We start from the raw sequence: 112442 nt of genomic DNA on the forward strand, positions 1-112442 counted from the left end.
GGGCAGGTTAGCTACTATTGTACTCAGTAGGGCTGGTCCTTGCATAAAGGCGTTGTTTGGTTTGGATGTCAGATACCCAAAACTAACACGCCTTTTTCATATCCCTAAAAATTGACGAACCATTGCCTAAATGAGAAAGCAGGATAATCAGATCCACCTGTTCCACCGTGCGCAGTACGTTGATCGTATCGGGCAGTTCATCCCGCCCCAGGGTAAAGTAAATACCCTCGCTGAACGGTGGGGCATCATTTTATCAACGATGTTACAGGCAATGTCCACAATGCCGATTTTAATACCCGACCGCTCCAGTATGCGGTAGGCAGGAAATACGGGAATATCCGTTTCTTTCTGGTAAACATTAATGCCCAGCACGGGGTAGTTCAACCGGGCGGCCAGCTCCAGCAACCGCGGGGGACCGTAAGCAAAGTCCCAGTGGGCGGTCATGGCATCTACCTGCAACTGATTCAGAATCGGAATCAATACGTCTCCCTTCGTTTCTATGGCCGGGAGCGTGCCATGAAAGGTATCCCCTCCATCGAGCAGCACGGTAGCATCGGGGTATTGCTTTCGGCGCTCCGCCAGTAACGTTGCCAGTCGGGCATAACCGCCCGCTGGTCGATAGACCGTCTGGCCGTTCTCCCAGAACCACTCCGGGTGCAGATCGAGGTACGCATGAACATCGTTGATTTGCAGGAGTAGCAACTGGCTCCGCTTTGGCGTTGATTGGGTCATGGTCGTAATGAATTTACGTAGAATGCTTTACCGGGTGGGCTTATAGAGCGATGTCAGGTACTGCCGGAACTCATCCGTATCGTAGTTGGCCATCCCTTCGATCCGTTGCGCGATCTGGCCATTCGAGTCCAGAATGAGCGTAGTTGGAATGGCCGACGAGTAAAAGGCTTCGGGCATCTGTCCACCCGGAACGTAGACAGGAAAGGTGAATTTTTTCTGGTTCACCACCTGACGAACCTTCTGGGGGTCTTCATCCAGAGAAAGCATCACAAAGGCAATCTTGTTTTTATCGACTGACTGGTACAACTTTTCAATAGCGGGCATCTCTGCCCGGCAGGGTGAGCACCAGGTAGCCCATTGATTTAGAAAAACGACCTTCCCTTTCAAGTCGCTGAGCTGGACCGATTTCCCATCCAGGGTAGTCAGTGTCAATTGATACGGATACGCCGACAAAGCCATTTGTTGGGAAGCCAGTGCTGGCTCACCCGCTGTTGGCGCGTCTTTGAGGCCGGTTTTAAGCAATAACTGCTGAATGCCTCCGCGCACCGAAGTACCCAGATCAGTGAAGAACAGAACCAGAATCAGGGCTGCGAACAGGACGTACTGAAGCCAGTTGATTTGTTGTTTTTTGGTTTTTGCGTTCATGATTTTATTGTTTGTCTGTTTATAAGGATTGATTTGCTACTACCCGGTTTTCGTCGGGTTTGTTTACCGGTACCCTGAGTCGAACCGGTTCGCCGTCTTTTACCTGTTCCGTGGGCTGGGCAACCCGAATTTGGTGGGCAAAATCATCATTTGCCAGATCAGCGACGGCTACCTGAACGCCCTCTTTAGCTTCGTTTAGGCGGGCCTGGTACTGCCCGAACGTAATGGGTGCCCATTCACTGTAGAGCGTGGTCGTGCTGCCGAACGTTCCCCGAAAACTGGCCTCATTGGCAAATGAGCCCGTAGTAGGAATAATGGTGCCGAAGGGCAGTAAAATTCCGGCGGTAGCATTGGTGGTGCTGTAATTCAGTTGCTCACTTACCCGTAGTGAAGGGAGCCGCTGCGTGTGGGTAAGCTGAATGCCTTCCGAAGCCAGCTTCACTAATTCTCCTTTGGCTTTCAGAGCCGGATAGTTTTGTTTGGCGGTGCGCAGCGCTTCCTGTAGGGTCAGCGGATTGGGTTGGCCTACTGCTGCGCTGCTCAGCAAAAAGACGATAACCCCCAGCAACGGGCGGGTACGCACGATTCCCCCCCACCGCCAACTGTTTGGTTGGCTAATCATACTAAATCATGGGAAAAAGTTAATAACGAAACCGATCAGACAGACCGGTTCGAACCAGGCACGGCAGCGGGGTGCTTACTAATCAGCGCGAAGTAGCCTCCTGTGAATTCCAAACCAACGCCATGTTGAGCCCTGCCGTGAAATAGGGCAGCAGCCAGNAACGGATGGAAAACGATGAGAAACGCCTGATTCAATAAGAAGCAGCTCTATGCCGTAGCGCAGACCGGTGGAGCCTTATTCGGATTTGCCCGATGAAGAGCCATCAACCTGCGGNCTGATGGAGAAACGAAGTAATCACCTGCCGGAGAGACAGGCAAAAGAGATTGGACCAGGTAGTGAACAAAGCCATTGACGTAATCGGTACTAGATGGCTCCTTGAAGGTGCGTTTTGACCTGATCCCATCCTGATGAGAGGATAGGCAAGTATTCCATTTGGACCAAACCGCTTACCTATTTTCGACAATTGTGTCCCTCGATTGTGCTGAACTTGGGCTTTTTCAGGCAGGTCAGAAGCCATGCAACAAAGCCCCAACGATTTGTTATTCTGAGGGACGAAAAATCTTCGGGTAAGTCCATTTTTTAGGCTCATAACGCAGAATCTTCGTTCCTCAGAATGATAAAAATGCTTCAATTTAGATTTACCTGACTGCATCCATCACTTTAGCACTTTAATTGTTTGTTTCTCCCACTGAGTACGTACCTGCACCAGAAAAAAGCCCGTCTGCTGTTGAGCAATCGGCAGTCGGCAATGCTCAACAAAGCCAGCACTTTCTACCTGGTGGTGGGAAATAAGCCGCCCCTGCACGTCAGTAAGCGACACCCAAACACTCTGCCCTTCGACCCCTCTTACGTCTACTTCGACAGCCTCACTCCCCCCCTGAAGCGGATTGCCCAGCACAACTACCTGCAACCCGGTTTCGGGTTCAGCCGCCAGCCGGGCGTTACCTGATCCAGTTCCTCCACAGCCGGGCACAATATATTCTTTATAGTCGTTGGCGTTATCGTAACCTTTACCATCACTTTGCAACTGACGCGCCTGAATGGTAAATTTTTTATTATAATCGGGGCCTTTTTTCTTGTCGGGGAAGGGATCCATTACGGTATTGGTAGTCCAGCCGCTGGTTACCGACGACACGTTGAATTCGACTGGCTGCCCGTTGCCGCCGATAGTGTAGAGCGTCAGCAAGCCCGTGGTACAGTCGTAGGCCGGGAGGAGAATCTGCAAGGCAGTAGCCTGACTGCCCGACCCGCAAACCGGTATCTGATAGTCTTTGTACTCCTGGGCATTATCGTTACCCTTTCCATCACTTTGCAACTGACGGGCGTGGATGGTGAATTTCTTTTTGTAATCGGGTTCTTTCTTCTTATCGGAGAAGGGGTCTAGCACGGCATTGGTCGTCCAGCCGCTGGTCACTGAACCCATTTCAAATTCTACGGGCTTGCCGTTTCCGCCAGTAGTGCGCAGGGTCAGTAAGCCCGTGGTGCAGTCGTACTGGGGAGCTATTACCCGCAGCTGATCGGCTACAACAGTCACCGTAACGCTGGCGGGTGCGCTGGTACACGTACTAAGCTGGCAGCTTACCCGGTACACAACCGAGCCGGTAACAGTAGTAGGTACGGCCAGATTTACCTGTCCATCGGCGGCCGCAATCGGGCCACTCCAGCGCAGCGTACCACTGCTGCAGGCCGACGCCTGCAGGGTTACCGTACCCGAGTATTGTGCTACAGTAATAGCCTGTTTGCCGACTGGATATAGCCCACCGCTGGCCGTGGCCAGAACAGGGGCCTGAGGTGGCGTCAAATCGACCGAAACAGTAGTACTGGCCGATGCGGTACAGCCGTTGGGGCCCGTCAGGGTTACTGAATACACCCCGCCAGCGCTGACCAAAATACTGGAGCTGCTCACGCCGGTATTCCATTGGAGCGAACCGGCTCCGCTGGCGGTTAGCGTAGCAGTAGGATTGGCACAGGTAAGAGTCCCAACCTCATTTATTGAAACCGTTGGCAAGTCGATGTCCTGCGTTACCCCAATGGATGCCGTTGCCGTGCAGCCGTTCGTATCCGTTAGGAGCACCGTATAACTTCCCGGCTGGCCAACTGAAGCCGTGTTATCCTGCCCCGATATAGTGCCCATTGGCCCGCTAAACGCAAAATTACCATTCGCTGCTGCACTGGCGCTGATCGTAACGGTAGTCAGGGCACAGGTAAGCGGCCCGTTCGTAGTCAGGCTAACCTGCGGTTTGGCATTGACCGTCAACGTAAAGGCCGTGGAGGTAAGGCTATTGAAACCTGTAATAGTAACCATGTAGCTGCCCTGGTCAGACGCCGACACGTTGGGTAGCAACAGGGTGGCCGTAGTAGCCGAGGCAACATCCGTCAGCACCTGACCATCTTTATACCATTGATAGGTTTTCACAGGTCCGTCTACGCTCACCGAAACGTACACGTCCGTACCAGTACAAACCGCCGAACTACTGGCCGGTTGCTGGGTAATAGAAATTGGGGTTCCCTGAAGCTCATACGCTCCCATATCGGGACTGGTACCCTGCGGACGGTCGATGCCGAGGATATCCTTCGTCGCATACTGGTCCGGAATGGTACTTCCGGCATTGACAGCCGGGCTGGTGGACATCAGTTGAAAATTGCCGTTGGCCGCATCGGTAAACTGCGGATCGACCCCCGTCAGACTTTGAGTACCGGTAAGGAACGGGGTATCTGTACCACCAAACGTCAGGTTATTGCTCTGCAACAGACCGGGTGAATTAACGGGTGTACCGGTGGCTTTGTTAGAACGGGTGTAGAGAATATTATTGTAGATGCGGACAGAAGCGGAATACCGCATGGCAAACTCGGAGGTGATTTCGGGGCTGGCTGCGTTCTGGTAAAACGTGTTGTTGCGAACCGTAGCGTTATCGCTATAATTGATATTGAGACCCCGTCCCCCATTTTGATAACAGAGATTATTTTCGATCAGGAACTTGCCATTATAAGCTCCGTTGGGGTTTGTCGTCCCAAACTGATTATTATTGTTGTCGAGAATAATACCGTTCCCATCGGTAATACCCCGGCAAACCCCGGCACTTATCCATCTAACAAACAGCCGATTACCATAACAAATGTTGTTGCGAATAATTATCTTGGGTGTATCGGTATTCGTATCATAGTTCCAGCTGTTGAGGAAACTGATGCCGCTGGTGCCGAAGATAGTATACCACGAATTGTTGTAAACCGTGTTATTCTCGACCGTTACATAGTCGCTCTCGATGGCCGAGATACCTCCTCCGCCACAGTCGTGAATACTGTTATTGGCAAGGACGATGTGATGCGGACGCGCATTTCCGCCCGTCCGTCCGTTGACACCTATTCCGTTTCCGTTGAACGCCGGGTTGACGGTGCCGGTCGGGTTATCACAGCTACCGGGTTGCGTAGTAGCCTGGGGTAAGGTCACGTTGGCGTTGTTACCCACGATCTCAAAACCCTGAATTTTTATATAGGCCGCCCCGGCTACCAGATTGAAACCCTGATAGCCATTGAACGACAGTTTGGGTTTGTCGTTCCGATAGCTGGTCAATACGATCCAGTTGGTGGGTGTTCCGGTTCGACGAATAACGACAACATCGCTTCCGGCCGTATTCGTGTAGGTACCCGCCATCACAAAAATACTGTCGCCGGGAGCGGCTGCATCAATACCCCGCTGAATCGTATTAAACGGAGCCGCCAACGTGCCGGCGGTACCCGGACTGGCCCCGGCCTGCACGTAGTATTTTTTGTTGCTCGCTGTGTTGGGGGCGTACACATCGACCCGACTATAGCCAGTTCCGCCCTGAACGGCGGTAGCTCCGGTGGAATTGGTGACCTTCAGGCTCAGTTCATTATACGAAATCTGCCCGGCGGGAATTGTCCAGGTGTAGGAGAAGGGAGCCGTCAGGTCTTCGCCCAGTTTAATGGTTTCTTTGCTGCCCCCCGGCCCGGTAAACGTAGCCAGAAAAAACTCAACTTTGGTTACTGATGTACCCGCGGGCGTATTTGTGGTAGCCTGGATATTGACCGGTGTTCCGGTAATGAACGAAGTTCTGAAAGCGGGGAACGACATGCTCACCGAGAGCGACTGCGCCCGAATACCGGTTGAAAAAACCAGCAACAGCAGCGTAAAAACCAACGAGGTTCCGCCAAAATGGCCCGATATTCGGTTGCGGAAGAAACCGGCCAATACTATTCCAACCGAGTTAAGCTGGTCTAAAGGAGATGTTTTCATCATGGTTTGTTTTAAGGTAACGGGTAAGCATTGATAGTTAAGACATAAGGAAAGATTGGCAGTAGATAGGCAATAAGGAGCTGTCCCGCCTTAATCAGCGGGTATTCACGGTGTTCACTTCGGTTTGGGCCGATTGCTACTCGAACGTTAGCTTTCGCACGTATTCATTCGTATTCATATTGGCCTCCTGGAGCGAAGACACGGGCTTGCCAGCCATTTTCAGGTTTTTAAATGTGAGATCGTTAACAGGCCCTTCGGTCGTTCCGTAGATGTCGCCTTCGTCGGAGTTTTTATCGTCGAGGGTGATGTTTTCAAACAGCCAGTTCGTCAGGGTGACGGCATATTTTTCGGGATTCACGCCAATACGGACGAATTTATTGGTGTTGTAATCACTGGTTTTGGGATGGGCCTCGACCCGAATATTTTTGAACGTAAAATTGTCCAGCTTAACCGGATTGCTGCGATTCCCTTCTACCAACACCAGTTCCGGACCACCATCTTTTCCGATCATATCTATATTCTCAAAGGTCAGATTAGACGACGAATGCCAGTCGGTGTGCATAAACAATCGTCCCCATGGGCCGCCCCACGCGACAATGTTGGAGATTTTGCACTTGTTGGAGCCGTGGGTCGTCACGATATCGTCGTTGTTGAAGATGAAGCAATCATCCACCACATTGTTGTCCCCATCAAACCAGATACCATCCGAATTGCCATTCCAGCACACTAATTTCAGGTTACGATACTGATTATCATGCGATTTATTGTCCCGATTATCGATGGCAATCGTCCAGCCGGTACTGTGGGCGATGATGAATCCCTCCAGTACCATATTGGCGGTAGCGCTTGACCGGATGGTACTGTGATTGGTTAGAAACTCGACCGATGTAGACGTATGCGGCCACTCCCCCATCGACAGCACCCCGCGCCCTTTAATGCTGACATTCGTGGAGCCGGTGGCCAACCGAAACGATCCTTCCACTACGGCTCCCCCCGCGATATAGACGCTCTCGTTCGTGTTCAGCAGCTTGTTCAAGCCAATGTTATGCACTCCCGGCCCGTAGTAATACGTGGCCTGAGGATTAGGAGTATCGGGCGTGTCGGCAAAGAGAAACAGCGGGTTAATCCGGTCGTTGATTTCGACGGACAGTTTCTTCGGCGTGGCCATGCTGAAGGTAATTACATTGCCGCTTTGCTTAAAATCAATCCCCAAATTTAAGGGTCTGATTTTCACCGAAGAAACCGGAATTTTACTGACAATCCGAACATCGACGGCTGTTTCAGCGAAGGAAAAATTAGTAAATGCGGCCGACGCCTGTGGTCTTTTGGGGCCGGGTTTCGCCGTTGAAGCCCCGAAGTAGGTGTTCACAAAGGAGTTATCCGATTTATAGACGAAGCAGGTTTTGTAGTTGGTATCGCCCGACCGTTTCACCTCCACCACATATTCATCTGACTGTTTCAGGTGTTCTACCGTGCTCAAATCGCCGGGGCTGGGGGGTATCACCAGCGTGCCAGTACCCGTAGTTACGGCAGTTTGGGCCATAACCATCGAGCCTTTGCCAACGCTACAACTGGTCAATAAAACCATCCCGACAACGGTAGCCAATAGGCTACTACTACCAGTTTTTTTCATCCTTTTTACAGAGTAGATCTTGACCAAAAAGAGCTGTGTCATTCAATAGTAGAAGAAAGTACTTCCGCAATAGGTAGCCTGGCCACAAGAGCGGAAGCATTTGCTGAACCAACCTATGCTATTATGTAAAATGATGAATTATTACATGAGCCATTTTCTTCCCAATACTACCAGAGTGGGTTCTGAGTCAGGTTACCAGCAATGTTCAAATCAGTCTGAGGGATCGGATACAAGTACATTTTTGAGGTAAATACCCGGTCTTCCACCTTAACCGGTTGGTAGGTGAACGTGTTGGTAGATGTCTGGGTAACGTTTACGCCCCGCAACGGTGCGTTGAAATAGGCAGGAGCCTGCATCCACCGCCGAACGTCCCAAAACCGGTGATCTTCAAAGGCAAACTCTACCCGTTTTTCGTTGCGTATCTTCTCCCGCACATCGGCCTGCGATAAACCAGAGGGCAAGCCCGGCATGGCTATCCCCGTCCGGCTACGGACACGGTCGTAGTAGGCTTTGATGTCGGCGTTGCCGGGGCTCCACTCGTTGAGGGCTTCGGCGTAGTTCAGGTAGATTTCCGGGTAGCGGAACAGAATCCAGCTATGAACGCCCGTGTTCCCATTCAGCAGATTCAAACTTTCGATCTGGTATTTACGCAGGTAGTAGCCGGTTTTGGTGGCGTTGATAATTGGGCGCGCATCCAGGCCACCAGTCCAGGTTTGCACGGTACGGGCGGGTGTGCCAAAGGATGAATTGTTGACAACAACGGTCAGCGCTAAACGCGGGTCGCGGTTAGCGTAGGGGTTGGCAGCCATTGCGGGGTCATTCCAATTGAACGGAACTGCCGTAGTGGCATTTACTCTCACCTCGTAGGCATCTACCAAATCCTGCGAGGGCGTGTTGCCGCTTTGGCCCAGGTTGAACCCAATAGGCGAGTTGTTTCGCTCGAACTGATTGCTGGCGGCATTACTTCGGGTAAAAATAATCTCGCCATTATTGAAGGTGTTGAACAGCGATTTATAGGCTCCCAGCGTAGGTAATGCCCCGGCGTCGATAACGGCTTTAGCCGCATCAGAAGCGGCTTTCCAGCGGGCTATGCGGTCACCAGCGGGTAGGGAAATCAACTCCGGTTTGCTATAGCCACCTGCCCAGGTCGAGGTGTTGAACAGGTCACTGGCAGCATAGAGTAACACCCGGCTTTTCAGTGCTAAGGCTGTTAGTTTCGTTACCCGTCCCAAATCGGTAGCGGCCACGTATGGGGGCGTGGAGGCATTTAGCGGCAGTTGAACAGCCGCCGAGTCGCACTCGGCCGCAATAAACTGGATGCACTCGTTCAGCGAATTCCGCTGTACTTTTGAAAAGTCATCGTCCAGTGACAGAGACTGGTTCAGAAGGGGTACTCCACCGTAGCGTTTGACGAGTTCGAAGTAATAATAGGCCCGTAAAAACCGTGCTTCGTAAGTCCACCGCTTAATGGTGGCCAGGTTATCAGTGTACACTTTCTGGGCCGAGGCCGAGGGATCTAATTTCCAGGGGTCGAGGTTTATTTTGCCGGTCGATAACAAAAACTGGTTAACCTGACGGATACCCCGGTAATACGTTCCCCAGACCAAATCGGGGTTGTTGGCCGCGTTCCAGCTACCCGTATTGAAATTCTGTATTGGGTTGGTTTCCTGCGCAAACTCGGCTTCGTCCGTGGCCGAAGCCATCATGGCACTCCCGCTAATGTACAGCGTACCGTCGGGCAGGTTAGAGTAGATGGCCGTGAGCAGTGCCTGAACATTCGTGAAGGATTGTTCGATTTCATTTTTCCCGATTGTCGTCACAAAATCCCGGTCGAGATTCTGACAGGCTGTTGCCAGGATACCTGAAAACACGAGGAATATGTAGGTGTATTTTTTCATTTTTCGGTCAGTTTTACGGGTACTTATAACTGGATAGTGGCACCCACCGTCAAGGTTCTCGTTACGGGATAGCCCGTCAGCGACTCAGGATCGCCGTATTTCACCTTATCGATGGAAAAAAGATTAGTGCCGTTCACAAAAAACCGGATACCGTTGATCTTGATTCGGTTAGATAGACTGGTGGGTAGTGTATAGCCAATTTCGGTGCTGCGCAGTTTGATGAAACTACCGTCGCGCTGCCAGAAGGAGGAAAACTGGTAGTTATTCAGGTTATTCTTCGACGACAGGCGCGGGTAGTCGGCCGTGGCTGCCGTTTGGGCAGTCCAGCGGTTAAGGGCAATGTCGCCAATCTGTCCGTTGTTCTGAAACGCCTGAAAGGTGCTGCCGCCCAGATAGGTCGATGTGCCGGTTACGCCCTGAAACACCATATCGAGGTCGAAGCCTTTGTAGCGCAAGCCCGTATGCAGGCCGGCAATCCATTGGGGCAAACCGGGGTTACCGATGGGTGCCCGGTCATAGCTGTCGATAATACCATCGGGCTTACCTTCCGGCCCGCCAATATCCTGGTATTTGATGTCGCCCGCCTGAATTACTTCCGTTAGCACACCCGGCACACTCGTTGGGTCGGCCTGGCGTTTGGTAATGTCGTCGGCGGTATAAAATCCAATGGCTTTCAAACCAATCGGTTGCCCGATGGCCTGTCCGGTTGCGTACAGGCCCGGATTAAGTTGCAGTGCTTCGGCATTAAAGACAACTTTACTTTTGGCATACGAGAGGTTAGCCCCCACAAAAAACTGGACGCCTTTCGTGGCTGTCGTACGATAATTTACCGCTAAATCGAAGCCCCGGTTATTGGCTTTGCCCTGATTAAGATTCGGTGTGGTCACGCCCAGGAACAATGGTGTGGTACTGTTCGATGCCACCAGAATATCGTAGCGGTCGCGGTTGAAGTAATCGAACGAAACATCGAGCTTTTTAAACAGCGTAACATCGACGCCTACGTTCATCGACTTCTCTTTTTCCCAGGTTGCATTGGGGTTAGCTACGATATTTTCGGCGTATCCGCCAGTAGCCGTGTTGCCTGTTCCAAAGAAGTAACCACCACCACTATACGTCGCCGTATAAAGATACCGGGTCGATAGGCCCTGCGAGGCAATAATGTCGTTACCTACCAATCCGTAGGAACCACGCAATTTCAGGAAGGTAACCGCTTTGCTCTGCTTCAGGAACGACTCGTTGGAGGCTACCCAGCCTACCGATGCCGCCGGGAAAAAGCCGTAGCGGTTGCCGGAAGCAAAAATATCGGTACCCATGTAGGCCGCCGAGAACTCGGCCAGATACGTGTTGTTGTAGGCGTAGCTGAACCGACCAGCCCCATTGTTGTGCTTATAGGGATCGGTTGAGTTAGCCGTTGGATTGGCTGGGTCCGAAGCGGGGCCAAAAACGGTCACGTTATCGGAATTGAACATCAACATCCCCGACACGTCGCTCTTGCCAAACGTCCGTTTGTAGTTTAGAAAACCCTGAACAATCAGGTTCCGGTATTGGTCGAGCGTTTCTTCAGCCCCGGAGATGGACGTTTTCTGGCCAATGGCGGGGCCGTACAGCGTATCACCGGTGGCACTTCTGGAAATCGCATACCGGGGATACTGCTGGGTTTTGCGCGAACCCGATTCAAAAAAGTTGTTAATTGAAATAGCCGCCGATGCACTCAACCCTTTGACGATCATGTCTAACTGCTCCGTAAGTTTCAGCGAGCTCAGAATAGTGCGGGAATTATCCTGATAAAAGCCCGTCGACAGCAAGTTACCGACCGGGTTGGCAAACTGCGAACTCCCGCCAAACGTACCGTTCGGATTATAGACCGGAAAGGCGTTTGGTGGCAGGGATTGCACTAAACTAAAAGTCGATGCTGTGTTATAATCCGCCGGATTTTTCGCCTGCTCAATCGATCCGGCAATCTTGAACTCGGCCGTCAGCCTATCGGAGAGCGACACATCCAGGTTGGTCCGAAAATTATATTTCGAGTATTTCGAGTTGGAACTCTCGCTGTTCTGGTCGCCAAATTTTTTGTACAGGCCCTGGCTGTTGAGGGCGTTCAGTACCACATAATACCGAACAAACTTATCGCCCCCATTGAACGATAAATTATAGCTCGATACGGGAGCCGTGGAACGCAATACCTCCTTGTACCAGTTTACGTTCGGATGAAAAACGGGGTCGCTGCCGTTTTGGTAGGCCGTTATATCCTGATCGGTGTAGCGGGTGGGCAGGCCGTCATTCGTCAGGGCTTCGTTATAGAGCGTGGCATACTGGCCAGCATCCAGGAATCCGGGCAGTTGACGGGCCTGCGTGAAACCCTGCCGGGTAGTAAACGAGATGCGTAATGGCCCTTCCTGCCCTCGCTTAGTTGTCACCAGCACTACGCCGTTGGCGGCCCGCGCTCCATAGATGGCGGTGGCTGAGGCATCTTTCAATACCGAAATAGTCTCGATTTCTTCGGGTACCAACTGCATGAAAGCGTTTGATGTACCCGTGCCATTACTGATGTAGCCGTCGATGATGTACAACGGAGCATTACTGGCTCCACCGAAGGTATTGAGGCCCCGGATAGACAGGTTAGGAGTAGAGGCTCCCGGCTCTGAACCACCCTGGGTTACGGATAAGCCCGCCAGGCGGCCATAAAGCGTGTTACCCAGGTTGAGGTTGAAATTCTGCTGTAAATCACGTCCAAAGACAGTGGCGATGGAGCTGGTAATTTGCCGGATGGGCTTGATGCCAAACCCGATATCAATAGTAGCCGACCGGGGATTGAGCATGACGGTATCGACCCCGACCGGACCTGTTGTGCCGCCCTGCTGCGCCCGTACCAGCGCGGGCATAAGCACCGTCAGGAGGGCTGTAGCGAAAATATTTCCTGTATAGCGTATGTTCATGATAAGTTCGAGGGGGTTTACCAGCCGGGGTTTTGGATCAGGTTTCCTTTGAGTACTTCCGGTTGTGGAAATGGGTGCAGGTACATCTGCTTGTTGAACCGCCGAACCTCGAAGGTGTAGGGCTTCCAACTGTATAGATTACCCACTTTCGTAATTTGCAATCCTTTGAAGTCACCCTGCATTACACCTTCCTCTTCGGCAATCAGCCACCGTTTTACGTCCCAGAACCGGTGATCGTCATACGCCATTTCTACGGCAATTTCGTTGCGAACCCGCGCCCTGAACTGCTCCTTCGTTAGGCCGGTGGGCAGGTTGGGCATCCCCGACCGGGTGCGGATGGTGTTTACGGCGGTGTAGGCTTCTGCCGTAGGGCCACCAAACTCATTCAGAGCCTCAGCATAGTTCAGGTACAATTCATTGACCCGGAACAGCACATCGTTTAGCACTACGTTGGGACTACCCGTGCGGGCCGCTCTGGGAATGTATTTCCGCATCCATAGCCCTCCTTTGCAGTTTTTGTAGTCTTTCCCCCCGTCGTAAATCAGCGAAACCGGATTCTGGGCGTTGAAGTACGAGTTGGTGTAGTTCAGGGTTTGTTTGAAGCGGGGGTCTAACTGAGCATACTTGGCGATGAGATCCGTGCCACCGGCATCGTCCCAGGTTTGGGGCGTCCCGTCGAGTTTCTCATACTTTTTCAGGAAGTTGAGCGGTACGCTAATCCCCGACCAGAACGCCCCGTAGCAGGTGGGCGTAATCAGGGTTAGCGGTGCATTCGAGATATTACTGGCGGCAAGCCCCTGATAGGTCAGAATCAACTCTTTATTATTGTAGATTTCCCATGAATCGCGGTAGTTACCCGCCGGACCAGGTGTGCCGTTATCCAACTCTTTGGGATTCCGATTGGCCGGGTCGTTAATAAGGCCGTACCCATTGGCCAGGGCAAAGTCAAGGGCCACTTTGGCCGCATCAGCCGCTAACTTCCAGCGGTTTACATCATAGTTACCGTAGCAAATCAATTTGTTGTCGGCGGCATTAGTCATGCTGATGTAGGGCGTAGCCGTATTATACTGCGGGCTGGCCGCATACAGCAATGCTTCTGATTTGAGAGCCAGGGCAGCCAGAGCAGGTGCCCGGCCTGTTTGCGTGGGCGAATACGCAGCTGGTAATTTAGGGAAAGCGGCATCGCAGTCGGCAACGATGAAGTTGATACAATCCTCCAGCGAACTACGGGGCACATCGACCTGTACCCCTGGCTCGTACACTTTATCAACAATGGGCACGCCCCCGTAGCGTTTCACCATTTCCATGTAGTTCATGGCCCGTAGAAACCGAACCTCGCCAATAATCTGGTTTTTGTATGCCTCGTCAGCATCGGGTACTTCGTTGACTCGCTTTAGTACAATGGCGATCTGACGCAGCGCAATCCAACGGATGTAGTACCGATAATCTTCCCGTACTACGATGTTCGACGGCAGAATATCACCCTCATTCCAGCGATTGTTGTTGACAAAATTGGCTTCTGAGGCATCACCTTCGTCGCTGATACTGGCCGAGGGGTGAATAACGTCCGTCCCACCTACACCTACCGTGGTCGAGTAATTGTTCTGATTCCGGTAGCGGAAGTTGGAGTTCATGGCGTACCCGTAAATAGTAGCCATAAAACTCTCCAGACTGGCCTTGTTCTGAAAGGCATTGTCTTCGGTAAGGTCAACGCCGGGCGCCTTATCCAGAAACTGGTTGTTACAGGAAGCCGTAATCAGCGAAAACACGACGACTAGACCTACGAAATAGCTCTTTTTCATACGATTTAAAAGTTGACGTTCAGGCCCGCATTTATGGTTCTGACCAGGGGGTAGGGTTCGGTATTGACATCACCAGTAGGAGTATTTTCCGGGTCGACGCCCTTGTACATATGGCTCCAGGTAATCAGGTTGTTCGAGTTGACATAGATGCGAGCCGAACTCATACCGATTTTCTTGAGGAAGTCCCCATTGATTGTGTAGCCGAGTTCTACGTTTTTTAGCCGCACATAACTGGCATTAGCCAGGTAAAAGCTGGACCCGGTATTGTTAGGCGTGGAGCTAACGGAAAACCGCGGAAAGTTGATGGGTAGTCCGGCGGCATAGCGTTCGGGTGTCCAGCTCTCGTTGAGGTAGCTGGCGGCTCCCGCTGGTGGGCTTCCGCCAAAACCCGCTGTACGCTGAAATGAGGAATAGTAGGAAGATACGTTGCCTACGCCCTGAAACAGCACCGACAGGTCAAATCCCTGAAAGTTACCGCCCAATGAAATCCCGAACGTTTTTTCGGGGATGTTGGAGTAGCCAATTGGAACGGCATCGAAATCATTGACAACACCATCGCCGTTTACATCCCTGAACCTGAGGTCGCCCGGCTGAATTTTATCATTGATGTATTGATACACCGGGCGGGCGGGGTCGTTTATTTCTTCGAAGGTATTGTAGATGCCATCGGCAATCAGGCCAAAATTCTGACCAAATCGCTGGCCGGTACGGTTCTGGTATTCGTACTGGTTTTTTATCTCATCCTGGAAAAGGATTTTGTTGCGGGCAAAGCTGAAGTTGGCCCCGATTCGATACCCGAATTTCCCCTTTTTATCGCTGAACGTTATATCCGCTTCGAAGCCCTTGTTCTGCATTCTACCCAGGTTGGTAGCCGGTTGCGAAAAGCCAACAACGGACGAAATGGTTTTTGGCGTAGCGAGGATGTTAGAGCGGTCTTCGCTGAACACATCGCCGGTAAACCGGATTTTATCCCGGAACAAGCGCATTTCCAGACCAATGTCTTCTTTTACAGCCCGCTCCCAGGTAACATCAGGATTGCCCGTCACGCCTTCCCGAATACCCTGATAGCCCGTGTAGCTGGTTCCTACATCCCCAAAATAGTAGATGTTACTGTAGGTTCCGTAACTCGTTGGCCGGTACAGAAACCGATTGCCCCCAATGTTATCGTTACCCACCACGCCGTAGGACCCCCGAAATTTAAGGAATGTAACCGCCTGATTCTTTGGAAAGAATGCCTCTTCCGACGCTATCCAGCCGACCGAAAAAGCCGGAAATAAACCGAACCGTTTTTCGGGCGAGAAATTCTCCGTGCCGTTATAGCCTACATTGACTTCTGCCAGATACCGACCGGCATAATCGTACGTGGCCCGGCCCACATAACTCTGGTAGCCCTTCGGGATCAGGAAAGCTAAATTCGGGTCAAACGTTTTTTGCTGGTTATACAGCAGCAAACCCGTTACGTCATGCTTCCCGAAACTTTGTTTGTAGTTCAGACCAAGCTCGGCCGTAATGCGTCGGGAGTAGGTTCCGACCTGGCTGAAGGTAAATTGGGCATCGGTATTATTAGGAATGTAATTGACCGAGCCGCCATTGAGTGGACCACCATTAATGGGCACAGCTAAATACTGTATCAACGTTTTGGCGTTGGTAATCTGCTGATCGTTATAGGTCTGGATGGCAATATTCCCGTGTGTCGATAAGCCGGGGATGATAGAACCAAGGTCCAGATCGGCGCGCAAATTTCCGTTAAGGTAGTTGCGGTACGACCGTCTCACACCCCCGGCATTGTTCGGAAAGAGCAGATTCGCATACGGGTTGTTTAGATTCCCGGTTCTGATATTGACTACTTTCCCGTCTACCACCCCCGGCCCCTCCAGGGGGCTGGCGCGGGCAATATCCCCAATTACCCGTTCGGTACCACCACTGGCGTTATTATTGCCACTCCGTATTTCGGTTTGCGACGACAGGTCGAGGGTTAGTTTCAGGCGTTGGGTAACGTCGAAGTTGAAGTTAGAGCGGAGGTTATACCGGCGGTAGGTGGACTGGGGCGAAAAAGCATCGACTACGTCTTTGGTATCTTTGAACAGGCCAGACTGGTTGAAGAAACCACCGGACACAAAATAGCGCACCTTGTTCTGCCCCCCGCTGATGTTGATATTATGCTGGGATTGAGTCGAGAATTTTTTAAACAGCAGGTCGAACCAGTTGGAATTGGGGTGAAAAATGGGGTCTTTCCCGTTGGCATACAACTCAATATCTTCGTCGGTATAACGCGGGGTGTACACCGCTCCAGTCACGTAGGAGTCAGCTTTCAGACCCTGATTAAAGTTGCGGGCATAGTCGGCGCTATTCATCGACTCCCGCAGATTGGTAAATGAATTGAATCCCTGGTTGAAGGTGTAGCTCACTTTGGGTGGCCCTGCCTTTCCGCGCTTCGTGGTGATAATCAGTACACCGTTGGCCCCCCTGATACCATAAACTGCTGTAGACGACGCATCTTTCAGGATGGTGACAGATTCGATCTCGTTAGGGTCGATATTGTTGTAGTTATCCACCTGAATACCATCTACCAGCGTGAGTGGGTCGGTATTACCCGAAAACGTACCCACGCCCCGGATTCTGATCCTGGAGCCATCGTTACCCGGTTCGCCCCCGGTTTGGGTTGCAAACAAACCCGGCAGCCGACCCACCAGCGAGTTACTGACGTTGGCCACCGGCGACTGGATGAGTTCTTTGGTGCCAATGGTTGAAATAGCCCCGGTAGCGTTGATTTTCTTCTGGGTACCGAAGCCCACCACAACCACCTCGTTCAGGGATTTATTATCCGCAATGAGACTAACATCTACCTCAGAGCGATTACCAACCGTGATTTCCTGCCGCTCGTAGCCCACGAAACTAAAAACCAACACGGCATTACCATTGGGTACCGCCAGGGAGTAAGCCCCGTTTGCATCCGTGGTAGTACCTTTGGTAGAACCTTTCAATACAACGCTGGCTCCCGGAATCGGCTCACCTTTTTCGGTATCGATCACTTTCCCTTTCACCGTAATGTCAGCCGGTTTAACAGCTGACAGGGATTGCAGGTTAGCCTGGGCTGAAAACGCATTTACGGCGGGTGACTGATTAGCTGCCGACTCACTGGATAAATCGTCTGGAGTTCTAATCGACTCGGTTTCAACCGACAGTTTTTTATCGATCCGACGGGGTAAAATCGTATAGCCCCCCCCCTTGAGTTTTTTGAAGCGCAGATTGGCCGGGCTAAGTACCCGTTCCAAAACCTGTTCCAGATTCTCACTTTCACCGACAACACCGGAAAACATTTTGTTTTCCAGAAGCTCTTTCTGGTAAACGAATGTCGTTTTGTGGATAGCCTCAAGCTTTTTGAGCAATGCACTAATAGGGGTCAGATTGTCCTGCGCTTTACTGACGGCCTGTTTCCTAGGCGAAGCAAGTGCAACTTGCGCTACGCTTACCTGCATCCCGCACAAGATCGACAGCCAGAGAGTGGTAAAGAGGATACGTTTTTTCATAGTTAAAACGGGAATCGTATAATTGACTGGGCTGTTATTGATAGTCAAACAGAGCAGGGTGACGCTTTTCCCGTTTTTTCTATGATTATTTTCGGTTAAACTTTAAATCTTTTTACCGATACCAGAATCGGGCGAGTTAGTCGCTCAATTGGTTATTCCGGCGTAATCAGCCATAACAAAAAGGTCAGGTGTGAACCTGACCTTTTTGTTGCCTTAATCTCGTTATCAGAAAATCCGACAGTTCATTGGTTAATTACATATGTACTACCATCTTTCTGAACGTCGGCATCCAGAATCAGTGCCAGGTTATCGATGCAGTCTTCGATGACGCTGGTCCGTAGTTTTCCGCTTAGTTTTTTATCGGCCAATTGTTTGTCACCCAGCCTGATGGTCACGCCGAAGGTATCCTGCAGCGAGTTTATGATTTCGGGCAGGGTTTTACCATCAAGCACAAGGTACGATTCTTTCCAGGCATCGTACTGAGCGGGTTGCACCCGCTTTAGCTGAATCTGCGGCCTATGAGGAGTTACAATGGCCATATCGCCGGGTTTCATTACAACGGGTGGGGCATTATTGGCCGTCAGTTGTACTTTCCCTTCGTGCAATACCACATTGGTTTGCGCCCGGCGGCTGTTTACGTCGAACTCTGTACCCAGCACTTCTATCTGTGCTTCGGCCGTGTGTACAATAAACTTAGCCCCTTTACGCTTCGCAATGTCGAAGTACCCTTCGCCGTCAAGCCATACCTCACGAACCGGGCTTTGGGCCAGATTCTTCGCCACACGCAGGGTCGAGTTTCCATTAAGTGTTACTACTGATCCGTCAGCCAGCTGGATTTCCTGAATTTTGCCGTAAGCCGTCTGGTACGAGAAATCGGCGTTGTACTGCCACCAGACAATGCCCAGCGACGAAACCAGGAGTAAAATGGCAGCCGCAACCCAGTAGGGCCGCTGGTACCAGGTGATAACCCTGACGGGATAGTCCCTGACTAACTGGTCCGGAACCGTCCAGTCAGGGACCAGCCGGCCCGGGCCACTTTGCTGGTCAACAGGAAGGGCTTTGACCGGATGGTCGATATCATCCCATATCCGCTGTTTAAGTCGGGCAAGGTCTGCTTCGGACGGTTCTATTTCGCGAAACTGAATCGTTTTTATGTAGTCGGTAGCCATCTGGATATCCGTTATTTTATGAGGGTGCTGAGCCATAAATGCCTGCCAGAACTGGTTCAACTCAGGCGTTGGCCGCATAACCCAATGGATAAATGTCGGGTCTTCACAAAAATCTTCGACTGTAAACGTCGGATAATGCATCGGGAAAGCATACTGTTACATTCGTTAAACATCCCACCCGTTCGGTTTTCCCGGTATTAGGTTGATTAATTATTCATGTATTGAGTAAGCACCATTCCAAGCAGGCTCAGTAGTACGTTTCGATGCTGAAGCGATGCCTGAACATGGGCCCGCAAGGTAGTAAGGGCCGTGTTGATGGTGTTGTACACACTCTTCATGGTAATACCCATCACCTCGGCCGCCTGCTGGTAGGTAAGCCCCTTCATATACACCAGATACAGAATTTCCTTCTGGCGTTTAGGCAACTTATTCAGTTCATCAATTAGCACTGCTTTCTGCCCCTCGATCAGTTCATCTTCCACTACTTTACTCTCGTGCGACTCAATCAAAAACTCAGCATTATCGAACAGATACTCGTCAGAATCCAGTTTGTTCAACCGACCAATGGCATCCAGCAACCGACGACGTAATGCCCGAAACAGGTAGAATTTAATATTGTCGGTTGGCCCCAGTTTCTCCCGCTTTTCATGAATATGCAGAAAAAGTTCGTGCAGACAATCTTCCACCACCTGCCGGTTGCGTACCAAATTATAACCATATCGGTATAAACCGGCCGCAAATAACTCATACAGTTGCGAGAAGGCCTCCCGATCTCCCCTGCGAAACGTGTCCCAAAGTAAAGTATGTTCGGCGGGAGTGAGTTGATTTTTCATACGCTATGAACCCCGAAAGATGTAAATATACGCAGAAAAAATAGACGCAAATGTGGTCTTTTAGGGAAGAAATAGCGTAAGGCTCCATCAACGGGCAGCAATTAGTAAGCACACACCAATGCTAATGCTACTACGAATAAACAGCACCGAATTTAAGCCCGATGCTGCGTAAATCATAAGACAAAAACCGGCATAAGCGCTTGTTCTTTCCTTATTTCAGGATTTTCAGATACGCAATCGTCTGCGGCACCTGGGTGGCATAACTCGGGCTTTCGTCTTCGATGTAATAATGCTCGATGCCCGATTTTTTGGCTGCTTTCAGAATCGCCGGGATGTTGATCTGACCGGTGCCGAGCGCTACATCATTCACCACCGGCGTACCGCCCGAAAGGTTACCCGTTACGCCCTTGCGCAGGTCTTTGAGGTGCATGAGCTTATAGCGTTTCGGATATTTTTTGAGCAGCGCCACGGGGTCAGCACCCGGAAAAAACGTCCACAGGATATCCATCTCGAAGCTTACATACTGCGGGTTGGTGTTTTGCACGATGTAGTCGTACAGGGTGCCGTTTTCGTAAGGTTCAAACTCGTACCCGTGGTTGTGGTAGCAGAACGTAAGACCAAAGTCGTCTTTTAGTTTCTGGCCAATCTGATTAAAATCAGCCACGGTTTTCTTAGCCATATCGAGCGTAAAAGCTCCCTGATGTGGCACCCAGGCTACCCGCACAAAACTGGCGCCGAGGGTTTTGGCATTTTGGCCAACCTCGGCCGTTTTATCGAGCGCGTCGCCATAGCTCACACCAAACGACGAGCATTTCATGCCGCGCTCATCAAGCAGTTTGCGGATATCGGCCGCCGTTTTACCGAACAGGTTCGAAAACTCCATGTCGGTCACACCCAGCGATTTGATCGTATCGAGAGTGGCTGCCATATTCTTTTGCAGGCTATTGCGGAACGTGTACGACACCATACCGGGTTTCTGTAAGCCCTTTTGGGCAATGGCCGGGGTGAGTGCCAGGAAGAGAAGCAGGGGGAACAGGTTTTTTTTCATTGGTTTTTGGGGAGAGCAATAAAGCGTATTTCGTTTACCGGGTGAAGTTTTTGACTGGCAAATTCCCCCCTGATAAACGAAATATGAATACAGTATGGCTACTTGTGTAAAGCTCATACTGCTGATATCTACTACAAACTTACACGCGCACCTGCCAGCCTTTATCGTATTCGCGGCCCCAGAGTTGCATCGCTTCTTTGTCGTTTTGAATGTGGCCATTCTGCGGGTCGCAAACCAACGCCCGACCGACGCGCTGCGAAATATTGCCCAGGTGCGCAATCACGGTCGATTTGTGGCCCGTCAAAATGTCGGCGGTTAGTTTCGCATCTCCCCGGATCGAGCTCACGAAGTTTAGGAGGTGCGTAGCGTCCAGCTTTTCAGTAGGGCTAACGGGGTTGGTTGGATCAGCGATAATGTCGTCTTTCACGTCTTTCACGACTTTGCCCTTCTGGTCATGGATGGTGTAACTGTTGGCACCGGGATACACCAGGGTACCGGTTGTGCCGTAGAAGATGACGCCCCGGCCATATCCTTCGGAGTTATAGCCGTTGCACGAACGCCCCTCCCAGGTCATGGCCGTATTGTTGGCAAAGTTAGCCGTAATGGTCTGGGTGTCGGGTGTTTGCCAGTCGTCCTGAAACGCAAACCGTCCCCCACCCGATACTACTTTGGTCGGATAATCGACATCCAGCCCCCAGCGCATCACGTCGATTTCGTGGGTGCCGTTGTTGAGGGCTTCGCCGGTGCCCCAGTTCCAGAGCCAGTGCCAGTTGTAGTGAATCAGGTTGTCTTTGTAGGGCTGACGCGGAGCCGGTCCCTGCCAGAGGTCGTAGTTGAGATTAGCGGGTACCGCCACTTCTTTACCGGTGCCGATGCTGGGTCGCCAGTTGGTGTACCAGCCACGGGCAAAATAGGGTCGGCCAATGGCTCCCGCCCGCAGGTCGGCAACCAGGGCCTGAACGTTAGAAAACGACCGGCGCTGACTACCCATCTGCACCAGACGTTTGTACTTGCTGGCGGCTTCTATGGCCATTTCGCCCTCGTGGGGGTTGTGGCTGCACGGCTTCTCAACGTAGACGTGTTTACCCGCCTGACAGCCCATAATAGTGGCGGGCGCGTGCCAGTGATCAGGGGCAGCAATGGCCAGCGCGTCGAAGTCTTTCTTCTCCAGCAGTTTGCGAATATCTGTAAAGCCCTGGGGTTTTTTACCCGTAATTTTCTCGATATCGGCGATGGTTTTATTCAGTACGTTCTGGTCGACATCACAGATATAGCCAACCTCAACGTTGGGCAATTTGGCGAAGGTTCTGGCCAGAAACTCGCCCCGGCTGTGGGTACCCATCACCCCGATGACGACTTTATCATTAGGTGAGCCAGTGAAGAAACTCCCGGCCGACAGTGAGGGAGAAAGCAGGAGGCTGGTACCGGCTACGGAAGCCGTGCGCAAAAAATCACGCCGGTTAGTTTGGTCTGACATAAGAAGTTAGTTTAGTAATTTGGATACGGAGAACATTGGCAACCGGAAACCGCAGACAATAGAAACGGGTGCCGTTAAACGTAAAACAGTTGATTTCGCTCAATATCCCGGATTCTGTTCAACTTTCGCGTTTAGGTTAGCGTCAATGAACTTTTGTGGGATTGGAAACAGCGCGTGCTGGGGCTGAATAGTAGGGCCGCTTCTCGAATTATATTTCTTTACCCGCTCCACTAATTTCCCCATCCGACTCAGCGTCAGCCGCCGAAGTTCTTCCAGCATCAGTTCGCGTGCCCGCTCATCCAGAATGTAGTCGAGAGAGACGTCTGCCAGGGTTGCCGGTTTGGCTTTCGCCCGGTTCCGTATCACGTTAATATCATCCAACGCCTTTTGCGTATCACCTTTGAGTAAATAGGCTTCTGCCCGATATAAGTACGTTTCGGCCAACCGCATCAGGTAGTGTTCCTTGAATGTTCGGCCATAGGTGGCTCCGGCCAGGGCTTCACCCTCAATTTTACGAATGTATGGGTAGTACCAGTACAGCGTGTCAATGTCTTTGGCCGTAGCCGGGTTTACCTTCTGCCTGAAGTATTTGGACGTTGGTTCATTGTAGAAGAAATCCCGCCGTATATTATAGGACGAGTTGCGCATATCTGACTTGTCTGCCCAGATGGTATAGTTGAAATAGTTCGTGGGCCGATACCAGCCAACTGGTCGGCCTAAACTATCAACCACGGCCATTGCCGTTTTGCCGTCCGGGTCTTTGATGGCGAAGTAACGCGGTCCCCACGCCCGAATCATACCATTCCCACCACCCACCTTCGGAATTCCGCCCGGTGTCTGATAATCGAACTGGAGTGTCCAGATGGTTTCTTTATTGCCCGACGTAGCACGGTTCTGGTTATTGTCTTTGAATAAATCGGAGAACACATCGCCCGGCTGGGTCGCGTATTTGCCAAAACGGGTGGTCATCAACTGGTACTGCCCATCGTTAATGACCGCCGAAGCACTGGCAATGGCTTTATCGTAGTTACCGGTACTGATATAAAGCTCGGCCAGCAGGTGATCGGCGGCAGCTTTCACAATCCGGCCATCCTGCGAGGTACTTTTGGGTAACCACTGCGAGGCAAACTCCAGATCAGCTACGGCAAAGTTGTACACCTCTTTACGAGGTTTACGCACGAAATCGAGCACGGGCTGGGTTGCTACCTTATCCACTATGGGTACGTCGCCGTATAGATTGGCCAGCACATTGTAGGCATAGGCCCGAAAAAATCGTGCTTCGGCAATAGCCGCGTTTTTCTCAACCTCATCTTTCCAGACTGCCGTGGGTCGGCTGGCGTAGTCGATAATCGTATTGGCGCGGGGAATAATGGTCTGGTACGCCCACTCCCAATGGTAGTTGACAGCGGCTAAGGTAGGGGTAAGCCAGATTCGATAGTCTTTAAACATATTCTGGGCCGGGTCGCCGGTACCGCCCACATCGGTACCAATCTGAAAATCCCAGATGTTGGTACCATCACCCACGTTGTCGTTCAGAAAATAGGCCTCCCGTAGTCCGGCGTGCAGTGAGGTGATGTAGGTATCGAACCCCGTCTTGTTAACCAACACGGCCTGTGGCGACAGGAAATCTTTGGGCACTTCGGTAAGTACATCGTCTTTACAGGCAATGGGTAGTCCCAGTAGGGCAATCAGCCAAAACCCTCTCCGGAGAGTCTTGAAAATCGGGTTGAAAAAGGAATAATTCATGGAGTCAATGATTTATGAATAAGTAAGTGTACGATAGCACGCTTACTCGTTGGTTTAGAAACTCAAATTGATACCTGCCGTAACCGTTCGGGCCAGTGGGTAACTTCGCCGGGGATCGGTCGTGTTTACCCCAACTTCAGGGTCAAAGCCAACCCAGTTTGTGAATGTGTACAGATTTTTGCCACTGACATACGCGCTCAACGTACCAAGTTTCAATGATTTCACCAGGGCCGACGGAAACTGATAGGTCAGGTTTACATCCTGAATCCGGATAAAATCCCGGCTTTGGTAATAGCCGTGGCCAACGGGATTGGTATAGGTTAAGGACGGGCGGGTATTGGACTTATTCTCGGGTGTCCACCAGTCGGCGTCCAGGCCATTGAATGAGCGTGACGGATAATTGTAGTTGCCGTTCGTTTCCAGCAACGGCAACGCCTGCGACCAGCCCTGCATGGCGTTGATGAAGACCGTCAGCGATAGATTGCCATAACGGAGTGTGTTGCCGACCCCCCAGCGATATTTGGGCTGCTGCTGGCTGATGACACTCCGGTCTGCGGGGTCGATTTTGCCATCCCCATTGATATCTTTTATTCGATAGAAACCCGCTTTGTAACCCGCTGGCAAGGCATCATTGGCCTGATAAACGCCGTCAAGCGTGTAGTCATAGTTAACGCTGATGGGCTGACCGATAAACCAGCGATTGCCCAGGTCATCATCTTCTTTGCCGTCGCCATTAGTATCACTACCGTAAAGATGGGTAATGCGGTTACGATTCCTAGAGAAAACCACGTTGCTGTTCCACTCAAACTTACCCTGACGGAAGTTGGTCGAATTCAGCGATAACTCAAAGCCTTTATTGTTGGTAGCGCCCAGGTTAGTGGTTACCCCGGCAAAACCCGTCGGGCTGGGCAGTTGCCGGTACAGCAACAGGTCTTTGGTATTGAGATTATAATACTCGACAGTACCGCCAAGGCGCCCTTTGAACAGGTCGAAATCCATGGCAATATTCGTAGAGGTCGTTGTTTCCCAGGTCAGGTTGGAATTTTCCATCGAGGCCGTATAAACCCCGGTACTGGTAGGACCTCCGTCACCAAATACGTATTGAACCGTACTGCCCCGGCTCAGTGACTGGTAAGGGTTGATGGCCTGATTACCTACCGAACCATACGAAAGCCGGAGTTTAAGCAGGTTGACGAATGAGAGCGATTTGATAAATGGCTCATCCGAGGCTACCCAGGCCAGAGCCGCCGACGGGAACGTACCAAATTTCTGGTTAGTACCAAAAACGGAGGTGCCATCCCGACGGGCAGTCAGGGTCAGTAGGTAGCGATCCATAAACCGGTAATTCACCCGTAGCATGGACGAAATACCTTCCTGCGCCTGCGCGTTGGAAACAGTTTGTTGCACCTGCGCCAGATTAAGGCTATTCCAGCTTAGCACATCGGTGAAAAACGTGGCACCACTGGCCATTGTGGATTCCCAACCCCGGTGATTACGCCCATACAGAGCCGTTACGTCGATACTGTGGTTGTTATTTATCTGTTTAGAATAGGTCAGGATGTTTTCCAGCACCCAGTCCAAATCTTCCCGGTTATACTTACTGGCCGTCCCTCTGTTATTGAGGCCATTGCGCTGGTAAATGGGAGACGAGTTATAATTATGCTCCCAGCGATAGTTAGGCGAGTAATTGACCCGGTAGTTTAGTCCTTTCAAAAACGGGGCATCGACGATAGCATAGAAATTCGCAAACAGGTTATGGTTAATTTCTTCGTTCTTATTCAATTGGGCATAAAACAGCGGATTGAAGGACAACTGATCGTCGGACGGGTAAGGCACCAAGTCCGTTTTAGCGGCATCGTAGTACAACTTTCCATATGGACTCAGATAATAGCCACCGAACAGATCGGCCTCCTGGCCCGACAGATTCCGTTTGGCGTACAGCGAGCTGACCCCAATCCTCAACCACGGACTGATGGTATTTTCCAGGTTGAGCCGCAAGGAAGTCCGGGTGGCATTATCATTGTAAATCAAGCCTTTCTCATAAACCTGTGCCCCTGAAAACAGGTAACTCGTCCGCTCGGTACGGCCCGAAATACTCAGGTTATACGATTGAACTGACCCTTGCTGCGAGATCACATCCAGCGGATCGACACTCTGACCATTCTTGTAATTATCTACCTCCGAGTTTTGTAGGTAACTGGCTACCTGAGTCGGATCGGACGTTTGCCCGTTCTGCTTCCGAAAATCCAGCAGACGCTGCACGTAGCGATCAGGACTCAGTAGTTTTAGCCGGTAACTCATGTCCGATAAACCTGCGTAAGTACTTAGCCGAATGGTGGGCTTATCGGTAGTGCCACGTCGGGAGTTGACCAGAATAACGCCATTGGCGGCCCGTGAGCCGTAAATAGCGGCCGCACTGGCATCTTTCAGGATCTCCATCGACTCGATATCATTGGGGTTTATGTCGGCCAGGCTCCCATTGAAGAAAATTCCGTCGAGAATAATCAGGGGATCGTTGGAGGCCGTAATGGAACGTTGTCCACGCACCAGAATCGTTCCACCCTGGCCTGGTCGGCCATTATCGACAAACTGCACCCCCGCTACGCGTCCCCGCAACGCCTGCGAAATATTCGTGTTGGGCAGGTTCTCGGTTTGTTTCAGGTCCACCTTGGCGACCGACCCCGTTACATTACGCCGGGACTGCGTACCGTAACCTACCACCACCACCTCATTCAATGTTTTATCATCGGCCTTCAACGTGACATTGATAGTAGAGCGGCTTCCTACTGTTTCTTCCTGCGAGGCATATCCCACGAAAGAAAACACCAGAATAGTCATTTGCGATGCACCATTGCGATCGGGAATACTGATACGGTAGTTGCCGCTGCCGTCGGTATTGGTGCCTTTGGTGGTCCCTTTCACCACGATACTTACCCCCGGCAGCACCTGGCCAGCATCGTCAGTGACGGTTCCGGTAATGATTTCGTCGGCCGGGGCGAGAGTACCCGCCAGATTGGCTAACCCAGGCAGCTTTGTTTCGGGCAATAAACCGGTTTCGTCAAGCATACTCAGGACAATCTGCTGATCTGAGATGCTGTATGTAATAGACAGCGGTTTCAGGAGTCGGTCCAGTACAGTACCCAACTTTTCATCGTGCGCTTCCACACTAATTTTTCGGTCGGCGCGAATGCGCTGGGCACTATAGATAAACTGAGCCGACGTGCTTTTTTCAAGCAGGCGCAACACACTTTTTAACGATTGATTTCGGCACTGGATGTTGACCCGTGTATTCAACTGATCCTGTGCGTTGGAATTACCCGCGTGAGCAATTCCAGCGAATACCATCGCAAAGCAAAATTGACGGACTGTTAATGACATAACATTCCAAATTTGGACGGTCAAAGGGTTTGGCATAGTTTTGTTTGTTTTTGTTTAGGAATAGACAAGAGCACCCTGGCGACAACTGCTGGTTTTGGCCAGTCGCGGAGGCAGTTCGGAGCCGATAGTGCTGGAACCACTATCGGCTCTTTTACTTGATCAAGATGTTTACTGCATAGATTATCAGGGCTTTAGTGCGTGTGCTTATTGATTACAACTTTCTGCGTGAATGACAATCGTTGTTCCTACCGTTTCGTGCGTACCACCAATCGCCTGGCAAACAAGGTTGAGTTTTTTGTACATCGACTCATTCGTCAGCCGTGCCGTAAGTGTACAATGCTTCAGCTTCTCCCGATCAAAATCAATCTGAATACCGTAGGCTGTTTGTAGCTTATCAAACACATCGGCAATGGGGGTTTCTTCAAAGACGAAGTCGGTTTCCTGGCTTTTCTGATTGACTAAAACCGGAGCTTCCACGAGGGTTTTGCGAAAGACATTATCCTGCGCTGAGAACGTCACCTGCTGGTTAGGAATAAGTAGAACTGCCGTCTGGTCTGAGCTGGGTACGCCAGTGGCTTTTGATACGGCCACTTTACCCGTTTTTACAACTACGTTCACTTCGCCATTACGCCCTGAAGTACGCACGTCAAAGCTGGTTCCCAGTACTTTTACATTAACGTCACCGGCATGAACGATAAAAGGCCGAAGGGGTTGGCGGACGACCTCGAAAAAGGCATCGCCCGTTAGTTTTACGTCCCGTACCTGTCGGCCAAACTGCGCGGGAAATAATACCCGGCTGTTTGGTGCCAGCACTACGCGGCTCCCATCGGGCAGTTTAACGGATAGCGGGCGTTCTGTACGATTTTCCCTCGACAGCGAGTCATTGGTTTTTTCGGGGAGAGCTGCCAGATCAGAAGTCGATCTGTTTACGGACAATCCGTACCAGCCAATGCCCAGTACAACCAGAATGGCGGCTGCTATTCGCCAGGCAGATACCAACCAATGGCGACTGGCAGAATTAGAAAAGGGCAAATGGTCTTCGGAAAGCTGCGCCTGCACCCTGGCTACCGCAAGCCGAACGGCCTGATCGGCTGGGAGTTGTTCGTTTACAGCCAGGTTCGCAACCCAGTAGCGGGCCTCCTGCAAAACTACAGCCCGGGTCGGGTGCATCAACTGCCATTGCTGCCAGAACGAATCTGATTCGCGGGTTGGGTGTTTTACCCAGGCGACAAACTCATTGTCAAGCAAAAAGTCAGCAATCTCGTAGGTTTCGTAGGACTTCATAAAAAAAGGGTCTCAAGTGGGGAGACACACCTTTTCTGAATAACTACTGAACTTTACGGCGATTTTTTTTAACTTTTTCACGCAGTGAAATAGCCGCTGTAGCGCGGCCAGCAACTCAGTAAGGAATTTTCACGTCAAGGAAGTTAGGCGTTAGCCTCTAGAAGTGCCACCAGCGCAGGCAAAAGGGTACCCTGCCAGTTTTTGCGAAGCCGCAACAGGGATTCCCGGAGTAGGTTATAGACCGATTGGCGGTTGAGTTGCATCAGCTCCGCAATCTCATCGAAATCCAGGTCCTGGTAGAACCGCAGGTAAATGAGTTGTTTTTGCCGGGGCGATAATGTCTCAACTAACGCGGCTAACTGCCTGGCCTTTTCTGCCTGCTCCTGACGGCTGATAAGGTCCGCTTCGATGCTGAACTCTACACTAAAACTGGTATCTGGATTAATAATTTCTGCGTTGTATAACAGGCGATTACGGTGTATAGCCCGGTGGATTTTACGCTGTAATGCCCGTAGCATATAGAACCGGGGCGACTCGGCGCTGCCAATCGCAACCCGACGGTGCCATAACTCCAGAAAGACTTCCTGGATGCAGTCTTTCACTAATTCCTTATCGAAGACAAGTTTTGTACCGTAGCTATAGAGCGGCCGATAATGCCGTTCCATCAGGATCGTATACGCCTGCCTATCACCTTGCCTGAAGGCTTCCCAAAGTTCGATATCGGTAGCGGTTAACAAATGCACGGGTTACACATGAAGTGACTGAAAAGATCAACGAGACGAGTCAACAGAAAGATAAATCAGACGTGTACTTACTAATTTTACAGGTGTAAAATAAGGGTGATTTTGGCCGAATCTACCCGACAGACCAATTTGTTTTACTGTTCAAAGGCACCCCGGTCCCGACCCGGCCCCTTTGGCCGTGCTTTGCCGGTAATATCCGTTTTCAGGGCCACAGCAGCAGAGCCGGTGTTATGGCCTTTACTATCCTTCGTCAGCCGGAAATTACCCTTCGTTATATCAGTTTCTACGTCGATAAAATTGGGGTCGGCAATGATGTCATTAGTCCCCACTAAAACATTCTGCGCCACTGGATATAGGTTGTAATCCCACTTAACATCAGTGTTCCGATTGTTGGAGGTTACCTTGCCAGCAGGCCGGGGAGTGATAATGTTGTTCATTATCACCACATCGGTCGATCGGTTGGCAAACAGTTCGGGGTAGCCAACAATACCGCCGTTCCAGTAGGTAGTGTTGTTGATAATATCGACGTGCCGGGTCCGAAATGTGTGAATCCCCGACCCACCGTTGAAGGCGCTGATGTTGTCGGCAATCAGTGCCCGGCCTTTCCACTCCGGGCGTTTGGGTTTGGCAGCCGGAGCGGGCTTGGTGCTGTCTGGTTTGACGACGGCGTCAGCGTTGGGGTTAGTGGCCCCCTGACCCTGCTCCTGATCGGTTACATCGAGAATAATTCCATTACCGTCGCTGAGTTTACCGATTTGCTCCCAGGGCACCAGCGTTTTATTGTTCCACACATAGTTGCGCTGAATCACCACATGATACCCCGGCGCATCGTCATGCGCCCAGTTGTTGAGCGTAGTAATGCCCGAGCCACCATAGCGCATAAACCAGGCGTTATTATAAACCCGACAGTCTTCGACCGTAAAATAATCGATTTCAATGCCGACAATCCCACCACCGGGGCACTTGGCAACTTCGCAGTTCCGAATAACTAGATGGTGCGGCTTTTCATCTGGTTTCTTACCCCGGCCATTGAAGAAGATGCCGTTGGTATTGAAGTACGGGTCAGGTTTGGGCTTTCTGGCGTCTTCCTGTGCTTTCAGCAGTACAATCGAATCGTTACTGCCAATAACCCGCAGTCCGTCGAAGATGTGATACGACCCCGAAATCTGAATACCAGCCCAGCCCGTTGGGCGAATTTCGGGATGCTGACCCGGCAGGGCTTTCCAGGTAATCCAGGCTCCGTCTTTCCCCGACCGGGTGATATTCAAAACCGCGCTACCGTTTCCTTTATCGGAGTTGGTGTAGATGCCGTTTCCGATTAAAACCACTTCACCGGGCTGCACCAGATCGGCGGCCTTTTGCAGATTACGGAATGCCGTTTTTTCGGTTTTCCCATCGTTGGTATCATTACCCGTGCCGGATACGTACCAGGTTTGGTCATGGGCAGCCAGGTTAACAAAGAGCAGTAGAAATACGACAAATTGGGAATTTTTCATGCTATTTAATCGAGTCAGATTGGTATTTTTATTTTAGAGAAGGTCGGTATTTAGCACCATCGGCAATGACCCGTACTGCATCGACTGGGTATACAGGCCGTTGTGCATAAGGGTCCCGTACTTTTTGGCTTTTAGTAGACTATGATGGAGGTAATCAGCCGGAGAATAACCTGGCCCCTGCCTACAGGAAATGCGTTGTCGGTTTTGGGACCTACCTCAACGACGGAGCAGGGTTGAGCCAGCAGCCGCGACGAAACCAGTATGCAGAAAAACAAGCTAATTCGTTGAACCATGTTCGTTATGAAGCGGGTTTCCTGACCGTAGTCGCTGTAAAAGAGCCTGGCAGCGTGTAGGCCTTGTGGGCGTACTGAAACGTCCAGGCTATGTAATCATCGCCCAGCACTTTACCGACGTTGAACCGAAGCAGAAATTTCATGGGAATAGCCGATTAGGGAGAGTTTGCCACCGGGACATTACTGGTAAAACGGAATAGTCCTGATTTTTCCCGGTTTTCATCCGTATTTCTTTGGGCAGCCACAAATGAGTCGGCAGTACAGTTGGCCGAAGGAGCAGATTCAGTAAATACAAAAGAGCTGAAGTTTGTGCTTCAGCCCTGCTTGTGTCAATTTCCCATTATAGGTGTTATCTACTCTGACAGTAGGGGCTGCCCAATGGCAATCGCTACTGTCAATATCTATCATCCGGGCACTTTCTGATCGAGGTAATACGCAGACAACAAGCCCAAACCGGCTCCCCAGAGTATCAGGGCTGCTCCGTGTAAAGCGACCTCGAACGATTCACTATAGAGTTGTCTGAACCAGGTAAGCGCAACACCATCTAAAAATATGGCCGTAAACGTTATAACGACCACCGGCCTCAGAAGCTCGTTCCAGGGCAGACCACTGGTTTGTTTGGTGACGTACAGAAACGCTCCGGTTAGGGGACCCTTCTTTAGCGAATAACGCATAGCCGGTTAAAATCCAGGATTTTTTGTTTTCATTGAGCATAGCGCACAATCATCTGGTTGGTAACCCTAAAGTTACGGCTACTAGCCAGTTCTACGAAAGACTGCGGCTTCTACAAGTTTGGAGAAGGCATTCTCATCTTTTTGTACGGCTAAAAGATTATTGTGATAGACATCATTCGGTATAAATTCTCCGATTCCGGGTTAAACCTCCTTCGCAAACGTTAAAAAATAGTACCCCTGATCTCTAGCGGCCAGTCAATGTTCCATTTCCAATTCGTCGTAATAAATTAACGCCCATCAGAAAGGGCATGACAAAAGGAATAGCCGGAATCGATACCGCATAACCAGCAATGGTAAGTGGCTCAATGGAGAATGAAGGCAATACACACAGAAAAAAACCGAGCAAGTTCATTCCTATATAGACTCGGCAAGCCATTGGCTTTAACCACCCTACGCGTCCCAGAGATACGGCAAAAGAAGCTGTGGCCAGGTAGATTAATGCCACTTCAATGGAGCTAATCCAGGCAAACAGGGCGCGAAGGGGTAAGTACCAGTCCGGCCGTTTCGGGGAAGCCGCGTCAACGAACAGCTTAAATGACTCCGTCAAATAACTACCCCAATAGATCATGTTGAGCATAAATAAAGGCATTGCCAGCAGGACTAGCAGCAAGCCCAGTTGGGAATATAAATCCTAGCCAGTCCGTTTCAATTGATTTCTCAATAAAGCAAAGCCAAGTGTGAAGAACACACCACTGCCTAGCAGAATAGCATAACGGACCTGCTGTTCAATAGCGGTAGCTACCCAGCCTTCCGCCGTAGCTGGTGGCGGACCCATGCCCCCAAACAAGGCAATAAATACCCAGGGGATCACGAACAAATAAGCGCATATCACCAATTGTTTAGTGTCCTCATCCTGGCTTGGAAGGGCCTTCGAACTCAGTACCCAAGCTGCCAGTAGCATCAGACAGACATGGATCATCCAGATTGGCAGATAGATGGTATAGCTGGTGTGGCCAATCGTAAAGGCGAGGAGAGCCGCCAAGAATGGGACAAGCGTTAAATAAAGCTGACTCAAAGTCCGTAGCATTGGCTTGGCTGTTCTGAAGATGACTGGTTTGGTCAGCTAATTTACTACCGGTTCCAGGAAAGAGTGCTGCCCGTTCATTGCGAGTGGCTGAGTAGATGCAAATTTAGCTTGTAGTAATTTTTTAACCTGATTAACGCCCTGGGCCTATCTTAAGAGAGGATTTAACATTGAGCTGATTACGTACCAGACGTAGGCTAGAGCCAGAAACTTGCTCAGCCCTTTTTTTTACGGATTAAATCAGTGAGGTATAAACCTCTACTGATGCAATTCATATCTTCGCTACATCCCTGTTGACGTTCAGTTAAACGCCCTCCACTCACAAATCCCCCTTCTTCCCTTCCCGAACGGCATAATCGACAGCGCGGGCGGTGAGGGCCATGTAGGTCAGTGATGGGTTCTGGCAGGCCGACGAAGCCATGCTGGCCCCGTCCGTTACGAAGACGTTCTTTACGGCATGAAGCTGATTCCATTTGTTGAGCATCGACGTTTTAGGGTCATGCCCCATCCGTGCCGTGCCCATTTCGTGGATGGCCAGACCGGGATTCTGGTGGTTGTCGATAGCCGCCGTTACCCGGATGCCCGCAGCTTCCATCATCGCTTTGGCCTGGGTTATGGCGTCCTGCGTCATCTTATCTTCATTATCGCTCCAGGCGCAGTCGATATCCAGCGTCGGCATACCCCACTGATCTTTGTTCGTCTGGTTTAGCCGGACGTGGTTTTCATAGCGGGGCAGCATCTCGCCCATCGCTGTCATACTGAACGACCACCCGCCGGGCGTTGTGAGCGATTCCTTGAAATCGGCCCCGAACCCTTCCTTGCCGCGCCCTCGCTCCCAACCGGCCCGTTGGCCTCCACAGGCATAGGCGTAGCCACGCACAAAATCGGTCTGTTTATCATCCAGCACGTTACGGAAACGGGGCACATAGGTACCGGTGGGTCGCCGACCGTAATAGTATTTGTCGTCCAGGTCAGAACCGTCATACACGCCACTCACCCGCCCCCGGTAGTTATGGTCCATCAGGTAATGACCCAACACGCCACTATCGTTCCCCAGCCCGTTTGGAAACCGGTGCGAGGTCGAGTTGAGTAAAATCAGCGTTGAATTGAGCGTTGCCGCATTCACGAAAATAATCCGGGCGTAGTACTCGGTCATTTCCTTCGTGTTGGTGTCGATCACCCGAACGCCGGTTGCTTTTTTCTTTCGCTCATCGTAGATGATGGAATGAACTACTGAAAACGGCCGAATGGTCAGCTTGCCTGTTTTGGCGGCTGCGGGCAGCGTAGCCGCATTGCTGCTGAAGTAGGCTCCGTACAGACATCCCCGCCCGCACCAGTTGCGCGACTGACAGTCGGCCCGGCCCAGTGCCAGATGAACAGGCTGTGCTTTGCTCAGATTGGCGGTGCGGCTAATGATGAGGTGACGATCGGCGTATTCTTTTTTCCAGGCATCGCGAACGCTTTTTTCGATGCAGCTCATCTCGAAGGGTGGTAAAAATTCACCGTCGGGCAGCGTCGATAAGCCATCCCGATTGCCACTGATACCGGCAAATTTCTCGACGTAGCTGTACCAGGGCGCTAAATCCGGGTAACGAATGGGCCAGTCTGCGCCGTGACCGTCTTTGAGATTATCCTCAAAATTGAACGGTGCCCAGCGTTGCGTCCAGCGCGCCCACGACAGCGATTTACCCCCCACCTGATAGCCCCGAATCCAGTCGAAGGGTTTGGTCTGCTGGTAGGGGTGATCAGTATCGCGGATAAAAAATTGCCCGGAATACTCATTGAAGGCGTAAGCCACTTTGGCCTGTATCGGGCTTTTTTCCAGTACCTCCAGCGGGTAGCGGCCCCGGTGGGCCATCTCCCACGGACTCGACATCGTGGTCGGATAGTCTTTAACGTGTTCAACGGGTCGCCCGCGTTCCAGCACCATTGTCTTCAACCCTTTCTGGGTCAACTCTTTAGCGGCCCAGCCTCCGCTTATACCGGAGCCAATCACAATGGCATCGTATTGGTTAGCGGTCGGTGATGTTGTATTTCCAGTCAGATTCATAAACTGTCAGAGTTAGAGGGTATGAAGATTCGGTAACGGCTGGTGCCGAGACCGGGCATTAGTCAAGGCTAACCGGTTCTTTCGGCTGATCTTTCTCCACGATTTTTCCGTTTGCCTTATCTTTCAAAATCAGCTTGTGCCGACCATCGTGGGTGATTTCTTCTTTAATCAGGTAAAAATGATCGTCGTAGTCCGTCAGCGTTTTTTCGGCGCTCAGGCCTTCCTGTCCCCGCCAAACGGCCAGGTTAATGGGCTCCCACTGCTTCGTTTCGGCCGAGCGATAAGCCGCGTCCAGAATGGCATTGACCACATAGCCATCATAGAAGGTTTCGGCGGGTTCGCGGCCATTCTCGCACGCATCAAACATGTCGGCAAACATGTGATTATAGCCTAAATCGTTCACTTCGTCACCCACCGGAAAAAGCCAGCCGGAATTCGATTCGGCTTTTTCGGCCACGTAATCGGCCCCTTTGCCACCGGAATGCCGGCCAGAGGTGTACATCTCGAAGCCGGTACGCAAAAAATTGTTGATCCAGATAGTGCCCTCGGTGCCCATCACTTCGTCGCGCAGGTCCATACCGCCCCGAAACACCCAGCTCACCTCGAATTGTCAAATGGCCCCGTTTTCGTATTTGACCAGGGCAATGGCATGGTCTTCGGCGTCGATAGGCTTCACCTGGGTGGCAGCCCAGCACATCACCTCGACGGGCCGAACGTCTTTACCGATGAAACTCCGGGCAATTTCGACGCAGTGACAACCCAGATCGAGCATACACCCGCCACCCGCCTGCTCCTTGTCCCAGAACCAGTTAGAGTGCGGACCGGGGTGCGCTTCCCTGGATTTGGCCCACAAAATTCGGCCAAGCGACCCCGACTTAACCGTTTCCAGGGCTTTCAGAAACTTGGGCGAATACCACAAATCTTCGAGATAACCACCGAAAATACCCGCTTCTTCCACCAGTTGCATCATATGCAGCGCTTCGTCGGCAGTGCGGCCCAGCGGTTTGGTACAGATGACATTTTTCCTGTGTTTGGCGCATAGCGCAACGGCCGCAGCGTGGAGATTGTTGGGCAGAGCTACGCACACCATCGTGATATCGGAATGCGAGATAACCGCTTCCATATCAGTCGACCAAATGGCACAGCTATAGTCGTTGGCAAATTTTTTGGCCGTTTCTTCCCGACGGGCGTAAATGGCGACAACACGGTCTCGGCTGCGTTGGCCGTGGAGCGATTCGGCATAAAAACGACCGATGAAACCGCCCCCAAGCATGGCAATTCGTTGCATACGTACTGGTTTTTTAATGTAAAAATGTTGGTCGCCTTACACGCCAAACTGTTTTTTGATGGTCTGTCGGCTCATTTTCAGGCTTTCGCGAATGGGGCGCGTTGGTTTAAAACCCGCTGGAAACGCCAGCTCGACCAGCATGTCGCCCGAATAATTAAGCGCTTTCAACTCGCGGGCAATCGCGCCAAAATCCATGATGCCTTCGCCCACCGATTCCGACCAGACACCCGTCCAGAGGTGGTCGCGGAGGTGCATCGATACAATTTTATCTTTGTACACTTTCAGAAACGTCGGCACATCGACCTTCGCCTGAAACAGCCAGTCGAGGTCGGGACCAAGGGCTATGTCTGGTACGCGCTCCAGCGTATTTTTCAGGTCGTAAAGCCCATCGGCGACTTCGTAGACGTGGTTATGCAGGTTAGGTACCACGTTATGCTGTTTGCCAATAGCCTGAATTTTTTGCAGCGTTTCGCCCTGAACATCCAGTTCTTCGGGCGTTTTTTTGCGTCGGGCATCGCCCACGGAAATGCCTAATGTGCGCCCCTTGAGTTTGGCGATTCGTTCGATAACCAGACCCGCATCGTCAATAATTTCGGCCTGTTTCTGTTTGTTCCACATCGGTTGACCGTAAGATGCCCCGCTTACGGCTACGCCGGTTTTCTGAATCAGGTCGCCAATTTTTTCAACCGAATCATCGTGCCGCAGGCTAACTTCCATCAATTCGATGGCATCGAACCCCGCGTATTTCACATCGTTAAACACCTGGTCGAGTATCGGGAAACAGTCATAATTTGGCTTGTCCGACGAAAATGCCCAGTCGTGAATACCCAATACCCGCTGGCCAGCCAACGGCTTATTATCATTCGGTTGCCAGTAATCAGTAAAGGCAATTGTGCCAGCCGTAGCTCCTAAAAAACATCGACGATTCATCATGTGTATTGCGGGATAAACAGGGTTAACAGGTAGGCTTAGGCTGTTGTATATGGCTTGGAAAGTGGGTAATCAAAGTAATCGAATCGCCAGCAGGAAGCTAACCAGCAGGCTGATACAACTCAGAAAAGCCCCTTTACTCTCAAACGAAGCCCGAACGCCAGACCGCAGGGTCGTCAAGGCTATGTTGATGGTGTTATAGACGCTCTTCAGCGAAATCCCCATCACCTCGGCAGCCTGTGGGTAGGTCAGTCCTTTCATAAATACCAGGTATAGAATCTCTTTCTGGCGTTTTGGCAGTTCATTCAGGGCCATAACGACCAGCTCTTTTTGCCGTTCCACGAGCTCACTTTCAATCAGCGTGCGCTCATACGGCTGCACCAGAAAAGCGGCATCCGTAAACAGATAGTCGTCGGAGTCGAGTTTATTCAATCGCCCAACGGTATCCAGCAGCCTCCGGCGCAACGCCCGGTACAGGTAAAACAGAATATTATCGGTTGGCCCCAGTTTCTCCCGCTTTTCATGAATATGCAGAAAAAGTTCGTGCAGGCAATCTTCGACCACCTGCCGGTTGCGCACCAGGTTGTAGCCATACCGGTACAAGTCGCCCGAAAACAGGTCGTATATGCGCGAAAAAGCGTCCCGGCTGCCGCCACGAAAATCATTCCAGAGGTGAGTATGCTCCGATTTCGTGAGTTCCTTTTTCATAATAACAGCCATGAGAATTTTAATAAAAATAGAGACACCGAGGAAAAAGAATAAAAGTGAGAAAACTCAGTTCATCTCCGTATCCCACCCTTTCTACTTCAATGCCACATCGGCTTCTTTAGCCAGAAAATCGGCGCCTTCTTCGGCCAGACCAGCGGTCCCCCAGGTCAGCAGGGCATCGTTAGGCACTACCTCAATGGGTGTAATGCTCGACATTGAGGAGGCCGAATCGTTGTAACCGATGTTGGCCTGCCGGTTGTAGCACGAAATCATCGACCACCGCGGTTTGTCCGATAAATTAGCTTCTGATCGATGGAGAATATTGCTATGGAAGAAGAGAACGTCGCCCTCCTTCAACTCCACATATACCAGTTCCATCGTTTTCAGAGCCAGATCGACGTAATGTTGCGACGCGCCCACCTGTTCGCCGGCAAAGCCGTGCTCAACACGACCCATTTTGTGCGAACCTTTGATGACCTGGAGGCAACCGTTTTCGATGTTGGCATCGGTAATAGCCACCATCACTGACATCATCTGGTTAGGCAGCAGAAATTCGTTTTTGTACCAGTAGCCATAGTCCTGATGCCACTCCCAGGCTCCACCCACGCGGGGTTCTTTCTGCATCAGTTTGGAATGAAAATGACAGACTGCCGTGTCGCCATCGAGCAGGGCATTGGTCGAATCGACCAACTGTTGGCTACGGGTGAGCAGCCCGTAGGTATCATCGCCGGGGTTGTACCACAGCGATAGCTTACTGCGTTTCCCCGTGCTATCGTTGACGTTGATGGCGTGTCTGCTCGCGGTACTGTCATCAATGGCGACATGGTATAATTTTTCGACCTCCTCCCCATTCAGGAAGTTGCGGATAATGAGGTAACCGTTCTGGTTGTACTGGTCGATTTGTTCGGGTGTTAATGGCTTGTTTATCATGGCATTTGATTTTGATGGAACAGGACCGGCGGATTTTGATGGAACGCGGATTCTTATGATTATTAAGATTTTATTGCGACCTACGGACAGCTATGAATAGTAACTACCAGCATTCTGATATTACTCAGTTGATTTTGAAAGCTTTTTACAAAGTGTATAATACCCTCGGATATGGTTTTCTGGAAAAAGTTTATGAAAACGCTATGCTCCTCGAACTCCATAAACTGGGTCTGAACTGTCTAAGGCAACAACCCATTGATGTTTTTTACGACGACCAGAAAGTAGGTTTGTACTACGCCGATTTGATTGTTAATGACTGCGTTATTATTGAGTTGAAAGCTGCTGAAGGAATTGCGCTGGAGCATGAAGCCCAGTTGACTAACTATCTCAAGGCCACCGAAATTGAAGTCGGTTTACTGCTCAACTTTGGCCGTGAACCGCAACAAAAACGTAAAGTCTTTGCCAACAACCGTAAAAATCATAATCCGTCTTAACAATCATAAAAATCAGCGGTCTATCGATTGAATCTCAAAAAGCTCTCCGGCATACAACCAGTTGATCGTTACGGGAAAGCCAGTCGTTTGTAGCGCCTTTCCCGTCAGAGAAGTCACGGCTTTGCCATCCATTGTTTTCACCTGATATGTGGTTGCCGGGTCTAATTGCCCGACCGTCACCATTCGCTTCGTTTCGGTAGCCCCCTGCCGGAATATACCCACAATACCACCCCGTTTGGTGTCGGTATTGACGCGCTGAAAACCGTCCCACATGCCGTCCATGGGCTCCCCGAAACCAGCTAAATCCTGCCGGTAGCTCATAAAATCGTGTTTCATCTGCATAGCCTGAAGCCAGTCGGCATAGGCCCGGTACTTTTTCAGTTCAGTTCCGGATAGTTTGCGGGGGTCACCGAGCATGATGGGCAGGGCACCGGCCAGCGATTTGATGTGCATTTCCCAACCAGCATCCTGCATCTCTGGATTACCAATGACCAATGCCGTAGCGGGCATAGCGGGAGAACGCCACCAGGCCATATTCCGAACGCGCAGGTCGACATTGACATCGGGTGGGCCGTAGAAATTAGATAGCCAGTCACCCTCCGCGTGTTTGAGCATGGCATAGTCGATCAGTTGCAGACCGCCCATCGTCTCGAACGTACAGTCGATAAACAGGTTTGGCTTTGCGGCATGTAATTCATCGAACAGTTTCCAGACGGATTCGTAGCTGGTAAACAGCGATTCGTTACGGTCGGCATGGCCGGGGTGATTGGTGGCGTAACAGCCCGTCGTTTTATTGCTGAATCGGTATGGGCTGGTCACTACCGTAAAATCGAGTTTCAGGTACTCAAGGCCATACTCCAGAGCCAGTTTTAGTAACACCTCTTTAATATAACCCGGCCAGCCGGTGCCGAAGCAGGCCGTGCGCATACTCAGGTTGTCTTCGTGCAGGTTGGCGGGTTGCTGGTTTTCGTCCAGCACGAACCAGTCCGGGTGCGCTTTGTAGACCTTGCTGTCGGGCGAAGCACTCCCCACGCTCACCCACATGCCGGGCTTCATACCCAATGATTTGATGTAGTCGAAAACGGGTTTCAGGCCGTTAGGGAATTTGGCCTTGTCAATGATCCAGTCGCCATAATTTTCCGCCCAGCCATCATCGATAATAAACTCTTTCATCCCGGCATCGGCGGCTGCTTTGGCCAGTTCCCTAATCAGCTTTTCGTTGATATCCTTACGAAAGGGAACCCAGGTGTTATAGACAAAAGTGGGTTTCTGGATCAGTTCTGACAGGCGGATGCCCATATGTTTTCTGATGAAATCGGGTACGGCCGTGTTCAGGATTTCGTCGGGGTCTTTGTGGTTGTTGTACACCATCGTGAATACCTGAGGTGTCGTAAATGACTCCCCTTTATCGATGTATTTCCGAAACGGGTAGCGGGCATCTTTGTGCGTTAGTCCACTGAGAATCACCGGTTCTTTCCAGAAAACCGATGTGTGCTTCACCACGCCAGCGGCCTCATTGCCAATCACAATTCCCTGTTGCCAGTCGCTGTTGTGAACCGTCAGGAGGGCATCCTGCATGTTTCCATCGTAGGGGCCAATCGCCCGTCGGCGACCGTAATCGTGACAAATCCAGCTAAACGTAGTGGCGTTATAATCGGTGATGCTGAATTTTTCAACATCTACCGATTCAAGCGGCACCGTTTCGTTGGTGAGGTTTTTAATAACCAGATTTTTACGAATAGCCGGTGAGTCAGGGTACAACAAAAACCGCAGCGTCAATTCAACTTTGCCATCTTTGCTTTGGATGGTCACAGCCGCTCCATCGCCCTGTCGGGCATCGCTGATGCGCTGAATACCCACCTGTTTCCAGGCACCGGAACCGCTATACAAAATGCCGTTTATCTCAAACCCAAAATCGGGGTTTATTGGCTGGAAATAACGAAAACCACCCGTAACGGGCTTATACGTAGTGGTTAAAAACGGTCCTTCTGAAGCGGGTAGCTTTATTGTTCGCTGCACCACGCCATTGTTCAGGGTCAGTTCTGAATTGGTCCATATTGCATAGGGCGCCACCGGTGCATAGCGCGCCAGCGCAACTGACAACAGGACGAAATTCAGTAAAAATAAACACAGGACACGCTTCATAAGCTTGATTTCCGAAGAGCCCCTTGCCGCGCGAGGGTGCCGACTAATTGTATTTTATGCTCACAAAATTCACCTTTTCTGGGACAGGAGAAATGAAGTATTTTGGCGTAAACATGGATTATTTTACCTTCGACAAGAAATCAAGGCTGAGCGATGCCGACAAAGAGACATAATCGAAAAGGGCGGGGATTTACCGGCGAACGGATGATCGAGATTCCGAAGGAGGTGGTCGAGAAATGCCGCACAATGCCCCTGATAAACAAGTTATTTATCACCCAAATGGGTTTTTTCCCGAAGGCGTTATACCATTACTGGCAACGGCCAACGGGTATGTCGCAGGTAATTTTGATTTACTGCACCGACGGACTCGGCTGGGTTCAGGTACCCAACGGCCGGGTAACCTTACAGGCGGGCGATGTGTATGCCATTGCGCCGGGTGTACCCCACTCCTACGCGGCCGATCCCGATAACCCGTGGACTATTTACTGGTTCCATATCAACGGTACAGACTGCCACGAATCCGTTTGGGCCGCCATGGGCAATCGGAATAACCTGCCCCAGGTTGTCCGGGTGGTTTTTTCGGACGAACGTATTACGCTCTTCGACCTGATATTTGCTACGTTTCTGAATGGATACAGCCAGTCGAACCTGCTCTTCGCCAACCTGACACTGCCCTATTTTCTGGCTTCGTTTATCCTGCCGGATAACTTCCGACCCAAAGCACGGGTTGCGGTACAGGCCAATACCACCGACAAAGCCATTCAGTTTATGCAGGACAACCTGGCCAATCCGCTAACACTGGACAATATTGCTCAGTCAGCTCATTTGTCGATCTCGTTTTTTTCGCGGAAGTTCAAGCAGGACACTGGCTACGCGCCCATCGAGTATTTTAATCACCTCCGCATCCAGCGGGCCTGCCAGTTGCTTCACTTCAGCAACTTACGCGTCAACGAGGTGGCCTCGCAACTGGGTATAGATGATCCGTTCTATTTTTCGCGGCTGTTCAAAAAGCAGATGGGCGTATCGCCCGCTGAGTACCGGAAGAACGAAGGTTTCCTGCCAATCGGGCCATAAGCGCATGGTGAACACTACTCAAAAATAGGCTTTCATGGCCGTTGGGTAACCGGGGAACACCTGCCCAGGCTCGGGGAGTTCGAGGTGCCAGCGTTTCTCCTACTCAAAGCTGTAATACCCGTCAAAATTACCGATTTTCAGTGCCGTAATAGCCTCCCGGAGTGGAGCCTCAGCGGCACCAATGGGTACGTATTGATGAGTGCCCTTCACGATGCGGACGTCTTTGACGTGGATATGCCGGATGTAAGGTTTCAGGTTGATATACACCTCGGCGGGGGCTTCCTGCGCATCAACCCACATATTTACAATATCCCAGATAAGCCCCACGTTTGGGCTTTGGGCGGGCTGCATAATCTGGATCAAGAGGTCGCTCCGGGTCAGTTCGCCGTGCGATTCAAGCAGCATCCCTATCCCGTTGCCATGGGCATATTGCCCGAGTTCCTGCAACCCCTCACTGATAAGTTGAAGCGTTTTCTGGCGGGGCTGGTCGGCGGGTAGCTGATCGGGAAACACCCGCATAAACGGACAATTGAGTTGGTGGGCAAGGTCAATAAACCGCCTGGCTTCGTCGAGCTACTGTTTTCGCCTAGCGGCATCCACATGGTACAATTGGGCCGACGAACCGAGATCGCAGATGCGAATACCCTGCCTGGCAAACCGATCCCGCGGTTTGCGGGATCGGTTTGCCAGGCTGAACGCCGGGCTTTTGGTCAGGTCGAGATCGCCCATTAATCCGCGAAACTCAACGCCCTGATAGCCACTATCGACGGCTGTTTTCAGAATCGTATCCAGCCCCCAGTTGGGGCAGCCGAGGGTGGAGAACGCGAATTTCGGTTTCGGCGTCTCAAAACCAACCAACAGACTCAGCCAGGCCGTTGTGAGGCCAGCCAGCGTTGTTTTCAGGGCCGATCTTCGGGTTAGGGTATGCATAGGCAGGCGGTAAAACGGTTATCAATCGACTAATTTATACCGGAACCAGCCAAAACTATTACGCTCCGGCAACGACACTGTTAGTTTATTATCGGCAGTAACCACGCCGTTGGTTGCTTTTCCGTTACCCGCCAGGGGCTGTAACTGCACCCGTTTTCCGGCGGGTAGCCACGTTTTTATGGCGTTGGTTTCCAGGTCGTTATATTCCCTGAAAACCAGTAAAAAACCCTCCTTGTCCGTAACAATAGACTGAAAGCCCGTCCAGGCTTTCCCGCTGGGTTCGTCGCCAATGGGCAGGATTTGCCCACTGTGAAACGCCCGCTGATTATGGCGGTAGGTCTTAATCAGCGGGGCCGTCTGCATCGCTTCGGCGGGCAGGCCAGTCCCCTCAAACCAGGCCAGCGGTTGGGCGGCCATGGTACTGGCAAACAAATAGTCGAACGAGTAATTGGCGGGCGCAAACCGATCGCCCTGCGGGTACTTGTCGGCATTGCGCCACTTGTTGAGAAACTCAATCTGAAGATTTTGGGGCGGCACATAGTTCGACAAATCCCAAAGGTTACGCAGTGTGCAGTACGGGTAATAATTCCCCCAGTCGGTATAGCGATTTTCGAGAAATAGATTTCCGTATTCGTTAAAGTAATGGTAGCCATTGCGTCGCCCCGCCGTTACGTCCATATTAAAGGCCACGGCATAGTTGGTCGCCGTCAGCACGGAGTCGATAAAGTGCCTGAAGTTGACTTCGCCTGCCTTGTCATTAATCTGGACCCCGTCAATTTTAAAAATTCGTACGCCATAATCGCGGTAGAGGCCAATGAGGGTCTGGGCATCGCTTTTCCAGTTCTGAAAACTACTGTCAATACTGGGGTTAAACCATAAGCCAATCTCCACGCCCACTTGTTTGGCCACCTCCAGCACCGGTTTCAGGCCGTTGGGAAACCGTTCCGGATTAGGTTTCCAGTAATTGGGATTGCGCCAGATAGCCGTTAATGAACCACCCTTAAAGGCCGAATTAGCCGAGCGGCCCGTTTGCCAGCCGTCGTCCAGTTGCAAATGCGTCACACCAAGCCGGGCCGCCTGCCTCAATTCTTCTATGGTAAAGGCTTCGCCCACTTTTTTATCCTGACTGCGGTCGCCCCAGGTATTCATCAGTATCATCTCATCGCGGTCAGGTTGTCGGGGGTGTTTGGCATCCTGATAACTACGCAATACCCGCAAACAAGCCAGTTCCGAGGCCCCACCAAGCCCCAGCGTGTAGCCGTAACCCCGCAGCCAGTCGGCCGGATTACGCTTCTCATCGAGCAGATCGGTGGGTAAAATGCCCACGCCAACCGTCTGAATGCTCCCCGCTTTGACCATAAAATCGAAACCCGGGTTGGCCAATTGCACCGCCGACGTCGGCGCTTCTTTGAGCACAAAAAGCCGGGAGCCAGTCAGACCATCAGTCAGCCAGAGCAGATTACCCCGCAAAAAACCTGGCTGACGATACAGGTTATACGGTTTTTCGGTGACGAGCGTATTGTTCCGGTCGGTCATATCGGTAAACTCGATGGCCCGCGCACGCCAGTGGTTGCCGGCCAGCGCCAGCTTATCCATCGTTGGCGTGGTAGTCGTGAGCCGGTTCATATCCTGCTGCGACTCAATGTTCCTGAAATCCAGACTGCCGCCAGCCTGTTTTACGGCCTGCTGCCAGGCTTCGGAGGGCTTGCCCCGCAGGTAAAAAGTACAGTTCAGGGCCGCAATGGCCGGGTAAATGGCAAATACCCGCCGAAGCTCCAGCGTACCCAGTTGGGTGGTTACGCTCACTTCGAGATGGTCTGTCTGGTTGGGCTGCTGTATAATTTGTTTGGTTTCCAGGGTGCCCGTACCGGTGGGCATACTATGGCCGGGAAAAACACAGTCAGGATCCTGACTTGCCCATTGCCAGGTTTGCGACTGTTGTTTATCGGTCAGGCTCAGGGTGATCAGTTGGCCGTTATTCCAGCGAAACCGGCGGGCTATCTGGTTGTTTTCCAGGGTAAGGGTATCATTTTTCAACACCGCCCGACACGATGCAAGTGGGGGCTGGCTAAACCCCGGCATGGGTAATAAACCGAGCAGGATAATTCCCAAAGGAGATAAACGACGTGCTAACAGGCCTGACGGAACTAGTACCTTAAAGCGGGTAATGAGCATCGGGTAAAGGGATAAGTATATCAGTGAAACCAGCAAAAGAGCCATTTTCCCGGTTTTTGGGATAAAATCCCGAATCGATACCGATCTACTGATGTTACTTTAAATGGGTTCTACCCCAGCCCTATCGTCGGGTATAGAGTTAGCCAGACCACCCCAGAACGCCCACTGTGGCGGGTACACGGCCGGCGGGTTATACGTTCGGCTCAACGAAAACAGCGCGAAGCTGACAGGTCAGCATGCCGATGTGGGCTTTAGCTGTGACAGGGGCTAATGTATCGGACAATGAGGCTGGTCGACTTGTGGTTGACAGACTGAAAGGCAAAGTTCCTCGGCTAGAGATAATTGCGGCTGATCATGGTTATAAGGTTAGTTTCATTGAGCATGTTGAGAAAGAACACGGCTGGCGGGTAGAGATTGCACAAAATCGGACCGCCGATGGCTCAATTTTAGGCGACGCTTATTTTGCGGTGTGGAGAAAACCACAGAACGTTCGCCGAGCCGCCGTTGCGGAAGCGGTATCACGGATTGGCTTTATCTCTATTCCCATCAACAGACTCACCAAATAGCACTCCAAAAAATAGGCTACTTTCCGAATGACAAGTGTGTCGCCTTCGTGAATCAATTCAGGTAGTTTGCTCAACTCAGGCCGCTCGGCCAAAATGTCCTTACCCGTTGTTTGATCGATTTCGTCGGTCCTTACGTGTAGCAAAGCGCCTGGCTCTGTTCATACAAGAACAGAGCCAGGCGCTAACCCTAACAAGCAACGCTCCTATCTGGGCTGGAACAATGCTTGATTTTACTATCCGTCAAACTTAGTAAGCAGCATGGGAGTCGAATCAGACCGTTTTCAGGACTTCCTTCATTAAGAAAATGACCGGACTAGTTTCCGATCGGGTATGGTTTAGCGAGTCATCTACTGAGCCAGACTCGAAACGTTCCAGCTGCTCCAATCGGTAGGCTAACTGAGCCAGCTTACTCAACGTAGCTCCCTGGAGCTTGTGGCCTGCCGATTTTAACCCATCCAGATTCCTGGTTCCCGCCTGTTAAAAAAGTACTGACAATGATCTGTTAAGCTCGATATCAGCCGCTTTCAGAAGCTCCTTTAGCAAATCCAGATCCTGCCCTGTTATAGTTACTAAAACTTGAGCATTAAAGTGCGTAACAGGGCTCTCACCTAATCGATCACCTGTTTTTCGACGGGTTGTATTTTCAGCCATTTCTCAAAGAGAGAGACTAGTGACTTTACAACAATGGGTTTTGTCATAAAATCATCCATACCCGCTGCCAGACACTTCTCTCGTTCTCCTTTTACAGTGGTAGCCGTCAGGGCAATGATCGGAACCTGATGAGACGGGTCCAATTGCCGAATAAGCTGTGTAGCTTCATACCCATTCATACCCGGCATTTGGATATCCATCAAGACCAGGTCTGGTCGTTGCTTACTGAACAGGTCTACTGCCTCACGCCCATTACCAGCCTCCAGGATCTGTGCATGGGGTATTAGTCTTATAACGATAGTTTTAACCAGCAACTGATTTATCTTGTTGTCTTCAACCACCAATATGCTGATGGCATGCCTGCCAACCTGAACCGGCGTGTTAGTATCCATAGACAAAAGACTATCGTTTGGCTGGCTTAAGTGGGATAAAGCATGGAACAAGTCCTTCATTTTAACCGGCTTCACCAAACGCTGATTGATCGCCAATGACTCACTCGCTTTAATCAGGCGTTCATCATCCGATGAGCTATGCAGGAGAATAATGGCTTGTTGATTGGTAACCGAGGAGAAATTTCCCCGGATTTTTTCAATGGTTTCCAGGCCGTCCATAAAAGGCATATGGTAATCCATCAGAATCACATCATACGGCCCATGCTTAGCTAGCAGTTGAAGGGCCTCGAAACCATTTCTGGCTTCATCAACACTAATTTGTTTTAATAAAAATAGTTGCCGTAAAATCAGACGATTGTTTTCATTATCATCGACAATCAGTACATGCTTAAGTAAAGTAGTATCCGGCCAGTGAATCGGATCACCGGTGGCTGTTTTAAGCCGTAGGTCGAACGAAAAGCAGCTTCCTTTTCCGGGTTCGCTCACCAGGTCAAGACGGCTGCCCATCAAGCCCAGCAATTTATTGGAGATGGTCAGGCCAAGCCCGGTTCCTCCATATTTTTTTGTCGTTGAGGCATCCTCCTGCGAGAAAGCATCAAAGATGCGCGCCTGCATGTCAGCTTTAATGCCAATACCCGTATCTCTCACTTCAAAACGGAAGGTGACATTTTCCTGGGCAGGATCGGTTAACGGCTTTATTTTTAGTTCAACTTCTCCTTTCTCGGTGAATTTGATGGCATTGCCCAGTAAATTGGTCAGGATCTGCTTTAAGCGCACAGAGTCCGTATAAATAAACCGGGGCAAATCGGCGGGCAAATTCAATAGCACTTCAAGCCCCTTATGCTGAGCCTGATACGTAATAATATCGGCGGCCTGGCTACTGATTTCGTAGATATCTATTTTCTCCATAGCCAGTTCCAGTTTACCCGCTTCAATTTTAGAAAAGTCCAGAATATCATTGATAATGCTTAATAACGCATTGGCCGATTGGTCGACAATGGACAGATACTGATGCTGGGTTTCGTTGAGCGCTGTTTTCAGAACCAGGTCGGTAAAACCGATTACCCCGTTCAGCGGGGTCCTGATTTCATGGCTCATATTGGCCAGGAATTCGGATTTAGCGACGCTGGCCTGTTCAGCCTGTTGCTTGGCTTTTTGCAATTCCTCCCGTTGTAGACAGGATTCGGTAACATCCCGGGCAATCGCAAACAGATAGCCCGTTCCCGGCTCGGGTGTAGCGACCCATTGCAGATGGCGGTAAGAACCATTTTGACACTGGAAGCGGTGGGTAAACGTGATGGCTATGTTACCCATCCTTAACTGATTGAGTTCCTGTTGCGTGGCTAATCGGTCATCAGGGTGAACCAACTCAAAAAAAGACGTGGCTAACAGGTAGTCTTCATCCCAGCCTACTACCTGATGAAAAGCTGGATTTATTTTTTTGAGATACCCGTCGGTACCAGCGACGAAAATCAAATCATTGGAGAGCGTAAAAAGACGATCAAAATAGGCCAGTTCCTGTTTTTGACGGTTTTCAACGATAAGCGTTATGGCGATGTCACCCAACATCACCAATGCCTTCTGTTGAGGTTCTGTAAGCTTTCTGGGTGTGCGATCGATTACGCAAAGTGTGCCTAAAGCATATCCATCAGGGTCAACCAGCGGATATCCGGCATAAAATCGGATGTTGGGGCCGGATGTGACTAATGGATTTTCCTTAAAGCGAACATCCTGTACGGCATCTTCCACCTCAAAGATGTGGCTATCCAAAATAGCGTACCGGCAAAAAGCCACATCCCGACTGGTTCCCTCTTCTTCCATGCCTACCCGCGATTTGAACCATTGTCGCTCCTTATCAAGCAACGTGACGAGTGAGATCGGTGTCTCACAAATCAGTGATGCCAAGTCAGTGAGTCGATCGAAAGCCTTATCAGGCAGTGTATCCAGAATTTGATACCGGTGTAAAGCTTCTAATCGCTTCGTCTCGTTAGGGGGAATCAGGGAAGATGTCACTAATTAATTGTCTAGTTATCTAAGGTGCTAAATTAAAAACTATATATTATATATACTCATTATACGGTAACAAAGATAGAAGTAGTTTCCTATTTCAGTCTCTATTTCAGATAAACTTTGTAGTGAGTGCTTGTTGCAAAAGGGCAAATTTGTATGACAAGCAACAAGAAGCCCCTCAGGCCAGAATATATTCCTGGCTTAATTTCCGTTGCTGACGTTCCCGAATCAGCACATGGTTTGAGTCGAAAAGGCGCATCTCAATGCGTTGTTCCTTACCGACTTCTGACGAAAGTGGATTTGACTTTTTTTGGGGTGCCCCTAACCCCGACCATCTCACATCTTAAGTTTTACAGAAACAGTAGTACCTCATTGTGAAGAGCTTCCCGGTGCTGAGCCTTAATTTGTTTAAAAAAAGTAGGGGTTAGGCCGGTGACCTTTTTGAACTGATTGGATAAATGTGCCACACTGCTGTAATGCAGTTTGTACGCTATCTGGCTAAGACTCAGTTCATCATACAGCAGCAGTTCTTTCACCTTCTCAATACGCTGAAGGATAAGGTACTGCTCAATGGTACTACCCGTCACCTGAGAAAACAGGTTGGACAGGTAGTTATAATCATAGTCGAGTTTTTTACTGATATACTCAGAGTTTTTTAGTTTAGATGGTGAGTCTGTGTACTCTACCATGTTAAGAACCGTGGTTTTTATCTTTTCAATCAGGATGGCTTTTTTATCGTCCATTAGTTCGAGTCCCGATACCAATAAAGCGATTTTCAATTGGTCACGCTGCTTAGCGGTAATAGCTTCCTTGAGCTCTACTTCACCTAATTTCACTACGCTGTAAGCCAGTCCAAGTTGATACAGGATTGCCTGCACAATTAGTTTACAGCGTCTGGTAACCATGTATTTGATGTAGAGTTTCATGTTGGTAGTTGTTTGGACGAACTGGTAACTGCTTTGAGCAGGTTCGAAAGGCAGGAGAAGGGAAAGTAATAGAATAGGTGGGTGAATATGCTCGCTGAACTGTGTCAGCGGGGTTAATCGAAGCGATGGTGTTTGATCGCTCCTCAAAGATAGCGGACTCTAAAAAGTGCTTGAGCAAGGGCACGAATAGTCCGTTTTCGCCCGTCAATGGTTTTCCTTCGTAGAGGCCGGCACGGACCGCCCCGCTTGGTAGCCGCTTGTTTGAAGGACTCGAAATCAAATTGGTCAGTCATGATAGTGCAGATAAAAGATTTTTCTTTTCCCCGGCTCCGGCCGCCCGGTTCTATTCACCCCATGGCCTGACACAGTTCAGCGATTGTTAAGCAGTAAAAACATATAGGGGGCAGATTCTCAAACCTGCCCCCTATATGTTTTTACTGCTTAACAATCCGTCGCCTGAATACGGCTTCTCCCATTCGTATCTCCACGAAGTATACACCGCTGGGAGCGTATTTGAGGTCGAGGGGTTGCTGGAAGGTGTCCGTTGTTTTCTGGTGCGCTTGCTGGACGATTTCCGTACCTGCCACCGTACGAACGCCCAGTGTGAGAACACCGCGCAGCGGGCTGCTGAAAGACACCATCATCTGCCCATCGCTGGGGTTGGGCGTTACCTGAAGGGCCTGTTCCGCCAAGGGCGTGGTAGCCGTGACCGCACCCACCCGAACATTCACCGTTACCACTGCCGAGGTGCTGCACAGGTCCGTACCCGTACCAGAAACGGTATAGGAAGCCGTTTGGGTAGGCTGAGCCACGACCTGAGGACCAAGCGTGGCGTTCAGGGCTGGTCCCGTCCAGGTGTACAGACCCGCACCCCGTGCATTGAGCGTAACCGTTTCGCCGGGGTTGATGAATATAGACGAAGCCGCTACCTGCACCGAGGACTTCTGTCCAACACGGGCCGTAATATCGTGCGCTACGTTCAGGCCCAGGCTATCCGCATAGCGCAGCCAGTTGCCCTGCCGGTTTTGCTGCCACGAGGTGGCAAACAGCGACTGACCGTTTTTAGTCGTGATAACGGCCACAGTATCACCCGATGCGTACGGAAACGAGACACCGACATGGAAGGGTAAGCCACTGACCGGTACATTCCGGTCGAAGGTCACGGTGGTAGCCCGGTTAGCGGCTACGTCCGCCAGAATATCGCGCAGGGGTACATCTTTCTGGCCCAGAATAGCACCGGGACCATTTTGAAAACCGCGCCCGTTCCAGACCGTTACCGTTACAACCGATTCGCTGGTGGCCCCTTTGGCGGCTTTGGCAACCCCGAATTTCAGGGCGGCTCCGGCCAGGTTCAGGTAGCCCAGTTTGTTGGCAAAAAACTCGGAAACAGCCTGTACCCGGCGACCATTCTGTCCGGCCACATACCCAATCCGACTGGTATCGCGCAGGATGGTGGGCGTGCCATTGAAGTTAGTAATATCCGTGCAAAGCCCCTGATTCAATACTTCAATGTATTGGGAGCGCACCAAAGGCTCTGACTGACCGGCTGCGTTGGAAACAACTAATCTTACGCCAAAAACACCCGGCTGCGAATACGTAACGACGGGATTCTGCTCGTTGGACGTAGCGGGTGTCCCGCCTTCGAAGGTCCAGGACCAGGCCGTTGGAAAACCGCTGGAGAGGTCGTTGTACCGAACCGAGCCACCCAGCAACACCTGTTGTGCTTCGGCCCGGAAGTTAGCCACGGGAATGGTAGCTACTACAGAACCACATACACCAGAGGTGAGCAGGCTGCTCCGGCGCGGGCTGATGTCCATCACCGCCCGCATCCGGGCTTTCTGACTTAGCGTGAAGATGTTCATACACGCATCGTTCGAATAGTCCATGTAATCCTGCACCAGATTCGTGGCACCACAACTGACCTGCCCGATTGGGCATCCCTGACTGGCCGCTGCCTGCGGGGGAGTGTCATCGCAAAAATCATCGCCACAATTGGCATCGCCCCAGATGTGGCGTAACCCCAGCCAGTGCCCCGTTTCGTGGGTCATGGTGCGGCCCAGGTTATAGGTACTACGCATGGTGGGAAAGTTCCCCTTCTCCGAATTTCCGAAGGAACGGTAATCAATAACGACCCCATCCGTACTGGCCGGGCTATCGGTAGGAATACCGGGCAGATTGGATTTGCTGGGAAACTGCGCGTATCCCAACACTGACCCACCCCCGGCTACCGGTTCGTTCAGGTCCACAACCCATACGTTATAGTATTTATCCGGGTCCCAGTAGGTGCTGGGTTTTAGCACGCCTTCTATATCATTGCGATTCCAGTTGGCCCGTGCGCCGTTGTACCGGTCGATACCCGGTTCGGCCATGGGCCTCCCCTGCCGGTCCAGAACGGCGGCACAAAATTCAATTTCAATGTCGGCTCCGATGGCGTTGGTGTTGAAGCCCCGCGTATTAGGGCGCCGACGGAAATCTTCATTCAGGGTTGCAATTTGCGACTGCACCTGCGCCTGACTTAGATTTCGCCCGGCTCCCACCGCTTCGCCGTTGTGTACGACATGAACGATAATGGGAATGGTAATAACGGGAGCGGCAGGCAACCGGCCCGACTTCATTTGCTGGTTGATGATCGTTATCCGTTGCTGTAATTCCCGCTCAAAATCGTTGAGCGCTCCAAGCTCGGGATGGCGCGCCCGCAACAGGCTATCCATTTCCATGGTCACACACTGCTGGGTAACCGGCAACGTTTGTGTTTTTACCTGGGCCTGCACCAACGGGTTGAGTAACGTGAGCAGCAACAGGCTAAGTAGTAGTCTGAACATACACCTATTTGGTCGTAACGGGGTTGAACGTAAACCGATAGCTGGCATTGATATCCGGGAAATAGTATTCAACCGTCATGGTCTGGGCCGTCAGGTTTTTTATTTTCCAGGGATATACCCCATTGAGCAACGGAATGTAAAACTGTAGCGACGCATTGGCATTGACCAGCGTCCAGGTATCCGTTACGTATATATCCGGGTCGCTCGCATTACATTTTGTGGCTCCCTCACTGGCTTCAAACTTATGCTCCGCATCGGCGTAAAACGTCAGCAAGTCGTCGGTGATGCAGGGATTTGCATTGAGTTGATTTACCGGAATTACCGACGAGGCATTGCCATCGTCGATAATCTGTATCGAGACCATTTTCCAGGTCTTCTTCTCCGTTCCTGTCAGCAATTGCGAGTAGGTTGGAATGACGGGTTCAATCTGTTGAGAACAGCCACCAAGTAGCCAGCCAACCACCCCCGGAATTAGTAAAAAGCGTATAAACTGTCGCATCCTGTCGAATCGTTAAAGGTCAATTATTCCTCACTGGGGCGTATAGGTCTGGGTGTAGGTAAGGGTCGTATCTTTGGTGCTGCTGAGTGCCAGCGTAAACCGAAGATTCAGCGTAATCTTGCGATCTTTAGGGTTCCAGGCACCGGTTCCCGCTATTTTATCCGTCGGCCCCAGTTCCGGATTGGTTTGCGAGGGTACCGTCAGCGAATTATCACCATTGTCGATAAAGGTTAGCGTTGGACGCTGGGCGTCGAAACTCAGGAACGGAATAACGAGGTTCCAGTTGCTCAGGAGGTAGTTTTTACAATCGGTGCTGGTAATCTGAATGTTCGGCACGGTGGCGGTCTGCGCACCATATCGCTGGGTTCCCGTGTACGTGCCGCCGAACAGACAGTCGTCCTGAATGACGAAGGTTAGCTGTTTCCCCACGATGTTATTCTTCCCAAACCCAACCTGTAAAGTGCTGGGCGTAACACTGGTCAGCGTAAACGTGAGCGACTGCGATTCGAGGATGTTGTTGGCGTTATTGATGAGTTTCAGGACAATATTTCCCGTACTCTTATTGGCCGGAATAACCACTTTTCCTTCAGTACTCTGAATAGTATAATCTCTGCCCGCCCGGGCGGTGCCACTCACGGTATAATTGATGGTGATGGGTTCGGCCAGAATTGGCCCAACGTTGTGTACCTGAATGGGAATAGGCTGGCTGTAACTCTCTTTGTAGGTAACCAGTGTATCCGTGAACCGGACAAAATAGGGTCCTTCGAAGACGCGGTTGACGTCACTGGTTTCGCAAGCAACCGATAGCCAGCCAATGAGCGCAACGGCAATCCCCATTAGCCCCCAGTGGCTTATTCGCTGTAGAAAGGTATGTTTTGTTTCTTTTTTCATGTTTTTGTGGGCAAACGAGCCGTTGCGTTAGTAACCAGAATTTTGGGTCAGCGCGGTGTTTAGCTGGGTTTCCCGCTGGGGTATGGGCCACAGTTCGTAGTGGCTGTCCCAGTTAGGCGAAAAGGCCGACATTACGGCTTGTGCCCGGCCCGTTCTGACCAGGTCGTACCACCGTTGTCCTTCAAATGCCAGTTCGTACACCCGCTCCCGCTCTACGGCCAGCAATACATCAGCCTGCGCCGTGAGGGTTATGGCCGGGGCTTTGGCCCTGGTGCGCAGTATATTCAGATCAGCAACGGCGCCGGTGGCTCCCGTCAGTTTGCCCTGCTGCGCCCGTGCTTCGGCCCGAATCAGGTATAGTTCTGCCAGCCGCATATACACGATATTGTTGTTATCTTCCGATGCAGTGCCGTATTTTCGAACGGTCCAGCCATTATCACTAGCCCGTTGCTGCTGGGCGTTAAAGGTAATAGTCTGGCTCCGCGTACCGGCTTCGGTCGAGATGAGTGCAGCCACCAACTGGTTCGACGGGATAACCTCCCGTCGGCCAACGAGCAGGTTGTTCAGACCGGTAGCCGACGTTCCGGGGTCGTCACTCAAACTATAGCCCACTTCCAGGACGGATTCAGCCGTAAAATCTTTGGTGATAACGTCCGAATAATTGGTCAACAGCGTATATACGCCAGAGCTGATTACCTGCGTGGCGAGGGCTTCGGCCTGCGCCCAGTTTTTCTGATACAGGTAAAAACGGGCCATAGCCGCCCGGCAATTGACTTTATTCAGATACGTGGCGTTGGTGGTAGCGTTCGTCGAAGCCGAGGTAACATCCGGCAAATCGGTCAGCGCGGCCTGATAATCGGCTAGTACCGAAGCCAGAATATCAGCTTTAGCCGTGCGGGCTATCTGGGTGTTGGTCTGGTTATCGGTAGTGGTTACTTTGGGAATGTCGCCGTAGGTATAAGCCCCGATAAAATTAGCCCAGCCACGCATAAACCGGGCTTCGGCCAGTACCTGTTTCCGCACGTCGTCTTTAACCCCACTAACGTTCGGTAGCCGCTCCAGAATAAAATTAGCCACGTAAATGGTGCTGAACAGGTTATTCCAAAGAACATCTACCACGCCATTGGTAGACGTAATTCGTTTGGTACCAAACTGAATGTAGTCGTTAAACGTACCATTCGCCTGGATATAATCGGCCGTAAAATCGCCTGCAATCATAGTAGAGGCACCCATACTGCGAAACGCATTGTACAGGCCAATCCGAACGGGCTGCACATCGTTGGGTTCGTTCAACACCAGATCATCGACCAGCAGATCGACTGGTTTAGGCTCCAGTATCTGCTGGCATGAGGCCAGAATGGCGAGTGTCAGAACGATACTATATCGAAAGAAACGAATCATGTTGCAATTGTTATCTTCGCCCGTGGGGCATTTACTAAAAACCAATGGTCAAGCCTACAAATACCGTTTTTACCTGGGGAAGTGTAAAGAAATCAATCCCCTGCGAAGCCGTTGAACCGTCCAGCGTACTCACTTCGGGGTCGGGTCCGGAGTAGTTCGTCAGTGTCCAGAGGTTCGTGGCCGATGCATAAATCCGGGTGTTGGTTATTTTGAACCGCTCAATCCATTTTTTAGGCAGGTTGTAGCCAACCGACACATTTTTCAGGCGCAGGAAGGAGCCATCCTCCAGAAAACGGCTGCTGGTGTAGTTGTTGTAGGTATTCTGAAAAACGTAACGGGGTACACTGGTGATGTCACCCTCTTTTTGCCACCGTTTCAGCGCCTGCCGGGACTGGTTGCTCTGAATATCAGACCCGGTATTGACCAGCGTAACGTTCGTAAAATTAAGAATACTGTTGCCATACGAGAACTGCAGAAATGCACTCACGTCGAATCCTTTCCAGGAGACCCGGTTGGTCAGGCCGCCGTACAGTTTGGGTTGGGCATTACCAATTACCTGCCCATCATCGGGCGTGATTTTACCATCGCCGTTTTTATCGTCGTAGATGGCATCACCCGTCGCCGGGTCGACCCCCAGGAATTTCAGCCCCCAGAAGGTTCCCAATGGCTGGCCGGGCAAAATGACGTTGGTATTGGAAACACCATTACCCGTATAGCCCCGAAAAACGGGCTGGTCGGTGGCCAGGGACACTACTTTATTCTCGTTATGCGAAATATTGAAGTCGGTAGTCCAGCGCACCGCCTTGTTGATGTTTACGCTCGAAATTGTCAGCTCGACACCCCGGTTCGATACTTCTCCAATGTTACCCTGCACGGTACTAAAACCAGTTGTTTGCGGAATCGGCTGGGCAAACAGCAGTTTATTGGTCAGGTTGTCATAGGCATCGATAGTAAATGTCAGCCGACCGCTGTAAAACGAGGCATCCAGGCCAATATTGGCCTCGCGGGTGCGTTCCCATTGCAGGTTTGGGTTGGCTAGGGCAGCCGGGCCAACGCCCGTGGCTCCGCTGTAGGTAGCCGACGCCCAGGTACCCAGAAACTGGTAATCGCCAATTTGCTCATTGCCCGTAAACCCAAAACTGGTTCGCAGTTTCAAGTCGTTTAGAAAACGGAACTGCTGCATGAACGGCTCGGACGATATGCGCCAGGCCGCAGATGCCGACGGGAACAAGCCAAACCGCCGGTTCTGCCCGAATCGTGAGGAGCCGTCGTAGCGCGAGGTGATTGTGGCCAGGTACTTCTCGTCATAATCGTACCGGACTTCGCCAATAAGCGAGATTAGGCCATTGCGGTTTTTGTAGGAATCGCCCTGGTCTACTATCCCTGCCGACCGAATGTAAGTGAAATCATCGCTGGGAAACAGACGCCCCTGCAGGTTTCCACTCCGTTCAAACTGCTGCTGTAACTCAAAACCGGCGGTTCCGCTGAAATGATGTTTTTCGGCCAGTTGGTAGCTGTAATTCAGGGTATTCGTATTGACAATCTTTGACACGTTTGCGCTACTGAAAACGCCGTATCCCTGACCGCCTACGCTGGGCAAAAAGCCGCCAATAGCCGTGGTGGACGGCTCGAACTGGTCTTCGGTGATGTTATTATAGTCCGCACTTATTTTCGACCGGAAGCGTAGGTTTTGCAGGATTTCGTATTCGGCGTAAAGCCCGACCAGCATCTTGATGGTGTAGGTTTCAAAACGCGGTAGCAAAGCCTGACCAACTGGGTTAAAATTGGGGAAACCCGCATATTCGGGGTCATTGGGGCCATACAGCTTACCTTGTTCATTGTAGGGTGAATAATAGGGTAAACTCTTCAGCGCACCCGAATAAACACCATCCAGGAAGTTATCGCCTTTTACCCGCTTGTTTTTCACCTGCGACAGTGTCAGGTTCATGCCGAACGAAAGCTTGTCGGTGGCTTTATGGTCGAACTTGAACTGGCCGGTGTAGCGGGTAAACTGGCTATTGAGTTGAATTCCCTGTTCATTGCGGTAGCTACCACTGAGGTAAAACTGCGTTTTGTCATTACCGCCCTGGGTGGATAGCTGATACTGCTGGTAAACGCCTTTTCGCAGAACAGAGTTAATCCAGTCGGTATTCTGCCCATCGGTAACCCCTTTTATAAGACCCAGTTTATCGGGGTCCTGACCGGCATTAATCACCGCTTCCCGCTGTAAGTCCAGCAGTTCGGTAGCATTCAGCAAATTGGGCCGACGAATAATATCAACCATGCCCTGCTGAACGTCGGCCGTAAATTTCGTTTTCTGATTGGCTTTTCCCCGCTTGGTGGTTATCAGGACCACGCCATTGGCCGCCCGCGACCCGTAAATGGCTTTGGCCGACGCATCTTTCAGCACGTCGATGCTCTCAATGTCGTTGGGATTGAAGAGCGCCAGTGCATTATCTGTCTGGCCACCAAAATCCCGCCCCGTAAGTGCTCCGTTTTCAACCGGCACGCCATCCACAATGAACAGGGGACGGTTGCTGGCCGAAATAGAGGTGTTGCCGCGTACTCTGACCATGATTCCACCACCGGGCGTACCCGACGATTGCGACACCTGCACACCAGCCGCCTGCCCCTGTAGAGCCTGGTCGAAACTAGCCACCGGGATGTCTTTGAACTTGTCGGGCGAGATGGACGCAATGGAACTGGAAATATCTTTTCGCTGGGTAGTATTATACCCCGTTACGACTACCTGCGTCAGTTCATTGATGGATTCCTGCATCTGGATGTTGATCGTTGTGCGGTTGCCAACGGTAATTTCCTGGGATACCAGTCCGATGGAGGTAGCAAGCAGTATAGCGGTACTGCCGGGAACGGTGATGGAGTAGTTCCCATTGGCATCGGAGCTAACGCCATTGGTAGTACCTTTCACCTGAATATTCACACCGGGCAACGGTTGCCCATCCTGCACCGATATAACCCTACCCGATATACGAACACCCTGCGCCAGCAGATAACCCGGTAGTATGGCCAGCAGAACTGCCCAGATAATAGCACTGTAGAATTTTCTCATGTATAAGGTGTACGCCAAATGAAAGCGGTTTGAGGCAGGTTTGTTAATCGAAAAAACAAAGCACTAAAAATAGGGTAAAAGCTACTTTTTTCAAACGAAAATAGTAGCCTGCATCGTATAAATCTGACCTGTTGAAAAACTACCTCTGTGTTTTTTACAGGCATCATTTAGCTGTTTACACGCAAATAAGATCGTAATGGTGGCGAGTGGTTATTTCAATGGCTCATTTGATATAATAAAATACCAGATTCATCATCTCATCGGTTGAGCTCCAACCGTAGCCAACCGTACGGACCGGGTGGTTAGGATTCAGTGGATTCTGATCGGTATTATCGTAATGGGCCTCAGCAATGATGGTCGAGCCTTTGGGCAGTACGAGTGGCTCACGGAAGAAGTAGGTAAGTTGCCAGCGGTAATCCCAATCCGGGATGCTGACCAGATTGATGGCCTCACCCGCCGGCGTTATGGCAAACGCCCTTACCGACTGACCCAGCCAGTGCATATGAGGCAGCACCGACAACAGCCGGACGGTATCGGGCAACGGTCCGTAGTTGATATAAAAGGTGGGCCTGGTATTAGCCGCCAGCCGAAAGGGCTGATTCGTAATGTTATTTTCTGTAAGCGTAAGCGTCCGCACAATTTGCTTCACCGGCTTTTTGGCGAAATATAACCGTACCTCCGACTGGTCCTGTGCGGCATTGGGCGAAGGTGAATAATGAATGTTAAGGATCAGGTCGCTACCGGCCCGAATGCGTTTGACCGACCCCGCCGGGAAGGTTACGCGGTCATTGCCGGGCACCCAACCGTAAAGAAATTCGTCGGCCAGTGGTGTTTTCTAAAAATCGAGCAGGTAGGCATCATCCTCTGCAATGCCATCAATACCGGCCATGGTCCCCGTTGAGTCAACCATCAATCGGCTATGGTGCAACAGTTTTCGGTTACCCGGTACAAACTCAATGGCCGTTACCCATACATCCTGGGCCAGGTTCATGGGTACGTGGAAATACCGAAAATCCTCCCGACCATCACCTTTGATGGCGTAGGGTTTCATGCGCAGAACAAGATCGGGTTTTACTTCTTCAGCCGAATCGTCCGTCTCTTTTACCGCTTGTTTTATGTTGGACTTTTCCTCATTCCTCTCTCCTTCCGGCATGCCTCCCTGCACCCAGTTCTGAATCATCCTTATCTCGGTATCGGATAACCCCCTTTCGTTGGCGTAATGCTGGAAGGTACGGTCGGCCGGAAAGGGGGGCATATAGCGGCTCTGGGTCACTTTGGCAATGAATTTGCCCCGTTTCGCAACGTCCGGGTAAGTCAGTAAGCTAAATGGCCCTACCCCACCCGGATGATGGCAGGGCGTGGCACAATTGCGGATAATGATGGGCTGGATAGTGGCGGTGTAGGTAGGAATCAGTTGTGCCACAGCCGCTTTACCTATCCAGAAAAGCCCAAAACTACATACCCATAGTGCAAGCTGCCACTGTCTCATATGCACAATTATTGAATCTTTAAAAATAAAAGAAGCAAACCATATGGTCTGCTTCTTTTATCAAAAACTATATACCAGCATCTTACTTTACATCAAAAACCAACTGGCAGTTAGCTGCCGCGTCTGAGAAAGGAGTCGTATCGCCACAAACACTGTCAGGGTTCCATGTAGTGAATACCTTACCGTCAGCAGTGTATAGCTTCCAGGTAATAACGAAATCTTCGGTTCCATTAAACCACTTACCGGTGGGGCGTGGGTTAGCCGGATTCGCAAACACCTTTACCGCGTTTACCTTGTCGTACTTGAAGGTAGCATCTTTGTAGACATTATAAATCTCAGTAGGCGAGATACTAAACGTGCTATACTGCCGGTTAGCCGCTGCCGGACTAATGGTTTTAATGAGTTTGGGACCCAGCGAAGCCGTTTTGGGGTTACCGTCAGCATCGCTGTAATAGTCCAGCATTTCTACATAAACCTCAGCCTTGCTAACCGTCAATACATTATCGAGTGATACCCAGCGGATTTTGAAATTCACTTTGGCGGCATCAACATCCTGCCCCGTTTTGGGGAAGTTAGCCGCATATGCCAGCGAATTTTTCCGGCTCGACGAATTTTTAGCTGGCTCAGCTACATCCGCAAAAGCCGTGTAAGCATGTACGCCTGATTCCCAGCCTGGTACCGGGTTCAACGATTCATCGCGGCATCCCAGCACGGCTACCATGCCGAAAGAGAGCGCGTAAGTAATTAGTTTTTTCATACAAGTATTGGTTTGTTCAGCCGGTTATGAATGACAAACCGGCTGAACGAGAATGAGTGATTAAAATTCCCACTTATATTTTGTCTTGTCCCAGAACACCGGGTCACGGTCGAAGATGACGTTTGCCACGTAGGTAGCAGCATTCGGGTTCAAATTACCCTCCTGAGCTGGGTAAGGCAACCGCAGAGCGTACTGACGGGGTGGTTTCAGAATAGGAGGCTGAATACCGACCGAGAACTGCTTGAAGGGCCCCTGCACGGGATAACCCGTCCGGCGCATCATATTCCAGATTTCCTGTCCCTGACCATACGAAGAAAACCATACCTGCTTGGCTACTACGTTCAGTTTGGCCTGATCGCTCAGAGCGGCATCGTATAGTTTCAGCCAGGCATTTACATAATCAGTAATAGCTTTGTCAGTAGGGGCCACTGATCTTGAATCGGCTTTCTGACTAACGCTTACTACCAGTGCAATTTGCTCGCGCATGGCGGCTTCAAACAGGGCTTTGGCATCACCGGTTACACCGGTTCCGTCCAGGATAGCTTCGACCTGATAAAACTTAATGTTCCAGCTTGTAATCAGCGGCCATATACCATTACCACCTGGATTGTTACCCGTCAGCGTTTTAGCTGGAGTCTCCCGGCCCGAATAGAAACCACCAGCTGGGTAAGCACCCGGCGTAGCACGCAGCGCACCATCAGCCGGTGCACCCGTATTATCTCCCCGGTCCCGGCCAAAAAATCCCGATAAATAAGCAATGTCTGCTTTTGTTGGGTCCTGCGTATCGTTATAGAATACCCGCTTGTATTCGGCCAGGAAAGCCGGACGCAGGGGCAGGTAAGTGCCCCCGAAAGGGATAGTACCCCGGTCAGTTGGGTTCGATGGATCGAGCGTGGCACTGGTTTGCCGGTAGAAGTAAAATGGCAGACGCGGGTCCATGTTCAGAATCATTTCGCCCATCAACTGATGGTTGATGTAGGTCGCATCACCCGTACCGGTATAAGGTCCCTGAAACAGCGGGTGCCGGTCGTCCTGTGGCGAAATCTGCGTCGAATACTGATAAACGAAGTTCTGGGCAGGGGTAGTGATAAAGCCACCCGCATCGAAGGCGGCCTTCAGGTCAGCATTTCCCGTTGCGCGACCTTTGCGCGAATTGAACAGCAACCGGAGTTTAACCGTCTTGGCTAAACGGGTCCAGGTAGCAGCACTACCGGCTCCAATAAAATCGCTGGCTACGGCTACGGCCTGTGGTTTCGCTAATTCAACAACGGCCTGGTCGCAGAGTTTGATTATATTCTCATAAATGGCCACGTCTTTGTCGAACTTAACGGCTTTATCCGTACCGGGAATATTACCCTTCCAGGCTTCGGAGTAGGGAATATCGCCGAACTGATCGACCATGTTCCCGACGGCATACGCTTTAAGCACCATCGCAATGCCCCGATAAATGGGACTCTTGCCATCGTCCGTTGCTTTCAGTATTTCCTCCACGTTCTGCATACTCCGGTAGAAGGAATTCCAGGTTCCGTTATATGAGTTGTTAGTCAGGTTGTAATTGTCGGCACTGTTGCGCAGCCCGGCAAATCCCCCTGCATCACTCACTACCTGCACCATTGAATTGGTAGCGGCCAGTTCTGCCGTTGGTAGCAGCAGTTTTAACGCTGCTGCCGATGGCTTGTTGGGGTCCTGATTGATATCGAGTTCGGTAATGCTACAGGCACTAACTAAGGCCACGCACCCACCAAACAGGAGCGATTTAAAAAAAGTATGTTTCATTTTTTAGTAAGTCAAGTCGGATTGATTAGAAAGAAGCCGATACGTTGATACCAAACCGGCGCGTGGAGGGAGCAGCTCCCAAATCGAAGCCCTGAATGTTCAGGTCCGGATAGCTCGACAGTACTTCGGGGTCGAAGTTAAGCCCTTTGAGCATGTTGGGAGCCACAAACCACAGGTTACGACCCGATGCCGAAACACGCAGACTACCAAACACTTTCGTGTACTTTTTCAGGAACGCCTTTGGTAAAGTATATCCTAAAACAACTTCACGCAAGCGAATTACCGTCGTCTCGTATACGTTCGTCTCATCTGCTCCGTAGGCACCAAATCCGTTCGAGAAGTGGTACTGGAAAGCCGTCATTGGTATAGTGTTTGGCTGCTGTTTACCATTTTCATCTAAGATGGCCTTGTACGTAGCTGGATCACCATATACACCCGGAATTACGCGCAACCCTTCCCGATCTTCCGAGTCTTTCAACTGACCTCGCAACAGCAGCGAAGCCGCCGTAGCTGAGAAGATTTTGCCACCCTGCCGGTAGTCGATCAGTGCCGACAGGTTGAAACCCTTCCAGGAGAAGTTGTTGGTAATACCCAGCGTGAAGTTGGGGGCCGGATTACCCAGAATCTGCGATCCTGGCAGCGTAAACGGCAAACCCGAAGTAGGGTTGATGAGTAATTTACCATCTTCACTGCGGGCATTCACTGTACCATAAATCTGCCCGAAGGGAGACCCTTCCCGATGAAGGGTACCGAGCGAGGAAAGGCCCGTACCACCGAGGAAGATTTCACCGGCCGGACCGGCACTTACTACGTTGGAGCGTAGCCGGGTGAAAGCACTTGTAATAGACCACTCAAATCCGTTAGCCAGCCGCAACGGCACTAGCGTCAGGGCAATTTCAATGCCCTTGTTATCGATTTGACCGGCGTTAGTCACTTCGTTGTAGAAGCCCGTAGCCGCCGGAATCCGGCGTGATACGATCAGGTCCGTCGATTTCCGATAGAAATACGCAAAATCGAGGTTTATCCGACTGTTGAAGAACTGTAACTCTGCCCCTACTTCGGTTTCTGTGGTGAATTCCGGCTTTAGGTTGGCGTTGTTCAGTTGATTGGGTAAGGTAGCTATCGAATATGGGGTTGCATTTACGTATGTACGACCCAGGTCATATGCCGTGTACACATTGTACGGGTCAGCATCTTTACCCACCGTAGCATAGTTAGCCCGCAGCTTACCAAAGTTCAGGATGTTTTTTGGTAGGTTGAACGCGTCCGTAAAGACAAACGAGGTCGATACAGCCGGATAGTAATAGCTATTGTTAGCAATTGGCAGGGTTGACGAGTGATCGTTCCGCACACTAGCCGTTAAGTACAGATAGTTATTGTAGGATAACGACAGTTCACCAAAAATACCGAATAGCCGACGCTTCCGATTTAGTTCATCGGCCGATTGACTAAGCGTGCCTCCTATTGTCAACACAGTAGGGTCAATAACCTGACTACCAAACAACCGGGACTGCTGGTACGTACGCTCGTTGAGGTTAAGTCCTACCAGCAGGCGGGCCGAAAAACGCTCACCAATCTCTTTGGTAGCCGTAGCCAGAAAAGTAAGGTCCGTCTCTGTGTTGGTCAGTTCCGTTTTTGTGATAGCTCCTAATGGAATAGCGGTACCGCCCGGACGGATATTGTTGTGACGCGTTTCGTGATAGGTGTTTACTCCACCGCGAGCGGTCAGGTTCAGCCAGGGCGTTACGTCATACGTCAGGGCCATGTTGCCATATACCCGGTTTACCTTAGAGGTGTACAGGTTATACTTGGCCGTCCAGAGCGGGTTGTCCAGCGCCCGGTAAAACACATTCGAGCCATCTACCGGGTTCTCGAACGGGTAGCCGCTCAGGTTGTAGTTACGGGGCAGGTAAAACAGGCGGTCATAAATAGAGCCGCTCGACCCGGAACTATAATCGGTAAAAAACGAAGCACCCGACTGAGGGCTTTGCTGATTGGTATTTACGTAGTTTACGTTACCCGACACATTGAGGCCATTGACCAGGGTAGCATTACCACCGAAGTTAAGCGAGGTACGCTCCGTAAACGAGTTCGGAATAATACCGTCGTTCCGTAAACGGGAAATACCGGCATTCAATGAAGTCTTGTCGCCGGTAGAACTGATGTTAATCGAATTTTCGGCTACCTTACCCTGCTTGAAAAAGCCACCGATAATGTCGTAGGGCTGTAAAGGTACTGGTACTGCATTCCCGCTGGCATCCAGAAATTCCGGGAACACGCTCTTATACCGGGCAGCCGTGTAGGGTACGCCCACAATGGGGTTAGGCACTGTGCCTTCTGGATACCCATCCTGAATTGTTTTCGAGTAGCGGTCGAAGCCTAAAGTAGCATTAACCCGGTCAACTTCCGACGGGAATACCGTACCCCAGTTGCCGATGAATCCACCGTTATACTGCTGGTTAGACCCCTGCGTGTAGGTGTCCTGATAATTGGGAACGGTAGATATTTTCTCCACCGAGTACGAGCTTGAGTACGTAACTTCCAAGCCTTTGCGGGCTGATTTACTGCCTGCCTTGGTCGTGATGACAATTACCCCGTTTGCCGCCCGTGAACCATACAACGCAGATGCTGCCGCCCCTTTCAGTACGGTCATAGCCTCGATATTGTTCGGATCAATATCATAAGCCCGGTTCGACACAACCGAGTTGCTGGCGTAGTCAGCCCCGGCACCATTGGAGGAGTTATCGAAGGGAATACCATCCACCACAAACAGGGGCTGGTTATTACCCGCAAAGGAGTTATTACCGCGGATATTGATTTTGGTAGCCTGACCGGGGGCACCACCACCGGCAATAATGTTTACGCCGGGTACTTTACCGGATAATGCCCGCAAGGGGTCTGGTTCTGAACGTTGTTGAAGAAGATCGCCCTTCACTGTGGTGATGGCGTAAGCAAGAGCCTTCTTTTCACGCTGCTGGCCCAGAGCAGTTACTACCACTTCGCCCAATTGCTTAGAGTCGTTCTTTAATTCGACTTCGAGCTTAGCGCGGTTACCAATGGCCACTTCCTGAGTAGCGGCTCCAACGAAACTAAAAACTAATGTCCCCCCCGTGCCCGGTACGCTGATGGAATAAAAACCGTCAGCATCGGAGTTAGCCCCCTTAGTTGTTCCTTTCAGCAGAATAGAGGCTCCGGGAATTGGGGTACCATCTTCGGCGGCTGTTACTCTACCCGTAATTGTTCGCTCCTGAGCCCATGCAGGAACCCAGAGTGAGCACACGATAAGCATACTCACCAGTAGAATTTTCCTCATAATTTAGTTAAGATAAGTTAAGATAAGAGTGCATTGAGTGCAAAATTAATAAAAGGCTTATACTTACCAAGTATAAGCCTTACTAATTTAATAACAGCCATATTATTCTTACCTATGGCTAATTAGTAAAATATTATTCGGTTCTGGATTATCTCGTGCTTTAGTTATACTTACTCGGCAGACAAAAATATCATCCGTAAAAATACTTAATCATTTACCGAGCAATATGATTAATTCGGGAAAACGGAACCACGTTAACGCCAGGGGGAATATATTCGTCTACCCCGGAAACTTGACTACACCTTCAAATTCAACCTTTCCATAAAAACGGACGCCCGACTGAAAAGTCGGGCGTCCGTTTTTACACTAATTATGGTACGATGTCTTATCATTGCTCAACCGTGGCAGTGTCGAGTGCTTTTTCTATATCGGCAGCCATAGACCGGGTGTATTGATAACCAATCCGGAACAGTTCCCGCGCTTTACCAACATCTGCCGGGCCGTACCCACTTAAATCAGTTGGCTCAAGCAATACGTTACAACGGGTAAACTTTTCCCTTGTTTTGCTCTGGACTGCCAGAATAATGCTCCGCTCAATGACCCCCCGCATGGAACGAATGGGTTTAGACGTACCAAGTGGATTACAATGTGACCCGATTAGAAGATCCACTTTGTGTTCGATGATATCTACTGGCAGGTTGTTCAGGACTCCTCCATCGACAAACTGGCGTTTGTTAATCAGGAACGGTTCAAAAATACCAGGCAAACAACAGGATGCCAGCACGGGACGAATTAGCTCCCCCCGGTCAAAAATGACCTGCTCACCTGCGTTCAGGTCAACCGCCACTACATGCAGGGGTATTTGCAATCCCTCAAACGAATCGTGCGGAATGTATTTTCGGTATAAATCGGCTATTGCATCCAGTCGTAATAACCCCATACGGTTCCAGGCGGGTCGCAGATGTCGTACAAACGAGGACGATTCAATAATTTTCAAGCTCTCATCCGGGGTGTACCCCTGCGCTAGTAAAGCACCCACAATGGCACCGGCACTGGTTCCAGCTATTTGATCGAAGTGAATGCCCATTTCACTGAGGGCTTTTATAACACCCAGATGGGCGATACCCCGCGCTCCGCCCCCCGATAAAACCAACCCTATTTTCATACGTTTCAGTTTATTGGCTTTATAACGGTGCGTGGTATCTTTTGGTTTGGGGGCTGGGGCTTAAGGTCCAGGGCAAAGGGAAGGGGGAAAGTTACAGAAAATAAGAAGGTAACTACCAAATCCTATTCCCTTTGCCCCACTTGCACTAATCACAAAAACTCCGCCAGCTTTCCCTGCTGCCCTATTCGCACGCCTTTATCCGTCATTTCAACGGTAGCGGCTTCTATAATAGGGTCGTGTTCAAATAGTAACAGCCAGTTTTCCTGAGCTGCCTGTTTCAGTAGGGACGTTTTCTCATCCATCGTTAGCAGGGGACGAACATCGTAACTCATTACGTAAGGCAGTGGAACGTGCGCCGACGATGGAATCAGGTCAGCCATATAGGCTATTGTGCGGCCCTTGATATGGAACAAAGGCAACGCCATTTTTTCGGTATGGCCATCCACGTACCGAAACTCGATATCGGAAAATGGGAACGGCTTTTGCGTTAGGAACTGTAGTTGCCCGCTTTCCTGCAAAGGCAGGATATTCTCGGGCAGGAAAGACGCTTTTTCCCGTGGATTTGGATTGACTGCCCACTGCCAGTGAGCCGGGTGGACCCAATACGTTGCATTTGGGAAAGCGGGGCTTAGCTGGTCGCCCAAACGGAGTACGGCACCCCCCACATGATCGAAATGCAGGTGGGTGAGCAACACGTCGGTTATTTCATTTTCTGAGTAACCTGCCCGATGAATTGAGTCAGTTAGCGAGGCCGTGCCATGCAGGTCATAGTGACCGAAGAACTTGTTTGATTGTTTGGTGCCAATGCCGGTGTCGACAAGTAGCAGCCGGCTATCCTGTTCATAGAGCAAACAGCGCATGGCCCAGGTACAGCGATTTTGTTCATCGGCGGGATTAAGATGTTGCCAAAGTACCTTGGGCACCACACCAAACATGGCACCGCCATCCAGTTTAAAGAACCCTGTATCGAGCGTTTGAAGGGTCATAAAGTAAGTCCGGTAAAAAATTTAGTTGACAAAGATAAACGATCAATTACGCAAGCTGTAGCTTTCTGTCAATGATCGTTCTGTGCTACTTTCCAACCCATAAATACGTTAGGGATAGTAATCTATTGGTTATATGCGTCATTCATACCACGAGTCCCAAACGAAGGGAGTTTTAAACCTGATTGTTCATGAACCCAGTTTTATCCGGCAGCTCTTTCTGGAGCGAAACAGCCGGCTATTGACCATTGCCTGGAATCAGGGGGCAGACCAGACCGTAACTATTGACGGCATCGACTACATGTTTCCAGAACAAACGGTACTACCCCTGGTGGTACATCAATCCTTCACCTTCAGCCATCCAGAAACGATCATCGCCTGGCAATTCAATCGGGAGTTTTACTGCATCGTTGACCACGATAGAGAAGTATCATGCGTCGGACTTCTTTTTTATGGTGCCTCTTTGCCGTTGTTTCTTCATCTGGCCGACCGGGAAAGACGAAAATTTGAGGCATTACTGATGGTTTTCGATGATGAGTTTTCTACCCACGATTCCATTCAGGGGGAGATGCTTCGCATGCTATTGAAACGACTAATTATTAAGCTGACCCGGCTGACAAAAGATCAATTTATAAATAACAAACTAACAGAACCAGACCTTACCATCATTCGCCGATTCAATTTACTGGTTGAAACACACTTCCGAAAACTTCACGCCGTGAGCGACTATGCCAATCTATTGAACAAATCGCCTAAAACCCTTTCCAACCTATTCGCGCTATATAACCAGCAAAGCCCATTGCAGGCTATTCATGAACGAATTACAATGGAAGCCCGACGGTTGCTGCTCTACACTGATAAGTCGACCAAAGAAATTGGGTTTGAACTGGGATTTGACGAGGTTGCTCACTTTAGTCGATTCTTTAAAAAGCAAACCGGGGTACCGCCGTCGACGTTTAAATCAACAGGCCTGGGGCTGGGGGCGTAGGGCAAAGGGGGCCTGGGCGTGGAACGCGGGGCAACACGACAAAAACCCGGGATGGACTATCCAATCTATACACCCTTTGCTCTACGCTCCCCTATCGGGAAAAATTGATAACAGAGCGGGAAGTACGGCCATTTCAGAACGTGTTTTGGGGCTGCACCTTTGCATTGTCAATAAGGCAAACCAAAACAACCTACCAATGGCAACGTTCAGCGTACCAACCCGGAATCGGGTCTCGGCCCAAAATCAGGCCCTTTTCGATACTATTCAAAAAGGTTTAGGCTTCGTCCCCAACCTATACGCCACCTTCGGGCTTTCCGAAAATGGGCTGGGGGCTTATCTGGCCTTTCAGCAAAGTCAGACGAAAGGAGCTTTCAAAGCTAAAGAGCGCGAAGCGATTAATCTGGTCGTATCGCAGGTAAACAACTGCGTATATTGTCTGGCTGCTCATACGGCACTGGGCAAGATGAACGGTTTTACCGATGAGCAAATTCTGCAACTCCGCGCCGGATACGCCGACTTTGATCATAAGCTGGACGCGCTGGTTAAATTAGCCAAAGCTATTACCGAGTCAAAAGGTCACCAAGCCAGTGAGGTAGTTGATGCGTTCATTGCGGCTGGTTATGCTCAGCCTGCCATTGTCGATCTGGTGTTGATGATTGGCGACAAGATTATTTCCAATTATCTGCATGCCATTACTCAAATTCCGGTAGATTTCCCGGCGGCCCCGGCGCTGGAAGAAGTAGCGGCTTAGCTACGTGGTTTTTGCCCTGCTTTCTTTGTCAGCAGGGCAAAAACCACATTTTGGCTTACTGTTATCAATTGTATCTCGTACAAATTTTTCCCCGAAATTAGGCGTATATTTCGCTCTAAACCCGCCTTTGCCCATGAAACGAATCGTTCATAAACACCCTTTAGCCATTCGGTGGTTTCACTGGATCAACTTCCCAGTTCTATTCGTTATGATCTGGAGTGGTCTCCTGATTTACTGGGCCTACGATCCCTACAAAATCAGCGTTGGCAGTTATACGCTCCTGTCTTTCTTTCCGGACGGACTCTATAAGTTCCTGAACGTTCCTTTTCGGCTGGCCGAGGGCATGGCATGGCACTGGGTGTTCATGTGGTTATTTATGCTGAACGGATTACTGTACATCGGATACACCTTTATTTCGGGCGAATGGCGGCATCTGGTCCCTAACAAAAATTCGTTCCGCGAAGCCATTGCCGTAACGCTTTATGATCTTGGCCTTCGCAAAACCCAGCCCCCATTTATCAAATACAATGGCGCCCAGAAGATTGCTTATTTCTCCATTATGCTCATGGGCGTTGGCTCAGTACTGACGGGATTTGCCATCTATAAGCCCGCCCAGTTTTCGTGGCTGACGGGGTTGCTCGGTGGTTATAAAGCAGCCCGTTTAGAGCACTTTATTTTAACCATTGGCTACGTCCTGTTCTTTTTTGTTCACATAGGCCAGGTTATTCGGGCGGGCTGGCAAAACTTCCAGTCGATGGTAACAGGGTTTGAGTTTATCAAACGCAGCGACCCGCCCGTAACACCCGAATCGCCCGGCATGCCGGATCCTGTTGCCCCCTCCCCAACGCCAAACCCGCTACCAGCATGAGCCAGATAAAAGAGCCAAACCTGCCCGAAAGTGATGTACCCGAATCGATGGCCCGGCGACGCATGATTACTTCCTTCAGTCTATTTGCGCTGGCGGCAGCCATACCGCTTGGCGTATACGAATGGATTACCAATAGCCCTAAGTTATACGGTGCCCGTAAACCACTTCGGCGCGTGCTGGATGCCAATGCGGCCATCGCCAAAACGTACTTTAGCAATACCCACCTGGTAGCCACTTTTCCGGTTGAAGAAGCCGCAAAAAAGCCTCGTACCAATGGCTATGACGGCTTAAAGACTCCCCTGCCGGAAGACTGGAAACTACAGATTGACCGGGCGCAGGGCGCTCCTTTACTTCTTACGATGGATGATGTAAAAGCACTGCCAAAGCACGAAATCGTATATGAGTTCAAGTGCATTGAGGGTTGGAGTCAGGTGCAGCACTGGGGCGGGGTCCGCCTATCCGATTTCATGGCGAAATACAAACTGGGCACAAAAAGTGGTGATGCCCCCAACCCGGAAAGCACTGACGATCTGTATAGCTACGTGGGCATGGAAACGCCCGATAAGGGCTACTATGTAGGTATCGACATGGAAAGTGCCATGCACCCCCAAACGCTGCTGGCCTATGAACTGAACGGTCAACCTATTTCGGCCCCGCATGGTGCACCAATACGATTAATTATCCCGGTTAAGTATGGGGTGAAAAACCTGAAACGCATTGGCCGGATGTTCTTTTCGGATACGCGCCCCCGGGATTTCTGGGCCGAACGGGGTTATGACTATTACGTTGGCCTGTAATGTAAACTCAACTCGTTATGAACTACTTACTCATGCTTCTGATAACTGTTGGTATGGAAATCAATCCGCCTGCCGATAAACCCGTGGCTCAACCCGTTGTGGTCCTGGAATTGTTTACGTCGCAGGGCTGCTCCAGTTGCCCACCCGCCGATAAGGCCTTACAGGAAATAACTCAGCAGGCTGCCCGCTCTGGTCAGGGGGTCTATGGTCTGTCCTTTCATGTCGATTACTGGAATCGGCTGGGCTGGCAGGATCCGTTCAGCGCCAGGCAATTTACGGATCGTCAGCGTCAGTACGACCGGGCACTGAAAACTCAGACGTACACACCCCAGCTCATCATCAACGGGAAACAGGCTGTCATTGGTGGACAACGGGACCGCATTGAGCAGACCATTCAAACCATTCAAAAACAACCGGCGACAGCGTTTGTCAGTGTTGATGGTACTGTTAGTCAGGACGCCAAACAAGTGACGGTCAACTACACCCTCTCAACCGCCGGACCATACCGCGTTAATGTAGCTCTGGTGCAAAAAGAGGCTCGCACACCCGTCAAAAATGGAGAAAACGGGGGTCGAACACTGGTCAGTACGAACGTGGTACGGCAGTTCAAAATGATTGACGAATCAGGCAAAACCGGTATTGCGTCACTACTGCTACCGACCGACCTTCCCTCAGGCCAGACGGCCGTACTGGTGTATGTTCAGCGTACGGATACCGGGCAGATTGTGGGCGCAAAAATGTTTTAGACACTCACTTTGGGGCACTAAAATCAAAATCATAGCTGATATTCAGCCGGAAGCCGGTATCCTGATCAAAGATTGCCTTGCTGGTTATGGGGTCAGGTTCGGCATGCTGTAAAATCCGGCTCAAATAATTCAGTTCCAGTTTAAAATTCTCCTTAATCTGGTAGCCCAACCCGCCCGAAATACGATTTTGATTGAAGATATTACTTTCCACGTTGTGCCCGAATCTGCATCCGTATCATTCGTTCAAAAGCATAACGTATCATTCAGCAGTAGACCCTTTCTGTAGATACTATGTTTTGTCAGGACACGTCAAAATAGCGAAACGATATCTTCCTTACAAACTCACCGTCTGCAGACCACCTTTTAGCACCACCGTTTTGCCCTTCCAGTGTAATGTACCCGCGAGTTTTTCGGGCAGCGTTACGTTGCCCGTCAGGCCTCCCGTCGCGGTTTTCTGGAACTGCACGGCAATTTCACCCAATGGATGCGGCATTTTTCCTTCCACCGTGGTCAAATCACCGAGCGATGGTTCAATGTTGACGGAAGTAAAACCGGGTTCGGCGGGGCGAATGCCGCAGGTAATGGACAGTAATTCGTACAGGGGCGACGCACTCCAGGCGTGGCAATCCGAGCGGGTCGGTTCGGGCTGTTCGGCGAAGGTAGTCAGGCCCAGGGCCAGCATGTCGCGCCAGGGTTTTAACTGCGGGATAAACAGATCGCCAAGGCCCGTTTTTTTGAGGGCTTCAAAGAGGTAAAATTTAAAGTAAAACGTAGCCTGTGTTAACGACGTATCCGTCATCGTTTTCTGCAACAAAGCCCCTTGCTTCGCAACGGGTACAGCATCGGTCAGAACGGCCAGAATATTGGCGTGCTGGCTGAACGAGTCCTTTTCCGGTGTATCGGCAAACAGACCGCGTCCGGCATCCCAGCACTGTTCATACACCGCTTTATTCAGTTGGCGGCCCAGGGCGCGGTAATGCTCGGCGCGTTCATTTTGTCCATAATGCGCCAGTAAATCACCCGCCCGGAAGTAGGTGTACGCCTGTTGCAGCGTCAGTACACTTGACCCACCCGTACGCGCCCCGTTGGGTACGCCCCCGGCAATTTCCTGTTTCGCATTTTTCCAGTCGGCCCAATCCACAAAATTCCACCATTCCAGCGGCCCGTTCAGGCCGGTTTTGGCAATGCGCTGCTCGTGCCAGTCCAGTACGTCCAGCATACCGGGTAGCATGGATTTTATAAACGCATCGTCCTGCCGGTGCATCCAGTAGTCGTGAAGCATACACACCCAGAACAGGGAAAACGTTGGGATCACCTGAAAATCGGCTGATGGATAGCGGCTTTGCGTTAGCCCATCGTTGAATCGGCTATGCTCATAATCCTGGATGGCTTTACGCATCAGTCGGTCATCACCCGCCACGTAAAGTGAAATCAGCGCCTGAATCCGCGTATCGCCGGTGTATTGCAGTTGTTCATAATAAGGACAGTCGTAGTAAGTTTCACCTGCACAGAGCTGGGCGGTTCGCCAGCCCACGTTCCAGATGGGGGTAAGTGTACTGTCACTAGCCGAAAAACGCGCTTTTTCTCCAAACGGGTACCCCGTAAACTTTCCCACCAAATCATTCAGTACCAGCGTGTCATTCTTCGTTTCTACCGTTAATTGCATATACCGGTAGGTGCGAAACCAGAGCGGACGAAAAATGCGCCTACCCCGCCCCGCCGAGTCACTACCATCGGCAATAAACTGGTCTTCAAAGCCGCGCATCGTACGCCCCTCCACCTCATTCCGGTTGCCCTTCTGACCTTTAACGTCAACTAGTGCTTCGGCATACGATAAGGTTATAACGGCATCCTTCCCCCGACTGACGGTCAGTTCGGGATAGGCATTCGTCAATACACCATTATCAAGCAGAAAAACGGCTTTGGTATTCTCGGGTACTTTGACAGGCGCTTTCCCCTGCAAAAAGTCATTATTCATTGTGCTGTTCTCCACCCGCCGAACGGCTGCCAATCGGGTCGTGCGTTCGGCCATCATAGGAATGGTACGCGGCACCAGTGCCCAGTTTCCGTCAGTACCCAGGCCGCGCGGTTTGGTGGGGAAGCCAAAAACCTTGGCTGCTACCCAGGGTTTATCATCAAATTCTGGCTGTTCCCAGCCCCAGGGGTATTTAGCGGCATCGACCCGGTCGCCGTCCCCCATCACAATGTAGGTGCGGAGTTTCGGGATATCGTTTTTAATGGGCGAATAGGCCGGATTCTGGTACACTTTCCAGGTGGCATCGGTGTTGACTATTTTCTCTGTTTCACCATCTCCCTGCAACAAAAAACCAAGCTGATAACTCATCTGGGCAAAAGGGGCGCCCTCGCCCATGTACCACACCTGTGCCGCCAGCACATTCCGGCCGGCCTTCAGAAAAGGCGTGAGGTCAAGGGTTTCATAATTCCAGTTTTGCGTATCGCTCCGGGCGGGACCCAGTGCTACGGCTTTTCCATTCACAAACAGCCGGTAGCGATTATCGGCTGATACATGTACCACAAAACGGGTGGGTTTCTGCGGCAGGTCGATGGCTTTGCGGAAGTGAAAAATGCCGTACTGCCGGGCAGGAGCTGTAGGATGCACCAGCCAGCGGGCAGGCCAGTACTGGTTGGTCCAGTTGGAAGGAGTCTGCGCATCCAGTTGCGTTTGAGCAATAAAAAGAAGGGCAAAGAGCAGGTAACAAATACGGATCATACAAGGAAAAAGAGAGTATTATTGCAAGGTAACCGGTTCCGCCTGATTCTGTAAGTAAAGGGATAGGAAAAAGGAAAAGGGTGCCGTAAAAAGGGTATTTCCCCCATGTCCTTTTCCTGACGAACGCGTTAATTTTGAACACTTTAAATAAACCACCTTCCTGTTATCATGCCCTTCTCCGACCTACATCTGCACCCTGCCCTCAAAACGCAGTTTGGCAGTTCTACCAATCCAGTAGGGCTGTGCGAATTACTGATGCCCTCAGCCATCCCACCACTCCCGCGCCTTTGTTCCGACTTCGGACTTATCCTGTCTTCCCAATCTAATTTGAGTCAGTTAGTAGCCAACGATGTCCGCTTGGTTTGTGCCGCTCTATACGCACCGGAGTCTGCTATTACGCAGGCCCGTTTGTTGCGTTCCGTTCGCGTTCCCCGATTTCTGAATATCGACCGGCTCGACGAACTGGCTGGCCCTGCTTACGCTCCTTTTCAGACAATTCTTGCCGAGCTACGAACGATGCTCAACCCCTGTGCCGGTTCAGGTTTAAGCCTGCGCTCATTACGCCAGCGCAGCGACTTTTCAGATACAGCCGGTGTCGTTAATGCCGTCTTCACCGTAGAGGGATGTCATTCGCTGGTTGATTCGCTGGCGGACTTCGACCACCCTGATACGCTGGCGCAGATCATGATTCGTAACCTGGATGCGCTCGCTGAACGAGCTACCATCTTTTCGATTAATCTGACCCACTTTCAGAATTTCGGTTTCTGCGGGCAGGCGTTCGGTATTCAATTTATCGAAGACAACCGGTTTTTCCCAACAGGCAATGGCCTATCACCCGCAGCCTGGACCCTTATCCGGCATTGCCAGGAAAAAAGAGTTTTGATCGACATCAAGCACATGAGTGTGAAAGCCCGGCACGATTTTCAGACGCAGATGGCTACAGAAGGGTACCCGTTCCCCATTATCTGTACGCATGCTGGTTTCACCGGTATTCCTGTTAGTGAGTACCATACCTACGTGAGCCGCTCTGTTTCGATACGCGTGAGGGGAGACAGCCGACAGGCAGAAGTGGCCAAGCCCAAAAAATACCTTGGCGGAAGCAGTCAAACAGCCTTCAATGCAACCAGTATTAACCTTTTTGACGACGATCTGGTGCATATACTGAAATCGGGAGGGGTGGTTGGTATTTCTATGGACAGCCGGATTCTTGGCTATAACCCCCGCAATATAACGGACGATGCGGCCGATGCTTTTGTGCGGGATATTGATGTGCTTTCATCAGCCGAAATAGCCATTTTTGGGGATTTAAGCCGGAATGGACGGGGCCAACGGGAAAACCCCTTCAATGCGCTCCAGAATCAGGATACGGCCGATGATGATCTGCGGCCCGGGCCGAACAATCAGTTTACGCATTTTCAGTACTTTGCCAACCATATCATTCACCTGATGAATGTAGCGCAGCAACACCATCTGGACCCTATAGCAGCCCTCGGGCAGGTGTGTCTGGGATCTGATTTCGATGGACTGATCAACCCGGTGACCTGCACTTTAACCGTTGAGGACTATCAGCGTCTGCGTCAGCAGTTTATTGATTTTTTCCCCAATCTTTTACGGCAAGCAACCATCGGTATTACCCTTTCAGGTGAACAGACCGCGGGCATTGCAGATGGCATTTTTTATACGAATGCCCGTCGTTTTATTCTGAACCGCCTGTCGTAAAAGACAGGACTGGTTCTTTTTGCCCACAAGCACCAAAAAGTATGAGACTTGAGTAAGTTGGGCATCTTGTTGTACTTTAGCAACAGATTTTTCTAACTCCTCAACCGCATGTATTTTATTGGATTTGATCTCGGCAGTTCGTCTGTCAAAGCCTGTTTACTGGAAGCTGATAGTGGTCATGTCGTCGCGTCGGCCTTCTTTCCCGAAACGGAAATGCCCATCGAATCCCCTCAGCCGGGCTTTGCCGAGCAACAGCCGTCAGCCTGGTGGAAAAATGCCTGCCGGGCCAGTAAAGCCGTTATGCAGCAGGCTAACGTCCAGCCCCACGATGTAAAAGCCATCGGCATCTCCTACCAGATGCACGGACTGGTTATTGTCGATAAAGATTTTAATGTGCTTCGCCCGTCCATTATCTGGTGCGACAGTCGGGCTGTTCCCTATGGCAACCGGGCTTTCGACAAACTGGGGCATGAACATACGCTCCACCACCTGCTCAACTCGCCGGGCAATTTCACGGCTGCCAAACTGGCCTGGGTAAAAGATAACGAGCCTGACGTGTACGCACAGGCAACGCATTTCATGCTCCCGGGTGATTACCTCGCAGCCTGTATGACGGGGGAGATTGTCACGACCGCATCGGGTCTATCAGAAGGAGCTTTCTGGGATTTTCAGGAAAATCAGCCTGCACATTTCCTGCTGGATTACTTTGGCTTCGACCCCACCCTGATACCTACCATCAAACCCACGTTTGCCCCACAGGGCGAAATTACCGCGTCGGCAGCCGCAGAATTAGGCCTTGCCGTCGGTACTCCCGTTACCTACCGCGCGGGCGATCAACCCAATAATGCCTGGTCGCTGAATGTGCTGGAACCGGGTCAGATTGCCGCCACGGCCGGCACATCAGGGGTAGTGTATGGCGTGAGCGACCAGGCCAAATACGATCCACAATCACGGGTAAACACATTCCTGCACGTCAGCAATACTGCTCAGGCCCCACGCTACGGCGTTTTGCTGTGCGTGAATGGCACCGGCATTCTCAATAGCTGGTTACGAAATCAGGTACTGCAACGGTCCATTAGCTATTCCGACATGAACAAACTGGCCCACGAAGCCCCCATTGGAGCCGATGGACTACTCTGTTTACCCTTCGGCAACGGTGCCGAACGGATGCTGGAAAACGCCGATTCCGGTGCGTCTTTTCAGGGCCTTCAACTAACGCGCCACGGCCTGCCCCACCTGATTCGGGCCGCGCAGGAAGGCATTGTGTTTGCCCTCTATTACGGCATTCAAATCATGGAAAGCGTTGGCGTTGGGCTGCAAACGATTCGGGCAGGGGAGGCTAATATGTTTCAGAGTCCGCTCTTTCGCGATACGCTGGCTAACCTTACTGGTGCCACCATCGAACTCTACAATACCGACGGTGCCCAGGGGGCTGCCCGCGGTGCGGGATTGGGACTGGGCCACTACAAAAACGCGCAGGAAGCGTTCACCGGCCTGCACGTCACCAAAACCATCGAGCCTGACATGCGGGCACAGGAAGCCTACCGGGATGCGTATGGGAAGTGGCTGGAAGCACTGCAGAGTGCAGACTAGTGTTATTTCATTTATCCGTAAATTTGTAAAAATGGCTCGACATGAAATACGTACATCCAAGACATCCCCGTATTACAATTGATCCAGACGTGTGTACGGGTAAGCCCTGCATACGCGGTATGCGTTTTCCGGTAACTTCACTATTAGCCTACCTGAGTAGTGGCATGACCTACGAAACCATGCTCAGTGAGTTCCCTTTTCTGGAGCGTGACGATATTCTGGAAGCGTTATCATTTTCTTCGGAGATGATGCACGAAAGCTTTTTCCCGCTCCAAGAGGCCGCCTAACCCATGCAATTTCTGCTTGATGTTAATATATCGCCGTCACTTGGAGCCAGGTTAGCCTCACTTGGCCATTCTTATCGATGGTTACCTCTCTGCATGGACCCCAGCACCAGTGATTTACTGATTATACAGGAAGCCATTGACAGCAACGAACTTATTTTGACCCACGATACAGACTTTGGGACATTGCTCTCTTTTTTCGGCTCGTCGAAACCATCAGTTATTCTCTTTCGGATAGATAAGGTCAATGCAGAGATATTTTTCAATCTACTGACTGTCAATTGGCTAATCCTCGGAACTCCCCTAACTGAAGGCGCCCTGATTATTATTGAGGCAAATAAACTTCGCATTCGTAAACTACCAATCAGGCGATAGAAACCTATCTAGTCCAAATCTCCACATAACAAAAACCAGCTACCCGAATAACTGTAGTAGCCTACCGGGAGGCCTATGGAATGTGGCTGAAAAAATTAAGTAACCATTGATACACCAATGAGGGTATTAATGTACATTTACCAGAAATCAACACGCTATGAAATTCGCTTTCTCTCTCCTTTTTTCACTAACGCTATTAGCCGGTTGCACCCCCAATATTCAGGTAGTTACGTTGCGCGGGTCCAATGTTCAGCCTGTTGAGGAGGGGCTGGTACTCGATAACGACACTTTAACGTTACGGTACAATTTTGCCAGCGAACGGGGTCGGATGCACCTGTCCATTGTCAATAAACTTAATCAGCCACTGTACATCGACTGGAAGCGGTCGTCGTTTATCATTGGTCAGGATAAGATAGATTACTGGCGCGATGTGTCCGATGTACAGTTGTCTGGTTCATCCTCGTCCTACGCAACCCTCTATAATCGCTACACCGTTGGCTATATGAGTGGGCAAATATCGAGAGATGATGCGGTTGGGTTTATTCCTCCCCAGACGAAACTCGAAAAACAACAATTCGTCATCGTACCCAACGGCTCACTCAAGTTGCCCGGTACGTTTACGATTGAGCAGGAAAAAGCGAATTGGGTTGACCGGAAAAAACCGGTCGATGTTAAAATGTATACCTACGATAACGACAAATCACCCCTGACGTTCCGTAATTACCTGACCCTTTCGACGGATAAAGATTTTAAAACGGAATTCCACATCGACACCAAGTTCTGGGCATCGGACGTGAAAGTGCTTCCCCGGGACCAGGTGTTAACGATGCAGCGAAGTAGTCAGGAATACCAGTACGCGTTACCGGTTCCGTTCAAGAAGGCGGATAGCTTTTATGTAACCTTACCCATGCAGTAGTTCGGTATAGCAGCTGATAGCTACGGCTTACCCCACTGCGGCTTACGCTTTTCCAGAAAAGCCGCCATGCCTTCTCTGGCATCGGATGTTTGCTGAAGTTGCTGAAACTCATCCTGTAAAAAAGTCTGTCGTTGCTCTGGTAACAGACTTTTTAGTTGCTGGACGGCGCGCAGGCCAAATTGCATCGCCGTAGGCGAAAACTGCTTCAGTTCATCGGCTAGTTGCATAATAGCGGTATCCAGTTCATCAGTCGGTACAGCACTGGTAACCAGTCCAACGGCCATGGCATCAACGGCGGTTAGTGTTTTGGCGCGAAGGCAGAGATCGAGGGCGGTGCGGGCGGTCATGATGTCCAGCAACACATCCAGCACCTGAAACGGAAATAATCCGCGCTTTACTTCGGGCAAACTAAATGTGGCCGACTCAGCCGCAACGACGTACGTACTGCCCCCCACCAGCAAAAACCCACCGGCATATACCGAACCCTGTACCCTGGCTATACAGGGTTTATACAGGCCAGCCATCAACTCGCCCAGCCGAATAGGGCCGGATGGTTCTGGAACCGAAAACTTCTCCGAATCCCCCGACGAAAGGCTTTTTAAATCCATACCGGCGCAAAAAGTATCGCCCGTAGCAGCCAGCACCACCATCCATATATTGGCGGTATAGTTCGCATGGGCCAGCGCAAAAGCCAATTCGGCCAGCAGGGGCGGATTGAGTGCATTCTTTTTTTCAGGCCGGTTCAGCGTGATGGTCAATACATGATCGTCGAGGGATGTCAATAGATAACGGAAACCGTCAACGGGTAACTGACCTGTTTGAGAAGCGGTGTAAACCATAGCAGAAAGGTAAGGAAATACCATTTACGAAACTTTTAGCGGGGGGTATATGACTAGTTAACCATTTGCAGTTATAGGATAAATACAACGTTTCCCGCTCACTCATGAAAACGGTTCTACTTCTCTTTCTGGTATTTCTCAGCGTAGAGGCTGTACAGGCAACTCACTTGATTGGCGGTTATATTCAGGCAACGCCTATCTCAGGCTCATCACTCACCTATCGAATCTCAGCCGTACTTTATCTGGATGAGGTTACTGGAAAAACAGCCGCCAATCAAATGGATGCCATACAAATCTGTTTGGGTGATGGTGCTACAGTCACTGCCTATCGGGCGAGTCGGATAGGCAATAATACGCAAATGGCCAGTATCGACAGCTACACACTAATCCATACGTACACCGGGCCAGGTACGTATACGCTGACAACGTCTATCACTAACCGGTCGTCAGTCAATAAAACAATACCCCAAGCAAACGACCTGCCATTGACGTTAAGTACCACATTCACTTCTAACACCCCGACGGTTAACCAAACGCCAACAGCCGGTTATCCTGCCACTGGTTTTCGCATTGGCGTTAACAGTAAAGCAGTACTGTTATTGAAAGTGACCGATGTTGAAGGCGACAGTTTAACCTATGGCTTGGCAAAACCACTAACCACACTGAGCAGTAGCCAGTCCTGTACGGGGCAGGCTGTTTCCTCCTATCAGTATCCTAATGATGCCACTCGCCGGGGCACGTTCAAACTCAACAGCCGTACCGGGGAGTTGGTTTGGGATGCGCCCGTCGAAGTGGGCTTGTACAGTGTTGCCCTTATCATAAACGAGTATCGGAATAGTGTTCTGATTAGCCAGACAACGCAGGAGATTACGCTGTTTGTCGACGACCTGCCCGGTACACCCGGCGTTACTCCACCCTACGAGCCAGCCATTCAGGGCCTGGCCGGTGGACTTTTAACCGCAACGGCCTCTTATTCAGATACCGACTTCCAATTGACAACCTTCCCCAGCCCGGTCGATGACCGATTACAGGTCGTTGTCCAGACCAGTGACCTTACCTCACCAACGGTTGAAATGACCGATATAAACGGACGGATTATGCACAAACTGGTGTTCAACCGGGCAGCAAGGCAGCATGAGCAGGTCATTGGTATGGGTAGCCTGACACCGGGAATTTACATTCTGCGGGTTAGTCTTGGCGAGCGATCTATTTCTCGGAAGATTATGAAACGCTAATTAAAACAACTGTTTCCAGGTACCTTTTACCCAGTTATACCGGAGCGTACTGGGTAATGCCTGCCAGAAGTATTTACTGGTTTCAACAGCAAAGGATGGCTGCATGTAGCAGTTGATAGCGCATCCCTCGCAGGCAGGTAAGCGCCCCTCCAGGGCTACCAATTTCTGCACTTCGGCCGACTTGTACAGTTCGTACAGGTTATTGGCTATCGTGAAATCCTTCAGGCCCAGGTGATAGCACGGAAGCACCAGTTTATTCTCGGGAGAAATGACGATGGTGGTGCTACCCGCCCGGCAAACAGGCTTTTCGATATGATTACCCCCATCCCGCCGGAGTTGAATGAATCCTTCGTTCAGGTAAACCATTTTCTGCTTACCCCAGGCAGATAACTGTTGTAAAGCATCTTCCGAGAGGCTTCCCCCCGTTTCAACGGTGTTGTAGTCGAATACCGGATTCAGGATGAGAACGAGGTCGTTGGGGCGGCATATTTCCTCGTACATCTGACCGATTTGATGCACGTTATGGGTAAAGACGGTGAACAAAATATCCGGCCGTTCGCCCAGTTTTCGGGCTATGGCAATCGACTCCATCACCTTATCGAAGCACTTGACCCCGCGCGACTGATCATGCTCGGCACCTACCGGCGAGTCGAGCGAGAAGTGCAGCATATCCACCAGACCACGCAGTCGTTCGGCCAGTTTCGGGTACAGCAGCGCGTTGGTGGTGAGGGTGGTAATAAAGCCCAGTTGTTTGGCTTCGCGGAGCAGTTCGGGCAATTGCCGATGCAGCAACGGTTCGCCCCCGGTAAAATCAATAACCCGAACGCCTAATTTTTTGAGATCCCGCAGGTTCTGCCGGGCATTGTCGAGGGTGACGTAAGGTGAAGGGCGCTCCCAGATATCGCAGAAACTACACGTCGCATTGCAGCGATAGGTCAGATAGTAATTGCACAGAACCGGATGGGAGACAAGGCGCATGGGTCACAGATTTTCCAGGTCCTCAATAGAAAGATCAGTATCTTTCATTATTTGCTTCAACAAGCCAATACCCAACTCCTTTTTACCGTGAATAGGCACCGTGGTCCGCAAACCCTCTTCATAAATATAAATAGCGTGGCTGCCGCTTTGGCGGGAAAATGTAAATCCTTTTTGTTCCAGAATTTTAATGAGTTGCCGGGCGTTTACCTTTGGGTGTTTTCGGCTCATGCGGCAACAATCAACCGTTCAGAAAACAACTCTTCGTAGATAGGTTCATGCCTAGCCTGTCTGTCTTCTACATGAAGCTGTATTACATCCCGAAGATAGGTTAGCGCTTCTTCAACTGTTTCACCTTCAGCATAACACCCCTGTAAAGCCGGACAAATAGCCAGGTAGTTGCCTTCTTCATCCTGCTGTACTATAGCGGTGAACTGGTAGTTTCTCATGGTGAAGATTACAAAAGCATTTTGAACAAACTAACCACCTTGTCTTTCAAATCTTTCCGGTCAACGATAAAGTCCAGAAAGCCATGATCGAGCACGAATTCGGCACTCTGAAAATCTTTGGGCAGGTCTTTCCCGATGGTTTCCCGGATAACGCGCGGCCCGGCAAATCCAATCAGTGCTTCAGGTTCGGCAATATTAAAATCACCGAGCATGGCATACGAAGCCGTTACCCCCCCGGTAGTTGGGTCGGTCAGTAGCGATATATAGGGCAGTTTAGCTTTATCCAGCAGGGCCAGTTTGGCCGACGTTTTGGCCATCTGCATCAGCGAAAAACCCGCTTCCATCATACGCGCCCCACCCGACCGGGAGACCATCAGAAAAGGCGTTCTGTGCTGAATAGCGTAATCGATGGCACGGGCTATTTTCTCGCCTACTACGGACCCCATCGAACCACCAATAAAATTAAAATCCATAACGGCTACCGTCACAGTCAGCCCGTACATCGGCCCGTGGGCAGTGCGCACCGCATCGTTCAGGCCTGTTTTTTCAATAGTTGCTTTTACCCGAGCCGGATACGGTTTTGTATCAGTAAACTTCAGCGGGTCGGCCGAAGTCATATTGGCATCCAGTTCGGTGAATGTATCTTCATCGAATAGAAGGGAAAAATAGGCTTCAGAACCAATCCGTTCGTGGTAATTGCAATGAACACAGGTATAGGCATTGAGCTTATGTTCCCGGGTTTGCATTGCTTTTTTGCAGTTCGGACACTGATACCACAACCCATCAGGAGCTTCGCGCTTCATTTCGGTTGGGGTCTGAATACCTTTATCTTTTCGGACGAACCAGGACATTTTCAGTAATTAATTAGCAAGAAAGGACCGTAAAGGTACGAAGAAATCAAGTCCAACAAGTACAAAAGCAGTTGTCACCCCTTCGTCGGAAAACCCTTCCAGCGTAAAACGTGGCCTGAATGCCCTAAAACCAGTTAGTCAGTTTCCGATTGCTTCGGTTTTTTTATGGCTGATAAAGTTGTTGCTTTGCCCCCATGAAACATCTCTTAGCTGTCTTGTTAGTAGGCTTCACTCTGTCGGCATCTGGTCAGGCGTCGGTAGCCTATTACCCGTGGAGTGATTTGGTTACGGTCAGTTCCAATGCCGACCGGGCTTTCTGGGTTGATGCCCGCGTGCAGACCAATACCCTGTTTGGTTCATTGAGTACCACTATCTGCCCGATGGTTAACGTGGCCCGCCGGGCGCAGGTAAATTACTATACCGGTTTAGGGATTCGTTTCAACGCGTTGAATGTAATCGATAACCGTGATGTGCTGGAAGGATACTCCCTGCACGTGGGTGTCCGAATCATGCCCCTCACGTTCATGCCTAACCTCCGTGTGGCATTTGAACTGGCTCCCTATTCGCGCAAGGATTTCAAGACGGGCAACCTGCAATCGTTCCTGGGACTGGCGTATCAGTTTAGTAAAAGGGGTAGATAAAGGAGAAAAGGCAGGGAATATAAAGTTATTCCCTGCCTTTTCTCCAGCTTCCTTTTTTTTACTTCTGATTATATGTCATTGCGCCGTGCTCCAGCTTATCGGCCCGGTCAAACAGTTGAAGGGCTTTCTGGTAGGTGTCGTCGGTTTGGCTGATGACCCGGAAAAACTCGTTGTTTTGGCCAGATTTATTATCCTTCTGATAAACAGCCCGTGCTACCAGTGCCTTAATCTGGTTTCGAATGTAATTCTTCGAGCGATTATATTCTTTCTCGTTGAATTTGATTCCTTCAGCCGTCGCGTCTTTTACCAGCCGGTTCATCTGCTCATCAGTAATGGTAACGGTACGGTTGAACTCGGCAAAAGGCATCTTTTCAAGCTTCTGCTTATTATCGTTCGTGTACTCCATCGCGAATTCACGGATAATGCTCTTCCCGTAAAGCTGCACCAGATAGGCAGTCTGCCAGGTTGAATCACGCGGGATAAAGTAATCCGGCGTGATACCGCCACCGCCGTATACGATCCGGCCACCGTCGGTTTTGAATTTTAGCTTCGGATCGTTCTTGATAGAATCAGCAATATAGTACTCCCCCCGTTTCGAGCGCAATTCAAGGTCTTTCTCGTAGTCACCTTCATGCCCCGGTATGTACGGCTTCTGGATGCTTCGGCCGCTAGGCGTATAATAGCGCGAGATGGTGAGCCTCAACTCCGACCCATCAGAGAGTGTTACCGGCATCTGCACCAGTCCTTTACCAAACGACCGCCGACCCGCAATCAGGGCGCGATCATGGTCCTGCAACGCGCCCGATACTATTTCGGAAGCCGACGCGCTACCCTCATCAACCAGCACAACCAGTGCCCCTTCTTCAAACTGACCGGCAATGTGCGCGTAGGTTTTACGGTCGTAGCGGTTGTCTTTCCCATCCGTATATACCAGTAGTTTATTACCCGAAATAAACTCATCGGCAATGTTAGTAGCCCGGTCCATATAACCACCGGGGTTATTACGAAGGTCCATCATCAACTGCGTCATCCCCTTGGCTTTAAGGGAAGCCAGTGCCGTCTTGAATTCGTCGTAGGTTGTTTCGGAGAACCGGTTTATCTTGATATAGCCCGTTTTATTGTCGATCATATAAGCCGCATCAATCGAGTACGTCGGAATACGGTCGCGGGTGACGGTAAAATCCTTGGGCTTCGGATCACCCTTCCGCAAAATAGTCAGTTTAACATCGGTCCCCCGTTTACCGCGAAGGGCTTTAAAAACGGCACTATTTTCAATTTTACCGTTTCCCAGTGGTTTATTATCCACCTCAATAATCTTATCGCCACTCCGAATCCCAACCGCTTCGGAGGGACCACCCGCCAGGGGCGTTACCACGTAAACCGTATCTTTATAGATATTGAATTCAACCCCAATTCCGTCAAATCCGCCTTCTAGTTGCGACCGGGCGGCAACGGCATCCTGCGGGTTCATGTAGGCAGTATGCGGATCGAGTTTTTCGAGCATTTTCTCGATTGAATAATCCACCAGTTCATCGGTATTGACCGAATCGACGTAGTTATTTTCAATCAGTTGCAAAACCTCCCGGTACTTGGTATACCCGCGTCCGATCCCATTCATACTTTTGGTAGCACCAAAAAATGTAGCACCAATGAGCATTCCTCCCGCCAGTGTAATACCCAGCAACATGGGTAGCCTAACCGTTGCTTTATCATTCTGAATGCCCGATTTCGACGATGAGAATTCGCGCCCTCTCAATTCATTTTCAGCGTTATTTTCCTTCTCCATTTGTTCGTGTCTTCTATAATCACTTAACGTTCTTAAGGTAGCGAAATGTTTACCGGAAACGTTATTTGATGTTAAAAAAAGCTGAATCCATGAGTTATTCCAAATAATAACCGGCCTGCTTCAATACGTCTTATACAATAAGCGGTTTAGTGCCGGATTGCCTAAAAATATGTAGGCAGGTACCATAATGTCAATCAGCGCATCTGAACTAACCAGACTGCCTGGCTAGCAGGGGCAGTTATTTTTTCAATACAACCCGATTTTAACAGAAACGCCACTCCCGGTCTGAATCAGGAATGGCGTTTCTGCTGACTGAACTGACCAGCCTACACCATCACCTCAATTTTCATATCCATATTTCCCTTTACTGCTTTGGAGTAAGGGCAAACCGCATGGGCTGTTTCGGCTAGTTGCTGGAGTTCTTCATGGTCCATACCCGGTGCTTTCACCGTGATTTTGCCGGATAAAGACATGTTGTTCCCGTCTTTATTGAGGGAGATACTCACCTCCACAGCGTGCTCAGGGAGAATAACCTTTCTGCGTTCAGCAACAGCCATCAGCGCCCCGTTATAGCACGAACTATAGGCAGCGGCAAACAACATTTCCGGATTGGGCTTTCCTCCTTCGCCGTGCATTTCGATCGGGCGTTTCACATCCAGTTCCAGAATACCATCGAGCGATTTCACGTCGCCATCGCGGCCACCGACATTACTGACGATGGCAGTATACAGGGTCTCCATTTTTCTTTACAGTTCGTGTTTATCGTATCAGCAACTACTGCTTTTACAGCTAGTAAACCCGTCATCTATCGAAAAGTTATCGCTTTTAAGGTATCGTTTTAAATGGACGGACGTCGAGTCTGGCCAGCAAGGTCCCCTTTTTGCAGGTGTTTGAGCGGGAGAATCAGGAACGGAACAGGTGCAATCCTGACTTGTGCGCCGTTCTACCGACATTCCACCATTTTGAACTACCTTTGTTTATGGACTTTATTAAAGTCAAAGCCGCAATAGAACGATACAGAACGCGTTTTTTTAGACAAGTTCCACTATACGCTGATCAGCATGAATACGGTATACAAATTTTGCACGAACCGGGTCCTGATTGGGTGGATTGGTAGTTTTGGGTTGATCTTATGGTTCATCATAACACCCGCCCAGGCTCAGCGTCGACGCGAAAAAGCCCTTCCCGATACGAGTCTGGCCAGAGCGGTATCGACCACTACCCACCGAATTGAAGCCGAAACGCAGTTTACAGAAGGAGTCCGGTATCTAATGACCGATGAGCCAGCCAAGGCCATTGCTCAATTTGGCAAAGTACTGCAGAAAGACCCGAACAATGCAGCCGCGCAGTACTCTACGGCCAGTGCGCTGCAGAAAACCGGAAAAATTGCGGAGGCTATTCCGTTTGCGGTTAAAGCGTATGCACTGGATAATCAAAACAAATACTACACCCTCCTGCTGGCCGAACTGTATGTTAAACAAAAACGCTACACAGAAGCCGAAGACCTTTACGAAAAGCTACTGAAAAAAGGACCCGAAAATGCTGAATATGGGGTTGAACTGGCCGCTATTTACCTTTTCAATGATAAACCGGATAAAGCTCTTGACACCTACAACCGGGTGGAGCGTGAATTAGGCCTGAATGAGGAAATTATCCGGCAGAAGCAGCGCATCTATCTGAAGCAGAACAAAATAGACAAAGCAGTTGAAGAAGCCGAAAAATTAGTGGCTTCAGAACCAGCAGAACCGGAATATCTGCTGGAAGGGGCCGAACTGCTGATTGCCAATGACCGGGCCGATAAGGCTATTAGCTGGATTGACCAGGCCCTCAAACTTAACCCGGATTTACCACAAGCCCACGTTTTGCTGGCCGACATTTACCGGCAGAAGGGGGATATGGCCCGCGTAACGCAGGAGTTGAATCAGGTGCTGGCCAATCCCAACCTTGAAGCAGGCCTGAAAGCCAGAATCCTGTCGAGTTACGTAGGCATGACCGGTGAAAGCGCAGAGGGGCAAAAAGATGCGCTGGGGATGGCGCAGAACCTGGCAAAATCCTCTCCCAACGACCCTAAAACGCAGATTATGCTGGCCGATTTGCTTATGCAGCAGGGCAAAAAAGTAGAAGCCCGTGATGCCTACGCCAGAGCCTCCCAACTCGACGGGTCTGTGTATGAAGTGTGGGGTGCATTGCTCCAGTTGGATGGTGAACTAAATCAGGTAGACAGTTTGCTGGTTCATTCCGAGAAAGCACTGGAGGTTTTTCCAACGCAGGGGTTGTTCTGGTATTCCAATGGCTCGGCCAATTTGTACAAGCGCAGGTACCAGCAAGCTGTCGACGCGCTGGAAGAAAGTCAGAAACTGCTGGCCGCCACCTCGAATAATGAACTAAAAAAAGGCATTGAAGTACAGCTGGGCGATGCCTACAACGGTCTTGGCGACCACGCCAAGTCTGATGAGTACTACGAAGCCGTTTTGAAAGTAGATCCGCTGAACGATCATGTACTCAATAATTACAGCTACTTTCTGTCATTGCGCAACGAAAAATTACCCCGTGCCTTACAACTTGCCCAGAAACTGGTAGAACGCAACCCGACTAATGCTACCTATCTGGATACCTATGCCTGGGTGCTGTACGTGTCTAAAGACTATGCAAAAGCGAAACAATACCTGGAAAAAGCCCTGGCCGACCCGACCAACGTGAGTGGTACAATTATTGAACATTACGGTGACGTTCTTTACCAGTTGGGTCAGCCCGAAAAAGCCGTTGACCAGTGGAAAGCGGCTAAGGCAAAAGGCAACGCTGGCCCTGATATAGATAAAAAAATCGCGGCCGGAGAGCTGTAAAATGAGCGTAGCGTTCGGTAGTCGGCTTTCGGTGGCTGGTTTACGCCGGTCTGGCAATCGGGAACCCGTTACCCCAACTAGTTCAAATGAATAGATACCTGTTTTTCACCCTGTTGGTGAGTATTCTGGCCAGTTCGGAAGGTTGTCGGCGTAACGCTATGTCACGCGCTTCCGGTTCAAGGGCGGCTCAGTCTTCGGTTTCGGACACCACCGGCTCCATCTCTCAGAGGGCAGGTGCTTCTGTCGATTCGGCAACCATGACATCAGCGTCTGTGCCCGTGGAAGCCCGTGCCAGCGTAGCATCGGTTACTTTTCGCTACCTCACGGCCAAATCGAAAATCTCCTTCAAAAGTGAGAAGCAGGAAATTGATAACGCCAGTGTAACCATTCGTATTCAGCAGGATAGTCTTATCTGGGTATCCGTCTCCAAACTGGGCATCGAGGCTGCCCGGATACTCATCACCCGCGACTCTATCGTGATTCTGGATAAAATAAACCGGGCTTATGCAGTAGCTGATTTTGCTACCCTGAGCAGGCAGTTTTCTTTCAGCCTGAATTATCCGTTGTTACAGGCCCTGATTGTTGGGAATTTACCGCTACCGGATCGCCTGGCTCAGAAAAGTAAACGAAGCGACGAAGCCACTTACCTGTTGCTCCGTCAGCAGGAAGGCCCGGTTCTGGTTGAAAACTACGTTGATGAAACCGACCGCAAATTAAAAAAGCTAATAATGACCCAGCAACCTGCCAATAATACATTACAGGTAGTCTACACTGATTTTGCATCACTCGACAGCTTTTTATTTCCTTTTTCCAGCGTGCTGACGCTCGATTATCGGTCACAAACGGATGGACAGTTATCACAGACTGTGCTCCGCAGTAAGTATAACAAAGTTGAATTGATCGACAAAAATCCGGGATTCCCCTTTACGGTTCCGGCTACTTATCAGCGTCGGCCGTAAAAATATTCGTTAGTTTTAGGCCTATGTATTCTAACAGTCTATCTTCTTCCCGGTTTTCGTTCCGGGCCATTATCTATCTCACGCTGTTTGGCCTGGTATGGTATGGCAATCCGGTACGGGCACAGCAAACACAGCGGAGCCGCCAGGTTCTGGAGAAAGAAAAGAAGCAGAATCTGGAAAAAATGAACCAGATACGCACAATACTCCAACAAACATCGTCGGAAAAACAGGCTGGTCTGGGCCAGTTGAAAGCCCTGAATCAGCAAATTCAAATTCAGTCCAAACAGATAGGCCTGCTGAATAAAGACCTCCAGTTGACTGAATCGGAAATCACCGAACTACGCCAGGCAAGTAGCTCTCTGACCCAGGATCTGGACAAGCTTAAAGACGAGTACAGTTCTATGATCTATGCCGCCGACAAACGGCGGCAGCAGGTAAATCCGCTGGGTTTTCTATTTGCAGCCGAAAATTTCAACCAACTCGTTGCCCGTTATCGGTATTTGCGGCAATACTCCAACGCCCGTCAGAGTCAGGTGCGGCAAATGAACAATGTAAAGTCCATGCTACAAGCCAAGCAACAGGCCACGCAGCGTAAGCGCCAGGAGCAGAAAAGTACCATTGGCACCAAATTGAACGAAGGCAAAAAGCTGGAGGCCCTGAAGGAGGAAAAGAATGGCGTTGTGAAGGAACTGAGTCAGAAGGAAAGTGAACTCCAGACGGAACTGACTGAAAGCCGCCGGGCCATCAATCGGCTTGAAAGTATGATTACGCGCATCATTGCCCGCGAAGCGAAAGAACGGGCGGAGCGGGAAGCCCGCGAACAGGCCGCCCGACTGGAGCGGGAGAGGCGGGCCCGGATTGAAGCCGCCCGGAAAGCTGCGGAACGCAAACGGGCGCAGGAGGCCATAGCAGCCGCCGAGAAGGTAGGCGAAAAACCCGCCCCTGCCGATGTGGCGAAAGCAGAAAAACCCCCTGAAGCGGAACCGGTTGCCGCAAAACCGGATGAACGACGCAACAACAACCTCAATGACGAAGAAAGTAAGCTGGCTTCTTCATTCACCGCTTCGCGGGCCCACCTGCCCTGGCCGGTTACCAAAGGCTTTATTTCGGATCACTTCGGCCGTAAACCCCACCCCGTTCTGAGGGGTATTTTCGTTGAAAATCAGGGAGTCGATATCCAAACTAATGCTGGAGAAGGCGTTCGGACCGTGTATGATGGTATCGTTCAGGATGTAACAAGCATGCCCGGTATGAACAATGTAGTAGCTATTCAACATGGCGACTACTTTACGGTATATGCCAAACTAAAGAGTGTTTCTGTGCGGATAGGACAACGCGTAAAGGCCCGGGAATCCATTGGTACGGTAGCTACGGATAAAAACGGCGTGTCTGAAATTCAGTTTCAGATATGGAAAGAGTTCACCAAGCTCAACCCCGAATCGTGGCTCACACCAAGATAAGTTTGATCGGTCCGCCGATGCGGTTTGTAGTTTGATGTTTGTAGTTTTGATGGTTGGATGACAACGACAAACATCAAACATTAACTATTAAACTGACCGCATGTCCGTTCATAATCCCGATATCAAGCGCGTTACGACGCATACAATTCAGGAACTCAAGAATAAGGGAGAAAAAATTTCGGCCCTCACAGCCTATGATTACTCTATGGCCCGGGCAGTCGATCTGGCCGGTGTCGAACTGATTCTGGTAGGCGACTCAGCGTCGAATGTGATGGCAGGCTACGAAACAACGCTGCCCATAACCCTCGACCAGATGATCTACCACGCCAGTTCGGTAGTGCGGGGCGTGAAGCGGGCTCTGGTCGTAGTCGATTTACCGTTCGGTTCGTATCAGGGTAATTCCTCCATTGCGTTACAGTCGGCTATTCGGATCATGAAAGAGTCGGGAGCACATGCCGTTAAAATGGAGGGCGGTTTGGAAATAAAAGAATCGATCACCCGAATTTTGAGTGCCGGTGTACCCGTCATGGGCCACCTCGGCCTCACCCCACAATCCATCTATAAGTTTGGGACGTATGCCGTTCGAGCCAAAGAAGAAGCCGAAGCCGAAAAATTAATGACTGACGCCCGGATGCTGGAAGACATCGGCTGTTTTGGTGTCGTGCTCGAAAAAATACCGGCTTCTCTAACCAAAACTGTATCGGCCAGCCTGACTATTCCAACCATTGGCATTGGTGCCGGACCGGATGCCGACGGACAGATTCTGGTAGTTCATGATTTACTAGGAATCAACAACGAGTTCAAGCCCCGTTTCCTTCGCCGGTACGCTGACCTGCACCGAATTATGACCGAGGCCATTGCTCACTATGTCGATGACGTAAAAGCCAATGACTTCCCGAACGAGAAAGAAGCATATTAAGTTAGAGTGAAGAGGTAAGGCACAGGAAGAAAGACAATCGTTCGTGTCTTTTCTGTATGGCTTACCACTTAGTTAAGCCAAAAGGAATATGAAAAAAAAACCATATCAGGTCGTTTTCGAAGATAACCATCTGCTGATAGTCAATAAAGATCCGGGTATTCTAGTGCAGGGCGACCGTACCGGGGATATTACGCTGCTGGATGTGCTGAAAGACTATATCAAGGAAAAATATGATAAACCCGGCGAGGTATTTCTGGGATTGGTTCATCGGCTAGACAGGCCGGTGAGTGGTTTGGTTGTGTTTGCCCGCACCTCCAAAGCCCTGGAGCGTATGAATGAGATTTTCCGCAAACGGCTGGTGCAGAAAACCTACTGGGCCGTTGTTCGGCAGAAGCCCCCCAAAGACACCGACAGGCTGGTAAACTGGCTGATAAAAGACGAGCAGAAAAATCAGGTAACGGTATACGACTACGAGGCACCCAAGTCGCAGAAGGCCGAATTATCGTACCGAATACTGGGGAAGATTAACGAACACTATCTGCTGGAAGTAAGCCCCATTACGGGTCGCCCTCATCAGATTCGGGCTCAGTTAGCCCACATGGGTTGCCCTATTCGGGGCGATGCCAAGTACGGCTACGACCGGGTTGTGGCCGACAAGAAAATCTACCTGCATGCCCGTCGGCTCTATTTTATTCATCCGGTCAAACCAGCGGGAGCACCAGATCGTCCAATTATCTGTAAAGCAGGTTTGCCTAATGATCCGTTCTGGGAGGAGTTTCTTGACCTGGATGATGAGCAGTACAAGGACAAGAACATGGACTTCATTTTTGAATAGTCTATTGACCATATCCTGATTTCTCCGCATCTGAGAGTCGTGTTAGCGCAGGTAGCCAAAAGGAAAGAGCCGCATCATCCGGGAAACGGATAATGCGGCTCTTTTACGTAAAAAGATGAAGAAAGATTAGCGTTCTACAAACGTTGTTGGGGCTTGCTCAGAAGGCATCACGTCCGAAACGATCTGCTCCATTACTCTTTCCACCATCTGTACAATCCCACGAAGCGCACCAAAAATGATGCATAGCGGCAGGATTATCGGCAGAAAGAGAACCCATTGAAAAATCATGTACAAGCGGACATTTCTCATCGGTTAAATAATTTAAAGTTAAGGTTACGGTCTATAGTGATTTAACAACTTAACTTTAGTACGTAAAAAGACAGGTTCTAATCATATTCAAAATTAACCTTGTTTTAGTACTAAAACAAGGTTAATGATAAAAAAAACAGATTAAAACCGTAAACCATCCTCAACCGCAATAAAGTTATTGTCACTTATCCNCCTGCCGTAATTTCCGCAATTATCATACCAGTTTTTTCTGTAGTATACCAGGTTAATCAGTAAATACTAAATGTCCTCACGTTGGTTGAAATTTCAATAGCAAAAGGCGTAAACACCGATATTTAGTATGCCTTTTACCAAAACAAAGTAATGAATATAACTAATCAGACCTGAAAAAAGGTAGGAATAGCAACACAAAACCCGGTTAAGTTCCTATTTTAGAGTAGCTACGGCATCTTTGATTCGTTGCACCGCTTCAGCCAGCGACTCGTCAGAAGCAGCCGTTGAAATACGCAGACAGTTAGGCGCCCCAAAGCCAGAACCAGCTACGGTCGATACGTAAGCGGTGTTAAGTAACCAGGATGCGAAGTCATCGGAATTCCCGATATGCGTTGTTCCATCCGATTTGCCGAAGTAGTAGCTAATATCGGGAAAAGCGTAAAAAGCTCCTTCCGGTACATTGGTACGGAAGTGGGGCACATCTTTCAATAATTTCACGACTAAATCACGCCGGCGATGGTATGCTTTGGCCATTTCCATGGATGGTTCCAACGGGCCGTTCAGGGCAGCAACCGTTGCCTTCTGGGCAATTGAATTCGTGCCGGAGGTAACCTGTCCCTGCAATTTCTCAACTCCTTCGGCAATCCATTTGGCGGCTCCAATGTAGCCAATCCGCCAGCCGGTCATGGCATACCCTTTAGCCACCCCATTTACCGTAATTACACGCTCAGCAATTTCCGGCATAGACCCCATACTAAAGTGGCCTTCGGGCGTGAAGTTGATGTACTCATAGATTTCATCGGCCAGTACGTGGATATTCTCATGGCGTGCCACTATAGCCCCCAGAGCCCGAAGTTCGGCTTCCGAATAAATAGACCCCGTCGGGTTGTTTGGCGATGCATACATCACAATTTTAGTCCGGTCGGTAATAGCGGCTTCAAACTGTTCGGGGGTTACTTTAAAATTATTCTCGAACGACCCATCCACAACCACAGCTTTTCCCTCAGCCAGCTTTACCATTTCGGAGTAGCTAACCCAATACGGGGAGAAAATGATCACCTCATCGCCAGGGTTTACCAGTACCTGAATGACGTTGGCCAGCGAGTGCTTGGCCCCCGTTGAGACAACGATATTTTCGGGTTTCCAGTCGATGTTGTTATCGCGCTTGAATTTATCGGCAATGGCTTTGCGAAGGTCAGGATACCCAGCTACGGGGGAGTAGCCGTGAAAGCCGTCGTCGATGGCCTTCTTAGCCGCTTCACAGATGTGGGCTGGGGTTTTAAAATCCGGCTCACCTACACTCAGGCTAATTACTTTGTGGCCCAGTGCGGCTAATTCGCGGGCTTTTTTGGTCATCCCCAGCGTGGACGATTCCTCCAGCGCGTTGATGCGGTCGGCTAACAAACTCACGGTGTCAAGCGTGGCAGACATAATGGCTATATTTTTAGGAAACTGATAACAAACTGAGCGCAAAGGTACTACGTTTTCAGCGGAGGGGTGAAGATTTTGGGGAATTAAAAATCACTGCATTGTCACCAAATACTACCAACTGAGCTTTGTTCACTATTAGTGAACTTTATACTACACCAATCAGTTTCCTACCAAAATACCGGATGCAAAGGGGCTGCGGATGGATGTATAGTTTAATGCTATGTTCAATATTATAGCCAGACCCACTCTACTTGCCTATTGCCAACTGTATCCTTCTGCTTCTAACGCACTAAAACAGTGGTACGCCGAGTTACATGGACAAGATTTCACCAACTTCAATGACCTAAAGGCCGCTTACGGGTCAGTAAGTATCGTTGGTGATAACCGGCTTGTTTTCAATATAATGGGTAACAAATACCGGCTGGTAGTTCGAATGGCATTCGAGTACAAGACCATACAGATTAAGTGGTTTGGCACTCATAAAGAATACGATACTATTGACGTGACAACCATACACTACCAAAAGCCATGAAACTTCGACCAATAAGGGATGAGCAACAGTACGACGAACTGATGGCGTGGATAGATGGGCAGTTTGACAAGAACATACCGCCCGATAGTCCAGATGGCGAAACAGTACAAATCGCTTTATTACTCATCAAGGCATATGAAGACGCGCATTACGCTATTCCGGCACCAGATCCGATTGAAGCAATAAAACTCAAAATGGAAGAGAAGGGATTCAGGAATAAAGATTTTGTCGGCAAGGTGGGCAGCAAGAGTTATGTATCTGCCGTATTAAACCGACACAAACCATTAACACTTGAAATGGCCAAATTCTTTCATAAAGAGTTAGGCATTCCCGCAGACGTATTACTGAGTTAATTACTCCTATTCGCCAGGCAAAACTGACGTAACCTCGTTTGCATCATCACACGCTTCCAGTAACTCAGCATTCGTTTTCTGCAACACCGGATGGACAAAGTCCGGGGCAATTTCGGCCAGTGGCACCAGTGTAAAGCGTCGTTGATGCAAATACGGATGCGGGATAATCAGCCGGTCGGTTTGCAGCACAAGCTGGCCGTAATACACTATATCGATGTCAATAAGCCGGGCGCCCCACTTCTCCATCCTGACGCGGCCGAGCTCCTGTTCGATGGCCTGCGTCTGATTCAGTACTTCTTCGGGTTCCAGCGTTGTTTCCACCGCCAGCACCTGATTCAAAAAAGCCGGTTGGTCTGTTACGCCCCAGGGGGCCGTTTCGTACCAACCCGACTGCTGGACCACCAGCCCAACGCGTTCCGAAATCAGGTCGGTAGCCCGACGGAAGCTCGATACACGGTCGCCGAGGTTCGCGCCGAGGAGGAGGTAAGTTCTTTCCAATGAAGAAGTATAAAAAATGAATGATGAATTTGGTTGTATTAGCCAATGAGGTCACGCGCCAAATTCATCATTCATCCGCTTCGGCGTACCGATTCATGCTTTATAATCAATTAATAGTCTTTGATCGGCTTAATATCATAGTACGCCTTTATATCCGCTTCGCCGGGGGGGTTGGCAGGGCGTATGATGCGGAAGCCAACGAAGGAAGCGGAGGTCAGCCACCAGTCGGATTTGGGGCTTTGGGGATCGAGCATTTTCCAGGCCGGGGCCGACGGGGTACGGGCCGCCGACCGCAATACTTCCGGGCCATCGTCCCACGAGCCACCCCGCACCGAGTTAGGATAAAGGGTTGTGGTTGGGGCGTAGGCTTCCTTTACAGTGCCGCTGGCTACCTGCTTGTAATAATCGTCGATGTACTGGTCCTGCGTCCATTCCATCACGTTGCCGTGCATATCGTACAGGCCAAAGGGATTAGGCTTTTTACCACCAACGGGTTTATAGGCACCACCGCTGCTACTCACGTACACGGCATACTCATCAATTTTTTTTACGTCATCACCAAAAGAGTAGGCCGTTGTGGTGCCTGCCCGGCAGGCGTATTCCCACTCCGCTTCAGTCGGTAGTCGGTAAAACACGCCCGTTTTGGCGTAAAGCCAGGCGCAGAATTTAATGGCCGCGTACTGGGTCATATTAATGGCCGGATACCCCGCCCGCCCCATGCCAAACGACATGTCGACGTATGGCGGGCTGGGCCGCGTTGTAGCATCCGTTTTACTGAGGTTGGCATCGGTTGATTTGTATTTTTCGGCCATTTCCTTTTCCATATTGGTAAAGGCAAACAAGTCGTACAAGTCCCAGGTAACCTCGTACTTACCCATATAAAACGGCTCGATTTTCACCTCGTGCTGCGGCCCTTCATCAGGGTTACGGCCTTTCTCTGTGGCGGGACTACCCATCAGAAATGTACCGCCGGGAATGGCTACCATCGCGTAGGTCTGGTTACTACCCGGAATAGATTGGGTATAGGATACAAAACCTGTTGAGGTCTGGGCATGGGCGCAAACTGTTACCCCAGTTGCTATCAGGACAGTAAAAAAAAGAGAGTTCAGACGCATTCTTGGTTGGTAGTAGTAGGAATCGTAATGGATTAGTAAAAGTACGAACGATTTTCTTTGTTGTACCTTTGTGCTTTCAAACCTGTCAGGTTTCCAAAACCCGACAGGTATCGCTTATTTATGAATTACCTATCAGCCGAAATCCTTACGAAGTCCTACGGTGACCGTACCCTGTTTAAAAATCTCACCTTTGGTATAAATCGGGGGGATAAAGTGGCCATCGTTGGCGCCAATGGGTCGGGCAAAACGACCCTGCTCTCCATTCTGGCCGGCGCCATGCCTCCCGATTCAGGTATTGTTACCCATCGGAAAGCCATAACCATTGGTTACCTGGACCAGCAACCAGACCTGAATGATGCCCTGACCGTGATGGAAGTGGTGCTGGCGGGCGAAAGTGCCCAGCTCGATGCCGTACGCGCCTATGAACATGCCCTGACACACGAAGACCATGACGCACTTGAGCAGGCGATGAGCGACATGGAGAAATTGGAAGCCTGGGACTACGAAGCACAAATCCGGCAGATTCTGGGTGAGTTGGGTATTCAGGATGTCAATCAACCAGTCAGTTCGCTATCGGGTGGGCAACGCAAACGGGTGGCGCTGGCGCGGGTACTGATTCAGGCACCCGACCTGCTGATTCTGGACGAGCCAACCAACCACCTCGACCTGGAAGCGATTGAATACCTCGAAAGCTACCTGAACACCAACAACGGCACCCTGCTGATGGTATCGCACGACCGGTACTTTCTGGACCGGGTCTGCAATCAGATTGCCGAGATGGACGCAGGGCAGCTTTTCACCTACAAAGGTAACTATGCCTACTTTCTGGAGAAAAAAGACGAACGGGAAGCAGCAGCAGCCTCCGAACTGAGCAAAGACCGGAACACCTTCCGGCGGGAACTGGAATGGATGCGCCGACAACCGAAAGCAAGGGGCACCAAAGCGCAGTACCGAATCGATGCGTTTGACGACCTAAAAGAGAAAACCAGCGGCAAGCGGAGTGATGGCGAACTGGACCTGAACCTGCGCATGGCCCGACTGGGCAGTAAAATTCTGGAAGTCGAGAACCTCAGCAAACGCTTTGGCGATAAAGTGTTGCTCGACCATTTCAACTATACCTTCAAACGGCCCGACCGGGTGGGTCTGATTGGCAAGAATGGCATGGGCAAAACCACGCTCATGAACATGCTTACCGGCCAGATTCGACCCGACTCGGGTAAAATAAATACCGGGGGCACCGTAAAATTTGGCTACTACACCCAAACTGAACTGGATTTACCCGAAAATCAGCGGGTTATCGACGTGGTGCAGGATGTTGCCGAAGTGATGAAACTGGCCAACGGCGACACCATAACGGCAACGCAACTCCTGAGCCGTTTTCTGTTCGACCGCTCCAAGCAGTACGATTTTGTGGCCAAATTAAGTGGGGGCGAAAAACGACGGCTGCAATTATTACTGGTGCTGGTTCAGAATCCGAACTTCCTGATTCTGGACGAGCCAACCAACGACCTCGATATTACAACCCTGAATGTACTGGAAGATTTCCTGCTCAACTTTCCGGGGTGCGTACTAATCGTTACCCACGACCGGTATTTTATGGACCGGCTGGTGGAGCACGTTTTTGTGATGGAAGGCGAAGGAAAAGTGCGCGATTACCCCGGCAACTATACCGACTACCGGGAGTGGCGGGATACCCAGCCCAAAAAGTCGTCGCAAAACAGCAAATCTTCGGTCGCCGTTCCGCAGCCGCAGGTGGCCCCAGTGGTAGCGGCACCCACGCAGGAAAACGGCTCCCGGAAAAAACTGTCCTTTAAAGAAATCCGCGAATACGAAACACTGGAAAAAGAGATCGAATCGCTGGAGGAACGGAAAGCCGAAGTGGTGGACATGCTCAATACGGGCGGTCATCACGAGCAACTAATCGACTGGGCGCGTGAAATTGAGCAGATCGACCAACAGATTGCCGAAAAATCAGACCGCTGGCTGGAACTGGCGGAGTTTATCTAATTTTGACTGATGACTGATAGAATGAGTGAATAGGTGATACGCCAACTATTCACTCATTCTATCAGTCACTCATTGATTATGTCTCAAATCGTCGACTTTTTCCAGTATCTGCTCAATTCGGAAGAGATCATCCGAACGGGAGGACTGGTCTTGATAACCCTGATCGTGTTGATTGAAAATGGGTTCTTTTTTGGCTTTTTTCTGCCGGGCGATTACCTGCTGTTCCTGTCGGGTGTATTCGCAGGGACCAGGCTTCTGAATGTTCCGCTCTGGCTGTTGCTGTCGTGTATTTTCGGGGCTGCGGTGATCGGGTCGCTGACGGGTTACCTGACGGGTTATTATTTCGGTGCCCGGATAAAGGACCGGCCTGATTCGCTGTTTTTCAAGCAGAAGTACATTGACAATACGCGGGAAGCGTTTATCAAATACGGTAATGGGGCGTTGATCATCTCCCGATTCCTACCCATTGTTCGCACGTTTGCCCCCTTACTGGCGGGTCTGATACACATGCCGGTCCGTTTTTTTATGCTCTACAATGTCATCGGCGGGGCCCTGTGGGTAATTACACTGGTAGGAGGAGGTTTTTTCTTTGGCGAGCGTTTTCCCTGGATTGTCGATTACGTGCAGTACATCATCATTTTCTTCCTGGCCGTTACTACCTTCACGGTTATCAAAGGCTACCTGAACGCCCGTAAGGAGAATAAGGCAAAGGAAGCCTGATCTAATTCTGTGGTCTGTGGTGCCGGGCTTGAGAACCTGACTCCACAAACCACAGGAGTAAGCACTCACACTTTCTCCACCCATACCGTCTTCACGTTCACGAACTCTTTCATTCCTTCTTCCGATAGTTCACGGCCAAAACCAGAGGTTTTAATGCCCCCGAACGGCACCCTCGCATCGGAACGCATCAGTCCGTTCACAAAAACTGAACCCGCCTGAATCTGCCGGGCCAGCCGGTCGGCCTTTTCCATATCCTGCGTCCACAGGGCCGAACCAAGGCCAAAGTCGGATTTATTGGCGAGCCGGATGGCATCGGCTTCATCTTTCGCTTCAATGAGTACTGCCAGCGGGCCGAACGTTTCCTCATCAAAAGCCGCCATACCGGGTTTTACGTTGTCCAGCAGGATTGGTTGCACGTTGCAGCCATCCCGTTTTCCGCCAACTAAGCGTTTGGCTCCTTTGGCGATAGAGGCCTGACTCTGGCGTTCGATATCATCGGCCAGATTCGTTCGGGCCATTGGTCCCATAGTTGTTTCACTGGCCATGGGGTCGCCCTGTTTTATCTGCTCAATGTGGTGCAATACAAGATCGGTGAACTGTTTTTTTACGGACTTTTCGATGATAAACCGCTTGGCAGCAATGCAACTCTGCCCGGCGTTTTGCATCCGGGATTTTACCGCAGTTTCAGCCGCTTTTTCCAGACTGGCATCCGCCAGTACAACCAATGCGTCGGAACCGCCCAACTCCAGTACTGATTTCTTGATCTGACTACCGGCAATACTGGCTACCGATGCGCCCGCCGGGCCGCTACCCGTTAGCGTAACGGCCTTTACCCGTTTATCTTTCAGGATACCTTCTACTGATTTGGAATCGATCAGCAGCGTTTGAAAAGCGCCTTCTGGCAGGCCACTTTCCCGGAATACGTCTTCCAGCGCCAAGGCGCATCCCATTACATTGGACGCGTGCTTGAGCAAGCCTACGTTACCCGCAATCAGTCCCGGAATGGCGAAACGCATGACCTGCCAGAAGGGGAAGTTCCAGGGCATCACGGCCAGCACTGGTCCCAGTGGTTGATACGCGATAAAGCTCTTGTGAGCCGGTCCGTCGCTACGGTCTGTGTCAATGGATTTGTCAGCCAGGAAAGCGCTGGCGTTATCGGCGTAGAAGGCGCAGGTGGTGGCACATTTCTCCACTTCACTGATGGCCTCTTTGAGCGTTTTGCCCATTTCGGCGGTCATCAGTTCACCGTACTGCTGCTTGTTTTTAGTCAGTGTGTCGCCCACCTTTCGCAGATAATTAGTACGGTCTGCCAATGGCAAAGCCGACCAGTCGGCAAAGGCCCGGTCGGCTTGTTTCAGTTTTTGCTCAATGGCCGTCTGGCTATCGGGGCGGTATGTCTTCAGCTTTTTCTGATTGTACGGGTTAACGGAGGTAAACATAGAATTTGCGGTTTTACGTTTCCAGAAGCAGAGGTATCCAACTGAGGTGCCTTGAGGCTTCTACAAACACAAACATCAAACTCCCTTGCACTGTTCTTCGCTTTCCAGGGTATTGGCCAGCAGTAACATGGTGTCAATGACCTGCTCCATACGGTCGTGCCCTACAATACCATCAAATTTGTCGCGGGCTTCCTGCATGCATTCGCGCAGTGCGATGAAGAGTTCCTTACCCCGTTCATTCAGGAAAATAATGCTGGATCGTGAATCGGCGGGGNTTTTCTGCGTGTAGATATACCCCTCGTTCTCGAGCAGGCCAACAATTTTACTCATCATCTGCTTGGTTACGCAGGCTTTCCGGGCTAACTCATTATTCGTCGTCCCCTCCTCCTGGATATTGGCCAGAAACATCAGGTAGCTCATCTTGAAATCCGTATAGCCCAAATCCTGCAAACGTGGTTCCATAAAGCTATCTATGTACCGCTTGAGTCGCCAGAATAACCGACCTATTGCCCGCTCACGAACAACCTTATATTGGTCAAAATCAAAGGACTTGTTGTCTATTTCCACGATCATGAAATAAAATTAACAACTACTGAAACAATTCGCTTTAAAAGATTGTACAAATCTAGTCAACTTACTTGACTTTATAGTCAACCTGGTTTACTTTTGTACTGTTATAGTAAAACAAGTTGACTATAAATAAGTTTTCATACTGACAACGAAATACGATTAATAAAACTATACCGAACGAATGGCAACCTTAACAGAGGAAATGACAACCACAGAAGAAAAGAGCAGCCTCAAAACCTACTTACCACGAGTCATTATTGCGCTCATCGTGCTGGTTGGCGGTTATTTCGGCTATCAGGCGTATCACCACAGCCAACAGTATGAAACAACCGACAATGCACAGATTGACGGAAATTCAGCCCCAGTACTGGCCCGTGTAGCGGGCTATGTAACATCGGTGAATGTGAGTGATTACACGAACGTAAAACAGGGTCAGTTACTGGTAACCGTTGACCCACAGGAGTACGATGTGGCGATGGCACAGGCCGAAGCCGACTACCAGCAATCAGTAGCTGATCTGGCAAACGCCCGCGCCGACCTCCAGAATGCACAGGCCAGCGTGCGTAATGTAGCACAGAACGCACGCGTCGCCCAATCGAATGCACAGGTGCAGGCAGCCCGGCGGGATAAGTCAAAACAGGATTTACAACGCGACCAGAATTTGTACAAGGCACAGTCGCTCACACAAAAGCAACTGGAAGATGCCCAGAACAATGCCGAAGTGCAGGCCCGTCAGTACAGTGCCAATGTGGAGCAGATTACCCTCGCCAAAACATCACAGGCGGTAGCACAGGCAGGTATCGCCAAGGCTCAGGCCAATATCCAGAAAATTCAGGCAGTACTAAAAGTGAAGCAGGCTGCTATTGATAATGCTAAACTACGGCTTGGCTACGCCCGGGTAACGGCTCCGATTGCCGGTAAAATTGGCCGCAAGAATGTAGTGGTTGGTCAATACGTACAACCCGGTCAGAACATGTTCACCATTGTAGCCGATTCTACCTTCTGGGTCATAGCGAACTTCAAGGAAACGCAACTAGAAAAAATGAAGCTGGGTCAGGAAGTCGATGTTAAGCTGGACGCTTACCCTGACCTGGCTATTAAAGGACGCGTGTCGTCACTATCCGACGCTACGGGAGCCAAGTTTGCGCTGCTTCCTGCCGACAACGCATCAGGCAACTTCGTAAAAATAACCCAGCGCGTGCCGGTAAAAATCGAGATTCTCAATCCCGAAAAATACAAAGAGCAATTGCGGGCTGGCCTGAGCGTAGAGGCCGAAGTGCGGGTAGCAAACTAATGGATAATGTAAAATGAGCAATGAACAATGTGTTTCTCATCAACGCTTCATTACTCTTTCCTCCATTATACATTGTCCATTTTACATTCTTCATTGAAAATTTATGGCAACGCAAACACTTACCGCCCCTGCGCAGCTGGACTACCCTACTGGCTTTAAGCGGTGGATTATCGTCATAACGGCAATTTCGGCGGCTATTATTGAACTGATTGACATTTCTATCGTAAACGTCGGCCTGACCGACATTGCCGGCAACCTCGGCGTTACGATTGAAGATGTAGCCTGGGTGGTAACGGCGTATGCCATTGCCAACGTGATCGTGATACCGATGACGGGCTTTTTACAGCGATTCTTCGGTCGTAAAAACTACTTCATCACCTCTATTATCATTTTTACCGTAGCTTCATATGGCTGCGGCTTTGCGGATAATCTGTGGACGTTGGTCGCCTTTCGCTTTTTGCAGGGTATTGGGGGAGGTGCCCTGCTTTCTACGTCGCAAGGCCTTTTATTCGATTCCTTTCCGCCCTCCAGCAAAGCAACGGCTTCGGCCATTTTCGGAATGGGTATTGTACTTGGGCCAACCCTCGGCCCTACTCTTGGTGGCTACATAATCGACAATTACCACTGGAGCTGGATGTTTTACATCAACGTGCCCATAGGCATTCTGGCCGCATTTCTGAGTTACACCTATATTGACAAAAAGCCGGAAGAGATAAATATAAACCGACGATCCATCAAAATAGACCAGTTTGGTATTCTGTTGCTGGCCGTTGGCATTGGCAGTTTGCAGTACGTACTGGAGCGGGGTGAATCTGACGACTGGTTCGACAGCAACATAATTTTAGGGCTCTCCGTGGCAGCCGTCGTAGCCATTCCTCTCTTCGTATGGTGGGAGTTGCGCGGTACCAAAGATCCGGTGGTAGACCTGCGCGCGTTGAAAAACCGGAACCTGGCTGTTGGTTCGCTGCTGATGATCATTATCGGTTATGGGCTATTTACGTCCGTGCTATTATACCCCTTGTTTGCCCAGCGGATTGTGGGTTTGACGGCCACCCAAACAGGTCAGCTTCTGATACCTGGTGGGCTGGTAACCTTACCCATGTTTGCGCTGGTGGGGCGGCTGCTGGCCAAAAAAGTGTCACCAACGCTGCTTGTTGGCATTGGGTACGTCGCTTTCGCAAGTTTCTGCTTCATTTTATCGACCTATAATATGGATGCTTCTAATGGCGATTTCGTCATCGGGCTTATCATTCGGGGGATTGGGCTGGCATTTGTGAACGTACCGCTCATTAACCAGTCGGTCGCTACGCTGGAGCCGCGCCAACTGCCAACGGGTATCGCTATCGTAAACATGACCCGGCAAATTGGCGGAGCATTTGGGGTAGCTATTACAAATACTTATGTTACACAACGCATGGCCGTTCATCGGGGCGATTTGGTATCTAACCTGCAACCGGGCGATATGCTTACAACGGAGCGACTCAACGCCATAACGCAGGGCCTGATGGCCAAAGGAATCAACGCCTTCGATGCGGTAACGGGAGCCTATAGAAACCTCGATCTGATTGTTTCGAGGCAAGCGCTGATGCTCTCTTATCTGGATACGTTCAAACTGGCAGGCCTGTTTTTCGTTGTTTCATTCCCGTTGCTATTCCTGTTACAAAATAGAAAAATGGATGCTGCCCGTGCGAAAGCCGTGGCCGATGCCGCACACTGATTTTATAGTTTGATGGGTGGCTTGTCAGAACGGGCAACGGTCCCGGCTTAACTAACCGTTTCGCGCAACGACGAACGACCACCATCAAATACCAACCATCAAAGAAATGAACCTAAAATTTTTCATACTTGCTTCCTTGCTTACAACGGGGGCTGTTCGGGCGCAACCTCAGCCTGTAGTAACAATTCCCGACGAACTGCGGACGCTGGTGCAGCAGGCGAACACCAATTATCCGGTACTGAAACAACAACAGGAACAGATTAGGGCGGGCGAACTGCGGGTCGATATTTCCCGTACGGCCATGCGGCCCAATGTAAATCTGAATGGCAACTACACCTACATTACGCCCGTACCGCAGTTTGCCGTGCCGCTCAATGGCCAGGAGGTAATTGCGAAACTGGCTCCCAACCACAGCCTCAACGGCAACGTGTCGGTCGGGCAAACGATCTACGATTTCGGGCGTACTGATGCGGCCATTCGGCAGGCGCAGGATAACGTGCAGGTATTACGCCGGGGCCTGGAAATAAGCCAGCAAAACCTGGCGTATCAGGTAGCCGCTACTTATTACGGTATCGGCTATTTGCAGCGGAGTCTGATCGTGCAGGATTCGGTCATTAAAACGGCGGGGGCGAACGTGCAGTTACTGGTTACACGCCTGCAAAATGGCGATGCGCTGCAATACGATGTGCTGACGCAGCAGGTGCGGGTAAAAGCGGCCCAGAATCGTAAAATCGACATTCAGAACCAGCTGGAACGGCAACTGGCCAACCTGACTTTCCTGACCGGCAGTGTAAATCCCAACGTCAGTCAGGCGATCAATCAATTTGATTTAGGCTCGGCCATGAACATCGCCACGCAACCCTATGCGCTCGACGGCGACCTGACGGTTGCGCTGGCAGGCAATAAAGATGTTCAACTGGCGCAGGACCGGCTCCGGTCGGCCGAAACGGATATCATCGTGAACAGCAAAGCGGGTAAACCCAACATCGCCTTTAGCGGAAACGCGGGGTATAAGAACGGCTACCCACTGAACGTTCAGGAACTGAGGCCCAATTTGGCTGCTGGTGTGGGGCTGATTGTGCCGCTATACGCCGGAAAACGATATCAACTGCAAAATCAGGTGGCACAACTCAATCTGAATGCCAGCCGGTACGCCGTTGAAACCGCCAATGCCCAGTTTCGGCAGAGTATTGCCCAGCTCAACGCCGACATCCGGAGTAATCAGACCCGCCTGGCTAACCTGGAAACCCAAGTGCAGCAGGCCCGGCAGGCACTACAGATTGCCAATGCGCGGCTACAAAACGGAGTCATTACGAATGTGGAACTGCAAAGTGCCGAAACGGGTGTGGAAGAAGCCGAACTGGGTCGCCTGAATTTCAAGTATCAGTTATTATTAAACCAGTTGGAGTTGAAGCGGTTACTGGGGGAAAATTTATAGAAAGTCATTTTATAGTCATTGCTGGTCATTGGCTGTCATTAATTGTGTAAGCGGCAGGGGGTTGACCGGAAATAACGGAGAATGACTACTTGCTGACAATCAATGACCATGCGTGACGACGAATAACTCAGATTAACCGCTTCCTAAAAAATGTTAAGAATCTGGTTCTGCTTATACTAAATCGCATCAGAATTCCCTTTAATAAAAAAGCGCACAGGTTGTAAAAACAGAATGATCGATATGAAGAAGCAGGTAACTGAGATTTTGAAACAATTCGGCATACCCGAATCAGCCATCACCGACCAAACTCATTTCTCCCGCGATCTGGGCCTGGACAGTCTTGATAATGTTGATCTGATCATGCAACTCGAACAAACGTTCGGTATCCGCATTCCCGACGAAGATTATTCAAAACTAACCACCATGCAGGGGGTTATCGACTATCTACAGGCCGAACAGTCTGTAGCGTAAGCCATCACCTGACTTATACAGTTCAGCCATTCAACGGAAATAACGTATATTTCTGTTGAATGGCTGACGAGTTTAGAAACGGTACGAAAACGAGCATCAGGCTTTCTTCATGAACCGGTTTGAAATGAACAGTACTGCTACCTTATTTTTCCTGTTATTTTTTCCGATACTAGCAGTTGCGCAGACAGATCAGTCCGGGCAAACAGGTAGCAGTAAACCGTTTGTTCTGGGGCGAATTGAGGAAATCAACTCCCTGCAACTGGCCGAGAAACGGACGTTAAATATTTACCTGCCTGAAGGATATAGCCCCACCGATACCCTGCGCTACCCGGTCATCTATCTGCTGGACGGGTCGGCCGACGAAGATTTCATTCACATCGTTGGCCTGGTTCAATTCAATAATTTCTCGTGGATTAACCGCGTCCCGAAATCTATTGTCGTGGGCATTGCCAACGTAGACCGAAGGCGGGATTTTACGTACCCCACTACCATCGAAGCCGATAAAAAACGCTTCCCTACCACGGGTCATTCCGACAGGTTTATCGCCTTCATCGGCAACGAACTACAGCCCTTCATCGACCAGAAATACAAAACCACCACTACTAAAACCATTATCGGCCAATCGCTGGGCGGACTGCTGGCAACGGAAATTTTACTCAACCAACCCCGCCTGTTCGATAAATACATCATCGTCAGTCCAAGTATATGGTGGGACAATGGCTCGCTTCTGAATCAGCCATCCGCCCTGTTACGATCGGATTATACCAGGGAGACCACCGTTTATATTGGTGTTGGGAAAGAAGGATTGACTCCTGGCGATATTCCCCGGGTGATGGAAGTAGATGCCAACATGCTGGCAGAGAAAATAAAGAATACAAAGAGTAAAAGTGTAACGGTGTATTTTGATTACCTGCCTCAGGAAGACCACGCCACTGTAACGCATCAGGCCGTTTTCAATGCCCTGCGTCTGTTATGCCCAGCACCCGCAACCAGTAAATAAAGCGTAGGCATTTACCTGCTTTCTAAACACCTGCCGTATAGGGCACTCAGAAAGTAAACTTCAGTTGTGTTTGCAGACTAAACACATAGTCGTTGAAGCGAGTATAGTTAAGAGGATAGCCTGAAGCTGGTTTATTCAACCGGTAAGCGGCTGTTGGCTGAACAATCAGGGCAAGCCGGGGCGTAATTCGATAGTGCGCTCCAATGCCAATCATTGCGTAAGTCGTTAACGCATTAGGCGCATCTATTTTCTGATTTGTCTGACTACCATTCGCCGTTATACGGTAGGTATAATTGGTCAGTAAGCCCGCCGACAGGTAAGGCGACAGGCGATGAGATGAAGGCGTATAATTCAATAAAACGGGTATCTGGAAACTTTGTAACTGCCTCGAATAGGTCGCTACACCCGTAGAGTTCTCAAAGCGGCTATCGCCCGAAAAACGGCTATGCAACAGACCCACCGACAGTGACCATTTAGGCGTAAACGCATAATAAGCGGTTAAGCCCAGCGAAAGCCCCCGATAAGACTGTGACCCGCTGGCTATGTCAACCTCACCCAGAGAAAAATCAATGTTATGAAAACCCGGCGTGACAGTTGCCGCAACCGAAAACCGCCCCTGTCCTGCTGTGATTGTGGTTGTGAGTACGCTAACAATAATTGTGGTGAAAATAAATGTTGCCCAGTTTTTCATACGGGAAGTTGATAAAAAAGTTGCCTTTAAAACTAATCAACAGACCCTCGTTGACCGTAAAAGGTTGTACGATGTACACTAATTTATTTCATTCTTTACGCAGTCACGTCTGACTACCGCGATGAAGTTGTTGGTACGATTCGTAGGTGAACGGGGTAACTATCCCATTACCCGTAGGCTTGGTGGGGTAGTTCCGGGTATTGTATTCGTAGCTACAGTCAGTTATGAAGGTTGAGACCTGGGTTCTGGTAACGTTATTACTGCTGAAGCGCTGCCCTGGTTCAACAGGTGTAGGACAAGTTTGTTTCAATCTATTCCTGTATTCACGCTAATTTAACTGTATAATAAATGCCGCTGACCCAGGGTCCGATATCCAGTATGATGCATTGATTGAAGTGGAATAGTCTGCCTGCGAAGTAGAAAAAATATTTTTGTAAAAACTATTTCTGTTTAGGGGATATATGGCTAGCTTATGCAACGTTTTATGGACTGCATAATACTCATTAACAGGCAATGAAACCGACTTGATAGTAACAAGCTGGTCATCAATAGAAAAAGAAGCCTTTAAAAAGCCCGATTTTTCACTCATTGACAGTACTTCCTTACTCTTTTCACTAACACTTTGGGGAGGAGTATACTGACCAGACTGATAAAATTTATACCAGTGATCCGAGTAATATTTTTCAGTAAATGGCGGATATATGTCTAACATACCACTATATCTCCAGGTAAAAAAATGAGAGAATAATAACCGGGAGTGTATATTAAACATTACCGTATAGCGGCTGTAACTAACGGCCCAAAAAAGTAATCCGGCTACTACTGTGGTATTGAAAACATACTTACTTTTTTCAATCCAGTTTATCAATAAAATATAGGTTAAGGAAATGACTAGTGTAGAATATAATTTATAACGGCTTACAGACAGGACACTATGCAAATCCCGGTTAAAGCTAATGGCTGCGATTGTTAGAAGCGTAAAGGCTAAGCAGCATATAAGAAATTGTTGAGATTTGTCATTCCTGACAGGATGAACAATGAATCTGTAATAGCCTATAAATGTAATCGCACCCAGTATAGAAAGGCCCAGCAATAAAGACAAATAAGAGAAAGTCTGTGTATAAAGGATACCACCAACTAAGCTTACAAAAACACCTAAAAACTTAAAAATATGGAATGATTCTTCAAAACCTTTTCCAGAATGCTCACTGGCTGAAAACCCATTCCAGTACAAATAGGCACTACCAACGCCCACAATAACCCACAATATGCTAAACAGCCACTCTCTTTTGTAAAACAGCAATGGTATTCCGATGAGAAACACAAACACGCCATTTGCACTGGTAAAGACAGCTAGTATGGCTACAAAAACAGGCAAGAATTTATTGTTTTTAAACGTCAATTGATAAAAAGCTATTGTAGCTAGCGCAATAACGCCAATATTCTGAAGAGCAGCCATACCCCAATACATTAACTCATAATGCATTGGCTGGAGTACGAATAACAAAACCGGTATAAATAATTTTATGCGATGATTTGTAAATTCAGTTTTGAAGTATAGATAAAGGACCAGAAATAGTAATACATTTCCAAGAATAATCCACCATGCTACATTGATGGTTTTACCTTGAATATGGTAAATTAGAATAGTTATAAGGCGAGGAATAACGATTCTGTGCTCGTTATGAAAAGCAAATAGTGTTTTGTATTTTAGGTACCAATCTGGTTCATGGTGAATATCGTAAAGCGAGGCCAATACTGATAAGTCATCAGCAAATGGAATATTCTCTGCATAGATTACTATGGTTATGAAGTAAATTAGTGATATGGTTATCCCGATAACAAACCACCTTAGTCGATATAGGGCGATAAAAAACTGGCTTAACATATAGAAATTTTAAAGCATTCCTGGAAATCAAAATTCTCTAATTATCAAATACTTACCCTAAAAGCACCGATTTTCAAGAAGTCTTGATGGCTAAATGTTCCTTTCAAGTCGTAGAGAGTATCAAATGCTCTTTTGTGACGGATACTATTTAGTTAGCGATTTAACACATGACTAAATTGATCAAATAAAATCCTCCGAAACGTTCCTGGAAATAAAAAAATGAGCTTTTAATGTGCCCAAAAGTACATCAATAAATGGTACTTTACATGGGTGCAATTCAAAATGTCGCTATGCGGCCATCGCATAGTTGATTGGCTCAATCTGCTGACGAACCAAATTCCATCGGTTGCTCATCAGGCAAACGCGCAAGTTTAGAACACGCTGCGCACCCCGAATACTCCAGCGTTGCCCAGACCGCTTCAACCGTCGTTGCATCACCGTTCGGTGAGCTGATTCGATAGCCCCAGACCCAATCAGAAGGCCCCGTTTACGATACGTTTTATA

90 protein-coding genes and 5 pseudogenes are annotated in these 112442 nt (G+C 50.2%); 29 read left to right on the top strand and 66 right to left on the bottom strand.

Going from position 1 to position 112442, the window contains the following annotated elements; all coding sequences use genetic code 11:
• Positions 1–147 precede the first annotated feature (147 nt).
• From B157_RS0101810 to B157_RS0101945, 28 genes and pseudogenes are all read right to left on the bottom strand, one after another.
• On the bottom strand, positions 148–732 hold the full coding sequence (locus B157_RS0101810) for a metallophosphoesterase family protein (RefSeq protein ID WP_020601669.1): 585 nt from the start codon (positions 730–732) through the stop codon (positions 148–150).
• 27 nt (positions 733–759) lie between these two features.
• The gene (locus B157_RS0101815) at positions 760–1377 is read right to left on the bottom strand and encodes a TlpA family protein disulfide reductase (RefSeq protein ID WP_020601670.1); all 618 of its coding nucleotides are present in this window, start codon (positions 1375–1377) and stop codon (positions 760–762) included.
• A 19-nt stretch (positions 1378–1396) separates the two neighbouring features.
• Complete coding sequence (locus B157_RS0101820; RefSeq protein ID WP_084761740.1) at positions 1397–1999, bottom strand: TolC family protein; 603 nt, start codon at positions 1997–1999, stop codon at positions 1397–1399.
• 655 nt (positions 2000–2654) lie between these two features.
• Positions 2655–6257: a choice-of-anchor Q domain-containing protein gene (locus tag B157_RS36630; protein WP_157618268.1), complete on the bottom strand. Its 3603-nt coding sequence runs from the start codon at positions 6255–6257 to the stop codon at positions 2655–2657.
• 133 nt (positions 6258–6390) lie between these two features.
• On the bottom strand, positions 6391–7887 hold the full coding sequence (locus tag B157_RS0101830) for a hypothetical protein (protein WP_020601673.1): 1497 nt from the start codon (positions 7885–7887) through the stop codon (positions 6391–6393).
• A 167-nt stretch (positions 7888–8054) separates the two neighbouring features.
• Positions 8055–9785, bottom strand: a complete 1731-nt coding sequence (locus B157_RS0101835) for a RagB/SusD family nutrient uptake outer membrane protein (RefSeq protein ID WP_020601674.1) — start codon at positions 9783–9785, stop codon at positions 8055–8057.
• Positions 9786–9808: 23 nt separating this feature from the next.
• Positions 9809–12721 (bottom strand): SusC/RagA family TonB-linked outer membrane protein, encoded by a 2913-nt coding sequence (locus B157_RS0101840; protein ID WP_020601675.1) that lies wholly within the window; start codon positions 12719–12721, stop codon positions 9809–9811.
• A gap of 17 nt (positions 12722–12738) precedes the next feature.
• Entirely contained in the window at positions 12739–14523 is a 1785-nt protein-coding gene (locus B157_RS0101845; RefSeq protein ID WP_020601676.1) for a RagB/SusD family nutrient uptake outer membrane protein, read from the bottom strand.
• A 5-nt stretch (positions 14524–14528) separates the two neighbouring features.
• Positions 14529–18053 carry a SusC/RagA family TonB-linked outer membrane protein gene (locus B157_RS0101850; RefSeq protein WP_020601677.1) on the bottom strand — a complete coding sequence of 1175 codons (3525 nt, stop codon included), beginning with the start codon at positions 18051–18053 and terminating at the stop codon, positions 14529–14531.
• Positions 18054–18295: 242 nt separating this feature from the next.
• On the bottom strand, positions 18296–19300 hold the full coding sequence (locus B157_RS0101855) for a FecR family protein (RefSeq protein WP_020601678.1): 1005 nt from the start codon (positions 19298–19300) through the stop codon (positions 18296–18298).
• Positions 19301–19428: 128 nt separating this feature from the next.
• Entirely contained in the window at positions 19429–20055 is a 627-nt protein-coding gene (locus B157_RS0101860) for an RNA polymerase sigma factor (protein WP_020601679.1), read from the bottom strand.
• Positions 20056–20266: 211 nt separating this feature from the next.
• Positions 20267–21103 (bottom strand): sugar phosphate isomerase/epimerase family protein, encoded by an 837-nt coding sequence (locus B157_RS0101865; protein WP_020601680.1) that lies wholly within the window; start codon positions 21101–21103, stop codon positions 20267–20269.
• Between the two features lie 139 nt (positions 21104–21242).
• The gene (locus tag B157_RS0101870; protein ID WP_020601681.1) at positions 21243–22580 is read right to left on the bottom strand and encodes a Gfo/Idh/MocA family protein; all 1338 of its coding nucleotides are present in this window, start codon (positions 22578–22580) and stop codon (positions 21243–21245) included.
• Positions 22581–22679: 99 nt separating this feature from the next.
• Positions 22680–24326 (bottom strand): RagB/SusD family nutrient uptake outer membrane protein, encoded by a 1647-nt coding sequence (locus B157_RS0101875; protein WP_020601682.1) that lies wholly within the window; start codon positions 24324–24326, stop codon positions 22680–22682.
• Positions 24327–24380: 54 nt separating this feature from the next.
• Positions 24381–27671, bottom strand: coding sequence for a TonB-dependent receptor (locus tag B157_RS0101880; RefSeq protein WP_020601683.1), 3291 nt, complete (start codon positions 27669–27671; stop codon positions 24381–24383).
• A gap of 237 nt (positions 27672–27908) precedes the next feature.
• Positions 27909–28988, bottom strand: coding sequence for a FecR family protein (locus B157_RS0101885; RefSeq protein WP_020601684.1), 1080 nt, complete (start codon positions 28986–28988; stop codon positions 27909–27911).
• Positions 28989–29131: 143 nt separating this feature from the next.
• Entirely contained in the window at positions 29132–29731 is a 600-nt protein-coding gene (locus B157_RS0101890) for an RNA polymerase sigma factor (RefSeq protein ID WP_026308416.1), read from the bottom strand.
• A gap of 134 nt (positions 29732–29865) precedes the next feature.
• Positions 29866–31227 carry a polysaccharide lyase domain-containing protein gene (locus B157_RS0101895; protein ID WP_020601686.1) on the bottom strand — a complete coding sequence of 454 codons (1362 nt, stop codon included), beginning with the start codon at positions 31225–31227 and terminating at the stop codon, positions 29866–29868.
• Between the two features lie 131 nt (positions 31228–31358).
• Complete coding sequence (locus tag B157_RS37930) at positions 31359–31520, bottom strand: hypothetical protein (protein ID WP_020601687.1); 162 nt, start codon at positions 31518–31520, stop codon at positions 31359–31361.
• A gap of 5 nt (positions 31521–31525) precedes the next feature.
• Positions 31526–31663 (bottom strand): hypothetical protein, encoded by a 138-nt coding sequence (locus tag B157_RS37935; protein ID WP_020601688.1) that lies wholly within the window; start codon positions 31661–31663, stop codon positions 31526–31528.
• A gap of 261 nt (positions 31664–31924) precedes the next feature.
• Positions 31925–32194 (bottom strand): hypothetical protein, encoded by a 270-nt coding sequence (locus B157_RS0101910; RefSeq protein WP_020601689.1) that lies wholly within the window; start codon positions 32192–32194, stop codon positions 31925–31927.
• Between the two features lie 244 nt (positions 32195–32438).
• Positions 32439–32843 (bottom strand): hypothetical protein, encoded by a 405-nt coding sequence (locus B157_RS0101915; RefSeq protein WP_157618270.1) that lies wholly within the window; start codon positions 32841–32843, stop codon positions 32439–32441.
• A gap of 42 nt (positions 32844–32885) precedes the next feature.
• Positions 32886–33236, bottom strand: a complete 351-nt coding sequence (locus tag B157_RS0101920; protein ID WP_157618271.1) for a hypothetical protein — start codon at positions 33234–33236, stop codon at positions 32886–32888.
• Positions 33237–33597: 361 nt separating this feature from the next.
• Positions 33598–35328, bottom strand: coding sequence for a GMC oxidoreductase (locus B157_RS0101925; RefSeq protein WP_020601692.1), 1731 nt, complete (start codon positions 35326–35328; stop codon positions 33598–33600).
• Positions 35329–35386: 58 nt separating this feature from the next.
• A pseudogene (locus tag B157_RS34160) lies at positions 35387–36616 on the bottom strand (Gfo/Idh/MocA family protein).
• Positions 36617–36652: 36 nt separating this feature from the next.
• Positions 36653–37549 (bottom strand): sugar phosphate isomerase/epimerase family protein, encoded by an 897-nt coding sequence (locus tag B157_RS0101935; RefSeq protein WP_157618272.1) that lies wholly within the window; start codon positions 37547–37549, stop codon positions 36653–36655.
• Between the two features lie 69 nt (positions 37550–37618).
• Positions 37619–38254 (bottom strand): RNA polymerase sigma factor, encoded by a 636-nt coding sequence (locus tag B157_RS0101940; RefSeq protein WP_041951852.1) that lies wholly within the window; start codon positions 38252–38254, stop codon positions 37619–37621.
• Positions 38255–38347: 93 nt separating this feature from the next.
• Positions 38348–39184 (bottom strand): phytanoyl-CoA dioxygenase family protein, encoded by an 837-nt coding sequence (locus tag B157_RS0101945; protein ID WP_020601697.1) that lies wholly within the window; start codon positions 39182–39184, stop codon positions 38348–38350.
• A gap of 92 nt (positions 39185–39276) precedes the next feature.
• On the opposite strand from B157_RS0101945, the gene B157_RS0101955 reads away from it, so the two are divergent.
• On the top strand, positions 39277–39678 hold the full coding sequence (locus B157_RS0101955) for a GxxExxY protein (RefSeq protein WP_020601699.1): 402 nt from the start codon (positions 39277–39279) through the stop codon (positions 39676–39678).
• Between the two features lie 12 nt (positions 39679–39690).
• Here B157_RS0101955 and B157_RS0101960 read toward each other — a convergent pair whose 3' ends face one another.
• Positions 39691–41823 carry a glycoside hydrolase family 36 protein gene (locus tag B157_RS0101960; RefSeq protein ID WP_020601700.1) on the bottom strand — a complete coding sequence of 711 codons (2133 nt, stop codon included), beginning with the start codon at positions 41821–41823 and terminating at the stop codon, positions 39691–39693.
• 153 nt (positions 41824–41976) lie between these two features.
• Between B157_RS0101960 and B157_RS0101965 the strand changes: the two genes are divergently transcribed.
• Positions 41977–42897: an AraC family transcriptional regulator gene (locus B157_RS0101965; protein ID WP_026308418.1), complete on the top strand. Its 921-nt coding sequence runs from the start codon at positions 41977–41979 to the stop codon at positions 42895–42897.
• A gap of 99 nt (positions 42898–42996) precedes the next feature.
• On the opposite strand, the pseudogene B157_RS39555 reads toward B157_RS0101965, so the two are convergent.
• The 3 genes and pseudogenes from B157_RS39555 to B157_RS0101975 all read right to left on the bottom strand — a co-directional run.
• Positions 42997–43455, bottom strand: a pseudogene (locus B157_RS39555) (sugar phosphate isomerase/epimerase family protein); the annotation flags it as partial.
• A gap of 15 nt (positions 43456–43470) precedes the next feature.
• Positions 43471–43827: a hypothetical protein gene (locus tag B157_RS39560; protein WP_020601703.1), complete on the bottom strand. Its 357-nt coding sequence runs from the start codon at positions 43825–43827 to the stop codon at positions 43471–43473.
• Between the two features lie 21 nt (positions 43828–43848).
• The gene (locus B157_RS0101975; protein ID WP_211224971.1) at positions 43849–46002 is read right to left on the bottom strand and encodes an alpha-galactosidase; all 2154 of its coding nucleotides are present in this window, start codon (positions 46000–46002) and stop codon (positions 43849–43851) included.
• Between the two features lie 103 nt (positions 46003–46105).
• Here B157_RS0101975 and B157_RS37940 point away from each other — a divergent pair, with 103 nt between their 5' ends.
• Positions 46106–46273, top strand: a complete 168-nt coding sequence (locus B157_RS37940) for a hypothetical protein (RefSeq protein ID WP_157618273.1) — start codon at positions 46106–46108, stop codon at positions 46271–46273.
• 186 nt (positions 46274–46459) lie between these two features.
• Here the strand turns inward: B157_RS37940 and B157_RS37945 are convergent, their stop codons facing one another.
• The 16 genes and pseudogenes from B157_RS37945 to B157_RS0102045 all read right to left on the bottom strand — a co-directional run bounded on the left by B157_RS37945 (position 46460) and on the right by B157_RS0102045 (position 68716).
• Positions 46460–46711, bottom strand: a complete 252-nt coding sequence (locus B157_RS37945; protein ID WP_157618274.1) for a hypothetical protein — start codon at positions 46709–46711, stop codon at positions 46460–46462.
• A gap of 465 nt (positions 46712–47176) precedes the next feature.
• Positions 47177–49624 carry a hybrid sensor histidine kinase/response regulator gene (locus tag B157_RS0101985; RefSeq protein ID WP_041951846.1) on the bottom strand — a complete coding sequence of 816 codons (2448 nt, stop codon included), beginning with the start codon at positions 49622–49624 and terminating at the stop codon, positions 47177–47179.
• A gap of 347 nt (positions 49625–49971) precedes the next feature.
• Positions 49972–50547 carry a helix-turn-helix domain-containing protein gene (locus B157_RS0101990; protein WP_020601707.1) on the bottom strand — a complete coding sequence of 192 codons (576 nt, stop codon included), beginning with the start codon at positions 50545–50547 and terminating at the stop codon, positions 49972–49974.
• Positions 50548–50677: 130 nt separating this feature from the next.
• Positions 50678–50840: pseudogene (locus B157_RS40360) on the bottom strand (IS256 family transposase); the annotation flags it as partial.
• Positions 50841–50981: 141 nt separating this feature from the next.
• Complete coding sequence (locus B157_RS0101995; protein WP_020601708.1) at positions 50982–53369, bottom strand: M43 family zinc metalloprotease; 2388 nt, start codon at positions 53367–53369, stop codon at positions 50982–50984.
• A 4-nt stretch (positions 53370–53373) separates the two neighbouring features.
• Positions 53374–53868 carry a hypothetical protein gene (locus B157_RS0102000; protein ID WP_020601709.1) on the bottom strand — a complete coding sequence of 165 codons (495 nt, stop codon included), beginning with the start codon at positions 53866–53868 and terminating at the stop codon, positions 53374–53376.
• Between the two features lie 30 nt (positions 53869–53898).
• On the bottom strand, positions 53899–54759 hold the full coding sequence (locus B157_RS0102005) for a hypothetical protein (RefSeq protein ID WP_041951847.1): 861 nt from the start codon (positions 54757–54759) through the stop codon (positions 53899–53901).
• 27 nt (positions 54760–54786) lie between these two features.
• Positions 54787–56160 carry a RagB/SusD family nutrient uptake outer membrane protein gene (locus tag B157_RS0102010; protein ID WP_020601711.1) on the bottom strand — a complete coding sequence of 458 codons (1374 nt, stop codon included), beginning with the start codon at positions 56158–56160 and terminating at the stop codon, positions 54787–54789.
• A gap of 34 nt (positions 56161–56194) precedes the next feature.
• Positions 56195–59230 (bottom strand): SusC/RagA family TonB-linked outer membrane protein, encoded by a 3036-nt coding sequence (locus tag B157_RS0102015; protein WP_020601712.1) that lies wholly within the window; start codon positions 59228–59230, stop codon positions 56195–56197.
• Positions 59231–59453: 223 nt separating this feature from the next.
• Positions 59454–60029 (bottom strand): hypothetical protein, encoded by a 576-nt coding sequence (locus tag B157_RS39565; protein ID WP_020601713.1) that lies wholly within the window; start codon positions 60027–60029, stop codon positions 59454–59456.
• A gap of 36 nt (positions 60030–60065) precedes the next feature.
• Positions 60066–60719: a hypothetical protein gene (locus B157_RS39570; RefSeq protein WP_020601714.1), complete on the bottom strand. Its 654-nt coding sequence runs from the start codon at positions 60717–60719 to the stop codon at positions 60066–60068.
• A gap of 82 nt (positions 60720–60801) precedes the next feature.
• Complete coding sequence (locus B157_RS0102025; RefSeq protein WP_020601715.1) at positions 60802–61476, bottom strand: hypothetical protein; 675 nt, start codon at positions 61474–61476, stop codon at positions 60802–60804.
• Positions 61477–61536: 60 nt separating this feature from the next.
• Positions 61537–63252: a SusD/RagB family nutrient-binding outer membrane lipoprotein gene (locus B157_RS0102030; protein WP_020601716.1), complete on the bottom strand. Its 1716-nt coding sequence runs from the start codon at positions 63250–63252 to the stop codon at positions 61537–61539.
• A 25-nt stretch (positions 63253–63277) separates the two neighbouring features.
• Complete coding sequence (locus B157_RS0102035) at positions 63278–66565, bottom strand: SusC/RagA family TonB-linked outer membrane protein (protein ID WP_020601717.1); 3288 nt, start codon at positions 66563–66565, stop codon at positions 63278–63280.
• Between the two features lie 388 nt (positions 66566–66953).
• Positions 66954–67730: a patatin-like phospholipase family protein gene (locus B157_RS0102040; protein WP_020601718.1), complete on the bottom strand. Its 777-nt coding sequence runs from the start codon at positions 67728–67730 to the stop codon at positions 66954–66956.
• Positions 67731–67879: 149 nt separating this feature from the next.
• A complete protein-coding gene (locus tag B157_RS0102045) occupies positions 67880–68716 on the bottom strand; it encodes an MBL fold metallo-hydrolase (protein ID WP_020601719.1) in 837 nt (278 codons plus the stop codon).
• A gap of 133 nt (positions 68717–68849) precedes the next feature.
• On the opposite strand from B157_RS0102045, the gene B157_RS0102050 reads away from it, so the two are divergent.
• From B157_RS0102050 to B157_RS0102070, 5 genes are all read left to right on the top strand, one after another.
• Positions 68850–69701, top strand: coding sequence for an AraC family transcriptional regulator (locus B157_RS0102050; protein WP_020601720.1), 852 nt, complete (start codon positions 68850–68852; stop codon positions 69699–69701).
• A 196-nt stretch (positions 69702–69897) separates the two neighbouring features.
• Complete coding sequence (locus tag B157_RS0102055; RefSeq protein WP_020601721.1) at positions 69898–70452, top strand: carboxymuconolactone decarboxylase family protein; 555 nt, start codon at positions 69898–69900, stop codon at positions 70450–70452.
• A 133-nt stretch (positions 70453–70585) separates the two neighbouring features.
• Positions 70586–71320 carry a cytochrome b/b6 domain-containing protein gene (locus B157_RS0102060; RefSeq protein ID WP_020601722.1) on the top strand — a complete coding sequence of 245 codons (735 nt, stop codon included), beginning with the start codon at positions 70586–70588 and terminating at the stop codon, positions 71318–71320.
• Complete coding sequence (locus B157_RS0102065; RefSeq protein WP_020601723.1) at positions 71317–72117, top strand: molybdopterin-dependent oxidoreductase; 801 nt, start codon at positions 71317–71319, stop codon at positions 72115–72117. Before B157_RS0102060 ends, B157_RS0102065 begins: the two co-directional genes overlap by 4 nt.
• A 17-nt stretch (positions 72118–72134) precedes the next feature.
• Positions 72135–72863: a DUF1223 domain-containing protein gene (locus B157_RS0102070; protein WP_020601724.1), complete on the top strand. Its 729-nt coding sequence runs from the start codon at positions 72135–72137 to the stop codon at positions 72861–72863.
• Between the two features lie 4 nt (positions 72864–72867).
• Here B157_RS0102070 and B157_RS0102075 read toward each other — a convergent pair whose 3' ends face one another.
• Together B157_RS0102075 and B157_RS0102080 are read right to left on the bottom strand one after the other, a co-directional pair.
• Positions 72868–73074: a DUF2490 domain-containing protein gene (locus B157_RS0102075; RefSeq protein WP_020601725.1), complete on the bottom strand. Its 207-nt coding sequence runs from the start codon at positions 73072–73074 to the stop codon at positions 72868–72870.
• Between the two features lie 123 nt (positions 73075–73197).
• The gene (locus B157_RS0102080; protein WP_020601726.1) at positions 73198–75594 is read right to left on the bottom strand and encodes an alpha-L-rhamnosidase-related protein; all 2397 of its coding nucleotides are present in this window, start codon (positions 75592–75594) and stop codon (positions 73198–73200) included.
• A gap of 168 nt (positions 75595–75762) precedes the next feature.
• On the opposite strand from B157_RS0102080, the gene B157_RS0102085 reads away from it, so the two are divergent.
• The 5 genes from B157_RS0102085 to B157_RS0102105 all read left to right on the top strand — a co-directional run bounded on the left by B157_RS0102085 (position 75763) and on the right by B157_RS0102105 (position 80481).
• On the top strand, positions 75763–77313 hold the full coding sequence (locus B157_RS0102085) for a membrane dipeptidase (protein WP_020601727.1): 1551 nt from the start codon (positions 75763–75765) through the stop codon (positions 77311–77313).
• 108 nt (positions 77314–77421) lie between these two features.
• Positions 77422–78906, top strand: coding sequence for a xylulokinase (locus B157_RS0102090; protein WP_020601728.1), 1485 nt, complete (start codon positions 77422–77424; stop codon positions 78904–78906).
• A 41-nt stretch (positions 78907–78947) separates the two neighbouring features.
• On the top strand, positions 78948–79193 hold the full coding sequence (locus B157_RS0102095; RefSeq protein ID WP_026308420.1) for a DUF433 domain-containing protein: 246 nt from the start codon (positions 78948–78950) through the stop codon (positions 79191–79193).
• 3 nt (positions 79194–79196) lie between these two features.
• Positions 79197–79565, top strand: coding sequence for a DUF5615 family PIN-like protein (locus tag B157_RS40365; RefSeq protein WP_169521645.1), 369 nt, complete (start codon positions 79197–79199; stop codon positions 79563–79565).
• 157 nt (positions 79566–79722) lie between these two features.
• A complete protein-coding gene (locus B157_RS0102105) occupies positions 79723–80481 on the top strand; it encodes a hypothetical protein (RefSeq protein ID WP_020601731.1) in 759 nt (252 codons plus the stop codon).
• A gap of 20 nt (positions 80482–80501) precedes the next feature.
• On the opposite strand, the gene B157_RS0102110 is transcribed toward B157_RS0102105, so the two are convergent.
• Positions 80502–81320, bottom strand: coding sequence for an enoyl-CoA hydratase-related protein (locus B157_RS0102110; RefSeq protein ID WP_026308421.1), 819 nt, complete (start codon positions 81318–81320; stop codon positions 80502–80504).
• A 104-nt stretch (positions 81321–81424) separates the two neighbouring features.
• Between B157_RS0102110 and B157_RS0102115 the strand changes: the two genes are divergently transcribed.
• Complete coding sequence (locus B157_RS0102115; protein ID WP_020601733.1) at positions 81425–82555, top strand: T9SS type A sorting domain-containing protein; 1131 nt, start codon at positions 81425–81427, stop codon at positions 82553–82555.
• On the opposite strand, the gene B157_RS0102120 is transcribed toward B157_RS0102115, so the two are convergent.
• The 4 genes from B157_RS0102120 to accD are packed head-to-tail and all read right to left on the bottom strand — an operon-like array spanning position 82556 to position 84830.
• Positions 82556–83533 (bottom strand): radical SAM protein, encoded by a 978-nt coding sequence (locus B157_RS0102120; RefSeq protein WP_020601734.1) that lies wholly within the window; start codon positions 83531–83533, stop codon positions 82556–82558.
• Positions 83534–83536: 3 nt separating this feature from the next.
• The gene (locus B157_RS0102125; RefSeq protein ID WP_020601735.1) at positions 83537–83761 is read right to left on the bottom strand and encodes a type II toxin-antitoxin system HicA family toxin; all 225 of its coding nucleotides are present in this window, start codon (positions 83759–83761) and stop codon (positions 83537–83539) included.
• Positions 83758–83979 carry a type II toxin-antitoxin system HicB family antitoxin gene (locus tag B157_RS0102130; protein ID WP_020601736.1) on the bottom strand — a complete coding sequence of 74 codons (222 nt, stop codon included), beginning with the start codon at positions 83977–83979 and terminating at the stop codon, positions 83758–83760. Before B157_RS0102130 ends, B157_RS0102125 begins: the two co-directional genes overlap by 4 nt.
• Positions 83980–83987: 8 nt before the next feature.
• Positions 83988–84830, bottom strand: coding sequence for an acetyl-CoA carboxylase, carboxyltransferase subunit beta (accD, locus tag B157_RS0102135; RefSeq protein WP_020601737.1), 843 nt, complete (start codon positions 84828–84830; stop codon positions 83988–83990).
• Positions 84831–85024: 194 nt separating this feature from the next.
• Here accD and B157_RS0102140 point away from each other — a divergent pair, with 194 nt between their 5' ends.
• Positions 85025–85471: a hypothetical protein gene (locus B157_RS0102140; protein ID WP_026308422.1), complete on the top strand. Its 447-nt coding sequence runs from the start codon at positions 85025–85027 to the stop codon at positions 85469–85471.
• 58 nt (positions 85472–85529) lie between these two features.
• Here B157_RS0102140 and B157_RS0102145 read toward each other — a convergent pair whose 3' ends face one another.
• Both B157_RS0102145 and B157_RS0102150 read right to left on the bottom strand, forming a co-directional pair.
• Positions 85530–87257, bottom strand: coding sequence for a S41 family peptidase (locus tag B157_RS0102145; RefSeq protein ID WP_020601739.1), 1728 nt, complete (start codon positions 87255–87257; stop codon positions 85530–85532).
• Positions 87258–87583: 326 nt separating this feature from the next.
• Entirely contained in the window at positions 87584–87997 is a 414-nt protein-coding gene (locus tag B157_RS0102150; RefSeq protein WP_020601740.1) for an Ohr family peroxiredoxin, read from the bottom strand.
• 321 nt (positions 87998–88318) lie between these two features.
• Here B157_RS0102150 and B157_RS0102155 point away from each other — a divergent pair, with 321 nt between their 5' ends.
• The 5 genes from B157_RS0102155 to B157_RS0102175 all read left to right on the top strand — a co-directional run bounded on the left by B157_RS0102155 (position 88319) and on the right by B157_RS0102175 (position 94273).
• A complete protein-coding gene (locus B157_RS0102155) occupies positions 88319–90100 on the top strand; it encodes a tetratricopeptide repeat protein (RefSeq protein WP_020601741.1) in 1782 nt (593 codons plus the stop codon).
• Between the two features lie 86 nt (positions 90101–90186).
• Positions 90187–91059, top strand: coding sequence for a lipoprotein insertase outer membrane protein LolB1 (lolB1, locus tag B157_RS0102160; protein ID WP_026308423.1), 873 nt, complete (start codon positions 90187–90189; stop codon positions 91057–91059).
• Between the two features lie 23 nt (positions 91060–91082).
• Positions 91083–92519 (top strand): murein hydrolase activator EnvC family protein, encoded by a 1437-nt coding sequence (locus B157_RS0102165; protein ID WP_020601743.1) that lies wholly within the window; start codon positions 91083–91085, stop codon positions 92517–92519.
• Positions 92520–92619: 100 nt separating this feature from the next.
• Complete coding sequence (gene panB, locus B157_RS0102170) at positions 92620–93438, top strand: 3-methyl-2-oxobutanoate hydroxymethyltransferase (RefSeq protein ID WP_020601744.1); 819 nt, start codon at positions 92620–92622, stop codon at positions 93436–93438.
• Positions 93439–93526: 88 nt separating this feature from the next.
• Positions 93527–94273 (top strand): RluA family pseudouridine synthase, encoded by a 747-nt coding sequence (locus tag B157_RS0102175; RefSeq protein ID WP_020601745.1) that lies wholly within the window; start codon positions 93527–93529, stop codon positions 94271–94273.
• Positions 94274–94399: 126 nt separating this feature from the next.
• On the opposite strand, the gene B157_RS38805 is transcribed toward B157_RS0102175, so the two are convergent.
• Positions 94400–94582 carry a hypothetical protein gene (locus B157_RS38805; protein ID WP_041951848.1) on the bottom strand — a complete coding sequence of 61 codons (183 nt, stop codon included), beginning with the start codon at positions 94580–94582 and terminating at the stop codon, positions 94400–94402.
• Between the two features lie 405 nt (positions 94583–94987).
• Complete coding sequence (locus B157_RS0102185) at positions 94988–96205, bottom strand: pyridoxal phosphate-dependent aminotransferase (RefSeq protein ID WP_020601747.1); 1218 nt, start codon at positions 96203–96205, stop codon at positions 94988–94990.
• Positions 96206–96425: 220 nt separating this feature from the next.
• Between B157_RS0102185 and B157_RS0102190 the strand changes: the two genes are divergently transcribed.
• Entirely contained in the window at positions 96426–96737 is a 312-nt protein-coding gene (locus B157_RS0102190; protein WP_020601748.1) for a type II toxin-antitoxin system HigB family toxin, read from the top strand.
• Complete coding sequence (locus tag B157_RS0102195) at positions 96734–97090, top strand: helix-turn-helix domain-containing protein (RefSeq protein ID WP_020601749.1); 357 nt, start codon at positions 96734–96736, stop codon at positions 97088–97090. Before B157_RS0102190 ends, B157_RS0102195 begins: the two co-directional genes overlap by 4 nt.
• A gap of 6 nt (positions 97091–97096) precedes the next feature.
• On the opposite strand, the gene folK is transcribed toward B157_RS0102195, so the two are convergent.
• Positions 97097–97588, bottom strand: a complete 492-nt coding sequence (folK, locus tag B157_RS0102200) for a 2-amino-4-hydroxy-6-hydroxymethyldihydropteridine diphosphokinase (RefSeq protein WP_020601750.1) — start codon at positions 97586–97588, stop codon at positions 97097–97099.
• Positions 97589–97698: 110 nt separating this feature from the next.
• Positions 97699–98703: a formylglycine-generating enzyme family protein gene (locus tag B157_RS0102205; protein ID WP_026308424.1), complete on the bottom strand. Its 1005-nt coding sequence runs from the start codon at positions 98701–98703 to the stop codon at positions 97699–97701.
• Positions 98704–98823: 120 nt separating this feature from the next.
• Between B157_RS0102205 and B157_RS0102210 the strand changes: the two genes are divergently transcribed.
• Positions 98824–100710, top strand: a complete 1887-nt coding sequence (locus tag B157_RS0102210; RefSeq protein ID WP_020601752.1) for an ABC-F family ATP-binding cassette domain-containing protein — start codon at positions 98824–98826, stop codon at positions 100708–100710.
• A 78-nt stretch (positions 100711–100788) separates the two neighbouring features.
• The gene (locus tag B157_RS0102215) at positions 100789–101430 is read left to right on the top strand and encodes a DedA family protein (protein WP_020601753.1); all 642 of its coding nucleotides are present in this window, start codon (positions 100789–100791) and stop codon (positions 101428–101430) included.
• Between the two features lie 65 nt (positions 101431–101495).
• Here B157_RS0102215 and B157_RS0102220 read toward each other — a convergent pair.
• Positions 101496–102875 (bottom strand): annotated as a pseudogene (locus B157_RS0102220) (NAD-dependent succinate-semialdehyde dehydrogenase); the annotation flags it as partial.
• 69 nt (positions 102876–102944) lie between these two features.
• The gene (locus B157_RS0102225) at positions 102945–103442 is read right to left on the bottom strand and encodes a MarR family winged helix-turn-helix transcriptional regulator (protein ID WP_026308425.1); all 498 of its coding nucleotides are present in this window, start codon (positions 103440–103442) and stop codon (positions 102945–102947) included.
• A 178-nt stretch (positions 103443–103620) separates the two neighbouring features.
• Between B157_RS0102225 and B157_RS0102230 the strand changes: the two genes are divergently transcribed.
• The 5 genes from B157_RS0102230 to B157_RS0102250 all read left to right on the top strand — a co-directional run bounded on the left by B157_RS0102230 (position 103621) and on the right by B157_RS0102250 (position 109359).
• On the top strand, positions 103621–104733 hold the full coding sequence (locus B157_RS0102230; protein WP_020601756.1) for an HlyD family secretion protein: 1113 nt from the start codon (positions 103621–103623) through the stop codon (positions 104731–104733).
• Between the two features lie 103 nt (positions 104734–104836).
• Entirely contained in the window at positions 104837–106450 is a 1614-nt protein-coding gene (locus B157_RS0102235; protein ID WP_020601757.1) for a DHA2 family efflux MFS transporter permease subunit, read from the top strand.
• 106 nt (positions 106451–106556) lie between these two features.
• Positions 106557–107888, top strand: a complete 1332-nt coding sequence (locus tag B157_RS0102240; RefSeq protein WP_020601758.1) for a TolC family protein — start codon at positions 106557–106559, stop codon at positions 107886–107888.
• A 240-nt stretch (positions 107889–108128) separates the two neighbouring features.
• Positions 108129–108359 carry an acyl carrier protein gene (locus tag B157_RS0102245; protein ID WP_052646948.1) on the top strand — a complete coding sequence of 77 codons (231 nt, stop codon included), beginning with the start codon at positions 108129–108131 and terminating at the stop codon, positions 108357–108359.
• A 124-nt stretch (positions 108360–108483) separates the two neighbouring features.
• Positions 108484–109359 (top strand): alpha/beta hydrolase, encoded by an 876-nt coding sequence (locus B157_RS0102250; RefSeq protein ID WP_041951854.1) that lies wholly within the window; start codon positions 108484–108486, stop codon positions 109357–109359.
• 46 nt (positions 109360–109405) lie between these two features.
• Here the strand turns inward: B157_RS0102250 and B157_RS0102255 are convergent, their stop codons facing one another.
• The 3 genes and pseudogenes from B157_RS0102255 to B157_RS37190 form a co-directional block, all read right to left on the bottom strand.
• Positions 109406–110050: an outer membrane beta-barrel protein gene (locus B157_RS0102255; RefSeq protein ID WP_020601761.1), complete on the bottom strand. Its 645-nt coding sequence runs from the start codon at positions 110048–110050 to the stop codon at positions 109406–109408.
• A 328-nt stretch (positions 110051–110378) separates the two neighbouring features.
• Positions 110379–111938: a hypothetical protein gene (locus B157_RS0102260; protein ID WP_020601762.1), complete on the bottom strand. Its 1560-nt coding sequence runs from the start codon at positions 111936–111938 to the stop codon at positions 110379–110381.
• A gap of 288 nt (positions 111939–112226) precedes the next feature.
• Positions 112227–112442: pseudogene (locus tag B157_RS37190) on the bottom strand (ISLre2-like element ISRsl1 family transposase); the annotation flags it as partial.

It is taken from the genome of Spirosoma spitsbergense DSM 19989 (assembly GCF_000374085.1).
Taxonomy (GTDB): domain Bacteria; phylum Bacteroidota; class Bacteroidia; order Cytophagales; family Spirosomataceae; genus Spirosoma; species Spirosoma spitsbergense.

Coding starts and splice junctions, on each gene's coding strand:
- B157_RS0101820 (WP_084761740.1), bottom strand. CDS start 1,999: ATGATTAGCCAACCAAACAGTTGGCGGTGGGGGGGAATCGTGCGTACC.
- B157_RS0101975 (WP_211224971.1), bottom strand. CDS start 46,002: ATGCTCATTACCCGCTTTAAGGTACTAGTTCCGTCAGGCCTGTTAGCA.
- B157_RS39560 (WP_020601703.1), bottom strand. CDS start 43,827: ATGCATACCCTAACCCGAAGATCGGCCCTGAAAACAACGCTGGCTGGC.
- B157_RS0102115 (WP_020601733.1), top strand. CDS start 81,425: ATGAAAACGGTTCTACTTCTCTTTCTGGTATTTCTCAGCGTAGAGGCT.
- B157_RS0101860 (WP_020601679.1), bottom strand. CDS start 20,055: ATGAAAAATCAACTCACTCCCGCCGAACATACTTTACTTTGGGACACG.
- B157_RS0102080 (WP_020601726.1), bottom strand. CDS start 75,594: ATGATCCGTATTTGTTACCTGCTCTTTGCCCTTCTTTTTATTGCTCAA.
- B157_RS0102255 (WP_020601761.1), bottom strand. CDS start 110,050: ATGAAAAACTGGGCAACATTTATTTTCACCACAATTATTGTTAGCGTA.
- B157_RS0101810 (WP_020601669.1), bottom strand. CDS start 732: ATGACCCAATCAACGCCAAAGCGGAGCCAGTTGCTACTCCTGCAAATC.
- B157_RS0102030 (WP_020601716.1), bottom strand. CDS start 63,252: ATGAAACATACTTTTTTTAAATCGCTCCTGTTTGGTGGGTGCGTGGCC.
- B157_RS0102055 (WP_020601721.1), top strand. CDS start 69,898: ATGGCAACGTTCAGCGTACCAACCCGGAATCGGGTCTCGGCCCAAAAT.
- B157_RS37930 (WP_020601687.1), bottom strand. CDS start 31,520: ATGGTTCAACGAATTAGCTTGTTTTTCTGCATACTGGTTTCGTCGCGG.
- B157_RS0101965 (WP_026308418.1), top strand. CDS start 41,977: ATGCCGACAAAGAGACATAATCGAAAAGGGCGGGGATTTACCGGCGAA.
- accD (WP_020601737.1), bottom strand. CDS start 84,830: ATGTCCTGGTTCGTCCGAAAAGATAAAGGTATTCAGACCCCAACCGAA.
- B157_RS0102000 (WP_020601709.1), bottom strand. CDS start 53,868: ATGCGACAGTTTATACGCTTTTTACTAATTCCGGGGGTGGTTGGCTGG.
- B157_RS0102015 (WP_020601712.1), bottom strand. CDS start 59,230: ATGAGAAAATTCTACAGTGCTATTATCTGGGCAGTTCTGCTGGCCATA.
- B157_RS0101935 (WP_157618272.1), bottom strand. CDS start 37,549: ATGATGAATCGTCGATGTTTTTTAGGAGCTACGGCTGGCACAATTGCC.
- B157_RS0101815 (WP_020601670.1), bottom strand. CDS start 1,377: ATGAACGCAAAAACCAAAAAACAACAAATCAACTGGCTTCAGTACGTC.
- B157_RS0102185 (WP_020601747.1), bottom strand. CDS start 96,205: ATGTCTGCCACGCTTGACACCGTGAGTTTGTTAGCCGACCGCATCAAC.
- B157_RS0101855 (WP_020601678.1), bottom strand. CDS start 19,300: ATGCGGCCAACGCCTGAGTTGAACCAGTTCTGGCAGGCATTTATGGCT.
- B157_RS0102110 (WP_026308421.1), bottom strand. CDS start 81,320: ATGGTTTACACCGCTTCTCAAACAGGTCAGTTACCCGTTGACGGTTTC.
- B157_RS0102025 (WP_020601715.1), bottom strand. CDS start 61,476: ATGAAAAAACTAATTACTTACGCGCTCTCTTTCGGCATGGTAGCCGTG.
- B157_RS0102140 (WP_026308422.1), top strand. CDS start 85,025: ATGAAACATCTCTTAGCTGTCTTGTTAGTAGGCTTCACTCTGTCGGCA.
- B157_RS0102230 (WP_020601756.1), top strand. CDS start 103,621: ATGGCAACCTTAACAGAGGAAATGACAACCACAGAAGAAAAGAGCAGC.
- B157_RS0102260 (WP_020601762.1), bottom strand. CDS start 111,938: ATGTTAAGCCAGTTTTTTATCGCCCTATATCGACTAAGGTGGTTTGTT.
- B157_RS0102105 (WP_020601731.1), top strand. CDS start 79,723: ATGAAATTCGCTTTCTCTCTCCTTTTTTCACTAACGCTATTAGCCGGT.
- B157_RS0101885 (WP_020601684.1), bottom strand. CDS start 28,988: ATGAAGTCCTACGAAACCTACGAGATTGCTGACTTTTTGCTTGACAAT.
- panB (WP_020601744.1), top strand. CDS start 92,620: ATGTCCGTTCATAATCCCGATATCAAGCGCGTTACGACGCATACAATT.
- B157_RS0102095 (WP_026308420.1), top strand. CDS start 78,948: ATGAAATACGTACATCCAAGACATCCCCGTATTACAATTGATCCAGAC.
- lolB1 (WP_026308423.1), top strand. CDS start 90,187: ATGAATAGATACCTGTTTTTCACCCTGTTGGTGAGTATTCTGGCCAGT.
- B157_RS0102235 (WP_020601757.1), top strand. CDS start 104,837: ATGGCAACGCAAACACTTACCGCCCCTGCGCAGCTGGACTACCCTACT.
- B157_RS0102085 (WP_020601727.1), top strand. CDS start 75,763: ATGCCCTTCTCCGACCTACATCTGCACCCTGCCCTCAAAACGCAGTTT.
- B157_RS0102195 (WP_020601749.1), top strand. CDS start 96,734: ATGAAACTTCGACCAATAAGGGATGAGCAACAGTACGACGAACTGATG.
- B157_RS37935 (WP_020601688.1), bottom strand. CDS start 31,663: ATGAAATTTCTGCTTCGGTTCAACGTCGGTAAAGTGCTGGGCGATGAT.
- B157_RS0102070 (WP_020601724.1), top strand. CDS start 72,135: ATGAACTACTTACTCATGCTTCTGATAACTGTTGGTATGGAAATCAAT.
- B157_RS0102155 (WP_020601741.1), top strand. CDS start 88,319: ATGAATACGGTATACAAATTTTGCACGAACCGGGTCCTGATTGGGTGG.
- B157_RS0101940 (WP_041951852.1), bottom strand. CDS start 38,254: ATGAAAAAGGAACTCACGAAATCGGAGCATACTCACCTCTGGAATGAT.
- B157_RS0102060 (WP_020601722.1), top strand. CDS start 70,586: ATGAAACGAATCGTTCATAAACACCCTTTAGCCATTCGGTGGTTTCAC.
- B157_RS0102165 (WP_020601743.1), top strand. CDS start 91,083: ATGTATTCTAACAGTCTATCTTCTTCCCGGTTTTCGTTCCGGGCCATT.
- B157_RS0101870 (WP_020601681.1), bottom strand. CDS start 22,580: ATGTCAGACCAAACTAACCGGCGTGATTTTTTGCGCACGGCTTCCGTA.
- B157_RS0102145 (WP_020601739.1), bottom strand. CDS start 87,257: ATGGAGAAGGAAAATAACGCTGAAAATGAATTGAGAGGGCGCGAATTC.
- B157_RS0102045 (WP_020601719.1), bottom strand. CDS start 68,716: ATGACCCTTCAAACGCTCGATACAGGGTTCTTTAAACTGGATGGCGGT.
- B157_RS0102120 (WP_020601734.1), bottom strand. CDS start 83,533: ATGCGCCTTGTCTCCCATCCGGTTCTGTGCAATTACTATCTGACCTAT.
- B157_RS0101865 (WP_020601680.1), bottom strand. CDS start 21,103: ATGAAAAAAAACCTGTTCCCCCTGCTTCTCTTCCTGGCACTCACCCCG.
- B157_RS0102210 (WP_020601752.1), top strand. CDS start 98,824: ATGAATTACCTATCAGCCGAAATCCTTACGAAGTCCTACGGTGACCGT.
- B157_RS0101960 (WP_020601700.1), bottom strand. CDS start 41,823: ATGAAGCGTGTCCTGTGTTTATTTTTACTGAATTTCGTCCTGTTGTCA.
- B157_RS0102205 (WP_026308424.1), bottom strand. CDS start 98,703: ATGCGTCTGAACTCTCTTTTTTTTACTGTCCTGATAGCAACTGGGGTA.
- B157_RS0102050 (WP_020601720.1), top strand. CDS start 68,850: ATGCGTCATTCATACCACGAGTCCCAAACGAAGGGAGTTTTAAACCTG.
- B157_RS0102125 (WP_020601735.1), bottom strand. CDS start 83,761: ATGAGCCGAAAACACCCAAAGGTAAACGCCCGGCAACTCATTAAAATT.
- B157_RS0101910 (WP_020601689.1), bottom strand. CDS start 32,194: ATGCGTTATTCGCTAAAGAAGGGTCCCCTAACCGGAGCGTTTCTGTAC.
- B157_RS0101945 (WP_020601697.1), bottom strand. CDS start 39,184: ATGATAAACAAGCCATTAACACCCGAACAAATCGACCAGTACAACCAG.
- B157_RS0102010 (WP_020601711.1), bottom strand. CDS start 56,160: ATGATTCGTTTCTTTCGATATAGTATCGTTCTGACACTCGCCATTCTG.
- B157_RS0101995 (WP_020601708.1), bottom strand. CDS start 53,369: ATGTTCAGACTACTACTTAGCCTGTTGCTGCTCACGTTACTCAACCCG.
- B157_RS0101845 (WP_020601676.1), bottom strand. CDS start 14,523: ATGAAAAAGAGCTATTTCGTAGGTCTAGTCGTCGTGTTTTCGCTGATT.
- B157_RS0101925 (WP_020601692.1), bottom strand. CDS start 35,328: ATGAATCTGACTGGAAATACAACATCACCGACCGCTAACCAATACGAT.
- B157_RS0101830 (WP_020601673.1), bottom strand. CDS start 7,887: ATGAAAAAAACTGGTAGTAGTAGCCTATTGGCTACCGTTGTCGGGATG.
- B157_RS0102090 (WP_020601728.1), top strand. CDS start 77,422: ATGTATTTTATTGGATTTGATCTCGGCAGTTCGTCTGTCAAAGCCTGT.
- B157_RS0102245 (WP_052646948.1), top strand. CDS start 108,129: ATGAAGAAGCAGGTAACTGAGATTTTGAAACAATTCGGCATACCCGAA.
- B157_RS0102240 (WP_020601758.1), top strand. CDS start 106,557: ATGAACCTAAAATTTTTCATACTTGCTTCCTTGCTTACAACGGGGGCT.
- B157_RS38805 (WP_041951848.1), bottom strand. CDS start 94,582: ATGAGAAATGTCCGCTTGTACATGATTTTTCAATGGGTTCTCTTTCTG.
- B157_RS0102190 (WP_020601748.1), top strand. CDS start 96,426: ATGTTCAATATTATAGCCAGACCCACTCTACTTGCCTATTGCCAACTG.
- B157_RS0102040 (WP_020601718.1), bottom strand. CDS start 67,730: ATGAAAATAGGGTTGGTTTTATCGGGGGGCGGAGCGCGGGGTATCGCC.
- B157_RS0101875 (WP_020601682.1), bottom strand. CDS start 24,326: ATGAATTATTCCTTTTTCAACCCGATTTTCAAGACTCTCCGGAGAGGG.
- B157_RS0101990 (WP_020601707.1), bottom strand. CDS start 50,547: ATGAAACTCTACATCAAATACATGGTTACCAGACGCTGTAAACTAATT.
- B157_RS0102130 (WP_020601736.1), bottom strand. CDS start 83,979: ATGAGAAACTACCAGTTCACCGCTATAGTACAGCAGGATGAAGAAGGC.
- B157_RS0102065 (WP_020601723.1), top strand. CDS start 71,317: ATGAGCCAGATAAAAGAGCCAAACCTGCCCGAAAGTGATGTACCCGAA.
- B157_RS0102250 (WP_041951854.1), top strand. CDS start 108,484: ATGAACAGTACTGCTACCTTATTTTTCCTGTTATTTTTTCCGATACTA.
- B157_RS0101880 (WP_020601683.1), bottom strand. CDS start 27,671: ATGGTATTCGCTGGAATTGCTCACGCGGGTAATTCCAACGCACAGGAT.
- B157_RS0101955 (WP_020601699.1), top strand. CDS start 39,277: ATGAATAGTAACTACCAGCATTCTGATATTACTCAGTTGATTTTGAAA.
- B157_RS0101835 (WP_020601674.1), bottom strand. CDS start 9,785: ATGAAAAAATACACCTACATATTCCTCGTGTTTTCAGGTATCCTGGCA.
- B157_RS0101840 (WP_020601675.1), bottom strand. CDS start 12,721: ATGAACATACGCTATACAGGAAATATTTTCGCTACAGCCCTCCTGACG.
- B157_RS39570 (WP_020601714.1), bottom strand. CDS start 60,719: ATGAGACAGTGGCAGCTTGCACTATGGGTATGTAGTTTTGGGCTTTTC.
- B157_RS0102215 (WP_020601753.1), top strand. CDS start 100,789: ATGTCTCAAATCGTCGACTTTTTCCAGTATCTGCTCAATTCGGAAGAG.
- B157_RS0101895 (WP_020601686.1), bottom strand. CDS start 31,227: ATGAAAAATTCCCAATTTGTCGTATTTCTACTGCTCTTTGTTAACCTG.
- B157_RS0101915 (WP_157618270.1), bottom strand. CDS start 32,843: ATGCCTTTATTTATGCTCAACATGATCTATTGGGGTAGTTATTTGACG.
- B157_RS0102175 (WP_020601745.1), top strand. CDS start 93,527: ATGAAAAAAAAACCATATCAGGTCGTTTTCGAAGATAACCATCTGCTG.
- B157_RS0102005 (WP_041951847.1), bottom strand. CDS start 54,759: ATGAAAAAAGAAACAAAACATACCTTTCTACAGCGAATAAGCCACTGG.
- B157_RS0102035 (WP_020601717.1), bottom strand. CDS start 66,565: ATGAGGAAAATTCTACTGGTGAGTATGCTTATCGTGTGCTCACTCTGG.
- B157_RS36630 (WP_157618268.1), bottom strand. CDS start 6,257: ATGATGAAAACATCTCCTTTAGACCAGCTTAACTCGGTTGGAATAGTA.
- B157_RS0102150 (WP_020601740.1), bottom strand. CDS start 87,997: ATGGAGACCCTGTATACTGCCATCGTCAGTAATGTCGGTGGCCGCGAT.
- B157_RS37940 (WP_157618273.1), top strand. CDS start 46,106: ATGGGTTCTACCCCAGCCCTATCGTCGGGTATAGAGTTAGCCAGACCA.
- B157_RS40365 (WP_169521645.1), top strand. CDS start 79,197: ATGCAATTTCTGCTTGATGTTAATATATCGCCGTCACTTGGAGCCAGG.
- B157_RS0101850 (WP_020601677.1), bottom strand. CDS start 18,053: ATGAAAAAACGTATCCTCTTTACCACTCTCTGGCTGTCGATCTTGTGC.